Source organism: Hufsiella arboris (genome assembly GCF_009834875.1).
Lineage (GTDB): Bacteria > Bacteroidota > Bacteroidia > Sphingobacteriales > Sphingobacteriaceae > Hufsiella_A > Hufsiella_A arboris.
Window position 1 is genome coordinate 57,672 of the sequence record NZ_WVHT01000010.1, and the last position, 91,572, is coordinate 149,243.

Below are 91,572 nucleotides of genomic sequence, written 5' to 3' on the forward strand. Positions count from 1 at the left end.
TGCATGTGTTATCAGCTCGTTGGTTTTATTCATTAAACTGATAATTAGCTGCTCGTTGTCGAAATAAGGATTAATGCCAACTGTTCTGAATTCAGAAACAAGCTTGCCTCTGTCAGCCAGTTCCCAGGTTGCATATCTAGATCCGCTATAAACAACCGCTATCATCAAATAGTAAGCACATGTGACATTTCAAGCAGGTCTTCTTCCAGCTTGAATTCACTGTGATTAATAGCAATTTCGAGGTTTGTTAATACGATTTCGTTGCCCTTCAGGCCAGTCATTTTCCTGGTTTCACCAACCAGAAGTGCGTTAACAGCCGCGTAGCCCATACGGCTCGCCAGTACTCTGTCAAAACTGGTTGGACTGCCCCCGCGTTGCAGGTGTCCGAGAATGGTTACTTTAATATCAAAGCTGTCGCCTAATTTTTCTTTAACGTGTTTGGCTACGTTATAAGCGCCGCCGTTCTTATCGCCTTCAGCGATAATAACAATACTGGAAGTTTTATTACAATCAACACCCTGCTCAAGTTTACCGATCAGGTCGTCGATGCCGGTATCTTTTTCCGGTAGCAATACTGCCTCCGCGCCTCCGGCGATTCCGGCTTGTAAAGCAATACAGCCCGAATCGCGCCCCATCACTTCAACGAAGAACAGGCGGTCATGCGAAGCCGCCGTATCACGGATTTTATCAATCGCTTCAATTACCGTATTATTCGCGGTATCATAACCGATCGTATAATCAGTGCCGGATAGGTCGTTGTCTATCGTTCCTGGTATTCCGATAACCGGAATATTGTATTCTTTTGATAATAGCTCGGCTCCTGTGAATGTACCGTCGCCGCCAATGGCAACAAGTGCATCGATGCCCTTTTCTTTTAAGTTTTCGTAAGCAAGCTTCCGTCCCTCAGGCGTGCGGAACTCCATACAGCGCGCGGTTTTTAAAACCGTTCCGCCTTTCTGGATAATATTGCAAACTGAACGGGCACCCATATCAATAAAGTTCTTTTCCATCATGCCTTGGTAACCCTGCATGATGCCCACCATTTCCTTGCCCATGTAAATACCGGTACGAACAACGGCCCTTATGGCAGCATTCATTCCCGGAGCGTCGCCCCCCGATGTATAAACTCCTATTTTTTTTATGGCTGTCACGTGTGTTTGAGGTTTATTTAGACTACGAATATAGTGTGTAATTTTTACACTAAGGGAATATTTTTCAATAATTTTTTCCAACTATGCCTAATCACTATATTTAACATTTTAAAGAATACTGGTGATAGAAGTCCTGCATAAAATAGATTCCGTATTTACGATAGATTGTGTCATTTTCGGCTTTGATGAGGGTGAACTTAAAATCCTCATGATCGAGAGAAATGAAGAGCCTTATAAGAACTGGTGGGCATTGCCTGGTTACTATGTAGGACAGGACGAGGGCATTGACCATGCTGCTGAGCGTATTCTTTATGAACTGACAGGCCTGCGAGATATTTATATGGAGCAACTCTACACGTTCGGAGATGTACACCGCCACCCTAATGGGCGTGTGATCACGGTGGCTTATTACGCGATGATCCGGCTTAACGGGCAAAAGGACCTGAAGCCCGTTACAAATTACGCACGTAAAGCATTTTGGGCACCTGTAAATGAATTGCCGGAACTCGCATACGATCACTCCCAGATATTTAAGAAAAGCCTGGAAAAGGTTAGGAGGAAGATCAGCTATCAGCCGATTGCTTTTGAACTGCTGCCCGAAAAATTCACGCTTACGCAGTTGCAGCATTTGTATGAAGTGATTTTAAACAAGAAGCTCGATAAACGCAACTTCCGTAAAAAGATGCTTAACTATGGAATTTTACGGGAGCTCAACGAGAAACAGCGTGGAGTATCATACAGGGCGGCTAAGCTGTATAAATTCGACCGCAAGAAATATATGAAGTTGTTTCAGAAGGAGCTGTCGTTTAGCAGGTAGTGTAGTGATCGGATGACCGCTGCTCGTCGGGATTTGCAATCCCGATGTAATAACCGCAGATTTTTAATCCGCATACAAGATTGATTTTTTATGCGGATTAAAAATCCGCTCTTGAATGTGCCGGGATTACAAATCCCGACAAGCATAAATCCCGCAATCATCCCCCGACAATATCAGGCATTATCCCGATTTCCGTCTACACATTATCCCGCTAATATCCATTAAACTAAGACTACATCAAGCAATCCCTTACCTTCGGCGTAATCTATAGCTGAACTGTAGCGATAATGGTGTGGTTTGTCCACGTATTCGGCAGTAACCGGGTTCATATGGATATAGTCGATCTTTTGCTGCAAAATTCAGGAGTATGAATTTCTTTAGCCTCATTGCCGTCTTGCCAGAATTTATAATCTTTAATTTTTGGATTGTATCGCCCTGCGAACTCAAATTGGTTCAGCATCCATTTTTTCCGGCTTTCAGTTTCTGTATTTATCTTCTCAATTATTTTTTTGTTTGTAATTTTTTTAAAGTCACGAAGGATATCAGACAACGTAAATTCATTGTCTTCTTTTACTCCTGCAATAAAATGCAAATGGTTACTCATTAAACACCATGCGTAAATTTCAAGTCCCTTAATTTGTTGACAATGCTTTAGTGCATCAACGATTATATGCTTATAAACTGGTCTGGTAAATACATCAACCCAGTCAATAACGGTCAGTGTTAAGAAGTACAAATAGCCTTGGTTGATTTTGTTATTGATCCCCATGCTATTAAGATCGGATAAAGTCGATATTTCAAAAAGGTCTTTAAACTTTTGGAAACCCATAAAGGAAGTGCGGTGGACATTGCGGATTACAAATCCGCTTTTAAATGTGCCAAGATTGCAAATCTCGGCAAGCACAAATATTTACTAGACGCTCATCAGGTTTGTAATCCTGATATAGAAAGCGGATTTTTAATCCGCCCTTATCGCGTCAGCTTAAGCATCCACAAAAAAGCCCTTTCATAATTATCATGAAAGGGCTTTTTTACTTTTGATAGTATGTTTATTGTTTCGCCAGGGCTTCGTCAACGTGGAACTGAACCAAGTCGTCGATCGGCGAACGCATGATCTTCCCTATTTGCATGCCATACTCTTCCGCTACCTCCTGTAAAATATTGCGGAAGTTATATCCAACAGAACCAATACAGTTAAAAGTATAGCTTTGGTAGTTTGGATAATGACTTACGAGGTTTCTGAAAAAATCTTCAAAAGATGATTTTACAACGTTGCGGGTATATTCGATATGAACATTGTTATCATAAGCAAATTTGCTGAAGCTTGCGCAAAAGCGGTTTGCGAGCGGCTGGGTATAAACCCGGTCGTTTACTTCATCAGGAGTAAGCTTATATGTTTCCCAGAAATTCTGACGAACAGGCTCAGGCATATAACCACGAAGGTAATCTGTCAGAAGTTTCTTGCCAATGTAACAGCCGCTTCCTTCATCACCTAAAATGTATGATGCCGAGTCGATATTATGAGCGATATCTTCACCGTCGTAAACGCAGGTATTGGTTCCGGTTCCTAAGATCGCCGCGAATCCTTTTTCTTTTCCAAGAAGTGCGCGCGCTGCTGCAAGTAAGTCGTGGCTTACGAAAACTTTGCTGGCTGGGAAGATTACTTTCAGTGCCTTTTCAATGATATGAGCTTTCTCCTCATTGTGAACGCCGGCGCCGTAAAAGTTTACTTCTGTTACTTTTGACGATTCGATATCCTGTGGCAGGTTTTTTCTTAACGAATCGATGATGTATTCGGTACTAACGAAAAAGGGATTATAGCCTTCTGTGTTGAAGTAATCTTTTTGTCCGTTATCATTTAGCAGGCACCAGTTAGTTTTGGTTGAGCCGCCATCAGCAATGAGGATCATATCTAAAAATTTTTGCGAAGGTAAAAATTAAAGCTAATTGTACAAATAACACTAAGTAATATAAGTCAAAAATGTTACGGTTAATTGGTGCCGTGTTATTTATAATTGTAAAGCTAAAATTATTTCTGAAAACTTTATAAAATGATCATTGATTTACGAAGCGATACGGTGACAAGGCCAACCAGTGGCATGCTCGATGCGATGTTTTCGGCGAAGGTAGGCGACGATGTTTTCGGGGAAGATGAGGCAGTTAATGCGCTGGAGGATAAAGCGGCGAGCATGTTTGGAATGGACTCCGCTATGTTCTGTCCTTCCGGAACAATGACCAATCAGATTGCTATTAAATGCTTCACACAGCCGCTTGACGAAGTGATTGCAGATGAAACCGCTCATGTATATCGGTATGAGGGAGGCGGGATCGCTTTCAACTCTTCAGCTTCCGTGCGGCTGCTTAATGGTGATCGCGGAAGGCTTAATCCTGAACTTATCAAATCTCATATCAACCCGGATAATGTGCATCATCCAAAGTCGAGCCTGGTGGTCCTTGAAAATACGGTTAACCGGGGCGGCGGCAGTATTTATACCATCGGACAAATAAAGCCTGTCGCTGATCTGTGCAAAGCCGAAGGCTTGAAACTGCATCTCGATGGCGCGCGACTTTTTAATGCATTGGTTGAGACAAATGACGATCCTAAAGAATACGGTAAACTATTTGATGGGATTTCTATCTGCCTTTCGAAAGGGCTCGGCGCTCCGGTAGGCTCGTTGCTGTTAGGAAGTAAGGAAACGATAAAATATGCCCGGAGAGTACGAAAAGTATTGGGCGGAGGCATGCGCCAGGCCGGGTTTCTGGCTGCAGCGGGAATTTATGCTTTAGACAATCATATCGACAGACTCAAAGAAGATCACCGGCATGCTAAAATGCTGGGCGAGGTCCTTACCGGATTGCCTTTTATTAAATCAGTAATGCCGGTGGATACGAACATCGTCATTTTCGAATTGGATGATACGTTCCCGGCTGAAGAATTCGTGATCAAACTGAATGAGCAAAATGTAAAATGTAACACGTTTGGCCATCAGATGATTCGTTTTGTAACGCATCTGGATGTAAACAGCGAAATGATCGACCAGGTAATAAATGTGCTAAAAAAGATAGATGTTTAGTATGGTAAGCAATCCTTATCGATCCTTATGTACATTCGTTTTGCCGGACGCGGTCCGGCATCTGTAAATCGTTTTAATTTCTATCGGATTCGTTTCCCGAAAAGTGCATAACTGGGTTTGCGGCCCGATAATTATCGATGCATCACTTCTTCAGTCGATCAAAATATTAAACGTGTCAAGCAATCCCGAAAGGTTATTATTTGAAAACCTGGCCTTCGTTATAGAATTTTTACCCGGATCGATCGAGAAATGTACTGCGCTCCGGAAATCACAGCCGTCCAGAACAGACTGGTCAAAAATTGCTCCCGAAAGATCGCAGTTTCCGAATATCGAACCGCTCATGTCGCTTTCTGAAAAATCCACGTCGACCAGTTTGCAGTCATTGAACGAAGTGTTTTTTAGTTTAAGTCTATAAAACGAGGAATAGCTTAGCATGCAATTGCTGAACATAAATGAAAGAAGGAAAGTATGGCAATGTTGAAAATGCAGGCCGAGAAGCTTGCAATTTTTAAAGCTTACTTCCCTGAACGCGGCACCCCTTAGTTTAGCCATGCTCAGGTCGCAGTTTTCGAATATGCAATCAGTAAAATAGAAACCCGACAGGTCATAATTGCTTAGCTGGCAACCGTCGAACCTGCATTTTTCATATTCTCCCTTAACCAGCGGTTTTGAATTGCCTGTATAAGTTTTGTTTTCAAAAGATTCCATACTGTTCTCTGGTGATAAATTATGCTTTACAATCCGTTGATAGCTCGCTGACGGCCTACCTGCTTGACCAGTAGGCAGGCAAATTTTTGGCATTATGGATACACGGATAAAGTTTGTTGGCATTTTGCAGGTCGGCATGAAATCCGGCGAGCGGTGGGTCGAAAAGAAATGCGGGCCACGCGTTTGACTTTGCGGCTGAAGCTTATTTCTTTTCTTGACTTTTTGCCCACTTTTTCGTCAAGGAAACCGACCAAAGGGAGCTCATGAAAGCCTTTGAAAAACAATTAATAACCTGAATAAAAGTGGGTGCCTCGCGGCGTAGAGCGGTCCCTCAAATCTGTCGCCATGGTGTGTCCGCACGCACCATCAAGTAACGTAATTCAGGTTGATCTTAGGATGCTATTGCCATGGTGCGTGTCCGCACGCACCATTTGGTATTTGCGCTTGCTTCCAAACTAGTCATAACTTTCTTTGCGGTCATAAAGCTATTTCACAAGATTTAATACCTCAGCAGTTACTTACCCCTCGGTAGATTATACTTTACTGATAACAATCAGCCCTGTCGACCAGTTCAACCTGGTTTGTTGAATGCCTTGGATTGCAGCCAGCTTTTCAACAAGTTGTTCCGCATTCTCATCATGGCCTGCCGGCCAGTTTGGCTGAGGCAGCATATCATCTATAATGTATAGGCCGCCCTTTTTTAAAAGACTAAGCGTCTCCTCCAGGATTTCATACTTTCCCGGCCAGGCATCAGCGAATATCAGGTCGAAACGTTTGTCCTGGTTGTTAAGGATCCAGTTTTTTGCGTCTTCACAGACAAATGTCAGGCGATGATCGTCCGCAAACATGTCCTGCGCTACCTGCTGGAACTCCGGACTATTGTCAATGGAAATGATCGTTGAATCCTGGTCCATTCCCTCAATGAGCCAGCTAAGTGAAAGTCCGGTGCCGGTGCCGATTTCAAGTATTGACCCTCCAGGTTTCGACGCTGCCAGGGTTCGTAAAAGGCTTCCTGTTTGAAGGTCGGAAGGCATGGAGAAATTTAATTCTGATGATCTGCGCTGGATTTCTTTTAAAATCTTCGGTGATACGGCCGGTAAATCATTCATGGTAATTGATCTTCTGTGTCCTAAAGTATAAAACTTCCGTGAAAATATTGATAAGCTAAAGACGGATCAATTAAGATTTTAAATGATCGTTTTTACAAAGCTGTAAATAAGGATAAATGCCAAAACTGTTTTTACAATATAACTTTCAACGTGATTAGAGCCTCGCGCTTGTTGTTTTGATACTTTTATAACTTTATGGAAAAGAGCCGTTTGCTTGTCCACCATCTCTTTACTGTCATAGTTGGCAAGGATGGACTCGGGTATAACGTTTCGCTTTAAATGAAGTGTTTTGAAACCATCCATACGGCTGATGATTTTATGAGTCATATCGCCAAGTGAGTCAGACTTGTCGATGCCGACAACTATTCCGGCTTTACTTTCTTCAATGATCTTTTTAACAAGGCTTTTGTTGCTGAAGACTGAAAATATTGGTGTACCCGAAAATATATTATTGTAGATCTTCGAAGCGTTATAATCGATATCTATGGAGCCGGGAATAAACAAGATATCGGCATTCTGTAAAGTAGAAAGTGCAGAAAGATAAGGTATGCGTTGCGGAATTTCAGTTACATTTTTTTCAATGCCTAACTTCCTTGCTAACGTCTGAACCGGCTTTAGGCTGGCTCCTTGGCTATAACTGGTGCCAATAAAGTAAAAATGATACTCGTCGTGATTTTCAATGGACTTAATGAACGCGAAGAAAAACGCCTGGATAACCGGTAGAAAATATTGATTAAGAACACCAATATAAACCACATTGATTTTGCCCTTCGTTTTATCGATAATCGAATAAGGAACGTTTTCGTCACTCACCACCTTAAAGTCATTTCGCGATGCTCCGAAAGGCAGAAGGAGGTTGGGCTTTCCTGCGGTTTCCGGGTAACGCTCGTTAAGCGTATCGATATAAGCCTGCGATACAGACAATATTCCGTCAAGATGAGGCGCGGTATACGCTTCAAGAAACTTATCCAATTTATAGGAAAACCAGAATTTTGCAGGCCTGTTACTTTTAGGCTTGTTCAAATGGAAATCATTTCTCCACGGATCCTGCATGTCAAGGATAAAAGGAACTCCATACTGTTTTTTCCAATGGCGCCCTAATGTGCAAACCTGGAACAGCGATGTAGAAAATAGTATGAGATCAAACTGTTCTGTTTTTAATAACTTATCTCCGGCTCTTTTAAAATAATAAAGAGATCTCAGTGCGAGACTTCCCAGGCCGATTAAACGCGTGAGTTTTGATGGCAAGGCCTTCACTTTAATTATTCGGATATTTTCCGGAATGGTATTTTCAAGAAGGTTGTCACGGTAACCCGACACATATTTTTCGTCAACACACATAATCACCGGTTCCCAGCCTTTATCCCTGTAATAAGGTAAACTCATGCGGACACGATGCATGTCGGGAGCATTGATGGGGGCAAAGTGTGGTGTGATGATTAAAAGCTTCTTCAAATTCTATCTCTTTATAGCATCATAAAAGCATCTGAACCACGAATAGGTTTTTGATAATTTCCTTATCATCGACTCTTTAGTATCCGATTGATGTATTCCTATACGTCTAAGCGTGTAACGGTTTTGAAACGCCCGGTAGATGCACAAACCATACAAATAACCTGCCGACTTCATTAGCTTGCGATAATTTTGCGGCACCGACGAGTAAGGATACGCTATTGAATAAACCGGTTTTTGTAAAATGCCTTCAAGTATAGTTTTAGAAGTGACAAGTTCCTCAAGACATTTAACTTCGCTTTCCTCCGCAAGCCGGATATGATGATAAGAATGACTGCCAATTTCCATCCCCGCCTTTGCAAGCGTTTCTAACTGTCCCTGGTCCATGAGCTTCACTTCGGCTGTATTGAACTCGTCGATATCCCAGGAGTTATTGTTGCCCATGTGGAACACAGGCATGTAAAATACTCCCCGCATTTTGCGTCTTATTAATTCGGGAATCGCAAAATCAAATAAGGCTGCGCTGCAGTCGTCAAAACTAATTATAACGGATTTTTTTAATATGGCGTTATCGGCGTTTTTACGAATAAGATCTTCAAAAACGATAGTTGTATAGCCCTGGCTTTCAATGCAGTCGAGCAGTAGTTTGAATTTTGCATTATCAATGCACATGAGTTTTCCCGATGGATCGGGATTTTTACCTACATGATGCAGCATCAGAATTGGAATGTTCATAAAACAGAATTGAAGCGGGCGACTAAACCAGGCCTGAGATTTCATCCCCAAGGGCCGATGTTTTACCTAATATTATCGTATAGAAATTTCCCCCGCCAAAATTAAAGGGTCAAAATATTGTTACGCTAAAAGAGTCCGCTTGCACGATAGCGGGTGAAAGGGAGAATAGTGCGCGTTTTGTGGATTTGGATTCCCGGTTTAGGAATTAAGCCGATTTCGGAAAGACATTACCTTGGTTAAGGGCTTTTATATTATTTTTAACGGCTATGAAACAACTGTTTATCGATAGGTCTTTAGGTAAAATTCGTTCATTATTGCATAGGCTGGTACTGGGTAAAATGGGATTCGGGAACAGGGTGTCCCGCAGTATCTGGGAAAAGCAATTTGCGGGAACAGCCTGGGATTATCTGAATGATCCTGAAGAAGCGAGACACTACCTGCAGATCGTTGAGTTTTATAGGAAATATGGGGACTCTGGAAATGTGTTGGATATAGGATGTGGAAAAGGCGTTCTTTACAATTACCTGGAAAAAGATCTTTTAGCGGAAAAATATATTGGTATCGATATATCTCAGAATGCAGTATCAGCGGCTCAAAAACAATATCCTGGAGTTTTCTTCCGGCAAGCCGACTTTGAACATCAGCGGCTCAATGAAACAGCGGATGTCATTATTTTCAATGAAACGCTCTATTATTTCAACAGGCCTTTGGCTAAATTGAAAGAATGTGAAGCTAGTAATCTGAATGCTAATGGCGTTTTTATAATATCAATGTGTGATTTTTCAAATCATTCCATCATCTGGGAGCAGCTTGAAAAAAGTTACACTTTATTAGACGAAAAAGAGATTATAAATAGCAATGGCCAGAAATGGTATGTCAAAGTTCTGAAGCCTCAACCGCCTGATACTAACTACTAACCACTTACTACTTACTACTCAAAACTCTCTCCCTGACTCTCACCGCAGGATTGCCCTGGTATATCCCGAAAGCGTCCAGGTTCTTAGTAGCAATAGAGCCGACAGTTAAGATCGAGTGTGATCCGGCCGTGACCCCCGGACAAACAACCGCGCGGGCTCCGATCCAGGACCCTTCTTCTAAAACGATTTCCTTTGTGATCAGATCGAAATTGACAGATTTATAGTTATGATTTCCAGTTAAGAGCATAGCATCCTGGGAAACACAGACATTCTTTCCGATGCGGACATATGCCAGGTTCTCGATATAGCAGTCGGCAAGCCACGAATGATCATCAATGCTCAATTTCCACGGTGCCTTGATATAAATACCGGGTTTTATACGTACGTCCCGGCCGATCTTCGCGCCGAAAAGTTTTAGTATTGCTTCAATAATCACGCTGAATGGAATAATACCCGAGCGTATAAAAACCACACTAACAAGATACCATAAGAATATTTTGACGGATGATGCTCCCCGGTCGTAATCACCGGTTTCGAAATCTTTTCGTAATTGAACTTTATTCAGGTCCGTTTCGTTTCTATTCTCCATTTCCAATTCCCAGTTCTTCGTTTCTTACTCCACCGTCTTTTTAATCCGCGCATCCTTCCTCACGATCCACCAATACATCACCCCAAGCAAAATCACATAAAGCACGATATTAAACAGCGTATGATGGTCCATCCCCAGCGAAACCTTGTTCCAGTAAAGCGACAAAAGCACAAAACGAATAATATTCAAAACCTGGATCAGGATCAATCCAAGTACAAGAAACAGCCACTTATCTTTAAACGGCTTTGGCCAGGCCAGCACAAACGCGGTAAAAAAACTCATAACCCCGTAACCAAGGCATGAATAAATGAGAATAATTCCTCCATGTCCGGGAACACTCAGAACTGTATCTGTCGTCATCGACGAATAACCCAATAGGCTGAGTATCTTAGCAGATAAAAACAGCAGAATATGTCTGAACCAACGGATATAGTTCAGGTGCTCATCTAGAAAAGGAAAATATAATCCTCCTTTTGCCGTGATTCCGATATATAACAGGTTGAACCAGTATAATCCGGCAAACAGTATCAGGAATAAAACAGCAAAGCGGGTTGCAGGATCCTTGAACCACTTATTTCTTAACATCGTCAATATGACTCTTTTTATTTAACAGCTCATCAATCTTCACATCCACGATAAGCCGAAACCAGAAGCCTTGCAGGAAATGAAATAACACGCCATTCTTACCATCAAGTATGCCAAGTTTAATGATCATCCTGTAGAACAGGTAAAAAAACGGGCGGACATACAGGGGGAGCTTCCACCAGATATTTTTAAGAAAAGCGATGCGTTCATCCGGGTTGCCAAACAAATTTCGCTTAACCGATTGCGCCCGAACGGCGTTCATTCGCTCGATTTCTTCATGGGCTACCAGGTCGCTGTAGCGGTTGTGTTTAGAGATCCAGAAACTGATCTCGTTCTCCTTCAGGTTTTCTTCCAGGATATGCCCGTCTTTCCAGGTCACAGTTTTCCCCGGCACAATAAACCGGTGATCCATGTTTTCGTTCAGGTCGGATTTGCCGACACCGGTACGAAACATCTTCAAAAGATATTTTGGGTAATAACCTCCGAACCGCAGCCATTTCCCCTTAAAGAAGTTTTTACGGTTGAAGTAAATGCCGTCTGTATCCCTGTAATCAGCGTCATTGAAATTTTGCAGCCGTTCAAATAGTTCTGGTGTAACGATCTGATCCGCATCCAAACCGATTGTCCATGGCGTTTCAATATTAAACTGTTTCAATGCCGCGGCCCACTGCTTGGGATGATTTTCAAAAGGATGATAAGCGACTTGCGCTCCGTACTCTTCACATATAGTTAATGTTTCATCGGTGCTGCCAGAATCGAGTATATAAACGTGAGCTTCCAGCCCTTTGATCGATTTAAGGAGGCGGGGGAGGTGAAGCTGTTCGTTGAAGGTTAATATAACGAAGGAAAAGTGTAGATTCATCGGGATATTTACTGCGCGTAATTGTTAACCGAATTATACAGTTGAAGATATTTGCTGGTTAATGCTTTTTCTTCAAAATCTGACTTGATTTTTGATGGCGCCGCTTTCCGAATTTCTTGAAGTTTCTCACGATTTTTATTGACATCTAAAAGCGTCTCACGAATATTTTGAACGTTGACTGAACTGACCCATCCGAAGTCATTTTCTTTCACATAGTCGGATAGACCCACCCGATTGCTCACTAATACAGCTGTGCCCATCGCAAGGCTTTCGATGACCACATTCGCGAAGTTTTCGTCGTAGGAGGGCAGTATTAATAGGTCATGATTTTTAAGTATGTCCCATTTCTCATCCTGATCAACCTGACCTATCCAATGGATACGCGGTTCGAGACCTGATGATTTACTCTTGCTTTTTAATGTCTCAACGTAGCTCTCATCTCCTGAGCCCGCGACAGTAAGAATCCAGCTGATTTGCAGTTCGCTAAGAGCATCAAACAATAGATCAAGCCCTTTTTTTTCTTCTATGCGTGAAAGAAATAATAGCCTTAAAGGTTGTTCCTCTGATTCATAACTAATAGATGGTACTTGCTCGTTTCGAACACGAGGTATCTTAACAAAGTTCGGAATGATGGTAATACTTTTCGGATGTTCTACGAGATGCAGGATGTCTCCTTTTTCCTTTTCACTGGTCACATGAAAATGGCAGTATTCAAGTAAAGTCTTCCCGAGAAACCGGTGGATGTTATCCTTGACGCCCGCGTTGCGATTGCCGAATGAATATCCGCTTAACGTTCCTCTTGGACTAAGAATAACCGGCGTATTTTTCCATTTCGCAATCAGACAGGAGAAGATTGAAACAAGGTTCCACCAAGCGTGAATGTGAACGATCGGTTTGGCCGGAGTGCCGTCACTGCGAGGCATGAAGCAGTCTCTCTCTCTAATCTTTTTTTTATAAATTTTGGGTTGCTTAAGCTTCTTCCATAAACCCCAATATAAAGCCGGGCTAAAATGCGTATGGTCTTTCGTTAAGCGTTTAAAATAGGTAACAGGAACGCCATCTACATATGTGGTTTTCCCTGGCTCAACGTTCAGCTCCTGCAGGCCGTTTGCGGTCGAGGTCAGGACCTCAACCGTCACCGGACTGAGCGCTTGTTCGTCCTCTGGCGTGGGAGTCAAGGTGGATGTCACACTGAGCGCAGTCAAAGTGCCAGCCTTAACCAACTCTTCACATAATTTCGATACCGACATCGTTGGCCCACCATATATGTAAGCAGGCTTGTAGGAAGCGGAAATTTGGAAGATTTTCATTTATGGTGCAAGGACAGGCAGTGTGTTATTAAAGATCAACTTATCTTTTTACAATGATGCCAAAAGACTTGAGGGCGTAAAATACCAGGAACATGCTAATATAACTCCAGAAAATAGCGTTAAAAATAAATTCAAAGCTATTGCCCCGCCAGAATATTTGAAAAAGGCCGGTAAACATTACTGCCGTACCTAGAAAGTATCCTCCGAAAATCGATTCGGCTTTAATAGATATCTTCTGTGCAAGGAACCCATATAAAAAAAGTCCAACCCATACACCGATCATGCCCCCGGATAGGTAGCAATCAACTATGTAGGCTGGCTTTGCGGAAACAACAGCGTCTTCGCTTACAACACCGGCAGCATATACGCGTTGCATAACGAGTTCTTCTGTAACCGGTTTAGAAAGCCATATAGCTCGTGGTATGATCGCTTCTGCTGATTGCTTTAAAAGGCTGAAGTGATAAAAAGGGACTTGTTGAGGTGTGGATTTCGCAAACTGAGTAAACATCTCGATTTCGGAGATACGGCTGGTCAGGAAAGCCCAGTTATCTTTTCTGATATCTTGCTGCAAATTTTCATTGTTAAAAACGGCATCTAATGCCTTATCCCTTGCAAGCTGTGACGATTCACCTGAAAAAGCGCTTTGACGAAAAACTGCTATGAATGTTGGCAGCACAACAAAAAGCGCAATCAATGCGGCGCCGAAAACAGGGTATACTTTTTTCCCGTAAAGCGGTATCAAAAAGATTCCTAGTAGTAACACGCTTACAATGATTGGTTCCTTAAAACCAGAGATAAGGGCCTGTAAGAAGTTTAAAACAAACAAACCGGCGCTGACTACCGTATTTCCTTTTCGGTTTTCTCGGAGTGAGTAAGCAAGCGATAATGTGCCGGCTACAAAACTCAAACCTGTTGCCTGCACACTGAACTGTGACAGGGCGCCCACCGATCTGAACACATAACTTAAAGGAAGGCTAAGCAACGCCATTTTAAGCAGGAAATTGCTCATTGAATCGACGTGAAGAGAATATTTGTTTTCTATTGGGTAACTCATCGCGCTGATAAGGCCGTGCGCCAGCGCTGCATGCCCCAATACGTAGTAACGTTGACAGCGCGCAATGTCTGCAAGCGCACCCGTTGTATCATATTCTGTACCTACATAGGTAAAATACTCGTAGCCCAATGTATTCATGTAGTAGAATATAGAGGTGCAGGCCATGTACCCGGCAAATATAATATGCGTTAACAGAAACGGTCTTAACAGTTGCTGTTCCGCAGGCAGGTCAGTTGGAAGTTTTTTCAGTTTACCGGTAAACGAGATATAAAATATATAAAAAGATCCCATCCATGCTGTCAGGTAGGATGCATTTGGGAAATCCATAAGCAGCAGCGCCAATATAAATGGAAAGTACAGGATTAAATACTTAAGTGGATTGCTATTATCCTTGTTCATTCAATTCTTTAACGAAAACTTGTACTTGTTTTTTAAAACTCCAGTCGCCGATAATCTTATTTGAAACGCGCCCCATTTGTTGCAACACTTTCTTGTTAGATAATAAAGCCAATTTATCTATGAGGTCAGCCAAATCTCCATTCCTGAATATATATCCATTTTCGGCATTCTTCACAAGATCAACGGAACAGCCGACTTTATCGGATACAAGTACCGCTTTCCCTGCCGCCATAGCCTCATTAACAGCTAATCCCCATGTTTCGCCCGGGCCCTTAGACGGCAAGCAAAAAAGATCACAGGCCTGGTAAACTACGGGCATTTGTGTCTGGTTTTGGAAATCCATGAAATGTATAGTTGATTTCTGTGGGCTATTTGCTGCTTTCTGCTTTAAGCTTTCTTCTAAAATCCCATTACCCACAAACAGCAGGCGAATACTTCTTGTCTCGCTGAGCGGAGTCGAAGCGCCAACCTCAATTTCTTTTGTCGCACCCATCAATCGCGAAGTGAATGTCATGCTAAGCGGAGACAAACTACCATTCCCAAGTTTAATGAACGCTTCCATCAACAATTCCGGATCTTTTTTTGGCTCGAGTTTTCCGGCAAACAGGATCAAAATGTCTTCCTCTTTAATATCCAGGTTTTCACGAAGCTTTCTTGCTTCATCGTTTCTGTTCTTTGAAAACCGATTATTGTCGATGGCATGCGGAGCAAAAACCAGCCGCGATTCCTTTAATCCGTATTTCAGGTAGTAAGCTTTATTCGCGGTACCTACATAAAATACTTTATCTACATGCTGGTACACCCAGCGAAGTAAAAGGCTTTTTGCGATATTTTTTAGCCCACTGCTTTCATCCAGTAAAGTCGAATCGCCGCGAAACCAAACCGGGACTTTTCCTTTAAAATATCGCATGACTTTGAGATGGGACGCATAACTCCAGCCATAAACAAGGATCGCATCGGGTTTGAAATCTTTTAGCCGATGAATGATCTCCGGATTTTGTATCCCCTTAAAATGGTGGCTGCCCGGATCCGCTGCGGTGTTTTTTAAAAACTCGTAAGCATAGCCATCTAATAAAGGCAGATCCCAGGCAATGGTTTTACCGAAATCCGGATCGTGCTTTGGTTTATTGCCTTCTTCTCCCCAAGTATAGAATACCTTTATGTTCGCTTTTTTAGCAAGAAAACGGAATACCGGTGCGTAGTATTGAATTGGATGAGTTGTGACTATTGCTAATTTCTTCAACCTACGATCAACTAGTTGGACAACGTTATTTTACTTCGGCTTGGGAAATACCTATCTCTCAAACTTAAAAATGGATATTCAACGATTTTACTAAAAGCAATACCGGTGATAAAACAAATTAAAAGGTAGATAGGTAAGTACAAAATCTCGCTTTTAAAAATTAGATGGATACGTTGTGCAATAACGCCGAGCGCTGGATGTATGAGATAGATTGAATATGAAAATTGTCCCAGATAGGCTAATCTTCGAATCATTTTGTTGTGTTCCAAATATTTTCCATTCATTAAAATCAGAATCACAAAGCCAAAAGCTATTGAGTTTAAGCTTAAATAAATCAAATTCAATATTCTGTAATCTCTTAAGAAGATATAATTTGAAATAATTATCAGCAAACTTGTCGTTAAGATGATTTTCTTATATCTCATCAAAAACTTGAAAAGTTTATTTTGAGTGAAAAAGCTTAAATAAATTACCACACCGAAAAATATTGAATCCAATCGCCCGTGCGTCATTTGAAAATCTCGTTTCCAGTCTTCTTGATAATGAGTATAATTATAAAACCTAAAACAGATACTAAAAATTAGCAATGCTGAGTATATAACTAAGATCCATTTAAAGTCAAATTTTTTATAATAGATTAGAATCACAGACAATATGCAGAGCAAAATATAAAAATGTTCTTCAAAACTTAGCGACCAAAACCAGACCCTACTTGAATAAGAGGTGTAATTCGATAAGAAAAAAGCATCACTAAGCATGCCTTTCCAGGAAAAACGATGTGTAAAATATTGATATACACAGGCGATTGTTAAGAAAATATAATAGGAAGGGTAGATCTTAAAACCCCTTCTGATCAAAAAAAGTTTGGGATTAAAAGATTTGTATTTGGTATACTCATTAATAATTAAGCCCGATACCAAAAATCCACTTAACACAAAGAATAATTCTACACCTAAATACCCAGGGCTAATCAAGTTATAATAAGGGCGTTCGCACTTAATATCCGAATGACTTAATAATACAATTAAAATGGCGATAAATCTTAAAAAATCAAGACTTTGGTTTCTTTGTAGCATGAGCGTGTAACGGGATTAGGTTGGTGTTGATCAATTCTTTAAAGCTATTGTTTAATTATTTTGTTTAAGATGGTCTGCCAACCTATTGCATAATGCGAGTAAGGTGAGAGTGGGATTAGAGTGCGAACCTGTTGGAAACACAGCAGTACTCGCTACAAATAAGTTTTGAGTATCCCAAACTTTTAGATTCTGGTCTACAATGCCATTTTCAGCTTTTTTGCTCATCTTGCAACCACCCATATGATGGTTTACGTCTGAAAGCAGCAACTTCCATCCCGAATTATCAGGATCGATCTCCGGCCTTATAATTACTTTTCCGAAGCCTAATCGTTCTAATTCTTCCTTTACAATTGAGGTAGCAGCTAAAACAGTGTTCCAGGTAGGTCTACTAATGTCCCAATGTACTTCCAATTTTGGCAATCCCATTTCATCAGAAATATCGCTTAAACGTAAATAGCTTGTGTCAATAGCATTCTGTTCAACCATCAGCGAAATTTCAGGAGTAGTTTTAATCTTATAGAAAAAAGATTGTAAACTATAAGCATATGCGCTTAAAGCAAATTTTGGTAAAAAAGGTACCAGTGATAAGGCTTTTTTTAGATCAAATTTCTTCAAAAGAGCTTTAACCTTTTCATATAGATCAAAATCAGATGGTGGACTAAACAAGATACTTACAGAGCAGTTTAATAAGCTTGATTTTAATCTCGTTTTCTCAGCCAGACTTAATCTTAGCGATATTTTTTGATGATTAATATGATGTGTGTTAAAATACCGCTGTAATTTGAATTGTTTTTCTGTTTCAACATAACCAACAGTAATGCATGGATGATCCATGAAACCTTTTCCAAGTAACTGGAAATTATTATGTTTAGCGAATAGATTAGAGTGATTTAACAAAAGCCGGTTACATTCTACTGCTCCGCCTGCCAAAATTAGATTTTTAACGTCAAGCGTCTTTCGGAATCCATCGAAGTTTATGAGTTCGATCTTTTGAACGCTTTCTCCGCTATGACAGAGATTAGATACAGTAGCATTGTACAACACAAACACATGCTTTTCAAGATGCTTTTGATAAAGTTTTTTGAAGTTGGGTTCTTTGGCCCATTTAGAAACATGATAGCTTATTAGGGTGTCATTAAAACCAGGGTCCCGCAATTTAATTCTTGACAGAATTTCTGGCCCATAATAGTCATTGTCGTGGATACCCATAAAAGCATTCGCGGCTTTATAATGTGGTTCAAGATCTGCCAATTCAATTGGCCAGGAATCTACATCTTCTCTAGATGGATGACTGAAATCAATTGCGGAAAAAGGAAGCGACTGACCGCCCCAAGCCAATGTTGTTCCGCCTACCGCACGTTTTCTACCCCAGCTAATGCCTCCCATCGGTAAACCTGTAGAGATTACATCATTAAGCGCCTGATAACGTTCTTCTAAATCAAACAATCCACTTTCAATTAGGAGAACTTTATATCCAGAGTTGGACAAGTTTACAGCTAAAAATATTCCTGCTGCGCCTGCGCCAACTATTGTATAGTCGAAATTTTCGGGAATATTTAGTGTTAACGAATCTTCAAACCTATGAAAAGGCATAATCAATCTCTTGTTTTAAATCAACCTTGCTCCAGGTTTCGAACCGTGTCAATTGCTTTAGATTTTCTTCCAGGTGTATCGGCGATGTGGTAGAGAACAGAATTTTTCCGGATGGATTTTTTCTGTGTTCGTGCGACAATATAATGCCGGCAAGCTCGGGTTTGGTAAATTTATCGTTGGTATTTATCTGAGATAAACCTTTTAATACGCTATGGTAGATGTGAGTTTTGTCAGGATGCTGTAATACAAAATCATCTGACCTGGTATCATGAGGGCTGTTTTCATATTGTATGACATCCCAAATATTAAGATTCTTTTCTCTGGCTGTATTATGGAAATTTGTTGCTAAACCAAGTTTCGCAATTCTTCCGTCTTCCTTTAGCGAAATTAAAAAAGCTAATGCATCTTCCGTTAAAAATTCACTCAGTCCTTCATGGAGTAAAAAACAATCGATATAATCCGTTTGAAGATTTTCAAGGCTTTGCTTAAAGCTCTTTTCTATTTCTTTACGTTCTATTATTCTCGGGAGGAGGTCGTGTTGTTCCGGTTTCAGATCCAAACTACCGGCAGACGCATGATTGACTCCTTTCAATTTGTACTTAAGCCAAAGCATTAGATTGAGGGGCAAACGCGAAGGCTTTATTTCGCTTAAACCAAATTTTGTCGTTACTATTACTTCACTGCGCTTGTTTTTTATAAATGTTCCAAGAATGCGTTCAGAATATCCTTTACTGTACACCGGTGCAGTATCGAAATAACGTATCCCCGAGATATAGGCTTTATCCAAAATAGTCAACGCAGAGCGCAAATCTTTTTGGCTTGCCAAGGCTACACAACCAAAACCGAAGTGTTGGTTGATTAAATCGCTCATAAAAGTTTATGGTTTAATTTAACTTGGTTTATTTGATATAGCTTTAGCCAGCGCATCTGCGAGAATACTAGTCACATTTTTCGCCGAATAAGCATCAAAAGCTTTCTGATTGATTTGACTGGCATCAAACGTTTCCCTAAAGGCTAGGAAGCTTGTCCACTTATTTAATAAAAATTTACCAATCTTATCTAAACCTGCTTCCCCATCAAACGTAAGTGTGAGGCCAGCTCCGGTACTTTCAATTACTTTACATGCCGAACTAGCCTGGTGAAGCACAGCAAAAACAGGTTTTTGACTTAATACCGCCTGATAAACTTTTGAAGGGGTATAATGCGCTTCGGTACTCCCAATGATAAACGCTCCATCGGAAGCATTTAAATGTGTAAGTACCTCTAAATAAGGAATACGTTTTGGGTATTCAAAAATAACGCTTTCCCAAAGTCCGTATTTCGAAGCCAGCGCTTTAATATTATATGATTGAGCATCATTGGGTGAATAACCACTTCCAATAAAATGGATTCGTATATTTTCGAAATGTTTCAGGTTGGCAGCTAATACTTTAAGGACTTCTTCAAGTGGTTTATAGGCTTTTGGTAACATAGCACCGGCATACACGAAGTCGAAGGTGCCGGGTTCCTTTTTGAAGAGATAAGGTTTTAAGCCCAACCGTTCAACCATTAAGTGATCTTCTGCTTCGCCGCCATAAGGCATAGACGCAGTGACTACTTTATTTTTTAAATGCGGGTTGCGTTCAAGCACCGCCTCGTAATATCCCGGAGCCACTCCGGTAATCAGGCTTACTTTTTTTACCGCCAGGGGTTCAAGCCATTCGCCTAATTTCATACTGCCATAGGCTTTGCTGATCTTCTTTTCAGTTCCTGGCCACCGGTGCACCCATGGGTCGATATAATCAATGCCATATGGAATACCGGTCTTACGTGATATTATCGGGCCAAGTAGAGCGGCAAAATTGGACGGAATCGGAATGTATAAGAAATCTATTTTTTCGCTGCTGCAAAGGAAAAGAATTCTTTTAAGCATTTGTCTGAAGCCACGAATGCCAATATCGCCAATCAAACGGATATTCTTTGTGCTGCTAGCGGCGACTTTTTCAATACGCAGGCTGGCTGGTAATAATTTTACAAGATTAGGATCTAAAGCCTCTTCATAATAAGCTTCGTCCACAGTAACGATAATCGGTTCCCAGCCGAATTCAGGCAGATGCTTAGCAAATAAGCGGCTGCGGTGTACTGCCGCAAGATTAGATGGTGGAAAATGAGGGGAAACGATGATTACTTTTTTCAATATTAAAGCGAATCAATAAGGGGGGTTAATTTATTGAGTATTTGTGAATGAGTGGGAGAAGATTTAGCGATCAATTCAGTCTGTCGTATTGCTTCGTCAATTTTTTGCTGATCAAATGCTTCTGATTTTATCAGCTCAACGATTTCTGACGGGTTGTTACCGACTAAAATCTGGCCTTCTTTCCATTCGTATCCACGAGTACCTATAGCAGTTGAAATTATGGGCAAACCTAGTCCCAAGGCCTTGCCTAATTTTGTGCTTACTCCCCTGGAATAGTAAAATGCAAGATTTAAAAAGAACGACCAGGTTCCGACCTCCGCGCGAAGGTCATCTTCTTCTAAAAACCCGAGGTAACGAATAAATGGATACTTGACTGGCAGGGTTTCACCTCCACCTCCAATCAATACAAAATCTACGGCAATATTTTCTTGTTGTAGTTTATTTGCAATTGCCTCTATTGCGTAATAATTTGGATGATGCGTCATATCGCCAATAAAGCCGATTCTGCCTCTTTTAGGGGTATGTTTGATGGTTGTTGCTGTGATGACACGTGGGATCATCATTGTTTGCTTAGCATTCAGCCATTTTTCTATAGCATCTTCAACCGGAGAAACAGTTAAAACTAGATCGATATAGTCCTTTTTATAACTCGCCTCTTTTTTTAGCAAGTTTCCAAGCTTGTAAGATGAGGTTATCCGTTTGAGTAATGGTTGACTGGAGTTAAAACGTGTAAAATTATGAACAAAGTCCCCGGAATCGTTTCCATGGGAAAGCATGATAACTTTCGCTAGATTTCCAAATCGTTGCTTGACAATTTTGGTCAAATTCATCGTTTGGGTCATATTGAAGGCAAAAACTGTAGGTTCCAATACCTGGATTTTCTCAATCTTAGCCAAAAACTCTTTTTCTGAATATAAGTTATATGCATCGACTCCTAATTTTGCAGTAATTTTAAAAGCAAAGTCTTTTCGGAATTTTACTTCTATAACCTCTACATCATAACCGACTTTGAAAAGGTTTAAAAATTCAACTGTACAAAGTTTTACACCGCCTTCGGCATTGTTGGAGCTGATATATCTTTGGTCAGTGATGAAATAGCATTTTTTCATGTTGGAGTAAATAGGCAGTAATTTTTAGATTATGAATAAAATCGCATTCAATAAAATTTATCGGATAATTCCTATAAGCCTAATTTAAATACCAAGAAATTTTTAATGATTTATCAAATTATAGAAATATTCTCTGTACCCAGAGTGAACTTTTACAAAAGGATGGACTTTCTCAATATAATCTAGATAATATAAATTCCTGGCCCATGCACAATAGTGCTCCGCAACTAGAGAACTGTAAAGGTTAGCGTCAAAGGTTGGATGCTGTGTATGCATCCTGTAAGACACATCAACTGTATCGAGCATTGGAAAGCAATCTCCTAGTTTTTGAAGTGCCATACATTGGACGGTTTGACTTTGTGTCCAGTTGTTTTTTGATATTAGACCATGGGATAGTATCTCTTCCAAGTACTTGAAGACTATTTTTTTGTTGGGAAACAGTACCAACCCTGCGTTGAATTGATATGGTATTGATTTATTTAGGTAGCGTTCCATATCTTCACTGGAATATGAATATGCTGGACCCCGATCAACGTTGTAAAAACTATTAACGCTTCCATTTTTGATCAGTTGCTCTATGAAATCAGGTTCAAGAAAATATGGATTATTAAAAAATAAAATGTCGGTGTCGACCTGAAGACAATAGCGTGTTTTGCAAAAAAAAGCCAGGTCAGTCGATTGCAAGTTAACATTTGCTTTTTCTCTGAATTTTTTTAGGTTAGAAAAATTATTTTGTAAATAATATTCATTAATAATTCGGTCAGCTTCTTGTCTAACTATGATTTTGACTCCTAAAAAAGATGTTTCTAATAACTTAATATCAGATGCAGTCAATGAGCCGTCATCATGTATTTCCAACGGATATTTGATAGAAAGAAACCTGTAAAGACTCTTCAACGTAGCTAGGGCCATATTTATTGAATTGTGACTTGTAAGTACAGAAATCGTCAACAATTCAGATTCGTCAAGTTTATATGAGATAGTATTTGCCAGTTGAACATTGAAACGTCTTATGTAAAATCTTCGAATGAGGTTATAGTATTTTGTTTTTAACCAGTTATACATTTATTTAAGAGAACAGTGTTTTTTCAAAATTAATTGATAATGTTTTTTATTTGTTTGGTTAGTTTCCAGCCAAGTAAACGTACCATTTTTTTAGTAATGCCGCCAGCTTGAAAACCTATGGTGGGTTTGGTCAGCTTGTTAATCTTCTCTGATGCAATATTGATCAAGTCTGAATTAGCTGGGTAATTTTCGTATATGAAATTTTGAAGCATGTTTGCACATGACAATTTTACTTTTTGATCCTCGGGGAAAAGTTTTAGGGCCTGGTCTATACCAGATATTAATGATGATAAATTTGAACGCTGATACTGCCAACCAATTATTCTGGAAGACAGCCCTCCAATACCGGACCTGTAAAAAAATGTAGCTTTATCATTGTATAAAATATGACCAGCATCTGCGAAAATCCTGCAATAAAAATCGAAATCGTCATTTAGAGTCAGATCTTCATTCCACAAACCAGCGCTGGCGATAAGTTTGCGTGGGACAAATACTCGCCCCGGCGGTGTCATATGTCTAGAAAACATCCAATAATCGGCTATCCACTGATAAAAAGTTAAATTTTCTTTTATAATGAACTGATCCTTAGTAAACGATTCTATTTTATTGTTGTAAAATCTTCCCCATGAGGAAACTACAACATCGTCGGTTGAACCGCTAATCATGTTGACTTGAGATTGTATAAAATCTGGTTGCACATAGTCATCCGCGTCGAAAAATACAATATATTTCCCACTGCTTTCTTGATAAGCTTGATTCCTGGCTGCCGACGCGCCTTTTCTTAATGCCTTGAAAATCTTCAGCCTGGAGTCCTTAAATTTCGAAATCTTCTCCCAGCTATCATCGGTCGACGAGTCGTCGACAATTATTATCTCGATGTTGCTATGCGACTGATTTAAGAGGCTATCGAGAGTCGTTTCAATATAGGAGGATGCATTGTAGCATGGGATGCAGATGGAAACTGAATTCTCTTCACAAGTCAGACTTTTTTCCATGCGATATTGAAATAATCCTTTTTTGATAGATCAACATAATGTTGCAGCGTACCTTTACAGGTGTTAACATCTTTTTCAGATGGATTAACGATATAATCATTTGAATTTAAGACAACAGAAGGTGTACTTCCTATAATCATAGCTGAGAGGGCCTGCTCCAAATAATACGATTTACCTTCACTATTTTCGAGTTCATCAACCCAGTATTCAAGCTTTTCCCAATTAATATTATTACTTTTTAAACCGATGGCGCCAACATTTACAAGATCGGGAATTACGGTATTACAGATTGCTTCAAGTTTTGCTTTTGGATAGCCGTAAGATTCCATGCAGTCTACCATATGTAGTGTAAGCTGAGGGTTTTTTAGCCATGCAATTAGTTCCTCGGGTTCAGCCCAAAATAGCATATCGGAATCAAGTACCAGTTTGAACTCCGGCCCGCCGTCGAATAAATGTACATCTGTAAGCTTTTTTATATGAGGATATTCAGCTCGCTTACGATTCAAAACCGGGAACGTTGTTTTAGGCAGATAGTTAGCGATCTTATTTTCAATTGTCTTACTATCAATAATGATGGCTCCGGGCAACTGGCGTTTTACCCGAGAAATTAATTCTGCATCAAAACTGCCATCGTCTACCAGATATATGCAGAATTTTTCGTTACAGTATTTTGAAAGCGACTTTAAACAGAATAAGGTTTGATATAAATATTTTTTTCCTGTTAAAAAGTAAATCGGTAAACCATCATGAAAGCATTTTATTGGGGAAAAAGAATAACTTGCGCTTTCCATTTCTGTTTTACCAGCCAGCATTTGCTCGTAAGCTTTTTTTCCTCCAAAACGATTCATTTCCTGCCAACGAAACTTTGGTTCCCGATAGATTTTATCTACTAATTTTTGGAACATTTTATAGAATCATAGGTAAATAGCAATTCTGATAAAAGCTTCAAATGTATTGTTTCTGGATTAAAATAATTGTTGAACTCTGTGATTTTGACATTAGCTTTTTCAAAAATGTCAGAATTATCAATAATATGCTTTAAGCTTTCCAATTCGTAGCTTTCAATATACAATGGCCATTTATTTTTGATACTCCAATTTCCTAAAGCAGACTCTTTTGGTGCAATAGTAATTGTAGCAATACCTAATCGAGTATATTGAATAAATTTACTTGGGAAACAGGTTTTTATCCATGGCATTTCGTCAATCTTTTCGGGATAAGGAATAATGCATGCATCGCAATTTTCTAGAAGATATTGATTAGATTCATCAGCGGTTTCAAACAGCTCTCTGTATGTGACATTTTTGTATTTGGTACATAAAAATCTGGCTTGTTCGTTATTGCCAATTAAATGCAATGAAATAGCCATTTCCTCTAATAATGCAGATAATTTGTCGAGGTAAGGAATAATCTCAGTATATAAGGAACCGGAGTATCCAATAGATAAAATTTTTGACTGCTTTCTTAGAGAAGCTTGAGTCAATGCAACGATCTCACCCGGAATAGGGTATAGTATTTCGAATTTTTGCGAATACTCTGGCCAGTTATCTTTGAAGGCTTCTGAAGCGATAAAAACTTTCTTACTTGCATCCAATATCTTTTCAGTATTTAGTTTCATTAAATACGATGACTTATGGTTATGCAATTCAAGAGTATCATCGTGAAAAAAACTTATCAATGGAATTTGTGTCTTTTCCTGAACAAACGCGCAAAATGGCGCTAAAAAATCTCCGTATACATATCCAACCAAATTTGTTATCTGATATTCTTCTATGATTTGTTTAACATGGTTGTTAAAATAATCCCAAAATCTTATTTTTTGCGAAACGCCGGTTGCATGGTATGGGGGATAATACCATTTTCTGTTCGGAAGTAAATGAACGGTAAAGTTGTTGTCTAACTTTTTTTTTCTTCGTTGATACGAATTATGGTCAGTTACAACATGAATGCTGTGTCCTTCATCTACCAACTTTTTAAAGTGCCTGAAAAAAACAACCTCACTAGCGTAAGTATCTAACGGAAGCATTTCAGAAATAAAGAGGATGTTCATTTTAAATCCTGAATTTGATCTCAGTTCTTTATTTCCCTGATAATTTTGTTAGTAATCCGTTTTGCCAATGAAACACTCGGTATTTGAAAAGGATATTTAGAATTATAATAATTTATGCTGTTATAGTCATGACTGTTCTCTTTTTGAAGATCATAAAGGTAATCTGTATACAGTTTTATCATTTCTGGCCTGTTTTCAAATGTAAACCGCCCATCCGCTCTTGGCATAAGTTGCTTTAAAAATTTATCAAAACTACTGAAATGATAAAAGAATAAATCTTCAGTATCATTTACTTTGAAATTTCCACCGATGAGTTTGATTGAACGGTCGTGAAGATTCCAGTATGCTGCGTTTAACCCTGGATGTTCAGCAACAGTCACATCTTTAAAAAGCAAGGGTACAAGATTAAACCATATCTGATCAGTGAAGTAACCTTCTTTAAGATCGATGACGCATTTTTCTGCCAATCGCTCACACCACCAGTTCAGAAATTTATCGGAAGATCCAGATCTTTTTAGTCCAAGAAACCCTAGATTATAAATGCCATGATTCAAAAAGAGATTCTCGCCGGGAAATAAACCGTCAAACGGGATCGGCTCTAAAATGTGAGGAGTTAAAAGTATAGAAGTATTTTCCCAAAATTGTTCGAAGGCATTAATCGGCCGATATACTTTAATATCAGGGTCAAAATAATATACAGTGCTGGCACCGGTGTGTTTAAACAAGTATTTAAAAGCGACACCTTTGATAGCTGTGTTAAACTCTACAACATTATAGTTTTCCAGTTGCCACTGCAGGTTAGGAATATCTAATTCATCTGGAGTGATAACCTTTTCAAAGCCCAATCCAGCATAATTAATCTGATCTGATTTTTCATCAGCAAGAAATAGATAAACCGGAACTGCATTCTGGCTTTTAATGGACTTTAATAAAACAAGTGCTTTATTCAGGTAATTATTGGAACAAATAGTAAATGCAATTGTGCTCATAGGTATTTATTTAACTATCCGACGCAAAGGGTTAATCAAAAAATTCCCCAATTTGTAATCCAGTGAATTCTTGTACATTCTAGTCAACTGTGAGTTTTTGCGCTTTACGAGTATCGGGTCATCCCAATATTTTTCGTAGAGGCTTTTGTATTTGTTATAAATATAATTTCTAAGCTCTCTTGAATGTTCATCCTTTATGGCTTGGAGCATCGACTCGTTTTTTATCCTATAAAAAAAAACTGTCTCCTCTAAAAAATGAACTTTATCTTGTTCGGTTAGTAATTGCAGCCAAAAATCCCAATCCTCGTAACCTGATTTCATGCTTTCATCATAGCCGTTGGTATTATCAAAATCTTTCTTTCGATAGATAGCTGAACAGTAGATTAAATTCCCTTCAAGTAAGCCATGATATGAATATGTTTCGAGTTCCCATTTGCAGTTAACCGCGCCAAATTTAATTGCATTGCCATATACAAGTTTAATGTGATCATTCGCAAACAGTACTTTTTTTGCACTTCCAAGATATGAACTGCTTATGTAATCATCTGCGTCAAGTGGCAAAATAAACTCTCCTTTTGCAATCTTAATACCGGCATTCCTTGCGGAACTTAACCCACCATTTTCTTTTTTCAGATATACAAAACGTCGATCTTTTTTAACCCATTCAAGTGCTATCTTCTCGGTGTTATCGGGTGAACCGTCATCTACTATTATGCATTCCCAATTGAAGTGAGTTTGACTAAGTACCGATTGCAATGTTTCAGATAGGAATTGTGCCTGATTATAGCAAGGTACGATAATTGAAAAGTCAGGACTCATAAAAAAGAAGCTAACTTAAAAGCCAGTTTGTATTTCAGTTTTGTGTTAGGCAAATTTTGAAGAAGGCCCAATATTTTATGAATAGGAGTATTTATTTTTTTTGAAAGCTCTAGTACTATAACGAATACCAAGCTGGCGGTATCCTTATTGAAAATTCCCCATTTAATCCTTTGGATAATCTGATGACCCCACTTAGATAAGTTGCTTGTAGTTCGTAATAACTCAAACATTTTTATTGTAGGAACAGCAATGTTCTCATTCGAGAAAGTACTTTGGAGAGTGTGGATGCGATAATAAAATAACCTGGCGTCGATAGAAGCGAATCTTTTTCCAGACAATAAAAGCTTCAGCCACAAATGATAATCTTCGACATTCTGGATAGTAGGATTCTCTTCAAATCCATTAACCGTTAATATCGCCTCTTTTTTTACAAGGACTGATAAAATTGGAATTTGGTTACCGCTGATAAATAGACCAATATCATTTTGACTCCATTCATTTTTCACGAGTACGTTAAAGTCGGTTGCAACTTTTTCTTGTAGCGCATATCCTTGTGAAAAAACAAGATCTGTTTCAGGATGATTCGCAAGAAAGTCTGTTTGAATTTTAAGCTTTTCAGGATTCCATAAGTCGTCGGCGTCCAAAAATGCGAGGTAAGATCCATTACTATTTTCAATCCCCAGGTTTCTCGCTTTACCTTGTTTTCCATTTTCCTGGAAATAATATCGAATTCGATCATCAGTGGCGGCGATCTTTTTTACAATATCCGCTGTTGTATCGGAAGATCCATCGTCAATTATAATTAGTTCCCAATTCTCATAGGTTTGCACTATTACACTATTGATACTCTCCCGGATATAACGTTCGGCATTGTAGGCAGGCATAATAACAGATACTATAGGCTCTTTTTTCAACCGACCACTTCCTTTAACTTTTCAAGATACTGCCTTCCAAACTTTGCGTCAGGTTCAAGATAATTACCTTCCGCCCATTCGTTCCATGATTTAATAATGAGAATTCTTTTATCCTCGTTATTTGCTTTTACATAGTCTGCAGCTTGTCGTAAGTGCCTTTTCCATAAATCAGGGGTTGAATTGTGGAAAACGAGACCTTTTGTTCCTGACCGCGCCGTGTTATCCCAATTTGGAATGACACATGGGAAATAATCATAATCGAACTTTTCTTTTGGAAGCAAGTAATTAATTGCCTTTTCATATTCAACAATTATTGGTTTCTTACGAACTTCAAGATTGATTTCAGGATGGCCAAAAACTTTATTTTTAATTTTTTTATAAACTTTCTCAACGGGATTGGCAGACTCGTAATACTTTGCCGTATAGTACCTCATAGTAGAAAATTCAGAGCCAATTACACCGTCAAAACCATTTTTATCCGGATTCCAATCTGCAGGGCATCTTGAGGCCAACAGGTAGATACCCGGCAACCCGGCTTTATGAGCGCAATCTCGTATCGTGTCCGTAAACAACTTTAAATCAGGTATGGAGCCCGGCATATATACATTAAATACTGGCTTTCCTTCTATGCAAATATACCTTGGATCCTGGAAGGCGGACAGCAAGTAGTCGAAATGAGAAACGTAATCGTCCTTTCCCGGATAAGTCTGTTCAATTAATACACCCGGGTTTGTATTTCCAAACCATATACCTTTCCATGTTTCATTTGCCCAGCATAAACAGAAAGGAAAATCGGGCTCATTTGAATTTAATATGTTTTGAAGGGGGCGCTCTAGTAAAGTTTTTCCGTTACCAAACCAATAGTGGTAATAAATGAAGCCTTCAATTCCGTAATCAGCCGCCAATTCCGCCTGCTGTCTCTGAACTTCCTGCACTCTTAAATCATAATAACCAAGTTCAGTTGGAAAACGAGGTTGATAATGATCCTGAAAAAGTGGTTTGGCTTTAGTTACATTTGTCCACTCGGTAAAACCTTTTCCCCACCAATTATCGTTTTCCGGAATAGGGTGATATTGGGGAAGGTAATATGCTAGAGCGCGAAACATAAATTTCAAATTTATAGGAAGATTAAAAGAGATTAATTAGACGAATTCGTGTAGGTAAAAAAAGAAAATCTAAAATCTTCTTTCTTCCGATCTCTTTAAGGCTTCTACCTGTTTGAATAAAATAAAATACCTGCTTTAAGCGATTTATGAAATTCAGATCAACATATCTTATTAGCGGAGGAATACTGTAGTGAAAATCAAGTAAGCTTAATGCTGTCTCGTTAGATCCAAAGTAATGTTTTGACTTTTTTGATATTGTTGTTATGTGCTTTATATTTCTAGCTTTACAATAAAAGCTTGAAACCCATTTTTGCCAATTTGCTTTTGTATATTCAACTGATAGCAGGGAATATTGATCGTCCTGAATGTCTTTAAATGCGACATCATCTTTTAATAAATTGTCAAGCTTGTTAATCCATTCATTTGCATCGGAAGCGTACTCAAACGGATACCTGCTCTTGAAAAATTTTGAAAGAAAGAATGGCGAAGGCATTAAATGGATTGTCTTCCCCAATAAGCCAGCTTGCAGCATTGCTGTAAATGATGCAAAGGGAAAGCTTTCAATGTATAAATCACAAGCTTGCTCATATATGGCAAGATCATCTTTGCTAACTAAACCTAAATATGTGATTCGAGGGTGGTCATATCTAACTGCAAGCTCATCTTCCTTGCCAATACCAGCTATTACCAGCCTGGCAACTGGATTTTTATCGAGCACCGTGATTGCACATGCAAAAAAATTATGGCGTTCGCTGGGGGTAAACTTATAAGCAGCGCCTGTAGACAAAAGTATTTTTTCATTCGAGCTTAGACCAAGAATATTCCTAGCAGTTGATGTATCATATTTCCTCTCGTTAGAGGTTATTTCAACAGGAATAGGAATAAAACATTGGTTTCTACTACCTCGGCGTTCTTCGTCAACTTCGATGCAGGATGGTCTTATCTGTAATGTTATATCTGAAACCGACATGCCAACTGAAAAAATGTGATCGGCATGATTCATAAAAGCAATCGGTGGCAAGTCGTCAACTGAATATGCAATGACTGGAATTATATCGTCAGGATGTATATGTAATATTATCAAGTCGAAGCTTTTTGAAATTACTCTTAAAGATTCTGCCCTGCTTAAAATAGATGACTCTACGTCTAGGCAATGAAATTTAAAAAGCAAATGATTAGTCTCATGTAAAAGCGATGGTAAGGGATCAACTTGTGATGTAAGAACCAAACCATGAGTGTTTTCGGGATCATTTTTTATCCAATTTGTTAACAGCCTGGTATGCCCACCAGTTTCGTAAATTGTAGTAGCTATATGTAATATTTTTAAACCGTTACTTTTATCGATATCATTTACAAAAACAAAATCTTCCTTTTCATTTGTTAAGTTCTTGCCAATTTGAATAAGTAGGCTTTCTAATTTCCAGTTTGTATAATAACCAGTGCAATTGCCATATGCAAACGTTGCCAAATCTTTTAATAAATGTGTGGCTGAAGAAAATTTACCTCGATCTATCAACCGTTCAGCCGATTTTAGGCAATTATCAAAATAAATTTTATTTCGAAATATGTACTCTTTACTCATTGCAAAAACTGCAAGTTTTGCTACAGATAAACTCAACCTGTCTTTCAGTCATTCCAGGCCAAATTGGTAAACTTAGACAAGTATCTGCTAACTCTTCCGAGATTGGAAAATCACCTTTTATAAAACCAAGATATTGATAAGCCTTCTGCAAATGTGGCGGGATTGGGTAATGTATTAACGTGCCAATGCCATGATCCGCCAAACGGTGTTGAAGTTCATCGCGTTTATTAGTTCTAATCACATATAAGTGATAAACATGTGTAGCGTGCTTATGAATTTCAGGCAAGGTAATTCCCGGGACGTCTTTTAAATATTCATTGTACCAAGCCGCGATTTGTTGCCGTTGCGTGGTCCATTCTCTAAGGTATTTTAACTTAATGGAAAGAAATCCGGCCTGACATTCATCCAACCTCATGTTGTGGCCGATTATATCATTGACATACTTCTTATTTGATCCGTAATTTCTCAAAGACATTGCTTTTTCAGCAAGTTCTTTGTCATCCGTAGTTATAGCTCCGGCATCGCCAAAAGCGCCAAGATTTTTTCCGGGGTAAAAGCTGGTGCCGTTAATATTACCCCAACTTCCAGTTAACTTTCCCTTAAATGCTGCACCCTGCGACTGAGCGTTGTCTTCAATCACAAACAAATTATGTTTTTCGGCGATTGTCTTGATACTTTCCATTTCGCAGGCTTGTCCATATAAGTGGACCGGCATGATCGCTTTTGTTTTTGGCGTTATCGCAGCCTCGATCAGTGACGGGTCGAGATTATAGGTTTTTATATCCGGTTCAACGAAAACGGGTGTTGCACCTACGTAAGATACGGCTAAAACTGTAGCAATGTATGTGTTTGATGGCACGATCACCTCATCGCCAAAGCCGATATTTAACGTCTTTAACGCAATATGAAGTGCGTCAAGGCCGTTACTTAACCCAACGCAATACCCCGTTTGGTTGAAGTTTGCGTATTGTTCTTCAAATGTTTTTACCCGATTGCCCAAAATGTACCAGGCATCGTCAAAAAAATCCTCGAAAGCAGCTGTTATCTCAGATTTAATACGCTTATTAATATGGTCGAATGAAAGGAATGGTATATTCACGTTAATAGTAGCTGTTTAAGAGTTCAATAACGGCGGAGTTACCGTATTCTACAGCATAATCAAAAATATTCTTCCCCGAGTCATCTGGCTTCTGCAACTCAGGACTTTGAGTTAGTATAAAACTCAAGAGCTCTAGATTATTAGTTTTGCTTGCAGCAGTCATCGTATACATCGCGGCTGTGGTACCTTTGTAATTAGCTGTGTTAATATCCCAGTCGTTATTTAGTAAATACTTTACAAAATCTGTTTGAAGATGGTAGCATGCTATGATTAGCGCATCCCAGCCTTGCTTGGAGCGAATATTCAAAGGGTAACCATTTTGGCTCAAATATTCGATTTGGTCAATGTCACCGGTTTTGGCTGCGTTCCATAACTCATCTTCTTTATCAACGTATAACCCTACCTGGTAATCAATGGTATTAAGAACTTTGTAAAAGTCGTCTTCCTGATCAACAGTCCCCGGTTTTCCTTTTGTAGGCACGGACAGCAATATCGACTTGTAAATTTTTCGGTCATGTACTATCGGCAATTGGTAATCTCTAAATATTAATGATCTTATTTGATTATGAATTTCAAAGGCCGTTTTATTTAAGTTGATTTTTAAATTGCCGAAATCAATAGTTTTCTTTGAATAATAGCTGCTGCCAATTATTGATTGGGTAAAACAATCCCTGTTTTCGGAAACTAGAGCTGCGAATTGTTTTTTTATTAAGTCAATTCCCGCCTGTAAGTATTTTTCATAAAGCTGCCTTGCTGTTAGCTCTAAATTTATGGGGATGATTTGTTGATCAATGATATCACCGGTATCAATGCCAGAATCGATTTTATGTAATGTAACACCGGTCTCAATTTCGCCATTACGTATTGGCAAAATCGATGTAAACATGCCTTTGTAAGCGGGTAGTTTAGAAAAATGAATGTTAAAAAGCTTGTCGGTTTTAAAAAACTCCGGTTGTATTATTTTATCAAATTCAAGTGAAAGAAAAAGAAGGTTAGCAATTTCATAAACATCTGTTAGTTGAACAACGGGTATATTATTTTTTTTACAATAATGACGTAAAGAAGGCTGCCAGTTATTTACACCATCATCAGTAGAATTAGCTATTGCGATTACTTCTAGGTCAGGGAAATTTGATTGAATATATTGCAAGACTTCAACCGCTATCAAATTTTTCCCGGCTACGCAGATTGTCATTTTTCTATCGCAAAATAGTTTATAAACTGATTGTAATCGCGAATATAATCCGCCTCGTCGTATTCATTTGAAGCAATTACTAACTGGACAGCGCTGTGCGAATATTGCATAGTGTGCCAGCAAAGTTTAGGTAAATATAAGCCCACGTCCGGGCTTTCAAGTTTGAATTCCGCTCTTGAACCATCTATCAATTCAGTCGTAATTCGAATATTTCCTGAGACAGCCACCAAAACAAGTTCTTTGTCAATGTTAGCATGTCCGCCTCTTTTAATACTTTGCGGGGTATAGTAGGTCCAATAGGTTCTCTTAATAGAGAAAGGTATGTTTTCAAATTCCTGGCCAACTGAAATGAAGCCAAGCTCGGATGATCCTATCGACTCAAATTGAATGAGGTAAGGCTGGCTCATAATTGTTTTCAGAATATTCCAAATTGTATTTTATCTCAGGCCGTATAACACCAGGTAATATGTTGTTATTTGAGCCGAAACTTTCATTAAGTATTTCAAATTGTATAAAATCATCAACGGTAAATAATGCGTAACGTTGATCTTCTCCGAAAATCAGATTGAATTTGTAAATTCCTGCATTTATCAAATTTGAGGGAATAACCCCCTCAACAACATAATATCCTTGTTTCGAATCCTTATGTATGGTTATAAGTTTAGCGTGATGAAATACAGCAACATCATCAATGGTGCGAAGCTCAAAAGTAGTGTCTAGGTTAATGCCGGATTTTGAGTTATAAAATTTTATTTTAAAGCTAAAACCCGATGAAATTGAAATTTCATTTCCGTTTAACGGCAAAACAGAAAATGAAAGAATACGAATATCGTCATTTCCAGGAGCTTCTTCTAACTTACCGGTATGGTGGAATGAGGAAATAGAATTATTAAGGCTTTGGTAATAATTAATGGCCTCCAGGTGGTTTCCTGAAAAAGTAAGTCCACCATTTTTTAAGACAATTCCTTTTGTACAAAGCTGCTTTACAGCTGCCATATTATGACTTACAAACAAAACTGTCCGTCCTTCTCCCTTACTCACATCACCCATTTTTCCTAAACATTTTTTCTGGAATTCTGCATCTCCAACAGCTAACACCTCGTCTACAATCAGTATTTCCGATTCAAGGTGTGCAGCAACAGCGAAGGCCAGGCGTACATACATTCCGGAAGAATAGCGTTTTACAGGTGTATCGATGTAACGTTCCACACCAGCAAAATCGACAATCTCATCGAACTTTCGTTTAATCTCTTCTTTGCGCATGCCCAGGATAGCGCCGTTCAAAAAAATATTTTCCCGTCCGCTCAGGTCGGGGTGAAAGCCGGTACCCACTTCCAATAAACTTGCTACACGTCCTTTAACTTTTACGGCGCCGGTAGTAGGGGATGTAACCCGGCTCAGGATTTTGAGTAAGGTACTTTTTCCTGCGCCATTGCGTCCGATGATTCCTACCGCATCACCTTGCTGGATATCAAAGTTAATATCCCGAAGACTCCAAACGTATTCGCTTTCGCCTTTGCTGGTACGGTCGTTCGCTTCGCCGATTTTTAAATAGGGATTTTCTTTCCCACGAACGGTGTGCCACCAACGATTAATGTCATGCGACAGCGAACCAGTGCCGATTTGGCCGAGGCGGTATTGCTTGCTTAGGTTTTCTACTTTGATGACGGTATTACTCACTTATTAATCGGTTATTTGTTCTCTCAAATACTTTAAGAGAGTGATATTTTTAATCTATTTCGCTGTCAATGCTTAGACTCCGCTCAGCATGACATTAAACAGTATCCATGAACGTTTTTTCCACCTTATTAAAAAGGATAGCTCCGACAAACAGAACAACAAACATAAACGCAATACTGTAAATCATGGCATTAGGGTCAACAGTTCCTTTACCAAATAATGCAAAACGAAACGCTTCTGTCACTGCGGTTAAAGGATTCAGGTCGATCACCCATTTATAGCTCTTATTCCGTAAATAAGAAAGCGGGTAGGCGATAGGTGTGATATACATGCCCAACTGCACGGCAAATCCTAAAAGAACGGTGAAGTCACGATACTTGGTGGTAACGGACGAAATGATGATTCCCATGCCGAGGCCTATGCCAGCCATTAACGCAAGTATTAAAGGAATCGTTAACCAATACCAGCTTAAATGAATCGGGTAACCGTTAAACTGCATATAGATCATCACGACCAGCAACAGTAAAAACTGGATGCCAAATTTTACGATATTGGATATCACAACCGATAAGGGAATAACCAGCCTTGGGAAATAAACTTTTCCAAATATAGCGGCATTGGATGTGAATGTGTTAGAAGTACTTGTCAGACAGGTCGAAAAATAATTCCAGATGGTAATGCCTGACATGTAAAAAAGTGTAGGGTTAATACCGTCGGTTGGTATTTTCGCAATCTTACCGAAGACAAGTAAAAACATGATCGTTGTCAGGATCGGCTGAATGAAGTGCCACACCGGCCCTAAGACAGTTTGCTTGTATTGGGCTACGAAATCCCGGCGGACAAATAACCACATCAGGTCTCGATAATGCCAAACATCTTGAAGATGCAGGTCGAGAAGGTTGGTTTTGGGTTTTATCTCCAGGTCCCAGTGTTCTTCTTGTGTTTTTATGTTTTCTGCGGTTTGCATTTGTTGTTTAAATCAGGTGATAATTCAGATTGCTTTGTACCTCGCAATGACGGACGATTCATGCAACCAGTAAATCGGAAATCTTTTCCCTGTACTGCTCAAAACCATATTTTTCGAAAATTGCTGCTTGTATATCGACCGGATTTAATTGTCGGCTTAGCAGTTTTGAAGTTATTTCTTCGATACTTTTGGGATCGCGGTTATCGCAAAGCATGCCTGTTTGATTTTCAATAACAGCATCGGCGCTTCCGTCCCGGTTTCCGGCCAGGGATGGAGTTCCACAAGCACCCGCTTCAATAAAAGAAATACCGAATCCTTCGCCTTCGCTGGGCATTACAAAAGCATCGGCTAATTGATAATGGTCGCTCAATTCTTCATCGGTAACGAACCCGGTTAGCGTAACATGCTTCTGAACGCCGGTTTCTTTGATCAATTTTTCAATACGTTCTTTTTCAGCTTCGTCAGCTTTTCCCCCAATCAGGTAATGTAGATCGGGATGCTTTTCCAAAAGAGCAGGTAGGATTTCAATAACCTTATCGTAACCTTTATATTGTTCCGAAGATGACAAACGAGCCAGGGTGAATAAGACCGGTTGATCGCGAAGCTGATATCTTTCCTTTAAATATTGAGGTTTTGAATTCAGTTCGACCTTCGGAAAAAATGGATCAAGGCAATTTGGAAAAACGATAATTTTCCGAGATTCGACCTTATGTTTTTCAATAAGCTGTTGTTTGGTGAATCTGCTGACCGCCAAAATCACGTTTGCGTCAGCTAAGGTTTTTTTTTGTATGCTGCTTAGGGGCCGCCAAACCTCTATTCCATGCGCATGGATGATCACTTTAAGCGAAGGCTTCAGCCATTTGGCGATAACTGAGATTACTGCCAAATTTATATGGCTTAATACCAAAATGTCTTTTTTCAGTGCCTGGCTGATACTTTTTATCGTGAACAACAGTTTCTTTCCTTTAAAGCCTTCAAACCTATTAGTAGCAATGTATTTTTCGTTTGCGGATTTATCGAGCAGCACGTTCGCTTTTACCTTAATCTTATTGTCGATATGAAGATTATCTAGTACTTTCAACCAGGCGCGATTCACTTTCTCGATACCTCCTGTCTGGCTGAAACAGCTTAACCCCACATACAGGACCTTTTTCAAGCAGCGTTTTCTTCAAACTTTCTCATTACCAGTAAACTCATGGGTTTCGACCAGTGAATTTTACCAGCTTCAAAACCACGGAGCATTGATTCGACTTCTGCGTTGTTTTTATAACTATTCTTCAACTGTCTATAGGCGTCATTCTCCTGCAGCCATTCCTGGAAAGGGAAGGTAAAACCCATCTTCGGCCGGTTCCAAACCTGCTCGGGAAGAAGATTTCCGAAAGCGTTGATTAGGAGATGCTTTGCGGGTTTTGCCGGATCAAACACAACCTTTTCGTCCAGGTTGTTTGCGATTTCGACTAAATTGTCATCAAGGAAGGGAACACGTATTTCAAGTCCGTGCTGCATGCTCATAAAATCAGCGTCTTTCAGCAATTGGTTTTGCATGAAATAATTCTGCTCGTACCAGGCGGCAAGCTGTCCGTTCCAGCATCCAGGTTTCAGGCTTACCGGTTCAGGCAATCCATCCAGAACTTTTTCCTGTGTGCAGCCATTGATTCCTGCTATGTTCTTAATTTGCTGCGGATTGAAAAGTCCTCTCAGGAATAGATATTCGTAGATACTATTCGTCGTATTTTTTAAATACCCAGCTCTTTTTAAAGCGTCTTTGCCTGTTAATGCAGCGGCAAATTGAATCGATTTACGCCATGAACGTGCCATCGGGATTTTCTGGACACGTTTAAATGAAGGGTAGCCGCCGAAAAGTTCGTCGGCACCGATACCCGATAATACGGCTGTGAGTCCCGCGTCATGAGCAGCCTTTGACACGAACCAGGAATTGATTCCGTCCGTAGTAGGCTGATCCATTCCATCTAAAATCTGCTGAAGATAGCGGTGAAAATCTTTCTTCGTAATTTCCGAGGATATATGTTGTCCTGGCAGTTTATCACTTACCAATTTTTGATAACTCTTTTCGGAAAAGCGAGCCTCTGGAAAATGGAGCGAAACAGTCAGTAAATTATTCCCCTGGTATTTAGCAGCTTGCAAGGCCAGGAGCGAACTGTCGATTCCGCCGCTTAAAAAAACACCGATCGAGGCATCTGAGACAAGTTGCCGCCGTATGGCGCGGTCAAGGTAATCGTCAACCAGTTGCTGAGTTTCAGCCAGGTCCGTATGTAACTTAGTATGGCTTTCTTCCTTGTAACTGCGTAAAACTGTTTCGCCCGATCTGAAATTATATTTGAGGAAATGCCCTTTCGAAAGCATAAATACATCTTTCAGCGTTGTCATTGGAGCGGGAAGATGGCCGCAGCTTAAGAACGCGGTTTTCCATTCACTCGGTTCCAGGTGAATTGGTGCTTTTTTAAAAGCTTTCACTTCGGAAGCGAATACCAGTTCCTGGTCTTTCTGATAGTAATATAATGGCTTGATACCTTGCTGATCACGCACGAGATAAAGGCATTGTTGATTTTTATCAAGCAATCCGAAGGCAAACATACCTTTGAACATCGCAAAACAAGAGTTTCCCCATTCCTGGTAGGCATGCAGGATCACCTCTGTATCCGAGGTGCTTTTGAATTGATGCCCGATTTTTACCAGTTCACTTTTCAGTTCAGGAAAATTGTAGATCTCTCCGTTAAATACGATAGCTATTCTCTCATCGGGAGCAAACATCGGTTGATGTCCGGCCGGCGATAGATCGAGCAGCGACAGGCGCCTATGACTAAGAGCAACCGGGAGTTCTTCGTCCGAATAATAACCGGCATCGTCCGGACCGCCGTGTGCCTGGATATCCGCCATAGCTTTAACAAACTCGTAAAGCTGCTCTTTCGAATATTTTTTAGAAACTATTCCGGCAATTCTGCACATATTGTTTTTTATTTCGTTGTGTCATTTCGACGACCCGTCATTTCGACCTTAGGAGAAATCTGCCTTAGTTTAGGTAGATTCCTCGTCGCCGATGTCACCCTGAGGCACTCGAAGGGTAGACGTCAGGCCCCGTAAAGACTAATCATTCCCTAACTCCTCACGCACCACTCTTCGAGAACCTCAGAGTGACCAATCACGCGGTCCGGGCACAGCTTCGCCGCGTCAGTCCCATTTCTGACTTTTTAGAATTCTGAATCAAATCAGAACGAAGTATTATTCGTCATTTCGACGACAGGAGAAATCTGGCTTAGCCTGGATAGATTTCTCGTCGTACCTCCTCGAAATGACGAAGATGCATTCGAAAGCCTCACTCTCGAAAACCTCATGTTGCATTTCTTTCGGTCTCCGGTCTCATTGCTTCCGGACCTCTCGTCTTCCGGACTTTCAGCTTCCCAACTTCCTGTCTTTCGGACTTTCTCGTCTTCCTGACTTTCAGCTTTCCGACTTCCGGACCTCTCGTCTTCCCGACTTTTTTCAGCTTTCGGACTTTCGGACCTTCTCGTCTTCCGGACTTTCAGCTTCCCGACTTTCGGACTTCCAAATTTACCGCCTATTCTACAAACGCCGCCGGCAACTGCACAACCACACTCTGTCCCACATGGTCGATGCGGATAAGCAGCTTCTTACGTGAAGAACGGCTGATAAGTTCACCTTTTAAGCCTTTTAAAGGGCCTGCATTGATGATTATTTCTTCCCCTTTTTCGAACTCTCTGTCTGTCAGTTCGATATCTTCTTCGCTCGCCAGTAATAATTTCAAGGCTTCGATCTGCCGCTCCGGCATCGAGGCAATTTTCCCCGAAAAGTACAGGAAACGACATACCCCGTTTGTCATCAGCACTTCGGCGTGTTGCTTAGCATTTATATTCACAAATAAGTAGGAAGGAATTAATGGCTCATCAATCCATTTTTTCCGGTCGCTCCATTGCTTTAATGTTTTCCTCAGCGGGAGATAACTCTCGATTCCCTTCGCACTAAGCAATTCATGTGCCCTTTTTTCCGCTCGCGGGTTTGTATATACAGGATACCACTTTTTCTCTTCCACTTTTTTTAGTTATCAGTTGTCAGCTTTGAGCTATCAGCCATGAGCTATGAACCATCAACCATGAACCATCAACTATGATTTACGGTCTATCAACCATTTCCCTATCCTCTGCTCCCCCTCTTCCAAAACTCCCACCACTTCTTATCATCCTCATAATAGCCGGCTCCCGAATATCCCGAGTAATCAGAATAGTAATACGTATTGCCGCTTCCACGTGAGTAATCAGTCGTGTAGATGTTCGCGTGTAACGCATCATCGCCAAATGCATTCAATACAATCGCGACGTTCGTCAGGCCGTATTCCCGGGAAATTCTTTCCGGTACAGAAGCTGCCCGGTTTTGCGAAATACCTGAGCGAAGCACGAACAGGTTAATGTCAGAATTCCGGATCATCGGTACCGCGTCAGAAACCAGTCCCACCGGAGCTGTGTCGAACAATACGTAATCATAACGGTCCTGCAGGATCGCGAATAATTCAACCATTTTATCGCTGTGTAATAGCTCCGAAGGATTCGGCGGAATTGGCCCCGAGGAGATGAAATCAATACCATGTGAAGTATTGTGTTCGATAATTTCATCCAATCCGTATTTACCCGACAGGTAATTGCTCAAGCCTTTTTTATTGTCTGTATCGAAAGCCTTATGCAGTTTTGATTTTCGCAGATCCGCTGCAACCAGTAATACTTTTTTATCGATAAGTGCAAGCGTTACGGCAAGATTAAGGGTGATAAATGATTTTCCCTCACCGGAGATTTCGGATGTTACGCAGATGATCTTGCTTTTTTTATGGCTTGCCATAAAACTAAGATTTGTGCGCACTGAACGTACTGATTCCGCAAATACCGATTTCGGTTTCTCTACTGATAGAACCTGCTTGCTGTTCTGGTCGATATATTCCGGGAATTTCCTGATCACTCCAATAATAGGTGTGGTGGTCAATCCTTCAACTGCTTCCTTATCATAGATGTATGGATTGAGAATACGGATTAGTAATATCAGTCCGGCACCTGCTGCCAGTCCCGCTAGTAAAGCCGAAATATAGATCTGCCGTGGCACAGGTGAAATTGGGAAGAATGAAGGTTGTGCAAGGTTTACGATCGTTGCGCCGGGAACAATTGCCGCCGCGCTGATCTGTGATTCCAGTTTTTTCTCTGAAAGATAGGAGTAGACCTTCTGGTTGATATCAAATTTGGATTGCAGGGTTGCAAACTCTTTTTGTGTTCCGGGCAGCCGGTTCAGGTTTTGATTAACCTGGGCAATCTGGGCATCAATATACCTGATGGTCTTTTGATTTCGCTCGTGCAGCGAATTGATATTATTGCGTATGGCTTGTTTGATCTCGTTAATTTGCCGGTCAAGGTCCTTTATAGGGGCCGACTCCGGGTTGAACTGCGTCAGTTTCTGTTCGCGGTTGGCGATAAGAGAATTTAATTGAGTCACAAGGCCTCCGAGCAGGGAGCCTATTTCACCTTCAAGGTCAAAATTGATCTGTATGCGCTGCTTGTTACCGGCGATCTGTGTCTCCAGTTGACGAATGCCAAGCTCGGCGATATTCAACTCTGTTTTTTGCTTTTCAAAGTCGCCTAGTTTGCCGACTGCCATTTGTGTATTGGTGTTCAGGTCAACGACATTATTTTGTGTTTTATAGCGTGCCAGGTCTGTACCGGAAGCCGCGACCTGTTCATTCAAAAATTCCAGTTGGCTGTCTATAAAGTCGATGGTCTGCTGTGCTCCCTTGCGCCGTTGGCTGGCATCGTAAGTGACGTATTCCTTCATCACAGCGTTAAGGATGTCAGCTGCAAACACCGGGTTCTGGTCGGTATTGCTTAGGTTCATCACATTGGTGAACTTCGCTGCTTCCATGGTATTGATGCCGAATGCCCGGCCCATGAAATCGTATTTGGAATTGAACTTGAAGCTGTATTGCCCGGATGAGGGAACCGGCGTAGTAACCCGGAAGATCATGTTTCCCTCGCTGATATCCTGCCCGTAACGATAGGTTTTATAGCTTTTTGATCCCGATACACCGAGCTTAAAGCTCGTACTGCTCACAGAACTGATGTCATATATTGCGCGGCTGAAGTTTACCGAATCCTGTTTGGCGATGTCAACTGTAAACGGTACGGTTGGATAAAGTTCCGTTGTCCGTACCCGCCCCTTAAGAAAATAAGAAACTTTGTAATTCAGCCTGCCTATTGCGTTTAATATTACATCATTCGATTTGATCACATAACTTTCCGCCTTGATCTTATCGGTAAAATTGCCCATCGACGAGTAATCGGGACTGGTACGAACGGCATTAGATAAAGCGCCTTGTTTATCATCGAATTTCAAAGACGCGAAGGTCATATATACCGGCGGTGTATACCAGATATAAAGCCAGGCTATAACCAGTGAAATGACTAAACATCCGGCGATCCAGTACCAGCGGCTGAGGAACACCTTGATAATCTTCCAGAAATCAATACTCTGGCTGGCGGTCTTTTTTACCGTTTCAGTAGTTTGATCCATGCTTACAGGCGTGAAAATGTTAAAATAACTAAGGCAAGATTGACAATCGTCAGCAGAGGCTGAACAATGGTATTGATGTTCTGTACTTTCGAATTTAAGGCCGCCGACTTGGTAGGCTGTATATAAACGATATCGTCATTTTGCAAAACCAGTTTCTTGCTGGCCAGGCTGTTGATATCGTTCAGGTTCACGTAAATAATTTCAGGGTTGGCACGGTCGCCGCGTATGATCTTTACCGTCTTCGGGTCGGCAGTGGCGCTGATTCCGCCGGCTTCGCCGATAATGTCTATTAAAGTAGTATTGTCTTTAGTTAAAAGGTAGTTTCCCTGTTTGCTGAACTCGCCCAGCAGGGTTACTTTAAGGTTGACTACAGTTAGCTGGATGATAGGATTTTTTAATAGCTTTTTCTCATAGAGGTCCTGAATCTTCATGGTCGCCTGCCTGCGGCTGAGTCCGGCTACTTCAACTTTTCCGATCGCCGGTAAATTAACGCTTCCGTCCTGTTCAACGGGATAAGTGACTGAGTTGGAGTTATTGCCAGGAGTAGCACTCGCTGTAGTGGTAGCAGCTCCTGTACTTCCGAATTCCTGGTTCTGCAGGTTTTGGATTGCAAGCAGGTCATTGGCTTTTATTTTATACCAGCTGTCGCTTTCTCCGTGATCGTTAACTACATAAACATGTTTAATGGTATCCGTGACGAGGTCACTGGGCGCGGTGAAAAGCGCCTGTTTTTTCCTGACAGCACAGGAACTGAGAAAAACTGTGATAATGCTGAATAATAATAATGTCGTCTTAACCTTTAACCGAACCATCTAAATACAAAAATTCCCCCCGCTAAGATGCTTAAAATTTTAAAATTAAGTGTTTAAAAATTTAATTTCTTGGAGCGGAACAAAAATCAAACCTTATTCGGATGCACTCTTTTAATTACGGGAATTGTGTAGAACTGTGAATTATTTTCTCAAATTGATTAGAAGTTTCCCCTTTCGATAAAAGCTCTTTAGCGATAAAATTTAAGACGACTATGTTGATTTGCCTTAATCAGTTTGTTAACTGATTTTTGCGAAATATTTCCACGATGGCATAAAAAATGCAGGAAGTGGGCGAGCTTATGAAAAGATTTCTATCGGTATTCATTCTTTTCTTTTTAGTATTGCTGAGTGAAAAAGGGTTTTCGCAAACCCCTCCTCCCGCACCTGATGGCTACGTTTATTATGCAAGTTTTGTCGATGGAAATCCTTGCGATGGGACAGGAACTGGATGTACCTATTATACATATCGCAAAAGAGTGGGAGCTAGTTGGTCATACATGGACATTGTAGCTGATTGTCCTCCTTCTGGTTATCATAATACTAATGCCGATGCCGATGGAACTCCTACTGGACCCGCAAATTTTGAACCTTGTCCTGAAACAAGTGTTCCTCTTGACAATTATATCTACATCCTGGTTGTAATTGCTGCTGGCTTTGGTTTTTATAAACTAAAACGCATTATCTAAGATATTTAACTAAACTTGTCATAGTTAACCTGCTGGGTGCCCGGCAGGTTTTTTTATGCCCTGCGTTTTCGTCACTGCGAGGCACAAAGCAGTCCCCCTTATCGCACATCATCCTTCCAATTCATCACGGCGAGGCAAGAAGCAGTCTCCAAGCTCACCGCACGTCACGGCGTAAGCGTGGAAAGGAGAGGTCTCAAACAAATAAGCGCCATTCGAATGATCAACGTTCCGCTTTAGCATTTAGCAAAATCTATCCAGCGTTTGAGGGCGGTTAGGTGGGTGATCATTTTCAAGCCAAACGTTAAATCTACCCGTTCGTCTTGCTGAACTTGATTCAGCATCTTATCATGCCGGAAGGCATACAGTCGCAACCCAATTACGCGATTATGTTTGTCATCCTGAGGAACGAAGGATCCACACTTAAGACTTAACAGTATATTCCGTTGCGTGAGGACACGCACCGGGGAATTGTGATGACTTTCTTTACGTTCGTCCTGCTGAACTTAATTCAGCATCTTAATATTCTAATTCGAAGACTACACGGTAATAAATCTACTTGGTTCGGAAAGTCTGCCTGTCCCGTTGCATCGTTCTGATCCTGGTGTAGCGGCAAGCGATGTCAGGTACTCACCATTTTCCATTTCCTATTCCCCTCACTTAAACTCCGACGTCGTATGGAAACTCACCTCCGGGAAATCCTGTTTCGCCAGGTTGATCACCCAGTCATTCTCCGCAAGGAAAACGGTATTTCCTTCTTTATCATAAGCGATATTTGAGGCCCTGCGACGCTCCATGTCGGTCAGTTGGTTTTTATTCGTCGACGTGACCCAGCTTGATTTCCGGTAGTTAAGCATGCGGAAGGCCGCCTTCGCGCCGTATTCATGCTCGAGGCGGAAACTGATTACCTCGAATTGCAGTTCGCCAACAGCACCGACAAGCTTCCGGTTACCCGGCTGCTGGATGAATAACTGCGCAACCCCTTCTTCGGTTAATTGTTGTATCCCTTTCTCCAGCTGTTTGGTCTTGAACGGATCGCGGTTTTCCAGTTCCTTAAAGATCTCCGGTGAGAAACTGGGAATACCTTTGAACTGCAGTTGTTCGCCCTCAGTAAGTGTATCGCCGATCTTGAAGTTACCGCTGTCGTAGAGGCCGACCACGTCGCCGGGATATGCGGTTTCAACCAGGCTTTTCTCATTCGCCATAAAGTCCATCGGGTTGGCGAATTTTAGCTTTTTCTTTAACCGGGTATGGTAATAAAAAGTGTTTCTCTCGAATTTGCCTGAACATATACGCAAAAAGGCGATACGGTCACGGTGATTCGGGTCGAGGTTCGCGTGGATCTTAAATACAAAGCCTGTGAACTTCGAATCGCTGGCTTTTACGTCACGTTCCTCAGCTTCCCGGCTTTTTGGACTTGGAGCAATGTCGATGAAAGTGTCGAGCAGTTCTCGTACACCGAAATTATTGATAGCACTTCCGAAGAAGACCGGCGCGAGCAGGCCCTCGAGATAGAGCTCTTTGTCGACGTCTCCGTAAATTCCTTCAACCAGCTCCAGGTCGTTTTTTAATTGCTTGATATCTGATTCTTTCAGGTGCTCCGCAATTGCCTCGTCATCCAGGTTGTTCACTTTGACGATCGACTCGGCAACTTTGGTTTTGCTGGCTTCGAACAGGTTCAGCTCTTTATGATAACGGTTATAAACCCCCTTGAATGTGTAGCCTTGCCCGATCGGCCATGAAAGAGGGCAGAGGCTGATGCTCAGTTTATTCTCTATTTCGTCGAGCAGGTCGAAGGCGTCTTTACCTTCGCGGTCCATTTTATTGATAAAAATGATCACCGGTGTGTTCCGCATCCGGCAAACCTGCATGAGCTTTTCGGTCTGTTCCTCAACTCCCTTAACGCTGTCCACAACAAGGATAACACTATCGACAGCCGAGAGCGTCCGGTAAGTATCTTCCGCGAAATCCTTGTGGCCCGGCGTATCCAGGATGTTTATGCGTTTTCCGCGATACTCGAATCCCATCACGGAAGTCGCGACCGAAATTCCACGCTGCTTCTCAATTTCCATAAAATCGGAAGTGGTGTTCTGATTGGCTTTGTTGCGCTTAATGGCTCCCGCCGTGTTAATCGCACCACCAAACAACAGGAACTTTTCGGTTAAAGTCGTTTTACCTGCATCCGGGTGACTGATAATAGCAAAGGTTTTCCGTTTTTCAATTTCGGGACTGAGATCCATATAAAAATAAAATGCGTGATCGTTAAAGGAATTGAAGGGCTTTCCTTTTACCCGAAGCGAGTCTGCCGGAGTAAACTTTTGTAGATAAAAATGTATCTGCCCTCATGGGCGGCAAAGATAAGATAAATTTTATCCTTTGTAAATGAATTGCTTAATCCTGATAGGAAGATGACCAGTACTAACCGCTAAATCTGCGAATACCTTGTCGGCACCAGGAACGTTCGCGTTATCTTACGGATGATCTTCGCGTCTGTATAATCAGGCAGGGCGCTGATACGTTTCCAGTCTGGATCTTTGCCAAATTTACCCCAGCTTTCATCGTGGTCTTTCATGTCGTCAAATACCAGCATATAGGTGAGGTTGGGCAATTTGTTCCCGATCAGCGTTTCGCCAAAGAACACGGGCGTCAGGCCGGTTCGTTTGAAGATATCAATTTCGCCCATGTCGTTAAACATACTGATCTTTTTCTTCCCGGCGCTTTCTGTGGGGCTTTCGTAGCAGCGTAACTCAAATATGCGATCCTTTTTCTCAGGTACAACAATTTGGGAGAAACCGGTAAACGATTTAAGGAAAGAGCTTTCGAAATGATCGTAAGCAGTGGCTTGTGCCGAAGCTTCCAGGTAAGGCGCTGCCGCGTGCAGGTATTGCTTATCGGCCTTAAGTTTTTGTGTTGCGCCAATAAACTCTTCCATACTCTTATAAGGAATAATCACATAAATTTTCGTCTGTCCTTCAGGCTGTTGTTCTGTGAAAACACCGATTGTCTTACTTCCTAACCTGTTCAGTGCCGGGATCGCCGCTTTCTCCAAATAATCTTCAGTAAGTTTTTGCTGGTCCGTGTTCTTAAATGTATAAACTCTGAGCTCATAGAATTCCCCGTTTTGCTTAGGTGTACTGCTTGGTCTGGCAATAGCACAACTAAAACCGGCTAAAAGAAACGTTAGAATAATGGATTGAAAGAAGCGTCTTGATTTCATTATGAATTGTTTGCTATAGGTACTGGCTACCGTTAAAGATAGCAGTTACAGTTCAAGCTGCAAACACTTGCAAGCTTTTTAAATAAATGAAGAGTTAGGTTTTCGTTGAATCGGAGGCTATAACTGTAATTGAGTTTAACGATGGTATAAACCACCCATCTTCAGTTTGCCTGGTAAGTGCCAAAAATCAGGAAACAGCTTTGCTTTTTAGCCCCGATAGCTACGGTTACCCCGGAATGAAGTGTTGGGGCAAAAAATGTCACGCTGAGGCGCTCGAAGCGTGGCATTTTTTGTATGAATTAAGAAAATTACTATTCTTCGACGGCCTCAGGCTGACCGTATTTGCTTAACTAATGATATTGGAATAACGCCTTTTGAATATGCCTGCGGAGTATAAGCAGGAGCAAACGTTAATCCTTAAAAAGACACTGCGCTCCAAAAAGAAATACCTCATCATTAGCAAGGACACCAATAATGAGGCAAATGTCATTATTTCCTCAAATAGATTTCCTCAACACCATCAGAAGCTATCGCACCAATATAGATCGTTAATTTCTTTTTTTCTACGTTAAGGAGATAAGACGGCATGTAAGAATCGTCGTCAAACGTTATTTTATATTCGGCGACATCATTATTAACCGACAAGTTAACTTTTTCTACCTTATAAGTGCTTTTTTGAACAAGTTTATCGCCGTAATATTTTTCAAAATAATTATCTGAAATCTTGACAATATTTCCCTGGCCGGCGGGAATATCCGGTGAGGCTCCCTTCACCTGGAGGCCGTTTACCTGGCGTAGTTCCCATGTTCCGGTTAAGCTGGAAGAACTCTCTTCCTTTTTACATGCGGACAAAGCAAAAAATAAAACTGTTGAAAGTAAAATAAATCTCATAGTATGTAATTAGTTATATTTTAAAAGTAGTAAAAGTATAACGTTCAGACAATTTTTAATCAATTTTTCTAAAAACAGCGAGCTCTTCTTTCGCTGAGTCATACAGATACAACCGGTTATTTTCGATCTTATAAGTTCTGGAAATTGTTAAGGTATTTTTAAACCTGCTTTCTAAGTCACCCGGGCAGGCCATCATGGTGCCGATCATCCTTGTAAACAAGATTCCGTTAGCTTCATTTACAATAGTTCCGCCGATGCCATTGCACCCGCTGTTTCCACCGAACTCGCTTTTGTCAATGTGAATTTCCAGGCCGGGACGGTTTCGCGAGTATTCATTTTCAAGCACCTGTTTTCCCTGGATCGTTTCAATCGTCCAGATATCATTAAGCCGGTAGTCCGGTATAAATGTTCCGCAGCCGCTCAGTGTAAGGAATTCGCGCTCAGTTTTCTTTTTTACCTGTACGGTCACCTTGAAAGGGGATTTTTCGCCCGACATGGCGTTGACACAACTGTCACGGCTAACAGTAAATATCATTTCATCACGATCAGACTGAACATGGTAACGGCGGATATCCGCATCCATCGCCCGTTCCGGTTGTTTAAATAGAAAAAGCAATGAGTCCTTTCCCAGCTGCTTAAGTTTGACCGACTCCTCACGAATAATTTCAAGTGACCAGAACGGCTCTGTTCCTGAGGCCAGGAATGTGACTCCTTCAGCCTGTTTCTTCATAAAGAATGCCTGTTTATTTACCGGTTCGCCGGCTTCTTTATTTTGTGACGAGTCTATGCTGGTGTTGAAGGCTTTTCCTACTTTTCCTTTGCTAGCGCAGGAAACCAGGATTACAGATAAGAAAATAAAGTACCAGGATTTCATTGTGATTAGTTTTACAATAAACCCCTGCCCGTGATTTTGGTTTCATTAGCTTATGCCGGTCTGAAACTAACGCCTGTACAGCCTGCCTGCTATGGCAGATATCAGCGGGTAACGGGAATAAACGCAAATTCTCACACGAAATTTCGCTGAAAAATAATGTTTAATTTTTGGTGCAGACACCCGAGCTGTTCGGAAGATATTAGTTATTCACTAAAAAGGCAAAACCAGTGTCATATCGTATCTGCAGAATTTGGAGCGATTTAGTTAAACCCAATCTTCCGAACATCTTTGAAGAAGACACTTACAATAATTTTAAAGTCGGATTCCCCTCAAAAACTCTTCAATGCCCATTCGTTTTTTGCCTTCCATCTGTACTTCCAGTACACATATAAAGCCATCATTGCAGGCAAACTTCAGATGGTTCTTTCCATCACTTAGAAATCCTCCCGGCAAAATTCCAGGCTCTTTAACTTCCATTTCCGCCTTAAATATTTTAAAGTTCTTTTCCTGGAACGTTGTATAAGCGGTAGGATAAGGGCTTAATCCCCGGATCTGGTCGTAAACCTTTTTTACGGGGTTCATCCAGCTGATCTCGCAATCCTCTTTAAAAATTTTGGGCGCATGTTTCAGCTCACCCTCGATGTACTCGGATTGGGGAGTTTCTTCATAATCTCCATCGGCGATAGCCTGCACGGTTTTAACGAGCAGGGCCGACCCTGTATTCATCAGCTTGTCGTGGACAGTCCCTGCAGTATCGTTATCTTCAATGGCAACGGTTTCTGCCAGCAGGATGTCGCCGGTATCGATTTCGTGCTTCAGCAAAAAAGTTGTTACGCCGGTTTCGGTCTCTCCGTTGATCACCGACCAGTTTATAGGAGCGGCACCCCTGTATTGCGGCAGCAATGATGCATGAAGATTAACGGTTCCTTTCGGCGGCATGTTCCAGACAACTTCCGGCAGCATGCGGAAAGCAACCACGACCTGCAACTCTGCATTAAGCGACTGCAGCTCACTGATAAAATCCGGATCCTTTAATTTAACGGGCTGCAGGATTTTCAGGCTGTTCTCAATAGCGTATATCTTAACAGCCGACTCGTTCATCTTTTGCCCGCGGCCTGCAGGTTTGTCCGGCGCCGTAACGACAGCTGCAATATCAAATCCGGCTTTAACTAAGGCGTCTAAAGAAGCGACGGCAAATTCGGGCGTACCCATGAATATTACTTTCATATACTTAAAGGCTACTAACTACTATCTACTAATTACTGATAAAGCAAATACTTCTTTCTCATTAGTTTATACCGCGACAAGCCCGGCTCCCAGCTTTCCCTGATCTGCGCTTCGGTTTTACCGGCAATGATCTGTTCTTTAAAATCTTTGGTTCCGGCAAGCTTATCAATATTTCCCATCTGGTTGCTCTGTTTGTAATCAAAGAATTTCTCTTTATACGGATAAGCCTTATAGAAATCAATCATCCACTGAATGTTGATCTTACCGCTTTTATAAATATTGTTAAGATTATATTTCCGGTAGTCGATACCATAGCAAGCTTTATCCTGGTGCAGCGGTGTTTCGCTCATGCCCGGCAAACTTACGGGGGTAAAGCTGAATTTATATTTTCCTTTTAGTTCCGGGTTTCCCAACACGGTAAACGGGAACTGCGTGCCGCGTCCCTGGCTGATAACGGTTCCCTCAAACAAACATAAGGTTGGATAAAGAATGATTGATTGCTGTGAATTAAGGTTAGGTGAGGGTTTTACTGGTAAAGTATAGTGCATATTATGCGCATAGTTGGCGACCTTTATCACCCTGATTTTACACTGAGCCTTATTTGTCAGCCATCCTTCTCCGTTTAGCATTTGCGCGAATTCTCCGATCGTTAGCCCGTGCGTAATCGGTATCGGGAACTGCCCGATTCCTGACTTCAGCGACATGTCAAGTATTGGTCCGTCGACACTGAAACCATTTGGATTGGGCCGGTCAAAAATGATCAGTTCTTTGTTGTTTTCGGCGCAAGCTTCCATAACCCGCGCCAGGGTATTGATGTAAGTATAGAAACGGGCACCAACATCCTGAACATCAAAGATCATCAGATCAACATCGGCAAGTTCTTCTTTTGTCGGTTTTTCATGTTTCCCGTAAAGCGATATAACCGGGATCCCGGTTTTTTCATCAACACTGTTATCAACTTTAGCGCCGTTACTGGCATTTCCGCGAAAACCATGCTCCGGACCGAAAATCTTAACGACAGAAACACCAAGGGCAACCAGGCTGTCGACACTTGGCTTACTGCCTATGATCGAAGTTGGGTTCACAACCATGCCGATTTTTTTTCCTTTTAATAGTGGAAGATAGCTTGCTGTCTGGTCCGCGCCGGTAATGATCTTTCCTTTAATAGCGGGCTTGTCTATCGCGTTAACGTTTACTTTACGCGGGTCGGGGACACCTGTACCCAAAACGACCTGCGCGTTTAATGATTTGAAACTAAGCGCGGTAAGAAGAAGGACGCCGATTTTTTTCATGCCAAAATGTATTGTTCGCTTATTCGGTTATATTTGCTAAAGTACAAAAATACCGTTCAGCTTGAATCTGCCTTCATTTATTGCCGGTCGAATAACGTTTAAAAGCCAGCGTTCGTTCTCAAAACTCAGTGTCCGCATTGCCATATTGGGCATCATGCTGGGATTAGGCGTAATGATCATATCCGTAGCCATTGTTAAAGGCTTTAAGGGTGAGATCACATCTAAAATTCGCGGGTTTGCCGGAGATATCATCATTAATAAATTTGATCTAAACACCTCGCAGGAGAACAGCAAGATTCATTTAACAGCCGATACACTTCAAAATTTACAGCATTTACGGGGAGTTGAATTGGTGCAGCCCTATGCCAGTAAGCCGGGTATTATCAATGTGAATAACGAAGTAGAAGGGGTGGTATTGAAAGGCGTCGACAAGAATTATAACTGGCAGTATTTCAAAAGTATCATGGTCAACGGCCGGGCAATTAATTTCTCCGATCCCGAAAAATCAAAGCAGGAAATACTTATCTCACAATACACCGCTAACCGGCTTAAGCTTAAAACCGGCGACGATTTCCTGATGTATTTCGTGCAGCAGCCCTTACGGAAACGAAAGTTTACCATTGTCGGCATTTATGATCTGGGAGTAGAAGATGTGGACCGTATGTACGTGATCGGCGATCTATCGCTTATCCAGCGTCTTAATAACTGGCAAGACAACGAAGTTGGCGGGTATGAGATCCGGATACATGATTTTAACAAGCTTGAAAAAGTGTCTGCCAGCGTGGCTGATAACCTTCCGTTTAATATTAAATCGTACCCGGTAACCGAATATTACCCAACGATCTTTCAATGGCTTTCCCTTCTCGATGTGAATACCCAGGTGATCCTGGTATTAATGCTTGCTGTGGCAGTTATCAATATGATTTCAGCGCTGCTCATTATTATTCTCGAACGAACCAATATGATCGGTATTTTAAAAGCGCTCGGGTCCTCTAACTGGAAAATACGGCAGATATTTCTGTATAACGCCGCTTACCTGATAAGCCTGGGAATGATCCTTGGCAATGCGCTGGGGCTTGGATTTTGTCTCCTTCAGGCGAAGACTCACCTATTTAAACTGGATGAAGCTTCGTATTACATGAACTTTGTTCCCGTTGAACTGGATCTTACCGACGTGCTGCTTTTAAATATCGGTACGCTGATTTTCTGTATGCTCGCGCTATTGCTTCCATCCGTACTGGTAAGCCGGATATCGCCGGTTAAGGCGATTGCGTTTAAGTAGGATAAATTACGTCGATTTATCAAATTTCCCAATAAGTACAAATTTTACACAAACTGTTTCCTGGTCATCTGCTATTTGACATTACTGTTAAATTTGATTGTAATTATCTGTTAAACTTTTACTTATGAAAAAAATATTATCACTTCTTGTGGTCTGCGCTATGATCGCAGCTGCTTGTAAAAAAGATTCAGGTAAACTAGAAAATAAGCCGGACGAAACAGCGACCGTTAAAAAATTTCCGGTGTCATTTAAATTGTCTGGTTTCACGTCTGATGTTGGGACGTTTCCTGCACAAGGAGTAAGAAAGGGGCAGACTGTTTCAGACTTAAGTGATGATATCAAGTATCTTTATTGCTATGTATCAAAGGATAACGATTCCTTAAAATTGTTTAATATGGTCAAACAATCATATTCTTCAGATCCGGATAATTTTGGGCTTTTACTGGATACTCTACCTGCAGGCAAATATCAGGTATATTTAATAGGTTCAAACCGCTCAGATGTAGATGTAGCGTTTATAGAAGGTGAGGACCCTTATTTGCGGCCGGGCGTTTATTTAGATTTTACCAAAAGACCCGTTACCGAAGATATGGGAGATAACTTTTATAAAAAAATTTATTTAACTGTTAACGAGGCTGCAGTCACCAATGTAACACTTAATCGGTTCGTTGGGAAGGTGAACGTTAAAGCTTTGGATGCAATTCCTGAAGGTGTTTCTAAAGTAAAAGTTAATTTCAGCACGAATGAGTATTCATATAATTTAAACTCAGGCAAAGGGGTAAATTATCCTGGTGGTAGCCAGCCTGTTCGAACTATTGAATACATTATCAAACCCGAGGACGTCGGTAAAAAAGATCTGACCTTGAGTTTTTATTATTGGGACGGTGGCGGAATTGAACTTTATACATACAATTCCGCGGGTGATGAAATTGAGGAAAAATTTGTAAGTACCGGCTTTAAGCTGGCGAAGAACAGTATTGTGACATTTTCAGGAAAGTTTTTTTCAATTGACCAGGCATTTAACATAAATGTAAACAACCAATGGGGACCGGAAACAAACCAGGGATTTGAATATCCTTAAAAAACAGTATTGGAATATTAGGACAATAGTTTTTATCCTATAAACTTTGCTTAAATTAATCTCTACTCGGCGACTGCTACTGCTTAGTCTCCGTACATTGACATCTGAAATGCTTTTGCCATCATCTATGCTTGTTAGTAACATCTAGCCGGTAAAGGCCATTGCGTTTATCAGGCAGGAAAGTATGTTGATTTATCAAATTTCTCAATAAGTACAAATTTTACACAGACTGTTTCCTGATCATTTACTTTTTGACATTTACTGTTAAATTTAATTGTAACTATCTGTTAAACTTTTACTTATGAAAAAAATACTATCACTTCTTGTAGTCTGTGTTATGATCGCAGCTGCTTGTAAAAAAGATTCAGGTAAACTAGAAAATAAGCCGGACGGAACAGCGACCGGTCAAAAATTTCCGGTGTCATTTAAGGTGTCGGAATTTTCATCAAACGTAAGCCCATTTCCGGCCCAAGGCAATCATAAAGGGCAAAAAGTGTCCGGCCTGAGTGACCAAATCAAATACCTTTATTATTACGTAGCGAAGGAGAGTGATTCATTGACCATGCTTAAAAGCATTAAGCAGGTTTATTCTACAAACCCGGATTCTCCCGATAATTACGACTTTGGTTTTTTACAGGATACGCTGCCTGCAGGCAAATACCAGATTTATATAATAGGGTCCAACAGGCCTGATGCAGACGTTTATTTTATCAAAGAAGAACAAATCTACACACCGCCGGGAGTTTACCTGGATTTTACAAACTGGGATGAAACCAATGATATTGGAGACAACTTTTATAAAAAGTTGCATTTGACGGTTACTCAGGCTTCTCCAAATGAAGTTAAGCTGGATCGCCTTGTTGGAAAAGTTAATGTTAAGGCGTTAGACGCAATTCCCCAGGGTATTTCAAAAGTGAAAGTCTGCTTTGGCACCGGAAGCTTTCTGTTCGATCTTGGTTCCGGTAACGGGATTTATCATTCTGGTTCAATACCATTTAGAACAATTGAATATTTGATAAAACCCGAAGATATAGGTAAAAAAGATCTGACCCTAAGTACTTATTTCTGGGAAGCCGGTGTTTCTGTAAATCTTTACATCTACAATGCAGCGGGCGAAGAAATTGATCATAAATTCGTAAGCAACGGTGTCAGTCTCAAGAAAAATACTATGGTAACATTTTCAGGAAAGTTTTTCTCTCTGGGTCAGGGGTTTCGTGTAACTTTAAATGACCAATGGGGGCCGGAAACAAACCAGGGTTTTGAATATCCCTGATTAACTATAGTCCTTTAGCTTCGTTCCAGAAAACATCCATCTCAGCGAGCGTCATATCTTTGAGACTTTTCCCAAGCTGGCCGGCTTTGCTTTCGAGATATTGGAATCGTTTGATGAATTTTTTATTTGTTTTTTCGAGTGCGTCTTCCGGATTGATGTTAACAAAGCGAGCATAGTTGATTAAAGAGAACAGGAGGTCGCCGAACTCGCCTTCCGCTTTTTCTTTATCAATGTCTTTATCATCTGTAACATTAAACTCATCTCTGAATTCACGCATTTCTTCTTCAACCTTTTCCCAAACCTGGCTTTTTTCCTCCCAGTCGAAACCTACGCCCCGGGCTTTTTCCTGTATGCGGGAAGCCTTTACTAATGCCGGTAGTGAGCCTGGTACGCCTTCCAGCACCGACCGGTTTCCTTCCTTTAGTTTCAGTTGCTCCCAGTTTCGTTTAACATCGGTTTCATCGGCAACTTCTACGTCACCGTAAATATGTGGATGCCTGTGGACAAGCTTATCGCAGATGCCGTTTAATACGTCTATAATAGTAAATTCGCCGGTTTCAGAAGCAATCCTCGCGTAAAAGACGAGGTGCAGCATAATGTCGCCGATCTCTTTTTTAACCTCCTGCAGATCACCTTCCAGGATGGAGTCGGAAAGTTCATAAGTTTCTTCTATGGTGAGATGCCTTAAGCTTTCCATGGTTTGCTTTTTATCCCATGGGCATTGCTCGCGCAAAGTATTCATGATTGTAAGCAGTCGCTCAAAAGCGGATGCAGGAGTATAAGCGGTTTCTGGAGCAATGTTTTGCGGCATGGTGAGAATATTTGCTGTAAAAATACAAAATGAGAATTGTCAGAGAGATCCTGATTGGTATTCTTCATAGCTTAACTCAAAACGAGTTTCGCCGTTAGGATGTAATCCGGTTTGGATCCAGCCTTTTTTGTGATAAAACAACTCGGCGCGTGTGCCCGGTGCCGTGCTAAGCCAGATAGTTTCGGTTGTTTCGCCGAAGTACCAGTTGAGCATCATGCTGAGAAGTTTCGATCCGATGCCTGACTTTTCATAATTAGGGTGGACGAAAAGCGCCCAAACACTATGACCCTCAAGGTCGGCGATTGAAAAACCGACAATCTTTTTATCGATTTCGCATACCCAGCCCTTTCCTCGGCGACTTATGTAGTCGGCAACGTCGCTATCAGGTACCACAGACGGATCGGACAGTTGGTTTTCCTTCACGCTGTTCCTTACGATCTGCATTCCTGCAATGTCAGCAGGCTCGGATTCTCTGAATAATTGCCGCATAAACTCTTAATGCTTACAATTGGTAAGCTTTTAATTCGTTCCTGATAACGAAAACGGAACGTCTGACGCCTTAATGCCACGCTGTTTATTAGGTTGAGACGACATGCCGAAATCAAGTGTTATACCTTTCATAATTCCTGAATGGCTGATCCAGCTCGGGGAATAAACTGCATTGTTAACTTTTAGTTGACTAACATAGCGGTTCGCTTCCGAATTTTGTGCCGCCTGTATGTTAAGCGTTTTACCATTTTCGAGTTTGATAGTTACGTTTTTAAATAGCGGCGCTCCCAGAACATATTGATCTGAGGCCGGCGTTACAGGATAAAATCCCAAGGCCGAAAATACATACCATGCCGATGTTTGTCCATTATCTTCATCGCCGCAATATCCGTCGGGTGTAGCTTTGTACAAACGGTTGATCGCCTCGCGTACCCAATACTGGGTTTTCCAGGGCTGGTTAGCGTAATTGTACAAATAGATCATGTGCTGGATCGGCTGATTCCCATGAGCGTACTGGCCCATATTGGCAATTTGCATTTCCCGGATCTCATGGATAACGCTGCCGTAATAGCTATCATCAAACACAGGCGGAAGCAAGAAAACAGAATCAAGTTTATTGGCGAATTTCTCTTTTCCACCCATCAGGTTAACCAAACCTTGTATATCATGAAACACGCTCCATGTATAATGCCAGCTGTTTCCTTCGGTGAACGCGTCGCCCCACTTAAATGGATTGAACGGCGACTGGAAACTTCCGTCCTTATTTTTTCCGCGCATCAGGCCGGTAGAGGGATCGAACAGGTTTTTATAGTTCATCGCCCGCTTTTTATAAATACCAATTTCCGACTCGGGCTTGCCCAAGGCTTTCCCTAATTCATAGATCGCGAAATCATCATAGGCATATTCAAGCGTTCTTGCTGCATTTTCGTTGATCTTTACATCGTACGGTACGTAACCTAATGAATTATAATACTCGACACCTTTTCTTCCGACAGCCTCAAGCGGGCCCTCATTATTTGCATCCTTGATCAGAGCTTTGTAAAGTGTTTCTATATCGTAACCTCTTAATCCCTTTAAGTAAGCCTCAGCGGCAACGGACGCGGAGTTATTACCAACCATCACATCCCGGTAACCAGGACTTGACCATTCCGGCAGCCAGCCACCTTCTTTATAATCGTTGATAAGTCCTTCCTGCATTTCTTTGCAAATTGACGGAAACAGCAAGTTCAGCAGCGGATATTCCGCACGAAACGTATCCCAAAAGCCAGTTCCGGCAAACAGGTAACCGGCTTCTGTTTTTCCGTTATATGGACTGTAATGCACGATTTTTCCATTGTTGTTTATTTCATAATGCTTTTGCGGAAACAACATTGTGCGGTACAGGCATGAGTAAAACGTTTGAATCTGTTCAGGTGAACCGCCGTTTACGCTGATGCGGCTCAGTTGTTTATTCCAGACCGCCTTAGCTTTTGTTTTGACTGTTTCGAATGAATCATTGCCAATTTCTTTCAGATTCTGTTCGGCCTGTTCAACACTGATAAATGAAGATGCGACCCTGGCGGTAACTTTTTCATTGATGCTTGTTTTAAATCCAACTACAGCTCCCGCGTGCTGGTCGGTTAGTTCTGTTTTACCTGTCAGCTTATAATCTTTGTCCCACACATCCTGGTAAGTAAATGGCTTACTGAACTGGATAACGAAATAGTTTTTAAAATCTTTGGAAACACCGCCGCTGTTACGGGTTGTGTAGCCAATGATCTTATTTTCAGACGGAATAATTTTAACGTATGACCCTTTGTCGAAAGCATCGATTATCACGTACGAGCTGTCACTTTTCGGGAAAGTGAACTGAAAACTCGCAGCCCTTTCGGTTGGTGCGATTTCCGTGGTAATGTTGTGATCTGCGAGGTAGACTTTGTAATAGTAGGGATTTGACGTCTCAGCTTTATGTGAAAACCAGCTTGCGCGCTCCTTTTCTTTCAATTGTAACTTGCCGGTGATTGGCATCAGGGAAAACTGACCGTAATCGTTCATCCATGGAGAGGGTTGATGAGTCTGTTTGAAACCCACAATCTTATCCGCATCGTAAGTGTATGCCCATCCATTTCCCATATTCCCGGTTTGGGGTGTCCAGAAATTCATCCCCCAGGGCAATCCTATTGCCGGATATGTATTGCCGTTCGATAAATCGGGTTTTGACTGGGTTCCCATTAGCGGGTTAATCAGATCTACGGGGCTGCTTGTTTGCGCAACAGCCGCAGAAATCAGAAATAGGAGGGGTACAAAGGATAGTTTCTTCATGATAAAATGAATAAGATCAGCGAATATAGTGATGTGAATGTAATTTAAAATGACAAAAGGTAAATACATCGCTTTGAAACAAAAGGGTTACTCCGCTTATTAATAAAGCATGAAAATTACTTATCTACTCGTAATTTGTTTGATGTTAACAGCGTTATCATCAGTTGCGCAAAGTGACTCGACTAAAAAAAAAGCATTTCTTTACACTTCTAATGGCATCGGGTTTAGTTTCCCTGTTGGTGGAAGCGATGTATTGAAACCTAAGTTTTCAACCAGTTTGGGATTGAATATTAATCTTGGAAAAAAAGGTTGGTTCTTATATCCGAAATTAAACCTGCAAGTTTTTAGGTATGACCAGCAGATTAGTGAGCCAGGTTATAACTACGCAATTCAGAAGGGAAGGGCGACAACTTATCTGGTAAACGTTGCGGCCGGGTATCGATTGTCTCAAGATAAGTTTACTTTTTATCCTTTTCTTGGAGCGGGAGGCGGAATGATCATCGCACCAAGAATACGGGTAGATGCGAATAACCAGGCGATCCTTGAATCGGTTACTATCTGGACACCCGGTTTTGAAGGTGGGTTCGGCGCTGAGTATGCTATCGGGCAAATAAAGCTTTTTGCAGAAGGCAGTTATCAAACCGGCACCAAGAAAATTGAAGACAAACGATTCAGCGCTGTGCCGGTCTTCGTAGGTATCAAATCAAATATCAGCGGGATTTTTGCAAAAAAATAGTAGCTGCGTTAGCGTTTTACATGCTTCTCATAATGGGCGATCCATTCATCCGGAGTTATTTTTGTACAAAGTTCACCTAACAAAGCAACAGGAATTTCTGCGGGCTTTTTAAACCGGATGCAACATTTACCTATATCGGGCTTTTTACCTGTAAGTATCGTGTACTGTTCAGTCAACCAGTTTAACAAATCGTTGTCGTAAAATCCCGAATAGTAAAATGAAATGTAGTTTTTCTGCGATGCGAGCGATATAAAAGGTAGTGGATCTTTTGGATTACAATGATAGCCCGGCGGATAGATTTTATGAGGCACAACATAACACAGCATCCCGTAATTCATTATTTCCTCAAAACCGGCTGGCAGGTTTTTTATAATCACCTCGCGAATGGCAGCGATCACCTCTTTTCGGTCGGCAGGTAATTCCGATATATACTCTACGGCTGAATTGGCTTTTGATTGCATGGTTATTCGGTTAATTGAAGTCTTCTGCCAAAAAAATCAGTATACGCTTTTGCTGCTCTTAAAACTGCTTTTTTCTTTAACTGGCTAAGTTTATCAAGATAAGGAAGTTTCATCGATATTACTTTTCCATTGTCATTTTGCTTCCACCAGCCGCCCATTAAACCATCAATAACAATTATATGAAAAAAAGTAGAGGTTGCCGGATGGTTGTCCACTGTCGAATTGCTGGATAACACACTCCTGTCTTTGTAGCTAATGCCGTATTCATCGTAGTCGGGCAGCAAAAAAGTACGTTTCGTCAAGGATGAAGACACTATTTCGTTGGAGCTAAAAACATAACTTTTCCCCTCAATCGTTTCCGTGATAAATGTTTTATCAAGACTTGCAATACCTTTTTTGCAGTCAGTTATGCTTAACCCGCTCCACCATGAAAGATCATGTACCGTGGCCGGGCCGCGACTGCTAAAATACCGGCGGCACAGTTGAAATAGCGCTTCATCATTCGTCAGCGGCGGTGCCGACGGCGCACGTTCGTCGGTCAACGCGTAGGTGAATTGCTTGCCTCGTCTGGGGCCGCTGCAGATCAGATTTTGCAGCTCAGCATTCATTACGATGTAGGCCAATCTCATTCCATCCGTAACGTTCGTAATGGTGCTTAGTTTCTCTTTTAGTTCGTTGCGTGTTCGATACCGTCTGTTTTCAAGATTCCGGATAAGCAGGTCATTGCAACTATTTAATATTTTGCTATCCAGTTCCGTTTTTCGATACATAAACGCGTTAAATGCCTGAACACGCGGGGCGGTTAAGGCGACAAGCCACCTGATGTCTTCCGGAGTAACAAAATGCCAGGTGGGCCTCATCAGGTGTGTCCGCAGAATTTTACCTTCATTAAAAGCTTGCTCAACGAGATTGTCAGTCGAGTCCGGAAGGCGCAAGCCAATAGCCCATTTCGCCATTGCATATTCCTGGGACTGCATCGCCAGCATCCACGAAACAATTTCCTCTGGTTTTTTAAAAGCGGTGGAGCTTATCTGCTGGTTTTGCAGTCGCAAAGAAATAAGATCTTTTACAGTATTCATCTTTTTTTCGAAGCCTTCGCGATCAGGTTAAATTCGAGGGCAAGGCCGACCCAGTAATCAAGTTCTTTAGCCGATTGAATTTGTTCCTTTTCCACGTATACGAAATCTTTCATAGGTCTCTCGCCCATGGTCATCTGTTTTACGCCCATGCGCCCGGCCATTTCAGCGACCCGCTTAGCACCGATACGGCATAAAAGATCATCGCGGCTGATGCAAACGCACATTTTATCGTTTACCATAAAACAAATTCCGCCGAACATGTTCTTTTCGGTTACGTCTTCGACGCGGCTGGCGAGGCCTTCCCTCACCCGGGCGGCTAGTTGTTCATTATATGGCATGGTGAGCTTTTAAAATCAAATATATTTTATTAACCAAAGCTGGGCGGCATTGCTTTCAATTTGATCATTTTTCTTAAGTCGGCGATGCATTGTTGTATTTTAGCGCTATGAATTACCGATCATTTAAGGATGTAAAAGTGGCCGAAGTCGGCTTGGGTACCTGGCAACTCGGCAGTGCCGATTGGGGCATTGTTGATGAAGATTATGCTTTCAAAATATTAAACGCCTACTTAGAAGCCGGCGGAAATTTCATTGATACAGCCGACGTTTACGGCATGGGTGTAAGTGAAAGTATCATCGGTAAATTTTTAAAAACCATACCCGGCAAAGAAATATATGTGGCGAGCAAACTGGGCCGTAGGCATGATTCACCGAATGGCTGGCCGCAAAATTTCACTTATGAATCCATGAAGAAGCATGTACAGGATTCACTTAAACACCTGCAGCTCGATCAGTTATTTTTAATTCAGTTACATTGCATCCCAACTGAAGAGCTTCGTAAAGCGGAAGTTTTTGAGCATTTGCGCAGGTTGCAGTCCGAAGGCTTGATCAGGTATTGGGGTGCGAGTGTTGAAACTTCTGAGGAAGCGTTAATTTGTCTCGAACAAACGGGCATCGCGTCCTTACAAATTATTTTTAATTTGTTTCGTCAGCATATCGCGGATGAAGTGTTTCAGAAGGCAGCAGAAAATGAAATCGCGCTGATAGCAAGGGTCCCATTGGCGAGCGGACTGCTAGCAGGAAAGTTTGGCAGCCAAACAGTTTTTTCAGAAAATGATCACCGGAATTATAACGCAAATGGTGAGCAATTTAATGTTGGAGAAACGTTTTCGGGGATTGAATTTAACAAGGGCGTTGAATTAGCCGGCAAGATTAAACAAATTATGCCTGAAGGAAACCTGGCAGAATTGTCACTTCGGTGGATTCTCGATCATCCGCAAATAACAACTGTCATTCCCGGAGCAAGTAAATTATCGCAGGTTCAGCATAACGTAAGGGCGTCAGAGTTACAGCCGTTAAATAACAACACTCATATAGCTTTGAGAGAGCTGTATGATAAGGAAATTTTTAGTTTGATAAGGGGCGCTTTTTAACCGAAGTTTATGCCGTAATAATTAAATTTAAGGCGAATAATTTTACTATGAATATACTAAATGCATCTATAATCGACCTTCTACAGCTGGCAAAAGATAAAAAACAGGAATACCTAAGTGCCGAACCCTTTCCGAACATTGTGTTTGAAAATTTTTTTGATCCACAAATCTTAAACCAGGTTGCCCAGGACTTCCCCGATCTTTCAAAAAAAAGTGATGTTATAAGCTACGATAATCATAACGAAAAAAAATTCGAAGCAAAAGGTGAGAAACATTTTAGCGATACGACAAAGCTTCTGGTTCATTATTTAAACTCCCAGCCGTTTCTGGAATTTTTACAGGAACTCACCGGTATTAACGAAACCCTATTGCCTGACCCTTATCTTACAGGTGGCGGTTACCATGAAATTAAGCCAGGAGGATTATTAAAGGTTCACGCCGACTTTAATAAACATGAGTTTACTAAACTTGACCGCAGGATCAATCTCCTGGTGTACCTGAATCATGACTGGGAAGAGGCTTATGGAGGACATTTCGAGCTATGGGATAAAAATATGACGAAAGCATACAAGAAGATCTTACCTGTTTTTAACCGGGTAGCGATATTTTCCACGACGGATTTTTCATTTCATGGCCATCCGGATCCGCTAACATGCCCTGCTGACCGAAGCCGGAGATCTTTGGCGTTATATTATTATAGTAACGGCCGACCAAAAAGCGAAATAGATAAAAAGCCGCATTCAACGTTATTCGTAGATCGGGCGGGAATAAAAAACGATACCGTGAAAGAACCAATAACATTGAAAAGTGTATTGTCCGATTTGACACCGCCGGTAATAACAAGACTAGCAAAACGGATTATTAAATAATGCATTTTTTTTAATTAACTAAGCAAGTTTCGGGTTCATCCGGTTTGCGCTGCCGCCTAATTTTGAGTATAATTTAAATCGGATGGAAACGCAGGAAAAAACAGATTACAGACGAATTGCACAGGCAATCGACTACTTGAAATCTAATTTCAGGGAACAGCCGGAACTGGACGAAATAGCTGAAAAAGTCCATTTAAGTCCCTTTCATTTTCAGCGCATGTTTACTGAATGGGCTGGTATAAGTCCGAAGAAATTTGTTCAATACCTGAGCTTAGAATATGCCAAAAGCATTCTGAAGGAGAAACAGGCCACCTTGTTTGACGCCGCATTTGAAACAGGGCTATCAGGAACCAGCCGTCTTCACGACCTGTTCATTAATATCGAGGGAATGACACCGGGCGAGTACAAAAATGGCGGCGAACAGCTGTCGATTAATTACAGTTTTGCTGAAAGCCCGTTTGGAACGTTGCTCGTCGCTTCAACCGCTAAAGGGATTTGCTATATGGCTTTTGCTGAAGATGAATTACATGCATCTGATGACTTGAGGAAGCGGTTTCCTAATGCCAGGTATCAACAGCTGTTCGACAAGAAACAGGAAAATGCGCTTAACATTTTTAGCCGCGACTGGACAAAAATTGATGATATCAAGCTCCATTTGAAGGGAACACCGTTCCAGTTAAAAGTTTGGGAAACACTGCTGAAAGTGCCGATGGGAGGCTTAGTAACTTATTCTACTCTTGCCGGAAACATACAGAATCCTAATGCATGCCGGGCAGTGGGTTCGGCAGTGGGTGATAATCCCGTCGCGTTCCTGATTCCATGCCACAGGGTGATCAGGTCAGACGGAGCCCTCGGCGGATATCACTGGGGAACTAACCGAAAAACAGCAATGATCGGTTGGGAAGCGGCACGGGTTAATTTTCAATAATGCAAGATGGATAATATAATTGAACGGCTGGAAACGGTCGACTGGCAGCTTGTGTGCAGTCAGCTCAATGACAAGGGTTATTCGCAGATAAAAGGACTTGTAACACCACACGATTGTGATGTTCTCAGGAATCAATATGGAGATCAGCAGTTATTCCGTAAAACGATTACAATGGAGCGCTACCGTTTCGGCAAGGGCGAGTACAGGTATTATAATTATCCGCTGCCCGAGCTTATTCATCTGATACGGGAAAATGTATATGAAAAGCTGGCGCCTGCTGCAAATAGCTGGATGAACGTTCTTCATATCGATCGGCAATATCCGGCTTCACTTAGTGATTTGCAAAGCCTTTGCAGAGCGCACAATCAACATGAACCGACGGTTCTAATACTTAATTATAAGCAGGGCGGATTTAATACTTTGCACCAGGACTTGTACGGCGACATTTTCTTTCCCTTTCAGCTCGTGCTTTTTTTAAATGAACCAGGTACAGATTATGAAGGCGGCGAATTTGTCCTTACAGAACAGGTTCCCAGGGCGCAGTCAAAAGCCATCGTTTTGCGGCCAGGGAAGGGTGATGCATTGATCTTTACAACCAATTTCCGGCCTGTTAAAGGTAATCACGGATTTTACAGGGCGAATATGAAACATGGAGTTAGTGAAGTTTTAAATGGAAACAGGTATTCCCTGGGGATCATTTTTCATGATGCTGTAACATGATAGAGCATATTGCACTGGGAATAGCCAAACTTGAAAGGGCAAGAAACCTCAAAGTGATGATGGACAACGGCGAAGTAACTTTCGCCGGCAATCGAAACCTGAAAATATTTGGCGGGCTGAAATGCGATTCCGGCAAGCGGATGAAAGTAAAAAACCGGGTATTCTTTCGCAATAAAGAAGAAGCATTAAGCCTTGGTTACCGGCCATGCGGACATTGTTTAAAGTCAGAATACATTCTTTGGAAAAAGAACCGGGAAGATTAGGCGAGGCTTCTCCATAAATAGAAAACAAGGTAACTTTCCCAGCCTTTATACCGGTCGAAAAATTCCTTTATCTTTTCGAGCTCAGTTCGGTTAGCTATAACACCATGAGTAGTTAAGGCGTTCAGCAGTCCAACATCACCGTGAGGGATGCATGACCGCTCTTTAAGCGACTTCATCAGCGCGTAGTTAGCCGTCCATATACCGATTCCACGAATGTTCAGAAGTGTTTTTTGTCGTTCGGCAAGTGATGGTAATGATTTTATGACCTCTTTGTTCAAATCGCCGTTCGAAAATCTTTTTGCCAGTTCAATAATATACTCGGCCTTTTTCCCTGAAAACTGCATGCCTTTAAACTCATCAACGGTCGCCAGTTCCAAAACTTGCGGAAGCGGAAAAGTATAATAAACAGAATCTTCGCATGTTATTGTTCCGCCATATTTCTCTACCAGCCTGCGTTTTAGCTTGTAAGCGAATGACAGGTTTATTTGCTGCCCGATAATACTCCAGCAAAGTGCTTCAAATAAATCGGGGATAGCAATAAGCCGAAGACCGCGGAACCTTTCAGGCATGTATCGGAATGTTTCATCGCTGGCTAATAGATCATAAAATGGCTGTATATCGTGTGAGAGGTCAAACCACTCAGTAATATATTCCTTAATTGCCTGAACACTTTCCCCGTCATCCGGTCCCGCTAATATTTCGACTAAAAGTTCTTGTTGTTTTTCGCTGATCCTTAATAAGAATTGACTTTGATCTATTACAACCACCTTCGAAATCTCCCTGTTACCAATTTTATGCAGGCAGTCGTCATAGTTCCTGTCGAGGAACCAAAGGCACTCATCAAAACTGAAAGAATCCGGGAGTGGAATAACAATGATTTTAGCGGTATGCATTTCCAAAAATAGCCATAAAGTACCCGCCGGATAATACACTTTTTGCTACATTCTTAAAACAGTAAAATGCACCGGTTGTAAAGTGTATATGAAGCGATATTACGTAGAATCATCGGCCTTAAAAACTCTGGGTTATGATGAAAAGCGAAAAATACTTGAGGTCGAATTTAGAGAGGAGGGAGCAGTATGGCAATATCTGAACGTTTCTAAAGCTGACTATAAACGCCTGCTTCAGGCAGAGTCGAAGGGGAATTACTTTGTTACAAGGATCAAAGGAAAACACGCCGAACAACGAATAGGATAGTTGCTGCCGGCTAACCGTTTCGTTAAAATACGCTACCGGCCATTATCGCCTGTAGCGTATTTATAAAATTTAGTTACACCCTGTTGTATTCAAATTAGCTTTTAACATAGGCCTTAACTTCCTGCCGTGCTTCTCCCAAATGTTCAATTCCGAGTTCTACTACGTCTCCAGCCTTTAAATAAACCGGCGGGTTAAAGCCAAGTCCTACGCCGGCTGGTGTTCCGGTTGAAATGATATCCCCCGGTAATAAAGTCATAAACTGAGAGACGTAAGAAACCAGGAATGGAATTTTAAATATCAAGTTTGCAGTGGTTCCGTCCTGCATTCTTTTTCCGTTAACATCCAGCCATAATCTGAGGTTGTTAAGGTCGGGAATTTCATCAGGTGTTACCAGGTAAGGCCCTACCGGCGCAAAAGTGTCGCAGCCTTTACCCTTGTCCCAGGTACCGTTGCGCTCCATCTGAAAAGCGCGTTCTGATACATCGTTATGAAGCACATAACCTGCAATGAAACTGCTTGCCTCTTCTTCCGTTACGTAGCTTGCCTTTTTATTGATAACCACGGCGAGTTCAACTTCCCAATCAGTTTTTTCAGAGTTTTTGGGTATGATGATCTCATCATATGGTCCTGTAAGTGCCGTAGTACTTTTCATGAAGATCACCGGTTCAGACGGTATCTGGGCATTCGTCTCTTTGGCATGGTCGGCATAATTTAAGCCTATGCAAACAATTTTTGAAGGCCGTGCTACAGGCGATCCTAAGCGATCTTCCTCACCGATCTTTGTAAGCTCACCTTTATTTTGCGTGATAAACTCCGCAAGTTTCTGGAGGCCGTCTTCTTCAAAAAAAGATTCGTTATAGTCATTGCCAATGGCCGAAACGTCATATTTTATTCCATCCAGTACAATTCCCGGCTTTTCCCGGCCTGGTTTTCCGTAACGTATTAATTTCATTTGATTTAGTTATTAAGTTTAACAAAGCCACCATCAATATGATAATCACAGCCTGTTATAAATGACGCCTCGTCTGAACAAAGATATAGCATCAGGGTCGCGATTTCTTCAGTTGTTCCCATTCGGCCAATAGGTTGTGAGGCAGACAGTTTTTCAAACATTTCTTTTTCCTGTCCGGGATAATTTTTGGCGATAAAACCATCTACGAAAGGAGTGTGGACCCTTGCCGGACATATACAATTACACCGGATATTACTGCTGAGGTAGTCGCGGGCCACAGATAAGGTCATTGCCTGGACAGCACCTTTGCTCATCGAATACGCAAAGCGATCAGTAATTCCGACAACCGCGGCTATTGATGAAAGATTTAAAATGACACCGCCATTGTTTTTTATCATCATTGGCAAAACGACGTGTAACAGGTTGTACGCCCCTTTCACATTAATATTATAAACGCGATCGAAGTCTGCTTCATCAGTTGTGTGAGCCTTGCCTACATGAGCAATCCCTGCGTTGTTGATCAGGATGTCGATCTTTTCAAACTGCTCAACCAGCGTTTTAACCTGCTGCTGGTCACTTACATCGCAAACATGAACAGATGCCTTTCCTCCGGACGAATTAATTTCCCCGGCAACATTTCCGGCGTTTTCCGGGTTTAAATCAAGGATTAGGACTTCGGCGCCCTGCTTAGCAAATAATGTCGCGGCAGATTTGCCTATTCCGCTTCCTCCTCCTGTAATGAGCGCTGTTTTTCCTGTAAGATTGAACATTTTCGGACGGATAATTAATCAGATGTAATTGACAAGCGCAAAATAGGATACTCGACCAGCAATATCAAGACCTTTAAGTGAACAATCAAAGTCCGGATGGAAATGCTGATATCATCTCACAGTTTTATACATTTACGTATGCTTCACATCTCAAAAAAAATTTGCTGCTTAATTGCCTGGGTTGCGATGTATTCCGGGGCCTCTGCCCAGGTTGCTTCGACAGATACAATTTCTCGTAAGGCATCTTCTGAGTTTCTCACTTCATTTGATGGAACTAAGATTTATTACGAGATCGCGGGAACAGGCTTTCCTGTTGTCCTCCTTCATGGTTTTACCGGGACTAGCCAGGGATGGAAGAGTACGGAACTTTATAATTCACTTTTGGAAAATGGTTACCAGGTAATAAGTCTTGATTTGAGGGGAAATGGCAAGTCGGGTAAGCCATCATCTCTAAATGGCTATCAGCACGACTCGGAGGCAAAGGATGTTATGTTACTTGCAAAGAAGCTGGCGTTAAAGCAGTATGACCTGATCGGTTATTCCCGCGGCTCGATCATCGCGGCGAGATTGTTAGTGCTGGATAAACACGTAAAAAAGGCTGTCATGGGAGGAATGGGCGATGGTTTTACAGATCCTGCCTGGCCGAGAAGAGTGATGTTTTATAAAGCATTAAGCGGTGAGCCTGCACCTGAACTGAACGGATTTATTGAATCAATCAATAAGCGCGGCCTCGACCGGCAACAGCTTGCATTTCAGCAAGGTGCCCAGCCAAGTACGTCTCCTGCGGAGCTTTCTCAAATTAAGATTCCGGTTTTATTGGTTTCCGGCGACAACGATCCGGATAATGGCTCAGTTGATAAACTGGCTGCAATGATTCCAGGATCGCAGATGAGAGTAGTTCCCGGCGACCATGATCACGCGGGAAAAACAAAAGAATTTGCAGCCGCAGTAGTCGATTTCCTGAAATAAGGCGATCGGTTCTTAAGACTTGCATATCTGCCGCTTTATATTTAAACCTCTATCAGATGAATACTAGTGTATTATTCTAACGAGAAACTCAGGGTTTCTCTTCGCCTTTCTTGCCATTTGTATTTGCCTTTTTCCTGCCGGCATCTTTAAGGGCTTTATCGATCAGCCATTCAAGCTGCCCGTTTACACTTCGGAAATCATCTGACGCCCACTTTTCCAGGGCGGCAAAAGTTTGCCCGTCTATTCTCAATACAAATGATTTTTTCTCTGCCGCCATTACAACATTTTAGGTGTTGGGATGTCTCATCCGGTCTTTAACATAATACCTTACTGGTAAAGCGTACCGGTATTTAATATTGGCGTTGCTGCTTTTTCTCCGCAAAGTACAACCATCAGGTTGCTTACCATGGCAGCTTTTTTCTCTTCATCAAGCTCTACAATTTGTTTTTTTGAAAGCTGTTCTAGAGCTAGTTCGACCATACCTACCGCTCCTTCCACAATTTTGGTCCGGGCTGCAACAATTGCCGTCGCTTGCTGGCGCTGTAACATCGCTCCGGCAATTTCAGGAGCATAGGCGAGATGGCTGATACGTGCTTCCTGGATAATTATTCCGGCTGCTGCCAACCGCTCATTTAATTCCTGTTCCAGCAAGGCGGAAACCTTTTCACCTCCGTCACGCAGCGTAATGTCGGCGTGTTCGTCTTCCATATTGTCATACGGACAGGTCGAAGCAAGATGTCTTACCGCCGCTTCACTTTGGATTTGTACATACTGTGTGTAATTCGCCACGTCAAAAGTCGACTTATATGTGTCTCTTACCTGCCATACGATTACAGTGGCTATTTCAATCGGATTTCCCATTTTGTCGTTCACTTTAAGCTGCTGCCCATTTAGATTCTGCGAGCGAAACGACATCCGGGTTGTCTGGTAAAGTGGATTTACCCATACTAATCCATTCGTTTTAATAGTTCCAACATATTTTCCAAAAAAAACACATACGCAAGCATAATTTGGATTGATCACCCTTAATCCTTTTAAAAAGAAAACAGAGAGTACTGCTAAAATTACCCCCAATACGACGATAAAGGTTGTTTGCGTTATTCCTCCGTTGACAATAAAATAACCAGCCAAACCCAATCCGATAAGTCCGAGTATCAGGATTACAAAGCCAGACATAGGTTTAAATACTTTTTCCATGAAGTTTGATATTATTTTGATATCAAACTTATATCAAATAAGATTAATAAACAAGACGTCTTTTCGACTGGCTCCAGATGTAAGGATTCTTTGTTATTTGGAATCTCGAGTCTGAAGACCTGGATAAGCTAGTTTAAGAAAGCGAGATATTGATGATCTTATACGCGTGGCAGTGTTACTCTAAAAGCAGAGCCCTTTCCAGGCGAACTTTCTACTGAAATCGTTCCCTCATTTGCTTCTGCAAATTCCTTGCACATAAACAGACCCAGGCTTGTACCGCGTTCATTGTTAGTTCCGTTGGTACTAACATTATTCATATTGAAAATTTCATTCAGACGGTCATTTTCTATGCCGATACCGTTATCTTTTACCGTAAAGCCGATATAATTTTCAGCTTTTTCAATATCGATCCAAATTTTTCCATTCGCCGGAGTGAATTTTATTGCGTTGGAAAGCAGGTTGCGGACAATGAAATCAAAATGGTCTGAGTCTGCTTTGACCATGACACCGTTACAAGTTGAGTTTTCTATTACAATAGATTTCTCTTCTGCGGCACCGGCAAGCAACATAATGTTTCGCCTGATAATTTCTGAGGGATTAAACGGCGTAATATTTAGTCTGACACCTTTTAATTGCATTTCACCCCATTTTAACAGGTTGTTAAGTGTTTCGAGGGAGGCATTGCAGGTATCCGACAGCTTTTGAATGAACACCTTTTTTTGCAAGGCATTGAGGTCGTCATCTTCCAACAGGTAAAGCAGGCTGATCACAGATGCCAGCGGAGAGCGGAGATCATGGGCAAGTACAGAAAAAAGTTTGTCCTTTACGTTGTTTGACTCCTTCAGTTCCTTATTGGCAATGTTTAACATGCCGTTGAGGTGTTTGGTCCTGTAAGCTAAAAATCCTATAAAGAAAAGGATGATCACAATTGCGCCGGTAATACCAAGAATGATGTTTTGTTTCAGCATCTGCCGGGCGTTGATGAATTGAAGTTTACGGACATTTTCTTTTGAACGGTATAGTTCGTATTGCGACTGCAGGTTGCTGATCTGCCTGGCCATTCTTTTGTAGAAAATGCTATCGCTAATCGTGTTTTGTTGTTTAGTCGTTGCGTATGCCTTTTTGAAATTGCCCTGGCTGGCATACAGCGAGGAGAGATTGCTTAAAATCTCCGTTTGTTGTTTATAGGCCTTTTTTTTGAAAGCCAATTGTAAAGCTTGCTCATAATAGCTTATGGAAGCTTTGGTGTTTGTTTGTGAAAGGATTTCGGCGAGGATGGTTAAAGTTTGCAGTTCCCTCAAATAATTATGGATTTCGCGCGCTTTTTTTAGCGAGATTAAAAGCAAATTGTTTGCTTTTTGTTTCTGCCCCTGTCGGTTATAAACCGATGCAAGATTGTTATTAAGAGTAATGTACAATCCCTGGTATTTCGGTTCGCTGCTCAAAGAAATACCTTTTTTAAGGTAGTATTTAGCTCTTTGATAATCGCCAAGTTCGCGGTATGCGACGCCGAAATTATTGTAGACATTGAGTGAAATGCTCCAAAAAGGAAGACGGTCGCTAAAAGATTGCGCAATTTTCAAGTAAACGAGAGCAGTGTCATATTTGTGCTGACCCATATATCCCTCGCCCAATGTACAGTACGCTTCCATTTGGCCCGGTTCGTTTTTACTTAGCTCACTTACTTTGAGCGCATTTAAAAAAAAACCAATGGATTTATCGAAATTCCCTTTGCGTAGTTCTACGACCCCAAGCCTGATTATTTCTGAGGCAATCCCTTTTTGGTTGCCGGATTGCCGGTAGAGCGACATTGCCTGCAGGTAATTTTTTCTTGAATCATCATACTGGCCCATATTGTCATGGATCATTCCGATCTGGTTCAGCATTTTTGCCGTGCCGTTTTGATCTTTAGTACGTTGTGCAAGCGCTAATCCTTCTTTAGCATAGTAGAGCGCAGAATCAGGGTTTTTATACCGGAGATCGTTCACCAGATGATCGTACTGATCAATTGTTAATGGCTGCGCTTTAGAATCCGGAGGAAAACCAAAGGAATAAACAGTGCAGATTGACAAGAAAATCAGAAGAAAAACGGCAAGTAAATATCTGAAGATTGGCATGAACCGGAAAGCCTGTCTGAAATTTTATTATTCTGTAATCACCTTTGTTGCGCATAAAAATACATTTTCTTCTCGCATTTTCACTATTTCACCGCTATTTGCCTCAACTGAATGACGAACAGTTAATTACAGATAAAATAAATCTTTGCTGATCATCCGGCGATAAGCCGCCGGGCAGCCAGGTGATTTTTAATCCATCCCGCTCCATTTTCCGGAAGTAAGTCATCTGCCGTTTTGCAAACTGCTGAATGGCTATGGTTAGTTGTTCCTTCAGCTGTTCGAAACTGATTTCGCCGGTAAGGTGCATTACGACAAATTTGTATTCAAGACCGTAACGAATCAATTGAGCTGCCGGAACATGTAACATCAGCGATCTCACTTCTTCGATAAGCCCTTCACTAAGGCGTTTTTCGAGGCGCATCCTGATGTTTTCACGCCGGTTTTCACGGTCAGGGTTCAGCCCGAAAACCAAAGGCCTGATCTGTGCAGTTTCAGAAGGTTTAAAATCGTTTGCCGCCAGGTATTTGGAAATTTCAATGGCGCGTATCAAGCGCTTGGCTGTCGAAACATCAGCAAGTGAAGTATAAGCATTCTCCGGCATTCCATCGAAAATAACTTTCAACTCGTCTCTTGATTTCTTTTCCAATTGTTCCCGCAGCGTGTTGTTTACAGGTATGGCGGTAAATTGATAACCGTTCAAAATAGCATCGATATAGAGTCCGCTTCCGCCGCACAAAACCGGGATTTTGCCAGATGAATAAATCTGCCGAAATATTCTTTCAAAGTCCTTCATAAACTGGTGGATATGATAGTTACTGCCTGCATCAGCTATATCTATGAGGTGGTAGGGTACCGCTATACCATTTACAACATAATCTTCGTAATCTTTCCCCGTTCCGATATTCATATCACGGTATACCTGCCTGGAATCAGCGCTGATAATTTCGGTTTGGAGTTGATAAGCCAGTTGGGCCGCCAGTCGCGTCTTACCACTGGCCGTAGGTCCAAGTATAACAATAAGGTTAAAAGAAGGGGTTAAATTCTCCGGCATGTTTGCTGCAAAGTTAAAATGATCTTTACATTTACCGCCAAAATTCAAGCTTATGATCAAACATATTGTATTCTGGAAACTGAAAGAGGAGGCGCACGGAAAAGACAGGACGGAGAATGCTATCGCTATAAAAACGATGCTGGAAGATCTTAACGGGAAAATTGCCGGACTTGTTAAACTGGAGGTAGGACTGGATTTTGTGCAGTCGCCAGACTCGGCGCATGTAGCGCTTTATTCGGAATTTGAAAGCCGCGAGGCGCTCGACTTTTATCAGCAGCATCCATTGCATAAAGCGGTGATGCCATATATTGCTGAAGCAAGGGACGAACGATTTGTGGTGGATTACGAAATTTAGGTCAGCTCACGACGATCGAGCACCCACTTCCGGCTGCCAGAATTATGAAATTTCTGAATCTTGCTTTCTGGCGGAAGCTTTTTAAGCTGATTGGAATTATAACGGCAATTCGACGAAAGATCAATAAAGAAGGGTTGCGGTTCGATAATTCCCTGGTTAGCAAAGCCAAGTTTAGAATAACTATCGCCTTCTCCCCAGTCGCGGTCGGCATAGGTCATAATATGTGCCGGCGAATATGAGGAGATGAAGTGGCCGAGCAGTTTGCTTAATCCTCCAACTACAGTGCTGCCTAATTTGCTTGTGTACCTTTCAAGTTCGTAGGAACGGTAATAAACAGGGCCATCATACATCGTCCTGCTCTTTCCGAATGTCGCTATGGCCAGCAACTGGTTCTCTTTCACAAGTCCGAATTTATAGTAAGCGGAAGTTGCGCCCTGTAAATGATTTTCGTTTAGAAACGTCGCGGTTTCGGCCATTGCTAACCTGACGATAGTTGTTTGCCTGCCATGAATCCGGTTACTGAGCCCTAATAATGCCGACAGGCGGGATATTACTTTGGGCTGCTGCTGCTCCCATTGATCCTCCCAAAGCTGAATAATTTTAAGGTTGTATTCTGCTGCCTGAACGTTTAAATCTGAAAAGTAAGATGCAGGCACACAAATCCGGGCAGCAGTAGAAAGATCAACACAGTTTATCAGGATTTTTTTTGCGGGAATATAAAAGCCGTTAAAAGGTGTTTGAAGTGGATTTTCCTTATGAAAAGTAAGGCCAGTTTGCGTAAGAAAGTTGTTAACCGAATTAATGAAATCCACGGCCAAAGATAAAGAACGCAAATAAAAAAGGTTTCCGGCAGCGCCGGAAACCTTAAGTTTTACATAGATAGAAAAATGAGAGATATGATAGACTACGCAACCATTAACTTATTCGCTTTGTTAAAGGCCGCGACAGATTGCTTGTTTGACAACTGAACTTCCTGTAAGTCCTTTTGCAGCATGTCACGTAATTGTGAATCAAAAATTTCCATCAATTTAATTGATCGTGTATTCAGTTGCTTTTTCATAATGCTTTTATATTAATCTAATTAATCGTTTTCTTCAGTTGTTAAATTATCTTTTCGACGTTCCGCCTCTTCTTTTTGTCTTACAAGCTGTTCCAGATCTCGTGTATCCGATGCTCCCTCCGGGTTAACCGGGTTATCCCAGCTTTGCTCTTCGGATTGAACTTCTTGTTCATTGTTGTCTTTATCGGGCGAAATCATATTGCTTCGTTTGATTAGATCATGTCCAACAATGTGCCAGATTGCGATATTGGATTTAAACCGTTTTTAATTCTGGTATAAATGCCTGATTTGCAGGTTGAATTTTAAAAATCATGTTTTTTTTACGGAGGAAAAGCGAATCTTTTATGTGACTTATTTTTAATAAACCTTGTATGCAGCTAACTACAATCGTATGAAATAACACACAGTTGATATGTTGAAATTTTTGACACCCTGATTTCACTTAAAGAATTAGTTTTGTGCAAACACTTTTTTATGGCCGAAAACATTGATTATAGTGAAGACAGTATCCGATCGCTGGATTGGAAAGAACATATACGCTTGCGTCCCGGGATGTACATCGGCAAATTGGGCGACGGATCTGCCTACGACGACGGTATTTACGTTTTGCTTAAAGAAATCGTCGATAATTCGATCGATGAATTTGTTATGGGCGCCGGCCGCACTATTGATATCAACTTAAGCGACCATAAAGTAACCGTGAGGGATTATGGCCGTGGAATTCCCTTGGGTAAAGTGATAGACTGTGTATCCAAGATCAATACTGGCGGTAAATATGACAGCAAGGCTTTTCAAAAATCTGTTGGTTTGAACGGGGTGGGAACGAAGGCTGTAAACGCTTTATCTACCAGTTTTACCGTGCAGTCCTACCGTGATGGCAAAACCAAGATTGCGGAATTCGAGAAAGGAGAGATCATCAGGGACGAACCAGAAAAGGAAACCACACAGCGAAACGGTACGTCGATAAACTTTTTTCCGGACGACTCGATTTTCAGGCACTACCGTTTTATACCGGAGTTCGTGGAAAACATGATCTGGAACTATGTCTTTCTTAATTCAGGTCTTACAATAAACTTTAACGGGCAGAAATATTTCTCCGAAAAGGGTCTTCACGACCTGCTTCAGCGAAACACCGATGCCGAAACAAACCGCTATCCGATCATTCATTTAAAAGGTGAAGATATTGAGATCGCTATGACACACGGCCAGCAGTATGGCGAAGAATATTACTCGTTCGTAAACGGACAGCATACAACACAAGGAGGAACGCACCAGGCCGCTTTTCGTGAAGCAGTAGTAAAAACGATCCGTGAATTTTATAAAAAAGAATTCGACGCTTCGGATGTCCGGGCGTCTATCGTGGCGGCTGTGGCTATTAAAGTGCAGGAACCTGTATTTGAGTCGCAAACTAAAACCAAGCTCGGCTCACAGAATATTGGTCCTGATGGGCCTTCGGTTCGCGGATTTATAAACGATTTTGTGAAAAAAGCGCTGGATGACTATCTGCACAAGCATCCTGAAGCTGCCGACGCAATGCTAAAGCGGATTTTGCAATCGGAGCGTGAACGTAAAGACATTGCAGGAATTAAGAAACTTGCAAACGAGCGTGCCAAAAAAGCGTCGCTTCATAACCGCAAGCTGCGTGATTGCAAGATCCATTTTGAGGATAATCACGAGCGGAAACAGGATACAACTCTTTTTATAACGGAGGGAGATTCGGCGAGCGGATCAATTACAAAGTCACGCGACGTGATGACCCAGGCGGTGTTCAGCCTAAAAGGAAAGCCACTGAATTGTTTCGGTCTTACAAAGAAAGTTGTTTACGAAAACGAAGAATTTAACCTGCTGCAGCACGCGTTGAATATTGAAGATGGCCTCGATGCATTACGTTATAATAATATCGTGATCGCTACCGATGCCGACGTTGACGGAATGCACATCCGCCTGCTGCTTATGACATTCTTCCTGCAGTTCTTCCCGGACCTTGTAAAAGCGGGGCATGTTTCGATTCTGCAAACTCCTTTATTCAGGGTGCGTAACAAAAAGGAAACGATCTATTGCTACAGCGAAGAAGAAAAACGCGCGGCGGTAAACAAGCTCGGATCTAAGCCGGAAATAACACGCTTCAAAGGATTAGGCGAGATTTCGCCTGACGAGTTTGGTCTGTTTATAGGTAAGGATATTCGCCTTGACCCAGTAATCCTGTCGAAAGAACAAAGCATAAAAAGCTTGCTGGAGTACTATATGGGAAAAAATACACCAGACCGGCAGCAACATATCATCGGCAACCTGCGTGTGGAGCTTGATATCATTGAAGAAGAAAAACCGGTATTGGCGGAAGCGGTTTAAGGCCACAGAAGTTTAGAATCCAGTCATCTCAATATCGATTTATAAGTCTTTGTGGATAAATCCATTTTAATTTCTATCTTGTTTCCCCGCTTTTATCCGGCGGGTTAACGCTTTCATGACCGAACAAGAAATTAAGATAAAATACAGGCATTATCCTTCTGTCGATGAGCTGCCTGCTGACGAAAAGCTGCTTTGCCAGGAAGCAGAGAAAGCATTAGAGACCTCGCACTCTCCTTACTCCAAATTCAGGGTTGGCACTGCTGTTAAGCTTAAAAGCGGCAGGATCATTTATGGAAGTAACCAGGAAAACGTCGCTTATCCTTCCGGGCTTTGTGCTGAACGTGTGGCTTTGTTCATGGCTGGTTCTAGTTATCCGGGTGACGATATCGTAGCGATGGCGATAACCGCTCACACAGATCTTTTCGAGCTTAAAACTCCTGTCACCTCCTGCGGTGCTTGTTTGCAGGTGATGGCTGAATACGAAAAAAAACAGGGCACGCCGTTCAGTATTCTTTTTTACAGCCTGGGGAAGGATGTTATCAAAGCGGAAGGCGTAAAAAGTTTGCTGCCCTTTATGTTTTACGAGAACGGACTGGAAAAAAGATAGGCCGTTTCGGATGAAACGGCCCGGGTTGACACTTTATCAAAAATCAACTATTGGAAGGCGCTTGAAACGTTAGTTATTTTCCATCCCTTGTCTGTTTGAGACATCGTTACATAGTCAATGCGCTCAAAATCGGTATACTTCATCGTTACTTTTACGATCACCTGGTCTGGCAATGATTCGATCATCGATGTTTTTAAATCGCAATTTTGTTCAACTCCCTGGATGTTTTTCAACGCTGATACGATCTCAGATTTGTCGTGTGTTACCACTTTTTTGCCTTGTGAGATGGTGAACTTTGCATCGTCGTCTATCACATCGGCAAGGTCCTTAATTTGGCCATGAGCAAAGGCATTGACATAAGTGTTTGCTGCATACCTCATGGTTAACTTTTCTGCTGATTTAGTTTTTTCATCTGCTTTTACAACAAAACTGCAAGCTGCCAAAGCGATAGCGACAAATGTGAATTTTAAAGTTTTCATGGTTATAGTTTTTTGGTTTTTTTCTGATTGTTTGACTAATAGACGCAGGCATTTTACCGAACGTTACACCTTGAAATGTTAAATTTTCGTTAACGTTTAAGCGGGTAAATGACTGATCAGCAGTTCGCCTGTTTTAATAAGGAGTTGGTCGGTAATAATAGCCTGTTGGGCGTTGAAATGCATTTCGACAAAAAAAGAAAAAATATTAATTTTTTTTTTGGAAAGGCCTGGCGCCGGTGTGTCATTTCCTTTGATGGGTAAAAAGCGAAGCGATTTGCGTCCCGTCGGTGTAATCTGTAGAAGCCTCAATTTTACGAAATTTGCTTCTGCCGCCAATTTAAAATGCAACGATAATTTAATCGGTCAGCGATTTATGTTGTGCTATTTGTTTGTGTGAGAACCATAGATTATAAACCCGGGTAAAGCGGTTACCCCGAGCGAAGCGTTGGCATATGCAATAGAGCGAGGAGTAGAAGCGGAACACGGGACCTGCTACTGATAGTTGTATATACCGTTCATTTTCAAATTTATGTTAACGAAAACTAACCGGGTTTCTTAAAGATTCTCACTCTTATTCAGATGTTCAGAACAAGCCATGTTAACGGGTTACTTATTAAAAGCCGATACAAAACCTACCCCTCTTTGCTAATTGTTAAAAACTCCCTTAGGCATATTTTAAACCTATCTTATATCTTTACCCATCCTAAGTTTTTTCAACCAGATGAGCGAAGATTTAAGTCAAGATCAATCCCCGGAAAAGGAAACCCTCCATAATGTCACACCGCTAAACGGTTTATATGAGAACTGGTTCCTGGACTATGCATCTTATGTTATCCTTGACCGTGCTGTACCACATATTCACGATGGTTTAAAGCCGGTTCAGCGCCGGATTCTTCATTCATTAAAGGAAATGGACGACGGCCGCTTTAATAAAGCAGCTAACGTGATCGGCAATACCATGAAGTATCACCCGCATGGCGACGCTTCTATTGGCGATGCGATGGTACAGATCGGGCAGAAAAATCTTTTGATCGATACGCAGGGAAACTGGGGCGACCCGATAACCGGCGATTCGGCGGCCGCACCGCGTTATATTGAAGCCAGACTCTCGAAGTTCGCTAACGAGGTGGTATTTAATCCGGATACAACCGAATGGCAGCTTAGCTACGACGGCCGGAACCGTGAACCGGTAACGCTCCCGGTTAAATTTCCATTATTGCTTGCACAAGGCGCGGAAGGTATCGCGGTGGGCCTTGCGACCAAGATCATGCCGCATAACTTTATCGAACTTATCGACGGGTCCATCGAAATACTGAGAGGCAATCGTCCTTCTTTACTGCCTGATTTTCCTACGGGCGGTATGGCCGATTGCTCGGCTTATAACGAAGGCTTACGTGGTGGAAAAATTCGCGTCAGGGCGAAAATCGTTGAGCGCGACAAAAAGACCCTGGCTATCACCGAAATCCCTTTTTCCACAACCACCGGCGGACTGATGGACAGCATCGTTGCCGCTAACGACAAAGGGAAGATCAAGATCAAAAAGATCGAGGATAATACAGCAAGAGACGTTGAAATTATTGTGCACCTGGCTCCCGGGATTTCGCCGGATGTGACTATTGACGCATTATATGCCTTTACGGATTGCGAGCTGTCAATCTCTCCCAATACCTGCGTGATCCGCGATGAGAAGCCTCATTTTATGAGTGTGAACGATATCCTGGTCGAGAGTACAAACAATACCCGCGAATTATTAAGGCAGGAGCTGCAGATCAGGCTTGATGAATTGAAAGAGAAAATCTTCTTCAGTTCATTGTTAAAAATATTCATCCAGGAAGGCATGTACAAGCATCCTGATTATGAAACGTCAGGCAACTTCGACAACGTAGTGGAGGTGCTGAACGGCCTCTTCGAACCTTTCTTCACGCAGTTTTACCGGCAGATCCTTCCTGAAGATTACAAAAAGCTCATCGATAAACCTATGAGCAGCATCACCCGCTTCGATGTAAAAAAAGCGGATGAGGTTATGAAAAATCTTGAAAATGAGATCAAAGAAGTAAAACACCACCTGCGGCATCTTACCGATTATGCGATCGACTGGTTCGAAATGCTGAAAAAGAAATTCGGCGAAGGCCGGCAGCGGAAAACGGAGCTTCGTACCTTCGACAGGGTAGAGGCCGCACAGGTTGCCCTGGCAAACGTAAAACTCTATGTGAACCGCACCGACGGGTTTATTGGTTCCGGTTTGCGCAAGGATGAGTTTGTGTGTGATTGCTCAGACCTGGACGAAATCATCGTTTTCAGGGAGGATGGTCGCTGTATCATCACCCGGGTGCAGGATAAAACCTTCGTTGGTAAAGATATTATTCACGTGGCGGTGTTTAAGAAAAACGACGAGCGCACGGTTTACAATATGATCTACAAAGATGGTCCGAGCGGGACCTCCTATATCAAACGATTTTCGGTTGTCGGGGTAACAAGGGATAAGGAGTATGATTTAACAAAAGGCGGAAAAGGTTCGAAAGTGCTCTATTTTACGGCTAATCCAAATGGTGAGGCTGAGGTTGTCAGCATTGCCTTGAAGCCGCATTCCAAGCTTCGCAAGCTGCAAATGGATATCGATTTCGCTGAGATCGCCATTAAGGGTCGTGGCTCAATGGGTAATATCGTAAGCAAGTACCCGCTTAAGAAGATAACCTTAAAATCGAAGGGCGTCTCAACACTATCAGGCCGGAAAATATGGTATGATGAAATCCTGAAACGTCTCAATGTCGACGGCCGCGGCAAATACCTTGGCGAGTTTGACGGGGACGATAAAATTCTGACAGTTCTGTCAAACGGCAGTTATGAACTGAGCAGTTTCGATCTCTCGAATCACTTTGACGACAAGATGATCCTCATTGAAAAGTATAATCCGGAAAAAGTATACACGATCATACATTTTGAAGGGAAGGCGAAGAATTATTTCGTTAAACGCTTCCTGTTTGAGAATACGGCGATCGGAAAACAGACGAGCCTGATCAGCGATGAGGCAGGATCAAAGCTTGTATTAATCTCCGGCGCATCGCAACCCGTAGTAAAAGTGGATCAGCTAAAAGGAAAAACTCAAACGCCGGAAAATGTTGAACTGAACCTGGCCGACCTGATCGACGTAAAAGGCATGAAAGCTATGGGGAATCGCCTTTCGCAGCACGAGGTGCAGACGATTGAGTTGTTAACCGAACATGACGACGCGGAGGACGTGCCGGACCCTGTAGCGGAAGTTTCGTTAGAGGAGGCTGTCGAATCGGAACTGCAGGATGAAAAAGCCGAGCAGGATGTACCGCAGAAAGATGAAGAAAAGCAAGATCCGGCAGCAGAAGCTTCCGAAAAGCCCGCTAAAAAAGTTGATTTTGAAATCACCAATCCTGACGATATCGAAATAGATGATTCGGGCCAGTTAGGACTCTTTTAATACCAAACCTTATCACAGGGCTCTTTCTTAGGGAGTAGCCCGGGAATTTTAATGAATTTGAACCTGAAGCCGCTTTATCTGCTGGCGGCGTTTTTCCTGTTTTTTTGTTCTGCGCATGCGGATACGTTCGTCGTGACCAGCAATGCCGACTCCGGTCCCGGAACTTTGCGTGAAGCCCTGACGCTGGCAGCTGCTAACGGTTCGGCGGTTAAGGATTATATTAATTTCAATTTACCAGGAAGTACGGAAGCGGACAGAACGATTGTACTTCTTTCTGAACTGGATAATATTTCATCAAATTTAGTAATCGATGGTTCGACACAGCCTGGCGTAGCTTTAGGTATAACAGATGCAAGAATCGAATTAAAAGCTGCTCCAAACTTCATTTCATCAGCAATATCTAACGTCGTAACGGGTATCAGAATTTATAACGTTAACGATATTGAACTTTACAGTCTTTATTTTAGGGGCTTTAACCAATCAAATATGGGTAGCCGCGGTACAAATATCATTGCAGGACTCTATGTTCAGTCTGTTACCAATCTCTTTTTAGGAAATTCGGGACATAAGGGTAACGTATTTGGCGATAATGATTACTCTGTAATAGGAGGTGCCAGAAATGTAGTTGTAAAATCTAATCTTCTGGGATTCGATATTTTAGGACAAGTAGTACCAAGTAAAGCAAATTCAACCTTTACATTTTCTGATTTAAATTTCGGTGGTGATCTGCCAGAAGATCAAAATATTCTAAGCAAATGGATCGGGATATCAGGGGATAATGTTATTATAAAAAACATTAATAAAATCCCTCCATTCACTTTGCCGCTTACTTTTATGAACCTTAATTACGATCCGCGTATTTATATTAATGGCGGTAGTAATATTACATTTAAAGATAATACCCTTAATTTCATTTATCTGGGTTATACAACTAATTTCAATGTGGTTGGTAACAAACTTTCAAATAACGGATTTATTTCTGTGTTTAATTCTAATTATGGAATTATAGGGGGCAGCAGTGTTAATGAAGAAAATATTATTAACTATGGTCCTGGAATATTAAACACAAACAGCAAAAATATCCAAGTGCTTCATAACAGTATTATTTGTACTACAAATGCCTATCAGATAACTAATAATATTTCTACTCCGGAAATCAAAGTCCTCATCCATTCCACCACCGAATTTTCCGGTACCGCCACGCCCGGCTCGATCGTTAATATTTACGAAGACAATTCAAACTGTTCCATTTGCAACCCCGTGGCCTTTTACCAGCAGGTAATCGCCGACGCCAGCGGAAACTGGAAGATCACAGGCAGTTTCGCAACCAAGCGTTTCGTAGCAAACGCGACTTTTAACAATAACTCGTCAGAATTCACTCAGCCGCGGATAGACAATGATCCGGTTTACCAGGTGATCAGTCAGCCCACCTGCGGTTTGAATAATGGAAGCATCCGGCTTGATAATTTGCATAACGTTTTGCTGGTCGAATGGTATAATAACAATTCGCAAAATACCGTAATCGCTACAGGAGAAGAACTTCAAAACGTAGGTCCCGGAACCTATTTTGCAAAACTCCACAACGGAGCTTGCCAGATTCGAAGTCCTTCCTATACGCTCACCAATGTCACTCCTGCAATATCCGCAAATTCGTTAACGGTAACTCAGCCTTCTTGCTCGTTGAGTAGCGGCTCGATCAACGGATTGACGGCAAGTAATTTCCAGGCGGATATTGTAACTTATAGCTGGAAAGACCAGGACGGCAATGTCGTAGGAAATACCGCTAATCTCACGCAAGTCGGCGCGGGGCAATATACACTCTACGCTTCGGCTAAAGGTTGTACCGTTCCATACGGCCCTGTTGTTCTCCAAAATATTCCGGGCCCGGAAATTGATGTTTCAAATGTTCGTATATTGCCCGGCCTCTGCGGAAATGCTACCGGTTCTATTACGGGTGTTTCAACCAGGGGGACAGGTACTTTGGCTTATCAATGGAAGCACGAAGACGGAACAAATATCGCAGGCGCGACCAATACTGATCTGACTAATGCTTTGGCAGGGAAGTATATCCTGCAGGTGAGTGATCAAAGTATTTGTTCTCCAAAATTGTCGTCGCCGATCGAGGTTCCTGAGCTGGGTACAATCACGATAACCGAATCTGCCGCACAATTACGGCAGGCGCAATGCGATGGGGCCTTAGGATCAATTACAGGATTTGCCGTTAGCGGAGCAGATCGCTACGAGTGGATCTCTGCGAATGGACAATCTATAATTACGTCATCGGCGGACCTCGTCCATGCTGCACCTGGCAAATATCATCTCAAAGCTTCAAACGCGTATTGCGAGGCGTTCAGCGGGGAGTACGAAATATACGCTCCGATCGCTATTGACCAGTCGGCGGTTACAATTAAAGATGATGAATGCGGCAACTCTGTCGGCTTGATCAGTGGCATCAATGTCACAGGCGGAAAGCCACCATTTACATTCAAATGGACAGATGCTTCGGGGGCTCTCTTAAACAGGCCTAACTCACCTAATGTTAATTCTCTCAGCGCCGGTACTTACACCTTAACCGTGTCCGACGCAGGTGGAAGTTGCCCGGTCAACGCAACGTTCGCGGTATCAAACTATAGGCCAGGTATCGATCTTTCATCAATGCTTGTGCAAACAGCCCGATGCGGCAAAAATGGGTCGATCAGGAGTATCCGGGCAACCGGAAAAGGTGCAATAACATATACCTGGAAAAGAGAAGACGGAACTATTGTAAGCACGAACACCGTTGCGGAACTATTGAATGCAAGTCCGGGTAAATATATCCTTGAGGTCAAAGACCAAAGTTCTTGTCCGCCTTTGCAAAGTGCTGCTATTGAAATTCCGGACCTCGGAAGTATTGCAATTTCATCATCGAATGTTCAATTGCAGCATCCCGATTGCAATCACCCATCCGGTGCAATAAACGGGCTGGCTATTACCGGCGCCACAAAATATGAATGGATAGATCAGAACGGTACCTCAATTATTACACCGACGCCGAACCTGTATAATGTTAATCCGGGGAAATACTATTTGAAAGCCTCCAATCAATATTGCGATGCTGTCAGCGATGTTTATGAGATTTTAGAACCGCTTGAACTTGTTGTGAGGCATTTAAAGAAACAGGACGACGAATGCGGACATTCATCGGGATCTATAAAGGGCCTCGAAGTAACAGGAGGGCAGCCCCCATATTCTTTTACCTGGCTTGATGCCGACCAGCAATTAATCTCGACATCGGCCTCTTCAGCGGATATAAGCGGCCTGAAGGAAGGTGCTTACAATCTGATGATCACAGACAGCAGAAGAGCTTGCCAGTTGGGAATACAATTCCAGGTGAAAAATTCACAAAGCGTAGTTCCGGCGCCTTCTGCGAATGATACGCAGATCTGTTCAGCCGGTACTGCAGTGATCGCGGTAAATGCTCCTACCGCTGGTTCGTACCGCTTGTATGATGCAAAGGAGAGTGGCAAACTACTGGATGAAAATACGACAGGAACCTTCCTTGTTGATGTAAAAAGCAGTACGAAATTTTACCTTCGCGCCGTTGACGGAAGCTGTGAAAGTGCGACGGTGCAGGTTAACGTTTCCGTAAGTTCTGACGTCAAAATACCTAATACCATCACGCCGAACGGCGACGGAATTAATGATACCTGGATGATCGCTCATATCGAGAATTATCCCGGCATTAATGTCAAGGTGTTTAACCGTTATGGTTCCGTCGTTTTTAGTTCGACAGGATATAAGACACCATTTGATGGTTCGCGGAACGGACAGCCGCTTTCGGCTGGCGTTTATTATTATATCATCGACTTAAAGAAAGATTGTAAATCGCTGACGGGAAGTTTGACAGTTTTAAGATAATGACCAAGAATTTGCTTACAAATCTTAATAGAGCTTTTCAATGTGCACCAGCTTTCCGTCGTTGTTAATCCCTTCAAGTACCAGCCTGAACTCCCGGGCGGAATCGTTGTTATAAAAATGAACATCAAAAGTCCGGCTATTTTTATCCAGGATAATGTTTGGATTCCAATAAAGCGTTGTTCGGTTGTCAACCGTTTTTAAGTCGACAGCTGTTGCATAGTCCGGTGAGAAAAATTCTTTTGCCGGAGTGTATCCCTGCAAAATTGCGTCAGGTTTTTTGTTTCCTGAATCAAAATCATACCCTTTTCCTCTTTTTGTATAAAAAGCAATGGCACCACCTTCTACGCTGCCTCCGGGACTAAAAAAGGAACCAAATGGCGGTGGATAGATTTTCACATATTCAAAATCTGATATCGGAATGCTGCTTACATCGCTAAAAGACGATTGAAAATTATCGAGAAAAATCCGAACACCATATTGCCGCCAAGATATTGAACCATTTATTATTTTTATTCCCGGCATTTTTCCACGAACGTATTCTAATGCGGAAAGATAATTTATCCGTTGCGGATCCTGGCTGATAATAAAGCTCGTCGATACACCGGCATCGGGTAGCCCTGCGGCATATTCCTTGTCAAGTTTTTCTATTAACGTCGGCGCTTTAGCAGTTACTTTTACTTCTTTTAACATGCTGCCCGTCTTTCTTCGCGTCTTATCTTCAGTAAGGCGTATCGAGTCGATTTTAGGAAATCGACTGGGCGCATAAATTGAATTTGCTACCGCATTATTGAAATCGGGTTGATTGTAGCCAGTTATCAGTCCGTTGGTTAAAGTTGCTTGTATTTTATCCGGAGGTGTGAACTTCCTGTCCGGTTTAAAGAAGAAACTCGCATCTCCGTAAAATATGAGTCCGCTTTTTTGAAACTTTCCGTTTTTTAACTGCACCGGTACGAAGGTCGAATTGGAGTCGGGTGTTGAGATTATCATGCTGAGCGTCTGGTCGGCAAGCGGCTTTTTTGCCGAAGTAATGTTGCCTGTAACGTCTAAAAAATCGTCCTCAATAAGCGAATTGCTTTTATCAGGATTTGCAAATCGGTCATATTTTCTCCAGCCATGCGTTAGCATTAACAGGTCGAGATTTTTTGTTACGCTGTCAGACCGGTTGACGAAGTAATAATAAGGGTTCACTATTTTGCCTCTCAGATCGCCGGTTAACAGCAAGCCGGATACAATATTGTCCTGCAAGGGGTGGTATTTATCCTGCCCAGCATCAACTATTGAGACTGACAAATTAGTTCGGACAGAGTCAGTTGTTGTGATGCTCAACGCGTTTAAAGCTCGCTTTCTGGTGTTGATCGGTTGGGAATTAATCGTAACATCCGATTTGTAATTATCGTTATTTACAAAAGTGATCCGTTCGGCAACAGGTTTTGAGGAACGATCCAATACCGTGATTGTAAGAATTCCGGTTGGTAAATTTTGTGTCGGAACCACGCCGTTGATAGCTAAATCATTGGTTAGGTCAGCGTCTGCTTTATAAACAACCGAACCATTTAGCGTAGCAACAAGCATGAAATGATTATCAGACCCCTCTTGTTTTTCTGAACGGAATAAAAAGAACTTTTTGCCTTTGTCTATGTCGTTTACATGCAGTACAATTCCCGCCGGCTTTACAAGCGGTAATGCGGTTTCGTACCTGAACCCGGCCTTATCATACCATGATGCTTTGTATGTTTCCCCATCTTTGGGCGTTAGCGCAAATATTCCCATTCCATCGTGAGTGGTTGAGAATTTTGCCGCCACTGAGTCTGTACCGCTTATGATTGTTCCGTGTCCATCAACCGGAAGTCCATTGGGATTTGCGATCTTAAAGGCAACAATTGAAGGCAAGCCTGCAACCATATCGCCTCCTTCCGGAAAAAAACGGATAAGCGATCGCCCGGGTGCTTCTTTGTCGGCAGTCGGCTTTCGGCTAATAACATTAATTGGCTTGAGATAGACAAAATCCGGAGAGTTACGGAGGATCGAAGCGGTGTATGCCCGGCAGTATATTTTCCCGGGCAAGCTGTCAGGTATGACTACGCTGCCGGAAGCTGTGGATTCGAAAATTGGAGCGGTAACCCTCGCAATTGCTTGTCCGCTTTCATTAAGCAATTCCAGGTAAAACGACTTGCTTTGCCTTGACCTTCCTGAATTATCGAACAGGTAAGCCTTAAACCAGATCGTATCAGCGGCCTGGTAAAAGTTTTGGTTGTAATGGATATAGATTTTTTCAGCTCCTGTCGTTTGGCTTTTTAGCGCCGGTTTATCGTCAATTGTTTGTGAATAGCAGCGAAACGCCAAAACCGGCAAAATTAAGATCACGAAGAAAATGTATTTTCTCATTAACGATTTTTCGTTTTCATTGGTTACTCCCGCATTTGCAAGGCCAATGAAAGTAATAATTAATTAAGCTAATGTGAATATTTAAAGTTGAATATTTTAAATTTTTAACAATGACGCAACTTGTAGAGCCAAGTTGACGGTTTTGAGATAGCTGAATCATCGAATCTTTTCTTGCCGATTTTTTACTCCCGACTCATTTTAACTGGTCGCTGATATGGAAATAGTCAAAATCGACAAAGCCTCCTTCAGATTTTGAAGCGTAATTAAATAATCCAAACCGGTAACCGATAAAGTGCGGCAGGGTATATGCCATCTGTAAGGGCTGTCCAATCTTTGTCCAGTTCTTGCCGTCAAGACTGTAATAGAAATTGCCTTTATCGGTCAGATTTCTAAAGTCGCAGTCAACCTTTAGGTATATGATTTTTTGGGAAAGCGGAACAGTTTGAAGTTCTTCAGGCGCTCCCTTTTCTGCGCTTACCATTACGATCGATTTTTTTCCAGCCCCAGCTTTTACACCGACCCAGCCAAATTTCTTTTGAAAAAGGGTGATGCCGGCCATATCGCCGTCTTTCATGTTCGTGACATCCATGGATGTGGACGCGGAACATTGCGGTCCGAATGTGCGCTGTGTCAGTATATTCTTTACAAAAAACAGGGACGTATCAACTCGCCCGGTCGTTAGTCGCAGGTATCCCGGCCGTTTAGTAAGCGACCAGAGCGAATCAACCTGGTTATGGTTCCATTGCCAGGCGAGGGTAAGTGCGGGTTCTCCTTTATGTCGGCTAAATTCATCCGGCTGGACGATACTCCCAATAATTCCTTTGCTCGCCGGTAAAGCGATTGTGTCAGGAGCTTTACCGTTCACTCCCAGTACAGGCCAGTCATTTTCCCATTTCACCGGAACCATGTACGGTACTCGCCCGACAGACCCATAATCCCTGAACAGGTACGCATACCAGTCGCCTTTCGGTGTGCTGATCAGGCCGCCTTGTGCCACGCCCTTATCCTGTAAAGCCACCCGGCCCTCATATGGACCGGTGATTTTATCGGCGCAATGAATAAGAACGGTTCGCATACCGCCGCGGGGCCAGTCGATATTAAAGAGGTAATATTTCCCGTTTATCTTAAACAATTGTGAACCCTCGGCCGGCAGACCACGATCTGGTCCGGCCGGCGCATCTGCATTTTCAATGAGAACCTGCGGTGTGGTTCCCGGTTTAATTCCCGATAGGTCCGCGCTGAGTTCCGCGATCATGATTTTGCCGCTTCCGTAAACCATATAGATTTTGCCATCGTCATCAAAAAACAATGAATGGTCGTGTAACATCGGTTTGAATGATACCGCTTTCCAGGGCCCTTTTTCAATGTTCGTTGTTGAGTAGATGTATGTTTTGCCGGTAGAACCGGAGAATGTAGTTACATAAAATATACCTTTATGGTAACGGAGGCTGCTTGCCCATGATCCGCTTCCATAAGCGCTTTTCCCGTTGTCCAGGTTGAGTGCATCATTGCTTTCCAACACATCATAAGCATAGCCCACCATTTTCCAGTTCACTAAATCCTTCGATTTCATGATCGGAACACCCGGGTTCATGTGGGTGGTCGTACTGCTCATGTAGTATGTGTCGCCGACACGGATCATTGAGAGATCGGGAACATCCGCGTATAAGATCGGGTTTGTTGCCTGAGCAAAGCAAAAGCTTAGGGAAAAACTAAAAATGAGACTTAGAAAAATGTGTTTAAATCTTGCTTTCATACTTACAAACGGTTTAGGCGGGGTGATCTTAAACGTTTTGAACTAATTGGCTGCTAATGCGAAGATGAATATAATACAGGAAATAGCAGGTAACGAAGGTAATACATGAGCCGGCAGTTAATTCAGTGCGATAAGGGTAAGGCTTTCTGAAGTATAAAATGCTTTTGCATGCTCTCTCCTTCGTACCTGCTTCGGCTTTTGAGCCCGAAAGACGTAAGATACCCGAAGAAGAACCCTTTCAGATGCCTTACTGGCATGATTGGTTGTTTGCTCAGAAACCGTTCGGACAGCCTTTGTCTTTACGCATGAAATCAGCAATAGCTGTGTGATAAACAGATCTGTTTGCCTGAACTTTGGTACGGTAAACAGCTGCCCGCTGCGGATCGCTGATCACGGAACGGGCATAGGCCACGGCATCTTTAAAGCGGTTCTTTTCCGCCAGTTGAGCTGGGCTTGGTATGACTTCGCTCATGTCCGGGTAGGCGGTAAGGATTGTTTTACCCCGCCAGTGTTTTACGACAACTTTCTTATCATATTGGCCGGCGTATTTTGGATCGATTGGTTCGTGATGAATGCCCATAAATGTTGTTGAGATTATACCCGAAGTAAAGGGCAGGATAACAATAATCCTACAACTACCGGTTGTAAATAAGAACTTACGGTTATAATTACAGAGAATCTTTCTTTTAGAACTGGTTTAAAACTCAGCGGCCAAACGGCCGGGACCGAAAATTGTCGACAGTTTGTTGCTTTAAAAAAACGCAGGTTTTCGCTCTTTTTGAGACCTGTATGAGAAGGGTTGACCTTGTGTTAAGGTTGTGTTGGGGAAGCCCCAAAAGAAATGCTGATTTCGGGGTCTAAAATCTATTGATTTACACATCATCTCAAAAGACCCGGAACACGAAAAGACAGAGACTTGCAAGGTCTCTGAATGGTTTTCATATAGTCACTGTCCATGAACTTCGTGATTTCGGAAGCTTCCTTAATATATTATCTTTGAGAACAATTTAATACAATTGTGATAAGGTTTAGGTGAACCCGACGGTAATCGTCGGTTTTTTTGTTTTAGCTTAAGCTAAAGTTTTCAGTATGCGCCGGGCTTAAATAAGCCTTTTCAATAATGGGTCGAAATTACGAGCTGCAGTCTGCTTTCAGCACCACATTATAAAATCACCATTGGTTTGACTTTTTATCACTACCCGGTTCCTCCCTTGAGGGAGGTTAGGTGGGTGAGTTGGGAGTACCCGTCTGACGGCTCAG

The 91,572-nt window shown here is 41.7% G+C and carries 85 protein-coding genes (1 of these 85 cut by a window edge); 21 read left to right on the forward strand and 64 right to left on the reverse strand.

What is annotated here, in order from left to right:
- Positions 1-165 carry the 5' portion of a hypothetical protein gene (locus GS399_RS17630; RefSeq protein ID WP_160845977.1) on the reverse strand. 684 nt of this gene lie to the left of the window's left edge, so only the first 165 of its 849 coding nucleotides appear in the window; it begins with the start codon at positions 163-165; its stop codon lies off the left edge, out of view.
- Positions 165-1,151: a 6-phosphofructokinase gene (gene pfkA, locus GS399_RS17635; protein ID WP_160845978.1), complete on the reverse strand. Its 987-nt coding sequence runs from the start codon at positions 1,149-1,151 to the stop codon at positions 165-167. The genes GS399_RS17630 and pfkA overlap by 1 nt, the downstream gene beginning before the upstream one ends.
- Before the next feature lie 121 nt (positions 1,152-1,272).
- On the opposite strand from pfkA, the gene GS399_RS17640 reads away from it, so the two are divergent.
- Positions 1,273-1,968 carry an NUDIX hydrolase gene (locus GS399_RS17640; protein WP_160845979.1) on the forward strand — a complete coding sequence of 232 codons (696 nt, stop codon included), beginning with the start codon at positions 1,273-1,275 and terminating at the stop codon, positions 1,966-1,968.
- A 325-nt stretch (positions 1,969-2,293) separates the two neighbouring features.
- Here the strand turns inward: GS399_RS17640 and GS399_RS17645 are convergent, their stop codons facing one another.
- Positions 2,294-2,737 carry a transposase gene (locus GS399_RS17645; protein ID WP_202409499.1) on the reverse strand — a complete coding sequence of 148 codons (444 nt, stop codon included), beginning with the start codon at positions 2,735-2,737 and terminating at the stop codon, positions 2,294-2,296.
- A 48-nt stretch (positions 2,738-2,785) separates the two neighbouring features.
- Here GS399_RS17645 and GS399_RS17650 point away from each other — a divergent pair, with 48 nt between their 5' ends.
- On the forward strand, positions 2,786-2,980 hold the full coding sequence (locus GS399_RS17650; RefSeq protein WP_160845980.1) for a hypothetical protein: 195 nt from the start codon (positions 2,786-2,788) through the stop codon (positions 2,978-2,980).
- 37 nt (positions 2,981-3,017) lie between these two features.
- Here GS399_RS17650 and GS399_RS17655 read toward each other — a convergent pair whose 3' ends face one another.
- Positions 3,018-3,878 (reverse strand): N-acetylglucosamine kinase, encoded by an 861-nt coding sequence (locus tag GS399_RS17655; RefSeq protein ID WP_160845981.1) that lies wholly within the window; start codon positions 3,876-3,878, stop codon positions 3,018-3,020.
- A gap of 141 nt (positions 3,879-4,019) precedes the next feature.
- Between GS399_RS17655 and GS399_RS17660 the strand changes: the two genes are divergently transcribed.
- Positions 4,020-5,042: a threonine aldolase family protein gene (locus GS399_RS17660; RefSeq protein WP_160845982.1), complete on the forward strand. Its 1,023-nt coding sequence runs from the start codon at positions 4,020-4,022 to the stop codon at positions 5,040-5,042.
- Positions 5,043-5,192: 150 nt separating this feature from the next.
- Here GS399_RS17660 and GS399_RS17665 read toward each other — a convergent pair whose 3' ends face one another.
- From GS399_RS17665 to GS399_RS17680, 4 genes are all read right to left on the reverse strand, one after another.
- Positions 5,193-5,750, reverse strand: coding sequence for a pentapeptide repeat-containing protein (locus tag GS399_RS17665; protein WP_160845983.1), 558 nt, complete (start codon positions 5,748-5,750; stop codon positions 5,193-5,195).
- A gap of 533 nt (positions 5,751-6,283) precedes the next feature.
- Positions 6,284-6,859 (reverse strand): O-methyltransferase, encoded by a 576-nt coding sequence (locus GS399_RS17670; RefSeq protein ID WP_160845984.1) that lies wholly within the window; start codon positions 6,857-6,859, stop codon positions 6,284-6,286.
- A 78-nt stretch (positions 6,860-6,937) separates the two neighbouring features.
- Positions 6,938-8,314 (reverse strand): glycosyltransferase family protein, encoded by a 1,377-nt coding sequence (locus GS399_RS17675; protein ID WP_160845985.1) that lies wholly within the window; start codon positions 8,312-8,314, stop codon positions 6,938-6,940.
- A gap of 3 nt (positions 8,315-8,317) precedes the next feature.
- Positions 8,318-9,046: a polysaccharide deacetylase family protein gene (locus tag GS399_RS17680; protein ID WP_160845986.1), complete on the reverse strand. Its 729-nt coding sequence runs from the start codon at positions 9,044-9,046 to the stop codon at positions 8,318-8,320.
- A gap of 266 nt (positions 9,047-9,312) precedes the next feature.
- Here GS399_RS17680 and GS399_RS17685 point away from each other — a divergent pair, with 266 nt between their 5' ends.
- The gene (locus tag GS399_RS17685; RefSeq protein ID WP_160845987.1) at positions 9,313-9,963 is read left to right on the forward strand and encodes a class I SAM-dependent methyltransferase; all 651 of its coding nucleotides are present in this window, start codon (positions 9,313-9,315) and stop codon (positions 9,961-9,963) included.
- Between the two features lie 7 nt (positions 9,964-9,970).
- Here GS399_RS17685 and GS399_RS17690 read toward each other — a convergent pair whose 3' ends face one another.
- From GS399_RS17690 to GS399_RS17835, 30 genes are all read right to left on the reverse strand, one after another.
- Complete coding sequence (locus GS399_RS17690) at positions 9,971-10,552, reverse strand: WcaF family extracellular polysaccharide biosynthesis acetyltransferase (RefSeq protein ID WP_160845988.1); 582 nt, start codon at positions 10,550-10,552, stop codon at positions 9,971-9,973.
- Positions 10,553-10,576: 24 nt separating this feature from the next.
- On the reverse strand, positions 10,577-11,137 hold the full coding sequence (gene xrtY / locus GS399_RS17695; RefSeq protein WP_160845989.1) for an exosortase Y: 561 nt from the start codon (positions 11,135-11,137) through the stop codon (positions 10,577-10,579).
- The gene (locus GS399_RS17700; protein ID WP_160845990.1) at positions 11,124-11,999 is read right to left on the reverse strand and encodes a glycosyltransferase family 2 protein; all 876 of its coding nucleotides are present in this window, start codon (positions 11,997-11,999) and stop codon (positions 11,124-11,126) included. Before GS399_RS17700 ends, xrtY begins: the two co-directional genes overlap by 14 nt.
- Positions 12,000-12,007: 8 nt before the next feature.
- On the reverse strand, positions 12,008-13,309 hold the full coding sequence (locus GS399_RS17705; protein ID WP_160845991.1) for an XrtY-associated glycosyltransferase XYAG1: 1,302 nt from the start codon (positions 13,307-13,309) through the stop codon (positions 12,008-12,010).
- A 40-nt stretch (positions 13,310-13,349) separates the two neighbouring features.
- A complete protein-coding gene (locus tag GS399_RS17710) occupies positions 13,350-14,762 on the reverse strand; it encodes an exosortase Y-associated Wzy-like protein (RefSeq protein ID WP_160845992.1) in 1,413 nt (470 codons plus the stop codon).
- On the reverse strand, positions 14,749-16,005 hold the full coding sequence (locus tag GS399_RS17715; protein WP_160845993.1) for a glycosyltransferase family 4 protein: 1,257 nt from the start codon (positions 16,003-16,005) through the stop codon (positions 14,749-14,751). The genes GS399_RS17710 and GS399_RS17715 overlap by 14 nt, the downstream gene beginning before the upstream one ends.
- Positions 16,006-16,016: 11 nt before the next feature.
- A complete protein-coding gene (locus GS399_RS21125; RefSeq protein WP_160845994.1) occupies positions 16,017-17,081 on the reverse strand; it encodes an acyltransferase family protein in 1,065 nt (354 codons plus the stop codon).
- Positions 17,082-17,132: 51 nt separating this feature from the next.
- Positions 17,133-18,674: a GMC oxidoreductase gene (locus GS399_RS17725; RefSeq protein WP_160845995.1), complete on the reverse strand. Its 1,542-nt coding sequence runs from the start codon at positions 18,672-18,674 to the stop codon at positions 17,133-17,135.
- Positions 18,661-19,545, reverse strand: a complete 885-nt coding sequence (locus GS399_RS17730; RefSeq protein WP_160845996.1) for an aldo/keto reductase — start codon at positions 19,543-19,545, stop codon at positions 18,661-18,663. The genes GS399_RS17725 and GS399_RS17730 overlap by 14 nt, the downstream gene beginning before the upstream one ends.
- Before the next feature lie 18 nt (positions 19,546-19,563).
- The gene (locus GS399_RS17735; RefSeq protein WP_160845997.1) at positions 19,564-20,850 is read right to left on the reverse strand and encodes a glycosyltransferase family protein; all 1,287 of its coding nucleotides are present in this window, start codon (positions 20,848-20,850) and stop codon (positions 19,564-19,566) included.
- Between the two features lie 2 nt (positions 20,851-20,852).
- Complete coding sequence (locus tag GS399_RS17740; protein WP_160845998.1) at positions 20,853-21,959, reverse strand: glycosyltransferase; 1,107 nt, start codon at positions 21,957-21,959, stop codon at positions 20,853-20,855.
- 102 nt (positions 21,960-22,061) lie between these two features.
- On the reverse strand, positions 22,062-22,871 hold the full coding sequence (locus tag GS399_RS17745; protein ID WP_237487989.1) for a hypothetical protein: 810 nt from the start codon (positions 22,869-22,871) through the stop codon (positions 22,062-22,064).
- Positions 22,872-23,053: 182 nt separating this feature from the next.
- Positions 23,054-24,019 carry a glycosyltransferase family 2 protein gene (locus GS399_RS17750; RefSeq protein ID WP_160846000.1) on the reverse strand — a complete coding sequence of 322 codons (966 nt, stop codon included), beginning with the start codon at positions 24,017-24,019 and terminating at the stop codon, positions 23,054-23,056.
- Positions 24,004-24,924 carry a glycosyltransferase family 2 protein gene (locus GS399_RS17755; protein ID WP_160846001.1) on the reverse strand — a complete coding sequence of 307 codons (921 nt, stop codon included), beginning with the start codon at positions 24,922-24,924 and terminating at the stop codon, positions 24,004-24,006. The genes GS399_RS17750 and GS399_RS17755 overlap by 16 nt, the downstream gene beginning before the upstream one ends.
- Positions 24,909-26,069 (reverse strand): glycosyltransferase family protein, encoded by a 1,161-nt coding sequence (locus tag GS399_RS17760; RefSeq protein ID WP_160846002.1) that lies wholly within the window; start codon positions 26,067-26,069, stop codon positions 24,909-24,911. Before GS399_RS17760 ends, GS399_RS17755 begins: the two co-directional genes overlap by 16 nt.
- 20 nt (positions 26,070-26,089) lie before the next feature.
- Complete coding sequence (locus tag GS399_RS17765; RefSeq protein WP_160846003.1) at positions 26,090-27,058, reverse strand: hypothetical protein; 969 nt, start codon at positions 27,056-27,058, stop codon at positions 26,090-26,092.
- A 6-nt stretch (positions 27,059-27,064) separates the two neighbouring features.
- Complete coding sequence (locus GS399_RS17770) at positions 27,065-27,877, reverse strand: glycosyltransferase family 2 protein (RefSeq protein ID WP_160846004.1); 813 nt, start codon at positions 27,875-27,877, stop codon at positions 27,065-27,067.
- Positions 27,874-28,791: a glycosyltransferase family A protein gene (locus tag GS399_RS17775; protein WP_160846005.1), complete on the reverse strand. Its 918-nt coding sequence runs from the start codon at positions 28,789-28,791 to the stop codon at positions 27,874-27,876. Before GS399_RS17775 ends, GS399_RS17770 begins: the two co-directional genes overlap by 4 nt.
- Positions 28,788-29,897, reverse strand: a complete 1,110-nt coding sequence (locus GS399_RS17780) for a glycosyltransferase WbsX family protein (RefSeq protein WP_160846006.1) — start codon at positions 29,895-29,897, stop codon at positions 28,788-28,790. Before GS399_RS17780 ends, GS399_RS17775 begins: the two co-directional genes overlap by 4 nt.
- Positions 29,898-29,919: 22 nt before the next feature.
- Positions 29,920-31,479, reverse strand: coding sequence for a glycosyltransferase family protein (locus tag GS399_RS17785; protein ID WP_160846007.1), 1,560 nt, complete (start codon positions 31,477-31,479; stop codon positions 29,920-29,922).
- A complete protein-coding gene (locus tag GS399_RS17790; protein WP_160846008.1) occupies positions 31,472-32,578 on the reverse strand; it encodes a DegT/DnrJ/EryC1/StrS family aminotransferase in 1,107 nt (368 codons plus the stop codon). Before GS399_RS17790 ends, GS399_RS17785 begins: the two co-directional genes overlap by 8 nt.
- A 1-nt stretch (position 32,579) precedes the next feature.
- The gene (locus GS399_RS17795) at positions 32,580-33,746 is read right to left on the reverse strand and encodes an ankyrin repeat domain-containing protein (RefSeq protein WP_160846009.1); all 1,167 of its coding nucleotides are present in this window, start codon (positions 33,744-33,746) and stop codon (positions 32,580-32,582) included.
- A 23-nt stretch (positions 33,747-33,769) separates the two neighbouring features.
- Positions 33,770-34,180 carry a sugar 3,4-ketoisomerase gene (locus GS399_RS17800; protein WP_160846010.1) on the reverse strand — a complete coding sequence of 137 codons (411 nt, stop codon included), beginning with the start codon at positions 34,178-34,180 and terminating at the stop codon, positions 33,770-33,772.
- Positions 34,152-35,453 carry an ABC transporter ATP-binding protein gene (locus GS399_RS17805; RefSeq protein ID WP_160846011.1) on the reverse strand — a complete coding sequence of 434 codons (1,302 nt, stop codon included), beginning with the start codon at positions 35,451-35,453 and terminating at the stop codon, positions 34,152-34,154. Before GS399_RS17805 ends, GS399_RS17800 begins: the two co-directional genes overlap by 29 nt.
- A gap of 94 nt (positions 35,454-35,547) precedes the next feature.
- On the reverse strand, positions 35,548-36,420 hold the full coding sequence (locus tag GS399_RS17810) for an ABC transporter permease (protein ID WP_202409501.1): 873 nt from the start codon (positions 36,418-36,420) through the stop codon (positions 35,548-35,550).
- Positions 36,421-36,478: 58 nt separating this feature from the next.
- Positions 36,479-37,576, reverse strand: coding sequence for a glycosyltransferase family 4 protein (locus tag GS399_RS17815; protein WP_160846012.1), 1,098 nt, complete (start codon positions 37,574-37,576; stop codon positions 36,479-36,481).
- Entirely contained in the window at positions 37,573-39,387 is a 1,815-nt protein-coding gene (gene asnB, locus GS399_RS17820; protein WP_160846013.1) for an asparagine synthase (glutamine-hydrolyzing), read from the reverse strand. The genes GS399_RS17815 and asnB overlap by 4 nt, the downstream gene beginning before the upstream one ends.
- Positions 39,388-39,997: 610 nt before the next feature.
- Positions 39,998-40,489 (reverse strand): UpxY family transcription antiterminator, encoded by a 492-nt coding sequence (locus GS399_RS17825; protein WP_160846014.1) that lies wholly within the window; start codon positions 40,487-40,489, stop codon positions 39,998-40,000.
- 101 nt (positions 40,490-40,590) lie between these two features.
- On the reverse strand, positions 40,591-42,999 hold the full coding sequence (locus GS399_RS17830) for a GumC family protein (RefSeq protein WP_160846015.1): 2,409 nt from the start codon (positions 42,997-42,999) through the stop codon (positions 40,591-40,593).
- A gap of 2 nt (positions 43,000-43,001) precedes the next feature.
- Positions 43,002-43,811: a polysaccharide biosynthesis/export family protein gene (locus GS399_RS17835; protein WP_160846016.1), complete on the reverse strand. Its 810-nt coding sequence runs from the start codon at positions 43,809-43,811 to the stop codon at positions 43,002-43,004.
- A 299-nt stretch (positions 43,812-44,110) separates the two neighbouring features.
- Between GS399_RS17835 and GS399_RS17840 the strand changes: the two genes are divergently transcribed.
- A complete protein-coding gene (locus GS399_RS17840; protein WP_160846017.1) occupies positions 44,111-44,497 on the forward strand; it encodes a hypothetical protein in 387 nt (128 codons plus the stop codon).
- Between the two features lie 653 nt (positions 44,498-45,150).
- Here the strand turns inward: GS399_RS17840 and GS399_RS17845 are convergent.
- The 6 genes from GS399_RS17845 to GS399_RS17870 form a co-directional block, all read right to left on the reverse strand.
- Positions 45,151-46,734, reverse strand: coding sequence for a peptide chain release factor 3 (locus tag GS399_RS17845; RefSeq protein ID WP_160846018.1), 1,584 nt, complete (start codon positions 46,732-46,734; stop codon positions 45,151-45,153).
- A 185-nt stretch (positions 46,735-46,919) separates the two neighbouring features.
- Complete coding sequence (locus GS399_RS17850; protein WP_160846019.1) at positions 46,920-47,711, reverse strand: NIPSNAP family protein; 792 nt, start codon at positions 47,709-47,711, stop codon at positions 46,920-46,922.
- Positions 47,712-48,200: 489 nt separating this feature from the next.
- Positions 48,201-48,602: a hypothetical protein gene (locus GS399_RS17855; protein ID WP_160846020.1), complete on the reverse strand. Its 402-nt coding sequence runs from the start codon at positions 48,600-48,602 to the stop codon at positions 48,201-48,203.
- A 55-nt stretch (positions 48,603-48,657) separates the two neighbouring features.
- A complete protein-coding gene (locus tag GS399_RS17860) occupies positions 48,658-49,476 on the reverse strand; it encodes an META domain-containing protein (RefSeq protein ID WP_160846021.1) in 819 nt (272 codons plus the stop codon).
- 312 nt (positions 49,477-49,788) lie between these two features.
- Positions 49,789-50,703, reverse strand: coding sequence for a methionyl-tRNA formyltransferase (fmt, locus tag GS399_RS17865; RefSeq protein ID WP_160846022.1), 915 nt, complete (start codon positions 50,701-50,703; stop codon positions 49,789-49,791).
- 32 nt (positions 50,704-50,735) lie between these two features.
- A complete protein-coding gene (locus GS399_RS17870) occupies positions 50,736-51,995 on the reverse strand; it encodes an exo-beta-N-acetylmuramidase NamZ family protein (protein ID WP_160846023.1) in 1,260 nt (419 codons plus the stop codon).
- Between the two features lie 61 nt (positions 51,996-52,056).
- Between GS399_RS17870 and GS399_RS17875 the strand changes: the two genes are divergently transcribed.
- From GS399_RS17875 to GS399_RS17885, 3 genes are all read left to right on the forward strand, one after another.
- Positions 52,057-53,277, forward strand: a complete 1,221-nt coding sequence (locus GS399_RS17875; RefSeq protein ID WP_160846024.1) for an ABC transporter permease — start codon at positions 52,057-52,059, stop codon at positions 53,275-53,277.
- Between the two features lie 124 nt (positions 53,278-53,401).
- A complete protein-coding gene (locus tag GS399_RS17880; RefSeq protein ID WP_160846025.1) occupies positions 53,402-54,358 on the forward strand; it encodes a hypothetical protein in 957 nt (318 codons plus the stop codon).
- A gap of 301 nt (positions 54,359-54,659) precedes the next feature.
- Positions 54,660-55,631 carry a hypothetical protein gene (locus tag GS399_RS17885; protein ID WP_160846026.1) on the forward strand — a complete coding sequence of 324 codons (972 nt, stop codon included), beginning with the start codon at positions 54,660-54,662 and terminating at the stop codon, positions 55,629-55,631.
- 4 nt (positions 55,632-55,635) lie between these two features.
- Here GS399_RS17885 and mazG read toward each other — a convergent pair whose 3' ends face one another.
- The 3 genes from mazG to GS399_RS17900 are packed head-to-tail and all read right to left on the reverse strand — an operon-like array spanning position 55,636 to position 59,232.
- Positions 55,636-56,442, reverse strand: coding sequence for a nucleoside triphosphate pyrophosphohydrolase (mazG, locus tag GS399_RS17890; RefSeq protein WP_160846027.1), 807 nt, complete (start codon positions 56,440-56,442; stop codon positions 55,636-55,638).
- Between the two features lie 39 nt (positions 56,443-56,481).
- Positions 56,482-56,931: a GNAT family N-acetyltransferase gene (locus GS399_RS17895; protein ID WP_160846028.1), complete on the reverse strand. Its 450-nt coding sequence runs from the start codon at positions 56,929-56,931 to the stop codon at positions 56,482-56,484.
- Positions 56,932-56,961: 30 nt separating this feature from the next.
- Entirely contained in the window at positions 56,962-59,232 is a 2,271-nt protein-coding gene (locus GS399_RS17900; RefSeq protein WP_160846029.1) for a GH92 family glycosyl hydrolase, read from the reverse strand.
- 109 nt (positions 59,233-59,341) lie between these two features.
- On the opposite strand from GS399_RS17900, the gene GS399_RS17905 reads away from it, so the two are divergent.
- Entirely contained in the window at positions 59,342-59,968 is a 627-nt protein-coding gene (locus tag GS399_RS17905) for an outer membrane beta-barrel protein (RefSeq protein WP_160846030.1), read from the forward strand.
- An 8-nt stretch (positions 59,969-59,976) separates the two neighbouring features.
- On the opposite strand, the gene GS399_RS17910 is transcribed toward GS399_RS17905, so the two are convergent.
- The 3 genes from GS399_RS17910 to GS399_RS17920 are packed head-to-tail and all read right to left on the reverse strand — an operon-like array spanning position 59,977 to position 61,846.
- Positions 59,977-60,429, reverse strand: a complete 453-nt coding sequence (locus GS399_RS17910) for a DUF1801 domain-containing protein (RefSeq protein ID WP_160846031.1) — start codon at positions 60,427-60,429, stop codon at positions 59,977-59,979.
- A gap of 2 nt (positions 60,430-60,431) precedes the next feature.
- On the reverse strand, positions 60,432-61,508 hold the full coding sequence (locus GS399_RS17915) for a winged helix DNA-binding domain-containing protein (protein ID WP_160846032.1): 1,077 nt from the start codon (positions 61,506-61,508) through the stop codon (positions 60,432-60,434).
- A complete protein-coding gene (locus GS399_RS17920; protein WP_160846033.1) occupies positions 61,505-61,846 on the reverse strand; it encodes a TfoX/Sxy family protein in 342 nt (113 codons plus the stop codon). The genes GS399_RS17915 and GS399_RS17920 overlap by 4 nt, the downstream gene beginning before the upstream one ends.
- Positions 61,847-61,953: 107 nt before the next feature.
- Between GS399_RS17920 and GS399_RS17925 the strand changes: the two genes are divergently transcribed.
- The 5 genes from GS399_RS17925 to GS399_RS17945 all read left to right on the forward strand — a co-directional run bounded on the left by GS399_RS17925 (position 61,954) and on the right by GS399_RS17945 (position 65,720).
- Positions 61,954-62,940, forward strand: a complete 987-nt coding sequence (locus GS399_RS17925) for an aldo/keto reductase (protein WP_160846034.1) — start codon at positions 61,954-61,956, stop codon at positions 62,938-62,940.
- A gap of 47 nt (positions 62,941-62,987) precedes the next feature.
- Positions 62,988-63,809, forward strand: coding sequence for a 2OG-Fe(II) oxygenase (locus GS399_RS17930; protein WP_160846035.1), 822 nt, complete (start codon positions 62,988-62,990; stop codon positions 63,807-63,809).
- Positions 63,810-63,891: 82 nt separating this feature from the next.
- Entirely contained in the window at positions 63,892-64,737 is an 846-nt protein-coding gene (locus GS399_RS17935; RefSeq protein ID WP_160846036.1) for a bifunctional helix-turn-helix domain-containing protein/methylated-DNA--[protein]-cysteine S-methyltransferase, read from the forward strand.
- Between the two features lie 6 nt (positions 64,738-64,743).
- On the forward strand, positions 64,744-65,457 hold the full coding sequence (locus GS399_RS17940) for a 2OG-Fe(II) oxygenase (protein ID WP_160846037.1): 714 nt from the start codon (positions 64,744-64,746) through the stop codon (positions 65,455-65,457).
- Positions 65,454-65,720 (forward strand): Ada metal-binding domain-containing protein, encoded by a 267-nt coding sequence (locus GS399_RS17945; RefSeq protein ID WP_160846038.1) that lies wholly within the window; start codon positions 65,454-65,456, stop codon positions 65,718-65,720. The genes GS399_RS17940 and GS399_RS17945 overlap by 4 nt, the downstream gene beginning before the upstream one ends.
- On the opposite strand, the gene GS399_RS17950 is transcribed toward GS399_RS17945, so the two are convergent.
- Positions 65,717-66,613, reverse strand: a complete 897-nt coding sequence (locus GS399_RS17950) for a DNA-3-methyladenine glycosylase family protein (RefSeq protein ID WP_160846039.1) — start codon at positions 66,611-66,613, stop codon at positions 65,717-65,719. The two genes, GS399_RS17945 and GS399_RS17950, sit on opposite strands and share 4 nt — an antisense overlap.
- 88 nt (positions 66,614-66,701) lie before the next feature.
- On the opposite strand from GS399_RS17950, the gene GS399_RS17955 reads away from it, so the two are divergent.
- Entirely contained in the window at positions 66,702-66,917 is a 216-nt protein-coding gene (locus GS399_RS17955) for a KTSC domain-containing protein (protein WP_160846040.1), read from the forward strand.
- A 94-nt stretch (positions 66,918-67,011) separates the two neighbouring features.
- Here the strand turns inward: GS399_RS17955 and GS399_RS17960 are convergent, their stop codons facing one another.
- On the reverse strand, positions 67,012-67,869 hold the full coding sequence (locus GS399_RS17960; RefSeq protein ID WP_160846041.1) for a fumarylacetoacetate hydrolase family protein: 858 nt from the start codon (positions 67,867-67,869) through the stop codon (positions 67,012-67,014).
- 5 nt (positions 67,870-67,874) lie between these two features.
- Entirely contained in the window at positions 67,875-68,639 is a 765-nt protein-coding gene (locus GS399_RS17965; RefSeq protein ID WP_160846042.1) for an SDR family NAD(P)-dependent oxidoreductase, read from the reverse strand.
- 138 nt (positions 68,640-68,777) lie between these two features.
- Here GS399_RS17965 and GS399_RS17970 point away from each other — a divergent pair, with 138 nt between their 5' ends.
- Positions 68,778-69,608 (forward strand): alpha/beta fold hydrolase, encoded by an 831-nt coding sequence (locus GS399_RS17970; protein ID WP_202409502.1) that lies wholly within the window; start codon positions 68,778-68,780, stop codon positions 69,606-69,608.
- A gap of 88 nt (positions 69,609-69,696) precedes the next feature.
- Here the strand turns inward: GS399_RS17970 and GS399_RS17975 are convergent, their stop codons facing one another.
- From GS399_RS17975 to miaA, 4 genes are all read right to left on the reverse strand, one after another.
- The gene (locus GS399_RS17975; RefSeq protein WP_160846043.1) at positions 69,697-69,885 is read right to left on the reverse strand and encodes a type II toxin-antitoxin system antitoxin; all 189 of its coding nucleotides are present in this window, start codon (positions 69,883-69,885) and stop codon (positions 69,697-69,699) included.
- Between the two features lie 50 nt (positions 69,886-69,935).
- Positions 69,936-70,805: an SPFH domain-containing protein gene (locus GS399_RS17980; protein ID WP_160846044.1), complete on the reverse strand. Its 870-nt coding sequence runs from the start codon at positions 70,803-70,805 to the stop codon at positions 69,936-69,938.
- 158 nt (positions 70,806-70,963) lie between these two features.
- The gene (locus GS399_RS17985) at positions 70,964-72,922 is read right to left on the reverse strand and encodes a tetratricopeptide repeat-containing sensor histidine kinase (protein ID WP_160846045.1); all 1,959 of its coding nucleotides are present in this window, start codon (positions 72,920-72,922) and stop codon (positions 70,964-70,966) included.
- A gap of 103 nt (positions 72,923-73,025) precedes the next feature.
- Positions 73,026-73,973, reverse strand: coding sequence for a tRNA (adenosine(37)-N6)-dimethylallyltransferase MiaA (gene miaA / locus GS399_RS17990; protein ID WP_160846046.1), 948 nt, complete (start codon positions 73,971-73,973; stop codon positions 73,026-73,028).
- Positions 73,974-74,025: 52 nt separating this feature from the next.
- Here miaA and GS399_RS17995 point away from each other — a divergent pair, with 52 nt between their 5' ends.
- Positions 74,026-74,328, forward strand: a complete 303-nt coding sequence (locus tag GS399_RS17995; RefSeq protein WP_160846047.1) for a Dabb family protein — start codon at positions 74,026-74,028, stop codon at positions 74,326-74,328.
- Here GS399_RS17995 and GS399_RS18000 read toward each other — a convergent pair.
- From GS399_RS18000 to GS399_RS18010, 3 genes are all read right to left on the reverse strand, one after another.
- Entirely contained in the window at positions 74,325-75,140 is an 816-nt protein-coding gene (locus tag GS399_RS18000; RefSeq protein ID WP_160846048.1) for a hypothetical protein, read from the reverse strand. The two genes, GS399_RS17995 and GS399_RS18000, sit on opposite strands and share 4 nt — an antisense overlap.
- Before the next feature lie 92 nt (positions 75,141-75,232).
- Positions 75,233-75,388, reverse strand: coding sequence for a hypothetical protein (locus GS399_RS18005; protein ID WP_160846049.1), 156 nt, complete (start codon positions 75,386-75,388; stop codon positions 75,233-75,235).
- A gap of 21 nt (positions 75,389-75,409) precedes the next feature.
- On the reverse strand, positions 75,410-75,586 hold the full coding sequence (locus GS399_RS18010; protein WP_160846050.1) for a hypothetical protein: 177 nt from the start codon (positions 75,584-75,586) through the stop codon (positions 75,410-75,412).
- A gap of 276 nt (positions 75,587-75,862) precedes the next feature.
- On the opposite strand from GS399_RS18010, the gene GS399_RS18015 reads away from it, so the two are divergent.
- Positions 75,863-77,737, forward strand: coding sequence for a DNA topoisomerase IV subunit B (locus GS399_RS18015; protein ID WP_160846051.1), 1,875 nt, complete (start codon positions 75,863-75,865; stop codon positions 77,735-77,737).
- A gap of 115 nt (positions 77,738-77,852) precedes the next feature.
- Positions 77,853-78,344: a cytidine deaminase gene (locus GS399_RS18020; RefSeq protein ID WP_160846052.1), complete on the forward strand. Its 492-nt coding sequence runs from the start codon at positions 77,853-77,855 to the stop codon at positions 78,342-78,344.
- Between the two features lie 47 nt (positions 78,345-78,391).
- On the opposite strand, the gene GS399_RS18025 is transcribed toward GS399_RS18020, so the two are convergent.
- Positions 78,392-78,823 carry a nuclear transport factor 2 family protein gene (locus tag GS399_RS18025; protein ID WP_160846053.1) on the reverse strand — a complete coding sequence of 144 codons (432 nt, stop codon included), beginning with the start codon at positions 78,821-78,823 and terminating at the stop codon, positions 78,392-78,394.
- 721 nt (positions 78,824-79,544) lie between these two features.
- Between GS399_RS18025 and GS399_RS18030 the strand changes: the two genes are divergently transcribed.
- Both GS399_RS18030 and GS399_RS18035 read left to right on the forward strand, forming a co-directional pair.
- Positions 79,545-82,274 carry a DNA gyrase/topoisomerase IV subunit A gene (locus tag GS399_RS18030; protein ID WP_160846054.1) on the forward strand — a complete coding sequence of 910 codons (2,730 nt, stop codon included), beginning with the start codon at positions 79,545-79,547 and terminating at the stop codon, positions 82,272-82,274.
- A 51-nt stretch (positions 82,275-82,325) separates the two neighbouring features.
- Positions 82,326-86,171: a T9SS type B sorting domain-containing protein gene (locus tag GS399_RS18035; protein WP_160846055.1), complete on the forward strand. Its 3,846-nt coding sequence runs from the start codon at positions 82,326-82,328 to the stop codon at positions 86,169-86,171.
- A 24-nt stretch (positions 86,172-86,195) separates the two neighbouring features.
- Here GS399_RS18035 and GS399_RS18040 read toward each other — a convergent pair whose 3' ends face one another.
- The 3 genes from GS399_RS18040 to GS399_RS18050 form a co-directional block, all read right to left on the reverse strand.
- Positions 86,196-88,556, reverse strand: coding sequence for a hypothetical protein (locus GS399_RS18040; RefSeq protein ID WP_160846056.1), 2,361 nt, complete (start codon positions 88,554-88,556; stop codon positions 86,196-86,198).
- Positions 88,557-88,749: 193 nt separating this feature from the next.
- Positions 88,750-90,312: a glycoside hydrolase family 43 protein gene (locus GS399_RS18045; protein WP_160846057.1), complete on the reverse strand. Its 1,563-nt coding sequence runs from the start codon at positions 90,310-90,312 to the stop codon at positions 88,750-88,752.
- A 271-nt stretch (positions 90,313-90,583) separates the two neighbouring features.
- Entirely contained in the window at positions 90,584-90,892 is a 309-nt protein-coding gene (locus GS399_RS18050) for a hypothetical protein (RefSeq protein ID WP_160846058.1), read from the reverse strand.
- Between the last annotated feature and the right edge of the window lie 680 nt (positions 90,893-91,572).

What these genes read in the sequence shown, in the direction of transcription:
- GS399_RS17645 (WP_202409499.1), bottom strand. Translation starts at nt 2,737, where the DNA reads ATGGGGATCAATAACAAAATCAACCAAGGCTATTTGTACTTCTTAACA.
- GS399_RS17655 (WP_160845981.1), bottom strand. Translation starts at nt 3,878, where the DNA reads ATGATCCTCATTGCTGATGGCGGCTCAACCAAAACTAACTGGTGCCTG.
- GS399_RS17660 (WP_160845982.1), top strand. Translation starts at nt 4,020, where the DNA reads ATGATCATTGATTTACGAAGCGATACGGTGACAAGGCCAACCAGTGGC.
- GS399_RS17665 (WP_160845983.1), bottom strand. Translation starts at nt 5,750, where the DNA reads ATGGAATCTTTTGAAAACAAAACTTATACAGGCAATTCAAAACCGCTG.
- GS399_RS17670 (WP_160845984.1), bottom strand. Translation starts at nt 6,859, where the DNA reads ATGAATGATTTACCGGCCGTATCACCGAAGATTTTAAAAGAAATCCAG.
- GS399_RS17680 (WP_160845986.1), bottom strand. Translation starts at nt 9,046, where the DNA reads ATGAACATTCCAATTCTGATGCTGCATCATGTAGGTAAAAATCCCGAT.
- GS399_RS17685 (WP_160845987.1), top strand. Translation starts at nt 9,313, where the DNA reads ATGAAACAACTGTTTATCGATAGGTCTTTAGGTAAAATTCGTTCATTA.
- GS399_RS17690 (WP_160845988.1), bottom strand. Translation starts at nt 10,552, where the DNA reads ATGGAGAATAGAAACGAAACGGACCTGAATAAAGTTCAATTACGAAAA.
- xrtY (WP_160845989.1), bottom strand. Translation starts at nt 11,137, where the DNA reads ATGTTAAGAAATAAGTGGTTCAAGGATCCTGCAACCCGCTTTGCTGTT.
- GS399_RS17700 (WP_160845990.1), bottom strand. Translation starts at nt 11,999, where the DNA reads ATGAATCTACACTTTTCCTTCGTTATATTAACCTTCAACGAACAGCTT.
- GS399_RS17705 (WP_160845991.1), bottom strand. Translation starts at nt 13,309, where the DNA reads ATGAAAATCTTCCAAATTTCCGCTTCCTACAAGCCTGCTTACATATAT.
- GS399_RS17710 (WP_160845992.1), bottom strand. Translation starts at nt 14,762, where the DNA reads ATGAACAAGGATAATAGCAATCCACTTAAGTATTTAATCCTGTACTTT.
- GS399_RS21125 (WP_160845994.1), bottom strand. Translation starts at nt 17,081, where the DNA reads ATGCTACAAAGAAACCAAAGTCTTGATTTTTTAAGATTTATCGCCATT.
- GS399_RS17725 (WP_160845995.1), bottom strand. Translation starts at nt 18,674, where the DNA reads ATGCCTTTTCATAGGTTTGAAGATTCGTTAACACTAAATATTCCCGAA.
- GS399_RS17730 (WP_160845996.1), bottom strand. Translation starts at nt 19,545, where the DNA reads ATGAGCGATTTAATCAACCAACACTTCGGTTTTGGTTGTGTAGCCTTG.
- GS399_RS17740 (WP_160845998.1), bottom strand. Translation starts at nt 21,959, where the DNA reads ATGAAAAAATGCTATTTCATCACTGACCAAAGATATATCAGCTCCAAC.
- GS399_RS17745 (WP_237487989.1), bottom strand. Translation starts at nt 22,871, where the DNA reads ATGGCCCTAGCTACGTTGAAGAGTCTTTACAGGTTTCTTTCTATCAAA.
- GS399_RS17750 (WP_160846000.1), bottom strand. Translation starts at nt 24,019, where the DNA reads ATGGAAAAAAGTCTGACTTGTGAAGAGAATTCAGTTTCCATCTGCATC.
- GS399_RS17755 (WP_160846001.1), bottom strand. Translation starts at nt 24,924, where the DNA reads ATGTTCCAAAAATTAGTAGATAAAATCTATCGGGAACCAAAGTTTCGT.
- GS399_RS17760 (WP_160846002.1), bottom strand. Translation starts at nt 26,069, where the DNA reads ATGAACATCCTCTTTATTTCTGAAATGCTTCCGTTAGATACTTACGCT.
- GS399_RS17765 (WP_160846003.1), bottom strand. Translation starts at nt 27,058, where the DNA reads ATGAGCACAATTGCATTTACTATTTGTTCCAATAATTACCTGAATAAA.
- GS399_RS17770 (WP_160846004.1), bottom strand. Translation starts at nt 27,877, where the DNA reads ATGAGTCCTGACTTTTCAATTATCGTACCTTGCTATAATCAGGCACAA.
- GS399_RS17780 (WP_160846006.1), bottom strand. Translation starts at nt 29,897, where the DNA reads ATGTTTCGCGCTCTAGCATATTACCTTCCCCAATATCACCCTATTCCG.
- GS399_RS17785 (WP_160846007.1), bottom strand. Translation starts at nt 31,479, where the DNA reads ATGAGTAAAGAGTACATATTTCGAAATAAAATTTATTTTGATAATTGC.
- GS399_RS17800 (WP_160846010.1), bottom strand. Translation starts at nt 34,180, where the DNA reads ATGAGCCAGCCTTACCTCATTCAATTTGAGTCGATAGGATCATCCGAG.
- GS399_RS17810 (WP_202409501.1), bottom strand. Translation starts at nt 36,420, where the DNA reads ATGCAAACCGCAGAAAACATAAAAACACAAGAAGAACACTGGGACCTG.
- asnB (WP_160846013.1), bottom strand. Translation starts at nt 39,387, where the DNA reads ATGTGCAGAATTGCCGGAATAGTTTCTAAAAAATATTCGAAAGAGCAG.
- GS399_RS17830 (WP_160846015.1), bottom strand. Translation starts at nt 42,999, where the DNA reads ATGGATCAAACTACTGAAACGGTAAAAAAGACCGCCAGCCAGAGTATT.
- GS399_RS17835 (WP_160846016.1), bottom strand. Translation starts at nt 43,811, where the DNA reads ATGGTTCGGTTAAAGGTTAAGACGACATTATTATTATTCAGCATTATC.
- GS399_RS17840 (WP_160846017.1), top strand. Translation starts at nt 44,111, where the DNA reads ATGAAAAGATTTCTATCGGTATTCATTCTTTTCTTTTTAGTATTGCTG.
- GS399_RS17845 (WP_160846018.1), bottom strand. Translation starts at nt 46,734, where the DNA reads ATGGATCTCAGTCCCGAAATTGAAAAACGGAAAACCTTTGCTATTATC.
- GS399_RS17850 (WP_160846019.1), bottom strand. Translation starts at nt 47,711, where the DNA reads ATGAAATCAAGACGCTTCTTTCAATCCATTATTCTAACGTTTCTTTTA.
- GS399_RS17855 (WP_160846020.1), bottom strand. Translation starts at nt 48,602, where the DNA reads ATGAGATTTATTTTACTTTCAACAGTTTTATTTTTTGCTTTGTCCGCA.
- GS399_RS17860 (WP_160846021.1), bottom strand. Translation starts at nt 49,476, where the DNA reads ATGAAATCCTGGTACTTTATTTTCTTATCTGTAATCCTGGTTTCCTGC.
- fmt (WP_160846022.1), bottom strand. Translation starts at nt 50,703, where the DNA reads ATGAAAGTAATATTCATGGGTACGCCCGAATTTGCCGTCGCTTCTTTA.
- GS399_RS17870 (WP_160846023.1), bottom strand. Translation starts at nt 51,995, where the DNA reads ATGAAAAAAATCGGCGTCCTTCTTCTTACCGCGCTTAGTTTCAAATCA.
- GS399_RS17880 (WP_160846025.1), top strand. Translation starts at nt 53,402, where the DNA reads ATGAAAAAAATATTATCACTTCTTGTGGTCTGCGCTATGATCGCAGCT.
- GS399_RS17885 (WP_160846026.1), top strand. Translation starts at nt 54,660, where the DNA reads ATGAAAAAAATACTATCACTTCTTGTAGTCTGTGTTATGATCGCAGCT.
- mazG (WP_160846027.1), bottom strand. Translation starts at nt 56,442, where the DNA reads ATGCCGCAAAACATTGCTCCAGAAACCGCTTATACTCCTGCATCCGCT.
- GS399_RS17895 (WP_160846028.1), bottom strand. Translation starts at nt 56,931, where the DNA reads ATGCGGCAATTATTCAGAGAATCCGAGCCTGCTGACATTGCAGGAATG.
- GS399_RS17900 (WP_160846029.1), bottom strand. Translation starts at nt 59,232, where the DNA reads ATGAAGAAACTATCCTTTGTACCCCTCCTATTTCTGATTTCTGCGGCT.
- GS399_RS17905 (WP_160846030.1), top strand. Translation starts at nt 59,342, where the DNA reads ATGAAAATTACTTATCTACTCGTAATTTGTTTGATGTTAACAGCGTTA.
- GS399_RS17910 (WP_160846031.1), bottom strand. Translation starts at nt 60,429, where the DNA reads ATGCAATCAAAAGCCAATTCAGCCGTAGAGTATATATCGGAATTACCT.
- GS399_RS17915 (WP_160846032.1), bottom strand. Translation starts at nt 61,508, where the DNA reads ATGAATACTGTAAAAGATCTTATTTCTTTGCGACTGCAAAACCAGCAG.
- GS399_RS17920 (WP_160846033.1), bottom strand. Translation starts at nt 61,846, where the DNA reads ATGCCATATAATGAACAACTAGCCGCCCGGGTGAGGGAAGGCCTCGCC.
- GS399_RS17925 (WP_160846034.1), top strand. Translation starts at nt 61,954, where the DNA reads ATGAATTACCGATCATTTAAGGATGTAAAAGTGGCCGAAGTCGGCTTG.
- GS399_RS17930 (WP_160846035.1), top strand. Translation starts at nt 62,988, where the DNA reads ATGAATATACTAAATGCATCTATAATCGACCTTCTACAGCTGGCAAAA.
- GS399_RS17935 (WP_160846036.1), top strand. Translation starts at nt 63,892, where the DNA reads ATGGAAACGCAGGAAAAAACAGATTACAGACGAATTGCACAGGCAATC.
- GS399_RS17940 (WP_160846037.1), top strand. Translation starts at nt 64,744, where the DNA reads ATGGATAATATAATTGAACGGCTGGAAACGGTCGACTGGCAGCTTGTG.
- GS399_RS17945 (WP_160846038.1), top strand. Translation starts at nt 65,454, where the DNA reads ATGATAGAGCATATTGCACTGGGAATAGCCAAACTTGAAAGGGCAAGA.
- GS399_RS17950 (WP_160846039.1), bottom strand. Translation starts at nt 66,613, where the DNA reads ATGCATACCGCTAAAATCATTGTTATTCCACTCCCGGATTCTTTCAGT.
- GS399_RS17955 (WP_160846040.1), top strand. Translation starts at nt 66,702, where the DNA reads ATGAAGCGATATTACGTAGAATCATCGGCCTTAAAAACTCTGGGTTAT.
- GS399_RS17960 (WP_160846041.1), bottom strand. Translation starts at nt 67,869, where the DNA reads ATGAAATTAATACGTTACGGAAAACCAGGCCGGGAAAAGCCGGGAATT.
- GS399_RS17965 (WP_160846042.1), bottom strand. Translation starts at nt 68,639, where the DNA reads ATGTTCAATCTTACAGGAAAAACAGCGCTCATTACAGGAGGAGGAAGC.
- GS399_RS17970 (WP_202409502.1), top strand. Translation starts at nt 68,778, where the DNA reads ATGCTTCACATCTCAAAAAAAATTTGCTGCTTAATTGCCTGGGTTGCG.
- GS399_RS17975 (WP_160846043.1), bottom strand. Translation starts at nt 69,885, where the DNA reads ATGGCGGCAGAGAAAAAATCATTTGTATTGAGAATAGACGGGCAAACT.
- GS399_RS17980 (WP_160846044.1), bottom strand. Translation starts at nt 70,805, where the DNA reads ATGGAAAAAGTATTTAAACCTATGTCTGGCTTTGTAATCCTGATACTC.
- GS399_RS17985 (WP_160846045.1), bottom strand. Translation starts at nt 72,922, where the DNA reads ATGCCAATCTTCAGATATTTACTTGCCGTTTTTCTTCTGATTTTCTTG.
- miaA (WP_160846046.1), bottom strand. Translation starts at nt 73,973, where the DNA reads ATGCCGGAGAATTTAACCCCTTCTTTTAACCTTATTGTTATACTTGGA.
- GS399_RS17995 (WP_160846047.1), top strand. Translation starts at nt 74,026, where the DNA reads ATGATCAAACATATTGTATTCTGGAAACTGAAAGAGGAGGCGCACGGA.
- GS399_RS18005 (WP_160846049.1), bottom strand. Translation starts at nt 75,388, where the DNA reads ATGAAAAAGCAACTGAATACACGATCAATTAAATTGATGGAAATTTTT.
- GS399_RS18010 (WP_160846050.1), bottom strand. Translation starts at nt 75,586, where the DNA reads ATGATTTCGCCCGATAAAGACAACAATGAACAAGAAGTTCAATCCGAA.
- GS399_RS18015 (WP_160846051.1), top strand. Translation starts at nt 75,863, where the DNA reads ATGGCCGAAAACATTGATTATAGTGAAGACAGTATCCGATCGCTGGAT.
- GS399_RS18020 (WP_160846052.1), top strand. Translation starts at nt 77,853, where the DNA reads ATGACCGAACAAGAAATTAAGATAAAATACAGGCATTATCCTTCTGTC.
- GS399_RS18025 (WP_160846053.1), bottom strand. Translation starts at nt 78,823, where the DNA reads ATGAAAACTTTAAAATTCACATTTGTCGCTATCGCTTTGGCAGCTTGC.
- GS399_RS18030 (WP_160846054.1), top strand. Translation starts at nt 79,545, where the DNA reads ATGAGCGAAGATTTAAGTCAAGATCAATCCCCGGAAAAGGAAACCCTC.
- GS399_RS18035 (WP_160846055.1), top strand. Translation starts at nt 82,326, where the DNA reads ATGAATTTGAACCTGAAGCCGCTTTATCTGCTGGCGGCGTTTTTCCTG.
- GS399_RS18040 (WP_160846056.1), bottom strand. Translation starts at nt 88,556, where the DNA reads ATGAGAAAATACATTTTCTTCGTGATCTTAATTTTGCCGGTTTTGGCG.
- GS399_RS18045 (WP_160846057.1), bottom strand. Translation starts at nt 90,312, where the DNA reads ATGAAAGCAAGATTTAAACACATTTTTCTAAGTCTCATTTTTAGTTTT.
- GS399_RS18050 (WP_160846058.1), bottom strand. Translation starts at nt 90,892, where the DNA reads ATGGGCATTCATCACGAACCAATCGATCCAAAATACGCCGGCCAATAT.